Below are 115,343 nucleotides of genomic sequence, written 5' to 3'. Positions count from 1 at the left end.
CAGGACGGCACGCTGGGAGTCGGAGAAGGCAGAGGCAAGAACCTGTTCCAGTGCGTCCGACGGCCACGGCCCCGGATACTCGATCAACAGCCAGGACGTCATGAACGCCGCAGTGCCAGCGGGGCTGCCGCCGAGCATCCGTGCGACGACCGCACATCCCGGCAGCGCCCCGGCGGGCACTGGTGTCTCGGTGGCCTCGACGGTCATGGCACCGTGTACCCACCGAAACCGAAACTTACCTTAGGCATACCTAATCTTACCCGATCAGCCCACTGCGAGCAGCCCCTGGGTGATCAGTTCGCCGAGCAACGCGCGCACAGTCCCCCGATCGAGCGACGGCGCGGCCACCGAGACGAGCGACCCGACCGTCGCGACAGGCGACGCGACCAGCGCGGACAGCACCGGCCCGGCGGCCGACGCGAACACGAACCGGCTGCCCGCTGCGAGCAGCGTCACAGTGGCCTCGCCCTGGTTGAGCACCGCACGCGGAGTCAGCAGCCGCACCTCGACGTCGTCGCCGGGCGGCAGCAGGTCCGAGGTCGCCACCCACGGCAGACCCAGCCGCGGCAACGCGGGCGCCTGCGCGTCCCGGTCCATCAGGAACCGGTCCACCACGTCGGGCGTGAGCAGCTCCAGGATCCCGTCCCGCAGCTGCGCCGACCGCGCCGAACGGTCCGCGGCGGTGCCGAACCTGGGCAGGTCACGGCGGAACGCCTCGTTCGTGCGCAGCTGGTCGGCCAGCCAGGAGACCAGGTCGATCCCGGTCGCCGGGTTGAAGCCGATGGTGATGTGCAGCGACTCCTCCCCCACGGCGGACACGTCGTGCCAGCACCCGCGCGGCACGTACAAGGCGTCGCCGTCCTCCAGCATGAAGTCGGCGATCGGCTCGGCCGGCGGCTGCGGCGGCGGCTCGACGTCCCGGTAGAGCGGCGCGGGCCGGGTGGTCCCGTGGATGCGCCAGCGTTTGCGGCCGGAGACCTGCAGGATGAACGCGTCGTGGTCGTCCCAGTGCACGTCGAACCCGTGCGTCTTGCCCCAGCCCGCGTACATGTTCACCTGCACGCGTTCCCGCAGCGAGTGCTCGAGCGACGCGGACAGCTCCCCGATCGGGTCGACCAGCTCCTGCACCGAATCCAGTACGAGGGTCGCGCCGTTGCGCAGGTGCTGGCCCAAGGGAGCGGACAGCAACCGCGGGATGGGGCCGCCCCGCTTCGGGGTCACCATCTCGGTGTACGAGTGGGTCGGCACGACGTCGCCGTCCATGGCGAGCCGCAGCCGGGGGAAGTCCAGGCGGTGCTGGCGCAGCACCGTGCTGAGGGTGGACCAGGGCAACAGCGAGGCGAACCGGCCGGCGGTTCCGGGGAACCGGTGGTGGGCCTGGCCCTGCACCGAGGAAAGGAACTGGCTGACCTCGAGCGGTGCCACGAGGTCAGCCAGGGTGAGCGGTGTTCCCACTCAGTCGTTGCCGTCGTTGTCGGTGACGGCGCCGTTGGCCTTGCCACGGTCCACAGCCGTGGTCAGAGGCTCGACTTCGATCAGCAGACCGCTGGCTGGGGCAGTGTTTTCCATGTGCGACCTCGCATCCAAGTGGGGGACACAACGGAGTAATGCCATGTCAGACTACGTGAGCGGACCCCGGGTGGCACTAGTCATTCGGAGTGAGGGCCGTCGCCCACAGTGAGCGGCGGACCGGTCAAATCCAGCAGCGAAGCCACGTTCAGGCCCGCAGGCACGGCGATTTTCAGCCATTCGCCGCCCTCCGCGCGGGTGCGTTCGACCGGGAACCCGGCCGAGACCATCCGGGCATACACCTCAGCGAGGCCGGAAGCGGGCCGGAAGACCACTGTGGACAGTGCGGGCCTGCGCCACAGCACGGGATTGCGCCGGTCACAGATCGCGTCGGCCAGGTCGGCCGCCAGGTCACAGCGTTCCTCGAAGTCCCGCGCCAGCCGGTGCCGGTGCGCGCGGAACGTCGCCGACACACCGGGACTCGCGGGCGGCCGCACGTGGGCGAGCAGCTCCGCCGCGCGCACCGCCAGCAACCCGGCCGACAGCTCGGGGAAGTCCAGCGCCACCGAGTCGGCGAGCTCGATCCCGTCCAGCACCGGCCGCAACCGGTCGCTGAACAGGGCCACGCCCGCCTCGCCCGCGTCGATGTGCACCCAGGTCCCCCGCATCCGGCAGACCCGGGCGGCCGCGCGCAACGGCTCGATCGCCCCGGTGTCAATGGTTCCCGCGGTGGCGATGACGGCGGTCGGGGTGGTGAGGGTGGCGAGCACGTCCGCCAGACCGTCCAGCGAGTCCAGCACCAGCGGCGTGGGCAGCCCCAGCTGGGCGGCCACCCGGGCGACGCTGGGCCGGCTGCCCCGGGTGCAGACCACCCGCACCGGGGCGCCGGCCGCGTCCTTCTTGGCCAGCAACAGGCCCAGCAGCGTCGACTCGGTGCCGCCGCTGGTGATCACCCCGCCCGGGTCGCCGTGCGGGAAGCACAGTCGCGCGACCGCCGCCTCCATCGACGCGCCGGTCATTCCGGCGCCAGCGCCCTGACCAGCTTCCGCGGATCCTCGCCGGTCGGCAGGACGTTGATGACCGGCGTGTCCAGGCCCTGCTCGATGTACTGCGCCACCCGTTCCCGGCACTGCTCGGGCGTCCCGTGCACGATCAGGTCGTCGACCACCTCGTCCGGGATGAGCTGGTTTGCCGCGGCCCGGTCGCCCGCGGCCCAGGCCTCGTGCATCGGCCGGAGCAGCTCGTCGCGGCCCAGCCAGTCGTGGAACGCCTTGTACACCGGGACGGTGAGGTAGCTGCTGATCAGCAGCCGGCCCAGGCCTCGTGCCGCGTCCACGTCCGGCGTCGGGCAGACGAACACGCGCGCCACCAGCTCGAAGCCCTCGCCGACCTCGGCGCGGACCTTGGGCACGTCGGTGGGCGCGAGCCAGTTCGTGATGGCGCCGTCGGCCTCCCGGCGGGCCAGCCTGAGCATGCCCGGCCGCAGCGCGGCGAGCATGAGCTTGGGCGGCGGCTGCGGCGGGCGTTCCAGCTTGAACCTGTTGACGGTGAAGGTGTCGTAGGTCTCCGACACCCGCTCGCCGGCCAGCGCGGAACGCAGGAACCGCAGCGTGTCGCGAGTCTTCTTGAACGGCTCGTAGAAAGGCAGCCCGTTCCAGTTCTCCACGATCACCGGCGAGGACGTGCCGATGCCCAGCACGAACCGGTCCGGGGCCAGCTCGGCGATGGTCCCCGCGGTCATCGCCAGCAGCGCGGGGCCGCGCGTGTAGACCGGGGCGATCGCCGTGCCCAGCCGCAGCTCGGGCGCCCATTCGGCGACCAGCGCGAGCGGCGTGAACGCGTCCGTCCCCGCGGTCTCGGCCGACCAGACGTCGGTGTAGCCCAGGCCGGGCAGCTCCTTGACCAGGTCCCGATGCTCCGTGAGCGGGACCCCGGTCAGGGGCAACGTGATGCCCCACCGTCCCATGTGCATCCTCCTTGCGCGCCGTTAAAGCGCGACCCTACCGAGGACGTCGTGGAGCCACGAGGTTTGCAGCAACAGGAAATTCTCTGCGGTTTTGGCGTCTTGCGGCGTCATGTGGGTGACGCCGGGCAACGGCAACAGCGTGTGCGGGACGCCCGCGGCCACGAGCGCCGAGGAAAGCCGCAGCGAGTGCGCCACGACCACGTTGTCATCGGCCAGCCCGTGGATGATCATGAGCGGCCGTTCCAGGTTCGGCGCGTCCACGGGCAGTGAGTTCCGTTCGTACACCTCTGGGTGAGTTTCGGGGTGGCCCAGATAACGCTCGGTGTAGTGCGTGTCGTAAAGACGCCAGTCGGTGACCGGGGCACCGGCGATGGCCGCGTGGAACACATCGGGCCGCCGCAGGACGGCCAAGGCGGACAGATATCCGCCATACGACCAGCCGCGAATCGCGACCCTGGACAGGTCCAGGTCCGGGTACTGCCGGGCGGCCGCGTGCAGGGCGTCGACCTGGTCGATCAGGGTCACGTCGGCGAAGTCGAACGCGATCGCCCGCTCCCACTCCGGCCCGCGGCCCGGCGTGCCGCGCCCGTCCGTGACCAGCACCGCGAAGCCCTGGTCGGCCAGCCACTGCGAGGTCAGGTAGGCGTTGCGGGAGGCCAGCACGCGCTGGGCATGCGGACCGCCATAAGGATCGAGCAGCACCGGCAGCTTGGTCCCGGCCTGGTGTCCGGTGGGCAACAGCAGCGCCGCCCGCAGCCCGCGCTCGCCCAGGGTCAGGTTGATCACCTGCGGCTCGAGCGGCGGGGTGACGGCGAACGACCTGATCTCGCCGATCCGTTCCCCCGCACGGAGAACGCTGACCTGCGGGCCCGCGACGCTGAGCCGCCAGGTCGTCAACGCGATGATGTCACCGGTCCGCGTGGCCGAGTGCACGCCGTCCACAGTGGACACTTGGGAAACCTCGGCGCCCGCACGGTAAACGTGCACCTGCGTCGGGTCCTCAGCGGACGCGGTGAACAACACGTCCTCGGCGCCGACGTGCAGCACCGAACGAACCTGCAGCGAAGGCGGCGTGATCTCCTTGTCGTCCACCACAAGCCGGTACGCGCCCTCGCTCATCCCCACCCGGACAAGGCGTCCGTCGGGCGTCCACGCGGGCACACCGGTGATGATGTCGACCCAGTGCTCGTCGGTCTCCTCGTGCACCAGCTTGGTGGACCCGTCGTCCGGGTTCACCGCGAGGATCCGCATCGACCGCTGGTCCCTGGGCTCCACGCCGAGCAGCGGCGGGCCGCCCACGGACCAGTGCACGGTGGCCAGGTATTCGCCCTCGAACGAAACGGGCACGCGTGAACCGTCCACGCCCATCACGAACAGGCCGACCTTGACGTTGTTGGTGCCCGCGGCCGGGTAGTGCACGGTCTTCGGGGCCGCGCCCGGGTTCGCCGGGTCGGAGATGTGCCAGCGCTGCACATCGGTCCGGTCTGTGTGCGAGACCAGCAGGCGTTCCCCGTCCGGCGACCACCAGTACCCACGCGACCGGGACATCTCCTCGGCCGCGATGAACTCGGCCAGACCGTAGGCGTGCTCGGCGTCCTCGGGCTCGGCCAGCGCGTGGTCGCCGGAACCGTCCACATTCACCAGTCGCAGCGCGTTGTTGGCCACGTAGGCGATCCGCCGCCCGGTCGGGTCGGGACGCGGGTCGACCACCGGGGTCGCCGTCTCGATCAGCCGCGTGTCCCCCGTGACCGCGTCGGTGACATAGAGCTTCCCGGACAACGCGAAAGCGACGACCCTGACCTCGTCGTCGCTGGCATCGCCCACGATCCCGCTGGCCTGCAACCGGCTGCGCTCCCGGCGGGCCCGTTCCTCGTCGGACAGCTCCTCGTCCCCGTCGGCCAGCAGCCGCGCCGGGTCGGCCAGCACGGTCTCCTCGCCGGTGGCCAGATCCAGGCGCCAGAGCAGGTGCCGCGGGTCCTCCCCGGACACCGACCGCAGGAAGACCGCCCTCGTGCCGTCCGGCGCTATCCGGATCTCCTTCGGCGTGCCGAGGGTGAACCGTTGGGTCTTGGCCTGCTGCTGGAGGAACGAAGTCTCGCGAGTCACAGCAAGACCTTAGCCTTTCTTGGTTTCCCCTCCGGAGATCCTCAGCCTCCTCTCATTCACGGGTCGCAAAGTGAACGGCATGACGACGACGCAGGAACACCAGCAGCCCATGTACCCGGCCTCGACGCCGCCGCCCCCGACGTACGGCGGGCAGTACGGCGGCGGGCTACCCCCGACGGGCGGGCCGGTGCCGCCGGCCCTGGCGGATCCGGGCAAGCCGCGGCGGTTGCGGAAGGGCGCGGTGGCGCTGTCGATCGCGGCGGTGGTCGCCGCGGGCGCGGTCGGCGGGGTGACCGGCGCGATCGTGGGGTCGGACAACAACACGACCATCCCGGCCAGCTCCACGCCCGTCTCGCAGAATGTCAGCAACAACGCGCCTACGGATGTCAGCAACGTGGCCTCGAAGGTGCTGCCGAGCGTCGTCCAGGTCAACGTCAAACTGGGCAACGCCGAAGGCATCGGTTCCGGCGTGATCCTCACCGCCGACGGCCAGATCCTCACCAACAACCACGTCGTCAACGGCGCCCGCCAGGTTCAGGTCGTGCTCAACGACGGCCGCGAGTTCAACGCCACCGTGGTCGGCACCGACCAGGCCAGCGACCTCGCGGTGCTGCAGCTGCAGGGCGCGAGCGGCCTGACCCCGGCGACCCTCGGCAACTCGGACAACGTCAAGGTCGGCGACGAGGTCGTGGCGATCGGGTCGCCCGGCGGCCTGCAGGGCACCGTGACCTCCGGCATCGTCAGCGCGCTCAACCGCCCGGTGAACGTCGGCGACGAGCAGCAGAACCCGTTGTCGCAGACCAGCAACAGCGACTCGACGTCCTACAAGGCGATCCAGACCGACGCGTCGATCAACCAGGGCAACTCCGGTGGCCCGCTGGTGAACGCCGACGGCCAGGTGATCGGCATCAACTCGGCGATCTACTCACCGGTGTCCACTCCGGACGGTCGCGCGGGCAGTGTCGGCATCGGCTTCTCGATCCCGGTCAACACCGCCAAGACGGTGATCAACCAGATCCTCGCCAACCGCTGATACACAACCAAAAAAAGAGAGAGCAGCGTGTGCGCGTCACGCTGCTCTCCCGCTTTGTTCTAGTGCCCGAAGGTGAACCAGTTGACGTTGACGAAGTCGGCCGGCTGGCCGCTGGTGAACGTCAGGTACACGTCATGCGTGCCGGTCACCCCGGAGATGTTCGCCGGAACCGTGCGCCACGACTGCCAGCCGCCGGTGTTGCCGACGGCGAAGCTGCCGATCGGGGCGTTGGCCCGGTTGTCGAGACGCACCTCGACGAGGCCGCTCACGCCGCCGGCCGCCCCGGAGGCCACCCGCGCGGCGAACTGCCTGGCGGGTGAGCTGCCGAAGTTGATGCCGCGGTAGAGCGTCCAGTCCCCGTTCGCGATGGCGGCGATGTTCTGCCCGCCGCCCGCGTCCGTGGTGGCCTCAACGGTGACGCCACTCTGGCCTTGGAAACCCTCGGCCTGCAGGGATGAGTAGGCGTCACCGCCGCCGCCCCCTGGAGGCGGATCGGTCGGCGGCGGAGTGGTTCCGCCGCCCCGGGACCAGACGGCCACGTAGTCGGCCACGAGCGGCCGGCCCGGGACTGTCTCCGCCCTGGGGGTGGGACCGCCGAGGGCGTCCGGGAACGCACCGCCGACGGCCACGTTGAGCAGCAGGAAGTAGCCGGCGTGGCTGGTCATGTTGTTCCAGGTGCCGGCGTCCAGCTGGTTCTGGCTGACGCTGTGGAACTGGGTTCCGTCCACATACCAGCGCAGTTGGTTCGGTGAGACGCTGCGGTCCCACTCGAACCGGTAGGTGTGGAACGCCGACTGGCAGCTCGAGCCGGGGCAGGCGCGGTTGGCGCCGATGCCGGTGGTCTCGTTGCACGGCCCGCCGGGGTTCACTCCACAGTGGAGCACACCCCAGACCGCGTTGATGCCGTTGACGTTCTCCATGATGTCGAACTCGCCGATGCCCGGCCAGTTCCAGTAGTTGCCGCGGTAGGGCTGGCCGAGCGCCCAGAACGCCGGCCAGTAGCCGAGGGCGGCGTTGCCGGTGACATTGGGCATCTGGATGCGGGCCTCGATCCGCAGGACCCCGTTGTCCGGGGCCTTGAAGTCGGACTTCTGCGTCTCGATCCGCGCGGACGTCCAGTTGCCGGCCCCGTCGCGCAGCGGCGTGATGCGCAGGTTGCCGGACCCGTCCAGGGACAGGTTCTGGATGCTGCTGGTGTAGTTCTGGATCTCGCCGGTGCCCCAGTTCCCGGGGCCGCCCGGGTAGCCGTGGCCGGTGTCGATGATCCAGTTCGATGCGGCGGGCAGGGTGTTGGCGGGGCCGTTGAAGTCGTCCGCCCAGACCAGGTTCCAGCCGGACGGCGGCGGTGGGACGGCCCCTTCGGCTGGTTCGGTGGCGGTCACGACCAGGGCTCCGGTGAGCAGGGTGAGCGCCGCGGTGGCGGCGACCAGCGCATGGCGTCTCATGGGCCGGGCAGAGGGCAGGGGTTCTTCCGGCACGGGGCGACCTCCTTGTCACTCTCGGACACGGCAATGAGAGCGCTCTCACCAGGCGTTGTCAACCCTGCGGGAACGGCCGGTCACGATCGGTGAGCCCGCGGCCCGCCAGGCAATCCGGGGCGGAACCGGACGAACTGCACGCCGGCGGGCCACCAGGCTCGCCCAGTCTGATCACTGGCGCCGGGCCCGACAAGCCGGTCCGCGTCACCGTCCGTGACCCGCACTGCTCATCGGGTACAGGTCTGGCAGGACTTCGCCGACCCCTGGCGGTTCTTGCGCGCGCCGCATACCCGTCAGGCGAACGCGAGTTTCACAGGCCGGGTGCGACAGTCCTGGCGTGCTCGCATACCTCGGCGGCTTCGCGTTGTTCGTCCTGTGCATCGGCCTGTCGCTCGGCCTGCACGAGGCAGGTCACCTGCTGTCGGCCAAGGCCTTCGGGCTGAAGGTGCGGCGTTACTTCGTCGGGATCGGGCCGAAGATGTTCTCGTTCCGGCGCGGCGGCACCGAGTACGGCGTGAAGTGGATCCCGCTCGGCGGGTTCTGCGACATCGCCGGGATGACCACGCTGGACGAGCTCACGCCGGACGAGCAGCGGCGCGCGATGTACCAGCAGAAGGCGTGGAAGCGGACCGCGGTGATGGCCGCCGGGCCGGTCACGCACTTTCTGCTGGGGTTCGTGGTGCTGTACGCGCTCGCGGCCACGCTGGGCCTGCCGAACACGACCGAGAAGCCGGTCCTGGCGTCGGTAGCCGGGTGTGTGGCCGACGCGAAGACCGCGGATCAGGTGTCCCACCCCACGTGCGCGCCGGGCCGGCTGGGCCCCGCCGAGGCGGCCGGGATCAGGTCCGGTGACGAGATCGTGGCCGTGGCCGGGAAGGCGACGCCCACCTGGACCCAGATGGTGACCACCGTGCGTGCGGCCAGCGGACCGACCCAGGTCGACGTCGTGCGGGACGGCCGGCGACTGAGCTTCACCGTCGACATCCCCCGGGTCGAACGTCCGGGCGCGGGCAAGGTCGGCGCGATCGGGGCCACCCCGGTGTCATCGCTGCAGTACGGTCCGCTCGACGCGTTCGGCGCGACCACTGACTACACCGGCCAGATGTTCGTGCAGACCTGGCACAAGCTGATCGAGTTCCCGCAACGCGTCCCGGCCGTGGTGAGCGCGATCTTCGGCGGCGAACGGGATCCGGACACGCCGATCAGCGTCGTGGGCGCCAGCCGGCTGGGCGGCGAGGCCGTGCAGGCCGGCCTGTGGTCGCTGTTCTTCCTGTTGCTGGCCGGGATGAACTTCTTCCTCGGCGTGTTCAACCTGTTGCCGCTGCTGCCGTTGGACGGCGGTCACATCGCGATCATCTGGTACGAACGGGTTCGCGACTGGGTCCGCCGCCTCCGGGGCATGGAGGCGGGCGGACCCGTCGATTTCACCAAGCTGGCAACGGTCACGATGGTCCTCGTCCTCATCGGCGGCCTGTTCGTCGCGTTGACGATCACCGCGGACATCGTGAATCCCGTGCGGCTGACCTAGTCGTTGCGTGGGAACCCTAGGTTCACGCCCCCGTGCGAGGGATCGAGCCAGCGATTGGTGACCACTTTGGACCTGGTGAAGAAGTGGATGCCGTGCGGGCCGTAGGCGTGCGTGTCGCCGAAGAGTGAGTCCTTCCAGCCACCGAACGAGTAGTAGCCCACCGGGACGGGGATCGGCACGTTCACGCCGACCATGCCGACCTCGACCTCGTTCTGGAACCGCCGCGCGGCGCCGCCGTCGTTGGTGAAGATCGCTGTCCCGTTGCCGTAGGGGTTGCTGTTCACCAGTTCCAGCGCGGCGTCGTAGCTCGGTGCCCGGACGACCGACAGCACCGGGCCGAAGATCTCGTCGGTGTAGATGGACATCTCGGTGGTGACCTTGTCGAACAGGGTCGGGCCGAGCCAGAACCCTTCGGCGGCGCCGTCGATCTCATGCCCACGACCGTCGACAGCAAGTGTCGCGCCGGAGGACACGCCCGCGTCCACATAGGACTCGACGCGGTCCCGGTGCGCCCGGGTCACCAACGGCCCCATCTCGCAACCGGTACGCCGGCCGTCGCCGACGTGCAAGCCGGTCATCCGGTCGGAGATCTTCCGCACCAGCGTGTCGCCCACCGGGTCGACGGCGACGACCACCGAGATGGCCATGCACCGCTCCCCCGCCGACCCGAACCCGGCCGACACCGCCGCGTCCGCGGCCAGATCGAGGTCCGCGTCGGGCAGGACGACCATGTGGTTCTTGGCGCCGCCCAAGGCCTGCACGCGCTTGCCGTGCCGTGTGCCGGTCTCGTAGACGTACCGCGCGATCGGCGTGGACCCGACGAACGACACGGCCTTCACGGTCGGATGCTCGAGCAGCCCGTCCACCGCGACCTTGTCGCCGTGCAGGACGTTCAGCACACCATCGGGCAGACCGGCCTCGGCCAGCAGCTCGGCGATGAACAGCGAGGCCGAAGGGTCCTTTTCGGACGGTTTCAGCACCACGGTGTTCCCGCAGGCGATGGCGTTGGGGATGAACCACAACGGCACCATGGCCGGGAAGTTGAACGGCGAGATGACCGCGACCACGCCGAGCGGCTGCTGGATCGAGTAGACGTCCACCTTGGTGGAGACGTTCTCGCTGAACCCGCCCTTGAGCAGGTGCGGGATGCCACAAGCGAACTCGACCGCCTCCAACGCCCGCTGCACCTCACCGCCGGCGTCGTCGAGCACCTTGCCGTGCTCGGCGGTGACGATCGCGGCCAGCTCCGAGCGCCGCGCGGCCAGCAGCTCACGGAACTTGAACAGCACATTGGACCGCTTGGCCAGCGAACTGTCCCGCCACGCCGGGAAAGCAGCGGCGGCAGCGGCCACAGCGGAGTCCACTTCGGACTGGGCGGCGAAGTCGACGGTGCCGCTGACCAGACCGGTCGCCGGGTCGTACACCTCGCCGGTCCGCTCGGCCACGCCGTCCCACGGCTTGCCGTTGATCCAGTGGGTAATACGACTCATGCGTTGTTCTCCTTGTCCACCACGGCGATCGTCTCGGTCAGGATGGCCAGCGCCTCTTCGTTCTCCTCCTCGGTCAACGTCATCGGCGGCGCGAGCCGGATGACGTTGCCGTACAGGCCGCCCTTGCCCACCAGCAGGTGACGGGCCTTGGTCTCCTCCATGAACCGGGCCGCGGCCGCGGGCGACGGCGTGCGCCCGTCCGGCCCGACCAGCTCGATGCCGATCATCAGGCCCTTGCCGCGGACGTCGCTGACGACCGAGTGCCCGGCAGCGGCGTCGCGCAGGCCGGTGATCAGCCTGCTGCCCAGCTTGGCCGCGTTGGCCTGCAGGTCGTGGTCGAGGATGTAGTCCAGCGCGGCCCTGGCGCCCGCGGTGGAGATCGGGTTGCCGCCGAAGGTGGAGATCGAGTTCGCGCCGATGCAGTCCATCAGGTCACCGCGGGCCACCACGCCGCCGATGGCCAGGCCGTTGCCGAGGCCCTTGGCGAACGTCATCGCGTCCGGGGTGAACCCGTGCGCCTGGATGCCCCAGAAGTGCTCGCCGGTGCGGCCCCAGCCGGTCTGCACCTCGTCGGCGATGAACAGGATCCCGTAGGAGTCCAGGACCTCTTTCATAGCGCCGAACATGCCGTCCGGCGGCACGTTGAACCCGCCCACGCCCTGGATCGGCTCGGCGATCATGCAGGCCACATCACCGGAGGTGGTCACATTGATGACGTCACGAAGGTCGTCGACACAGGCGGCCACGTAGTCGGCGTCGGACAGCGAGGCGAACGGGCCGCGCGAGCGGTAGCCGCCGTGCACGTAGCTGACCTTGACCGGGGACAGCGAGCTCGCCGACCAGCCGCGGTTGCCGGTGATGCCCATCGTGGCGAACGCCCGGCCGTGGTAGGAGTTGCGCAGCGCCAGCACCTGCTCGCTGCGGCGGAACTGGGTGGCCAGCAGCAGGGCGGTCTCGTTGGCCTCGGTGCCGGAGTTGGTGAAGAACACCTTGGCGTCCTTGATCCCGGACAGCTTGGCGATCCGCTCGGCCAGCTCCACCTGCTGGCGGATCAGGTACAGCGTCGAGGTGTGCAGGATGCCGGTCTTGACCTGCGAGGAGATCGCGTCGCTGATCTCGGCGATGTCGTAGCCGACCGCGTTGGTCAGGATCCCGGCGAAGAAGTCCAGGTAGGTGCGCCCCTCCGCGTCGGTGACCCGGCGCCCGCCGCCGCTGACGATCTCGATCGGTTCGGCGTAGAACAGCGCCAGCCACTCGGGCATGACGGCACGGTGTCGGCTGAACAGGTCGTCGGGCACGGCTGCCTCCAGAGTGCGGGGGTCTCTGGTGAGAGTCTGGCCGCCGAGGCGGGATCGACCCTACAGACAATGTGTGTCCGAAGCACGCCCCGAGGCTTACATTGTGTGCATGTACCCGACGGTCGCCGACGCGCTGGCCCTGCCCGTGGTCAAGGAGGGCCGCCCGCGGGTGGTCGCGGGACAGGACGGGCTGGCCAAGCGGGTCCGCTGGGTGCACGCCGCCGAGGTCGCCGACATCGCGCATCTGCTGCGTGGCGGGGAACTCGTGCTGACCACGGGAATCGCGCTGCCCGACGACGCCAACGGGCTGACCAGATACGTCGACGAGCTGGCCGATGTGGGCGTTGCCGGGATCGTGGTCGAGCTGCTCCGGCACTGGAGCGACCGGCTGCCGCAGGCGTTCGTGGCCGCGGCCGAGCGGCGGGGTGTGCCGCTGGTGACGTTGTCCGAGGAGACCCGGTTCGTCACGGTGACCGAGGCGATCGTCGGCCTGATCGTGGACGCCCAGGTCGCCGAGCTGCGCGCGGCCGAGCAGGTGCACGAGACGTTCACGGCGCTGACGGTCGCGGGCGCCGAACCCGCCGAGGTCCTGCGCGAGGTCGCCCGCACCTCCGGCCTGCCGGTCGTCCTGGAGACGTTGTCGCACGACGTGCTCGCGTACGACACCGCGGGCGCGAACCCCACCGAGCTGCTGCGCAACTGGGCCAGGCGTTCGCGTTCGGTCCACGTCACCGGCCGGACCAGCTACGACCCCGACACCGGCTGGCTGGTCACCGTGGTCGGTGCGCGGGGCAACGACTGGGGCCGGCTCGTGCTGCTCACCCCGGAAACGCCGCCGCACCGGCACATCGTGGTCGCCGAGCGGGCCGCGTCCGCTTTGGCCGTGCACCGCCTGGTCGCGCGGGACCGCGAAGGCCTGGAGCGGCACGCCCATCGCACGTTGCTGACCGAGATCCTCAACAACCCGGGCGCGAACCTGAACGCCCGCGCCGCTGCTCTTGGCGTGCCGTTGGAACACCGGCGCCTGGTCGGGGTCGCCGTGCGGCCGCGGACGAGCGTGAGCCCGGCGCCCGCGATGGCGACCCAGGAAGTCCTGCGTGACCTGGCCGAGGCCACCGCGTTGGCCGCTCGCCGTGCCCAGGTTGCCGCTCTCGTCGGCGTTGTCGACGACACGAGCGTGCGGGTGCTCTTGTCGCTGCCACCTCAGGCCGAAGTGGACAACGCGCTTCGCAAGCTGGCCAAGGAAGTCCACTCCGCGGCCGCCGCCACCCAGCGAGCCGTCCCCGTGGTGCTGGCGGTCGGGACGACGGTCGAGCGGGTCGCGGATGTCCGGCGCAGCATGGTCGAGGCCGCGCACGTCGCCGACGCCGCCCTGCGGTCCGCTTCGGACCGCCAGTACCACCGCCTGGACGACGTCCGGCTGCGCGGCCTGTTGCACCTGCTGGCCGCGGACGAGCGGATCGCCGCGTTCGCCGACCGCGAGCTGGGGCCGTTGCTCGCCCGGGACGCCAGCCACGGCAGCCGGCTGGTCGACACCCTGCGGCACTTCTGTGCGAACGGCGGCAACAAGTCCGCCGCCGCGTCGGCCGCGCACATGTCCAGAACCGCGTACTACCAACAGCTTTCCCGGATCGAGCAGGTCCTCGGGGTGTCCCTCGAGGAGCCTGAGTCGATGTTGTCGCTCTACGTGGCCTTGTTGACCCTGGACGTGCAGGACCATCACACGACCGAGTAACACAGCTGGGCCACGCGCCCGCCGATAGACGTTGACATGAAGTCTCGAATCCTCCGCACGGCAACCGTGCTGGCGAGCGCGGCCGTGTGCGTCCTGCTCGCCGTCCCGGCCTCGGCGGCCGCGCCCTCGAAGGCGACGTTCACGTTGTCCAAGGTCGGCGCCGAGGTGAACAGCCTGCTGCCGTTGCCCAAGCTGACGACGCTGAAGTGCGACCCGCCCGGCGGCACCCACCCGGACCGCGAGGCCGCCTGCGCCGTGCTGGCGAAGGCGAACGGCGACTTCAACAAGATCGAGCCGCTGCAGGGCCGCGTCTGCACCCTGCAGTACATGCCGATCACCGTCCGCGCGGACGGCAAGTGGCACGGCCGGGACGTCGAGTGGGAGGCCAAGTTCCCCAACGAGTGCGCCGCGAACGTCGCCACGGCCAACCTCTACAACTACTGACGGACCTCCGGGTGTGTCCCGCCCGCCGGCGAGGCACACCCGGAGAGCTTGCTACGGCTTGGAAATGCCCAGGGTGTAGGCGCCCGAACCGCTGTAGGCGTGCACGCGGTACCGGTAGGTCCCAGCCGTGCCGTTGTAGGTGACCGTCTCAGTGTTCTTCGGGCTGTCCGACTTGGCCACGACCGTCCACGTCGACCCGGACAGCTTTTCCAGGTACAGATCGAAATCCGTGCCCGCGGGTCCCGTCAAGCAGCCGGCATGCGTGCCTGAAGTCGTCGTGGTGTACGAACCTCCCGGCGGCTGGTAGGCCTGCTGGTTGCCGGCGAGCGTGCCGTTGTAGGTGTTCTGCGTGCAGTTGCCGGGACCTGGGCCGCCGCCGCTGGTGAGCAGGGTCAGGCCGTAGGTCTGCAGGATCTCGTTCACCGGCTGGAAGTACGTTGTGCCGCCGGACGAGCAGTTGCCGGATCCGCCCGAGGTCACGCCCTGGGCCTGGGAACCGGCCAGCAGCGAGCCGCCGGAGTCGCCGGGTTCGGCGCAGACGTTGGTGCGGATCAGGCCGGACACGGTGCCCTGCGGGTAGGTCACCGAGGCGTTGCGCGCCTGGATCGTGCCGCAGTGCCAGCCCGAGGTCGACCCGGACCGGCAGACCGCCGCGCCGACGGCCGCCTCCTGCGAACCGGCGACCTCGACCGTGCCGCCGGAGTAGTTGTTCACCAGGCCGCGCGGGGTGTTCCCGGCCGCGACCTGCACCCAGGCGTAGTCGTTGCCGGGGAAGCTGGACCCGCGGAAGGTACCGCTGGGCTGGGTGGTCGACGCGCCGGTCGTGCCGCAGTGCCCGGCGGTCACGAACCCGCCGGTCACCGGGAAGCCGACCGAGCACCGGGTGTTGCCGTTGATGTAGTACGCGTTCCCGCCGATCACGTCGATCAACGGGCGGGGTGCCTCGTCGGTGGCATCGATCCGGACGGCGGCCGGATCGACCCCGCTGACCACGGCGAAAACGGTTGCGGCCAGGCGGGACCGCGACTTGATCACGACGGTGTTCGCCGCCGGATCGACGTACCAGCCCGGAACCAGCGCCGCCGCCGTCGAGTGAGCGTCCAGTGTGGACTTGAGCTCGTCGAGCTGCCGCTCGCTTCGGGACACCATCCGAGCCTCGGCACCGGCCGCGCGCACGGTGTCCGCGGCCCGGGGGTTGGTGACCGCGACGGTGAGGCGGCCCGCGTCGATCCAGGCACCGCCGAAGCTCGTGCCCAGCCGTTTGCGCAGGCTGGCCCCCAGATCGCTGGCCTGCCGGTCGGCGGCCAGCCGGGCGCGGGCGTCCCCGGGGTTCAGCCCGAGGTCCCGCTGGAGGGCGCTGAGAACTTCGGGTGACAGGCCCGGGGTCGCCGGGCCGGCATCGGCCACTGGGGACACGAGCGCCATCGCGAGTACCGCGATGGCCGCCCCACCGGCCGCACGAAGGTATGACGACATGCCGTGATCTCCTTTGGATGCAGGGGTTTCGGGATACGGCAGCCGTGACGCTAATGAAACAGCGCGGCAACGCTGAGACCGTTTCGGGCATAAAGTCCGGTGATGGGCACAACTGGCGCCCGGCTCGCAACGGACATAGTGTTCACCGAGTGGGCCAACGCTGAACACTGTGCCTCTGCCGCCGTCCCCGGACGGCACACAGGATGCCCGGATGGAACCACTACGCCCTGCGGAGTGAGCTATGGCCGTTGCCTCGCAAGTCACCCAGCCCGACGGCCGAGTCGACCTGGTCGACAGATCGGCCATCGCCGGCAGCCGCTTCTACAACCCCGAGCTCGCACCGGTGCCGGTCGGGGGACGGCACTGGACGACTTACAACTACTTCGCGCTGTGGATGGGGATGGCGCACAACATCCCCAGCTACACCCTGGCCGCCTCGCTGATCGCGCTGGGCATGGACTGGGTGCAGGCGTTCCTCACGATCACCCTGGGCAACCTGATCGTGCTGATCCCGATGCTGCTCAACAGCCACGCGGGCACCAAGTACGGCATCCCGTTCCCGGTGTTCGCCCGCGCCTTCTACGGCGTGCGCGGCGCCAACCTCGCGGCGCTGCTGCGCGGGTTCATCGCCTGCGCGTGGTTCGGCATCCAGACCTGGGTGGGCGGCGAGGCGCTGTACGTGATCGTCGGCAAGCTCACCGGTGACGGCTGGATCAACGCCGCCGAGATCGGCGGCCAGCCGTGGACGCTGTGGCTGTGCTTCGCGCTGTTCTGGGTCGTGCAGATGCTGATCATCTGGCGCGGCATGGAGGCCATCCGGCGGTTCGAGAACTGGACCGCGCCGCTGGTGTCGGTCGGGTTCCTGATCCTGCTGGTGTACGTGGTGGTCAAGGCGGGCGGGTTCGGCCCGATCCTGTCCGAGCCGTCCAAGCTGGGCTGGGGCGGCGAGTTCTGGAAGGTCTTCGCGCCCTCGCTGATGGGCATGATCGCGTTCTGGTCGACGCTGTCGCTGAACATGCCGGACTTCACCCGGTTCGGCGGCAGCCAGCGCAAGCAGGTCACCGGCCAGATCCTCGGCCTGCCGACGACCATGTCGTTCATCGCGCTGGTGGCCATCCTGACCACCTCCGGCGCGGTGTCGCTGTACGGCGAGGCGATCTGGGACCCGGCGAAGCTGGCCAGCCGGTTCGACAGCCCGGTCCTGGTGGTCGTCGCGCTGATCGCGCTGGTGCTGGCCACGGTGTCGGCGAACCTCGCGGCCAACGTGGTCAGCCCGTCCTACGACTTCTCCAACGCGTTCCCGCGCCGGATCACCTTCGCCATGGGCGGCCTGATCACCGGCGTGGTCGGCGTGCTGATCCAGCCGTGGCGGCTGATCTCCGACCCGAGCATCTACATCTTCGCCTGGCTCGGCTTCTACGGCGGGGTGCTCGCGTCGATCGCGGGCGTGTTCATCGCCGGGTACTGGACGATCCACAAGACCCGGCTGAAACTGGCCGACCTGTACAAGGACGGCGAAGGCTCTTACTGGTTCAACGGCGGCTGGAACTGGCGCGCGGTCGTGGCGAGCCTGATCGGCGCGGTGCTCGCGGTGGGCGGCGCGTACGGCGGGCCGTTCCCGGCGGACGGGCTGATCCCGTTCCTCAAGCCGCTCTACGACTACAGCTGGGTCGTCGGCGTGGTCGTCGCATACGTGGTCTACCTGCTGCTAGCCAAGAACACAGCCAACGAGGAGGAAACCAGTGCCGCAGACAGTTCGAGCCGGGTTGGTCCAGCAGCGGTGGACGGGTGACAAGGAGTCCATGATCGAGAACGCGGTCCGCGCGATCGGGACCGCCGCCTCGCAGGGCGCGCAGGTGGTCTGCCTGCAGGAGCTGTTCTACGGCCCGTACTTCTGCCAGGTGCAGGACGCGGACTTCTACTCCTACACCGAGCGGATCCCGGACGGCCCGACCACCAAGCTCATGCAGGAGGTCGCCAAGAACCACGGTGTCGTGCTCGTCGTGCCGATGTACGAGCAGGAGCAGCCGGGCGTCTACTTCAACACCGCCGCGGTGATCGACGCCGACGGCAAGTACCTCGGGATGCACCGCAAGAACCACATCCCGCAGGTGAAGGGGTTCTGGGAGAAGTTCTACTTCCGGCCCGGCAACCTCGGCTACCCGGTGTTCGACACCGCGGTCGGCCGGATCGGCGTGTACATCTGCTACGAGCGGCACTTCCCGGAGGGCTGGCGGGCGCTGGGCCTGGCCGGCGCGCAGATCGTGTTCAACCCGTCGGCCACCAGCCGCGGCCTGTCGGAGTACCTGTGGCGGCTGGAGCAGCCCGCCGCGGCCGTGGCCAACGAGTACTACGTCGGCACGATCAACCGGGTCGGCGTCGAACCGTTGGGCGACAACGACTTCTACGGCCAGTCGTACTTCGTGGACCCGCGCGGCCAGCTGGTCGGCGAGGCCGCGTCGGACACCGAGGAGGAGATCGTGGTGCGCGACCTCGACATGGGCAAGCTGGCCGAGGTCCGTGACCTGTGGCAGTTCTACCGCGACCGCCGCCCGGACACCTACGAGGGCCTGGTGAAGCCCTGATGCGCACCCTGATCAAGGGCGGGACCGTGCTCAGCTCCACCGGCGCGGTCACCGCCGACGTACTGATGGACGGCACAACGGTTGCCGCCCTGTCCGCGCCCGGGATCGCCTGGGAAGCAGACAAAGTGGTCGATGCCACCGGGAAGTACGTTCTCCCCGGTGGCATCGACGCGCACACGCACATGGAGATGCCGTTCGGCGGGACGTCGTCGCACGACACGTTCGAGACCGGCACCACCGCGGCCGCGTGGGGCGGCACGACGACGATCATCGACTTCGCCGTGCAGGCCAAGGGAACCTCGCTGCAGGCCACTTTGGACAAGTGGCACAGCAAGGCCGATGGCAACTGCGCCATCGACTACGGCTTCCACATGATCGTCTCGGACGTGAACGAGACGTCCCTGAAGGAGATGCGGACCTGCGTCGACCAGGGCGTCAACTCGTTCAAGATGTTCATGGCCTACCCGGGCGTGTTCTACGCGACCGACGGGGAGATCCTGCGCGCGATGCAGCGCGCGTCGGACATCGGCGGGCTGATCATGATGCACGCCGAGAACGGGATCGCCATCGACGAGCTGGTCGCGCAGGCGCTGGCGGCCGGGCGGACCGATCCGGTGCAGCACGGGCTGACGCGTCCGTCCGAACTGGAGGGTGAGGCCACCTCACGGGCGATCACGCTGGCCAAGGTGACCGGTTCGCCGCTGTACATCGTGCACCTGTCCGCGGCGGAAGCGCTTGCCGCCGTTGCCAACGCTCGCAACACCGGGCAGAACGTGTTCGCCGAGACCTGCCCGCAGTACCTGTACCTGTCCATTGAGGACCTGGCCAAGCCGGGCTTCGAGGGCGCCAAGTACGTCGCCTCTCCCCCACTGCGGCCCAAAGAACACCAGGCTTCGTTGTGGAACGGGTTGCGCACCAACGACCTCTCCATCGTGTCCACGGACCACTGCCCGTTCTGTTTCAAGGACCAGAAACAGCTCGGCCTCGGCGACTTCTCCAAGATCCCGAACGGCATCCCGGGTGTCGAGCACCGGATGGACCTGTTGCACCAAGGGGTGGTCGCCGGGGAGATCTCGCTGGCCCGGTGGGTGGAGATCACCTCGACCACGCCAGCCCGGATGTTCGGTCTCTATCCTCGCAAGGGCGTGATCGCGCCGGGCGCGGACGCGGACATCGTGGTGTACGACCCCACGGCCAAGCAGACCCTGTCGGCCGAGACGCACCACATGAACGTGGACTACTCGGCCTACGAGGGGCTGGAGATCACCGGCAAAGTGGACACCGTGCTGTCCCGGGGTTCCGTCGTGGTGGAGGGCAACGCCTTCCACGGCTCCGCCGGGCACGGCGAGTTCCTGTCCCGTGACCTGTGCCAGTACCTGAACTGAGGAGCTTGTCCATGGACATCGGCGTCGTGCTGCAGACCGACCCGCCGGCCAGTGAGGTCGTCCGGCTGATGAAGGCCGCGGAGGACCGCGGTTTCGGCTACGGGTGGACGTTCGACTCGGTCGTGCTGTGGCAGGAACCCTTTGTGATCTACTCCCGGATCCTGGAGGCCACAAAGGACCTGATCGTGGGGCCGATGGTGACCAACCCCAGCACGCGGGACTGGTCGGTCACCGCGTCGTTGTTCGCCACGCTCAACGACATGTACGGCAACCGCACGGTGTGCGGGATCGGCCGGGGCGACTCGGCCCGCCGGGTGATCGGCCAGAAACCCGCCAACCTGGCGACTTTGCGGGAAGCCATGCACGTGATCCGGGAACTGGCCGAGGGTCGCGAGGTCTCGCACCACGGCACCCCGGTCCGGATCCCGTGGGTGCGGGACGGCAAGCTGCCGATGTGGATGGCGGCGTACGGGCCGAAGGCGTTGCAGCTCGTGGGTGAGCACGCCGACGGGTTCATCCTGCAGACCGCCGACCCGGCGATCACCCGGTGGACCATCGGCTCGGTCCGCCAAGCCGCGGCTGACGCGGGCCGCGACCCGTCGTCCATCAAGATCTGTGTGGCCGCACCCGCCTACGTGGGCGACGACCTGCCGCACCAGCGCGACCAGCTGCGCTGGTTCGGCGGGATGGTCGGCAACCACGTGGCTGATCTCGTTGCCCGGTATGGCGAATCGGGCCCGGTACCGCACGAGCTGACCGACTACATCAAGGGCCGCGAGGGTTACGACTACTCGCACCACGGCAAGGCGGGCAACCGCTCGACCGACTTCGTGCCGGACCAGATCGTGGACCGGTTCTGCCTGCTGGGCCCGGAAGCAGCTCACGTCGAACGCCTGCAGGAGCTCAAGGAGCTGGGCGTGGACCAGTTCTCGCTGTACCTGATGCACGACCAGCGCGAGGAGACCCTCGACGCCTACGCACACATCATCCAGAAGCTCTAAGGCCGCCCCTCCGGGCAGCCCGGCGCTCCCTCCCGTGTGCGCACAGGTCCACTGTGGGCGGACGCCCAGTTCGCCCACAGTGGACAGCGCACACAACACGAGGAGTGATCGGCGACGACGCCGAACCCGGCCGGAACGACGCCGGTGAGTGCGGCTACAACGCCGACTCCAGCGACTCGGTTCAGGTGGCTGCCTTGACCCGGGCCAGTTCCGCCTCGACGTCGAAGTCGGGGGTGGGGTACGAGGGGTTCATCTCGTGCAGGGTTTCCAGCAACAGCTCGGACACGGCCCAGTTGCGGTACCACTTGTGGTCCGAGGGGATGACGTACCAGGGGGCGAGGTCCGTGGAGGTGCGGGCGAGGGCTTCGGCGTAGGCCGTTTGGTAGGCATCCCAGTGGGCGCGGGCGTCGAGGTCCGCGGGGTTGTACTTCCAGTGTTTCTCGGGGCGTTCGAGGCGGGCGATGAGGCGCTTGCGCTGTTCCTCGGGGGTGATGTGCAGGAAGCACTTGATGATGGCGGTGCCGTTGGCCACGAGTTCCTGCTCGAAGGCCTCGATCGCCTCGTAGCGGGCCCGCCAGGTTTCCTCCGGCACGATGGAGTTGACGCGGGCGATCAGCACGTCCTCGTAGTGGGACCGGTCGAACACGCCGATCATGCCGGGCGCCGGCAGCGCCTTGCGGACCCGCCACAGGAAGTCGTGCCGCAGCTCGGCCCGGGTCGGTTTCTTGAACGAGTGGATCTGCAGGCCCTGGGGGTTGACCAGGCCGCAGGCGTGCCGGATGGTGCCGCCCTTGCCGGAGGTGTCCATGCCCTGCAGCACCAGCAGAACGTTGCGCCGGCCGCCCGCGAAGAGCGCCTCCTGCAGCTTGTCCAGCCGCTCACCGGTGCTGACCAGCTGCTTGGCCGCGTTGGACTTGGACTCCGGGCCGACCGGGAAGTCACCGGGCTTGTGCCCGAACACCTTCGCCGGTTTCGCGGTCGGGTCGACTCCTGGACGCACCCGCAGCACGTCACGCACCTTGGCCATCCCGGGAGCGTATCCGAGGAACCCACAAGAGATGATCACTCGGTCGGCTGGCGGTGTGATCGAAGACAGGAATCGAAAGCGCCGCGCGTGTTTCACGCAACGAATCGACAGAATACGCAACGCTCAACGGATGAAAACAACGCCTGGTACCACTTAGCCTATCGTTATGACCGTGACTGCGGACGCCGCCACCACCCCGCGTGACTACATCGACCTGGACGAACGGTGGAGCACGCACAACTACCACCCGCTGCCGGTGGTCATCGCCGAGGCAGAGGGCGCCTGGGTCACCGACGTACGGGGCAACCGGTACCTGGACTTCCTGGCCGGATACTCCGCGCTGAACTTCGGGCACCGCCACCCGGACCTGATCGCCGCCGCGCAGGCCCAGCTCGGCCGCGTGACGCTGACCAGCCGCGCCTTCCACCACGACCAGATGGGCCTGTTCTGCCGGGAGCTGGCCGAGCTGACCGGCACCGAGATGGTGCTGCCGATGAACTCCGGCGCCGAGGCCGTCGAGTCCGCGGTGAAGGTCGCCCGCAAGTGGGCCTACCAGGTCAAGGGCGTGCCGGAGGGCACCGCCGAGATCGTGGTGGCCGGCTCGAACTTCCACGGCCGCACCACGACCATCATCTCGTTCTCCACGGACTCGGTGGCGCGCAACGACTTCGGCCCGTTCACCCCCGGCTTCAAGGTCGTCCCGTACGGTGACGCCGACGCCATCCGCGCCGCCGTCACGCCGAACACCGCCGCCGTGCTGATCGAGCCGATCCAGGGCGAGGCCGGCGTGATCGTGCCGCCGGAGGGCTACCTGCGCGCGATCCGTCAGATCTGCGACGACAACCAGGTCCTGTTCATCGCCGACGAGATCCAGTCCGGCCTGGCCCGCACCGGCGACCTGCTCGCGGCCGACCACGAGGGCGTGCGCGCGGACCTGTACACCCTGGGCAAGGCATTGGGCGGCGGGATCATGCCGGTGTCCGCGGTCATCGGCAGCCGGGACGTGCTCGGCGTGCTGCGCCCCGGCGAGCACGGGTCGACCTTCGGCGGGAACCCGCTGGCCTGCGCGATCGGCCGCGCGGTGGTCCGGCTGCTGGCCACCGGCGAGTTCCAGGAGCGGTCCCGCGAGCTGGGCGCGTACCTGCACGGCCGGTTGCGCGAACTGGACGGCGTCGCCGAGGTGCGCGGCCGTGGCCTGTGGGCCGGGGTCGAGATCGCGCCGGGCGGCCCGACCGGGCGGCAGGCGTCCGAGGCGCTGGCCGAGCGTGGCGTGCTGTGCAAGGAGACTCAGGACACCACGCTGCGGGTCGCGCCGCCGCTGGTGATCACCCGCGACGAGATCGACATGGGCGTCAGCGCACTCGCTGACGTACTTCGCGCCAACGGATGATCGCCGCGTACGTGACGAGGTAGAGGACGACGCCGTTCAACGTGTGCCAGATGTAGTGCAGCCCAATGGGGATCTCGGCGCACAACGGCTCGTCCAGCGTCCGTGCGGTCAGTGAGACGGCGAAGACGAGGGCGGCGGCCAGGTACCACTTCCAGTGCGGCCGCCGCTCGGAGTCCTGCGAGAACACCAGGAACCCGGCCAGCACCAGCAGCCCGATCAACGCGGACAGGTACATCCCCGGCAGCCCGCGCAGGGTGACGCTGACCAGCCCGGTGAACACCAGGAAGATCGGCGCGCCCAGCCAGGCACGCCGCCACGGCAGATCCCAGTACAGCTTGGGCCACAGGGCGATGAAGTAGACCATGTAGATCGCGATCGACCCGCTGTCCAGGGCCAGGCCCCAACGGGTCGCCGTGGTGTGGAACAGGGTGCTGCCCACGAAGATGAACAGGATCATCCACGGCAGCGGCCACAGCTCACCGGCGGGCTGGCCCGTCGCCCGCGCCACGCGGCGGATGTACAGCAACGCCACGATGCCCGCGATCAGGAACGACACGTTGCTGACCGCGTTCAGCGGCTCGCTCCAGAACGAGCCGTCCGTCCGCTCGCAGTAGTTGTCGACGTAGTCCGCCATGGCACACCAGATATCACGTGGACCCCGGTCTCAGCGACTCCTCAGCGCAGCCTTTCCCAACACGGCCATCGCCGCGTTGTGCCCGGGGATCCCGCTCACTCCCCCGCCGCGTTTGGCCCCGGCACCACAGATGAGCACCCGATCGTGTGCTGTTTCCACGCCCCAGGTGCCCTCCTCCTCGGATGTCTCGGCGTACGGCCAGGTCAGGTCGCGGTGGAAGATGTGCCCGTTCGGTAAGCCCAGCTCGCGTTCCAGGTCGGCCGGGGTCTTGGCCTCGATACACGGCTTGCCGTCCGGCGCCGTGCAGAGACAGTCCTCAATGGATTCGTCGAGCACACTGTTCAGCGACGCGATGGTCCTGCTGAGTGCCTCTTGTTTGCTGACACCGTCCTTGAACAGACGAGCGGGCATGTGCAGGCCGAACAGGGTCAGCGTGTGCAGGCCGCGTTCACCCGCGCCCAGGATCGACGGATCGGTCAGCGAGTGGCAGTAGATCTCACATGGTGGGAGGGACGGTATCTGACCCGCGGCTGCCTCCGCGTAGGCCTTGGCGAGCTGTTCGTAGGTCTCGTTGACGTGGAAGGTGCCCGCGAAGGCGTCCTTGGGATCGACGCTGTCCTTGAGCTTGGGCAGGCGCTTGAGGACCATGTTCACCTTGAGCTGCGCGCCTTCCGGCTTGTCCACCGTCTCATCCATCAGCGCGGCGAGCGTGGACGGCGAGACATTGGCCAGCACATGTCCACCTTGGACGGTGTGCTCCCCATCGCCGGTCCGGTAGGTCACCTCACCGTCCGGCGTAATCGCGGTGACCTCGGCGCCGGTGACGATCGTCGCGCCCGCCGCCCTTGCCGCGCGGGCGAGCTCGCCGGTCACCACGCCCATCCCACCGACTGGGACATCCCAGTCGCCGGTCTCGTTGCCGATCACGTGGTAGAGAAAGCACTTGTTCTGCCGAAGCCGGGGATCGTCGGCCGGCGCGAACGTCCCGATCAGCCCGTCGGTCAGCACCACGCCCCGGACGAGGTCGTCGGCGAACGTCCCCTCGATCGCCGCGCTCAACGGCTCCTCGAACAGCGGCCCCCACGCCGTGCCGACCCGCTTGCGCAGCTCCGCCTTGCTGGGCAACGGTTCGGTCAGGGTCGGGAACACCTGCTCGGCGACGTCCGTCGTCATCGCATAGAACCGTTGCCACGCCTGGAAATCCCGGTCACCGCCGGTGATCCGCCGGAACGACCGGGCCGTGCGCTCGTCGTCGCCAGTGTCCACGAGCAGCCCATCGTCACCCATCGGGGTGTACGAGGAGATCCGCCGCCGCCGGACGTCCACGGCCAGCCCGAGGTCGGCGATCACCTTGCGCGGCAACAGGCTCACCAGGTACGAGTACCGCGACAGCCGCACGTCCACCCCGTCGAACGCGCGGAACGAGACGGCCGCGCCGCCCACATCCGCCTGCCGCTCAAGCAGAAGCACCGAATGCCCGGCCCGGCCGAGATAGGCGGCGGCCACCAGACCGTTGTGCCCGCCACCGACGATCACCGCGTCCCAAGTCACCGAACCACGGTAACCCAGGGCACCGACATTATCGGGCTCGTTGCACCCTGGCCTCGTCCCAGACCGGTTCGCCCACCTCGGTCACCACGCCGTCCGACCGGAACAACAGGTACCGGTCGAACGACCGGCGGCTCGCGAACCACCGGTCGTGCGTCACCGCGAGCACCGTCCCGGTGAACTGGTCGAGCGCGGTCTGCAGCGCCTGGATGGACACCAGGTCGAGGTTGTCGGTCGGCTCGTCCAGCAACAGCATCGTGGCCCCGGACGCCTCCAGCAGCAGCACCTGGAACCGCGCCTGCTGCCCACCGGACAAGGTCTCGAACGGCTGATCCCCGGCCGCGGCCAGGCCGTAGCGGGACAGCTTGGACATCGCCGTGCCGCGGTCCACACCGCAACGGCCGGCTTCGCCGTGCCACAGGATGTCCACGGGCGTCCGGCCCACCCACTCGGGATGGTTGTGCGTCTGGGCGAACAGGCCTGGCACGACGCGAGCACCGAGCCGGGCCGAGCCGGTGTGCGCCACTTCGTCGCCGCTCAGCAGGCGCAGGAAGTGGGACTTGCCGGAACCGTTGGAGCCCAGCACACAGACCCGGTCACCGAAGAACACCTCGAGGTCGAACGGCTTCATCAGCCCGGTCAGCTCGAGGTTCTCACACGTCAGCGCCCGCACACCGGTCCGCCCGCCCCGCAGCCGAGGCTTGAGCTTCTCCACCTTCGGCGGCGTCGGCGGGGCGCCGGCCTCCTCGAACTTCCGCAGCCGGGTCTGGGCGGCGGCGTACCGCGAGGCCATGTCCGGGCTGATCGCGGCCTGCTGGCGAAGGGTGTGCACGAGCTCGCGGAGCTGCTGGTGCTTCTCCTCCCAGCGGCGGCGCAGCTCGGCGAACCGTTCCCAGCGGGCCTCGCGGGCTTCGTGCCAGGTGGCGAAGCTGCCGTGGTGGGTCCACGTCGTGCCGCCTTCGAGCGTGACGACGTGGGTCGCCGCCTGGCTCAGCAGTTCGCGGTCGTGGCTCACGAGCAGGATCGCCTTGTCCGAGGCGCGCAGCCGTTGCTCCAGCCAGCGTTTGCCGGGCACGTCGAGGTAGTTGTCCGGCTCGTCGAGCAACAGCACCTGTTCCGGCGCGCGCATCAACGCCTCCAGCACGAGCCGCTTCTGTTCACCGCCGGACAACGTCACCGCGCCGCGGTACTGGGCACGGTCGTACGGCACCCCCAGCGCCGCCACAGTGACCTTGTCCCACAGCACCTCGGCGTCGTACCCGCCCGCCTCGCCCCAGGCCACCAGAGCGGACGCGTAGCGCATCTGAACGGGTTCGCTGTCGTCGTCCATCATCAGCAGCTCGACGGCGTCCAGTTCCGCCGCCGCGGCACGCAAAGCGGGCGGCGAGGCGGCCAGCAGCAGGTCGCGGACCGTGCGGTCGTCCCGGACCGATCCGATGAACTGCGGCATGACCGCGAGGCCGCCCTCGACTCGCACGCCATCGCCGTCGACCAGCTGCCGCAACAGGGTGCTCTTGCCCACACCGTTGGCGCCGATGAGGGCGACGACATCCCCGGCACCGACCCGGAACGCGACCTCACGGAACAGTTCGCGCCCGTCCGGCAGGGTGTGCGCGAGTCCGCTCGCGTCCAGGAAGCCCATTCCAGCGATGGTGCCGGACACCGGGCGTGATCGGCGAACGATTTAGATCAGGCATAGTGGATGGTGTGCAGCGACTCGTACCAGCGGGGATGGTCCGTCCGGTGGTCACGGTCGCGGTCGTGTGCGCGCTCATCGTGACCACGCTCGCGGTGGTGTTCAGCGATCAGCGGGTGGCCAGCGCGTTCGACCAGCAGGTGTACTCGATGGTGTACAAGCAGTTCGTCGGTGAGCGTGGCGTCTTGCAAGCGATGCTGGTGCCCACCGAACCGGTGCTGCTGATCATCGTCCTTGGGCTCGTCGTGATGGTGTCGGTCGCCCGGCACCGCCCCCGGCTGGCCGTGCTCGCGGTGGTCGGCCCGCTGCTGGCCGTGGGGCTGAACGGCCTGCTCAAGCCGTGGATCGACCGGACCATCAACAACGGATCGCTGGCGTTCCCCAGCGGGCACACCACCGGCATGGTCGCGGTGCTGACCGTGTTCGTGGTCGGCGCGCTGACCAGTTCGCGCATTTGGTTGTCAGCACTGGTGATCGCGGTGGCGGTGCTGGTAACAGTTATCGGCACTGTGGCGCTGGTCGGAATGAAGTACCACTACGTCACCGACACCGTCGGGGGCGCTTGCCTCGCCGTGGCAACCGTCCTCGTGGTGGCGCTCGGCATCGACCGGGTCGCGGCGAAACGCGGCCGGACCCGTAAAACCGCAGCTTCCGGGGTGGCGCTGTGAGCGCACTTGCGCACCATGCGTAATCTGTCATCCTGCAGTGAATCGGCGGCGGAAAGGACGCGACGGTGACTGACACACCGATCTACGACCAGCTTCGTGCCGAACTCAATGCGCGCCGCGAGCCGGCCGCCCAGGAGCCACCGCGGCAACGAGCCCGCGCCACCGAGAAACCCGCCACCGGCGCCGCTTCGCCGCGGCGGGTGGCGGAGACGACGAGCGAGGCGGGTCAGCCGGTGTCGGTGTGGACCCTGGTGAACAACAACCGCCGCAACCGCAAACCCTGATACATCCCGTTTCTGACCGCTGAGGCGCGCGTGCCGGGGGGGCGCTTTGGTGTGGGCTGGGGCGGCATCGTGCGTCGGCGGCTCGGGATGCATGCGTGCCCTGAACAAGGGGAAGGGGCCCTGCCGCTCGGCGGCAGGGCCCCTTCCCCGGGTCGTTCGTGCAGCTCGGCTCAGGTGGTTCCCACAGCCATGCGCTCCTCGACGTTGATGCGCTGCTTGAGGAACTGCTGCTGGTACATCAGGTCCACGACGCGCTGCGGCCGGATCGCCAGGGTGGTGGTCGGGTAGGTGCCGAGGTTCATCAGCTGGGCGACGTTGCGGCTCACCGACACGTAGTCGGGCAGCACGCCCTCGATGGTGGACCGGTCGAGCGCGCGGGCCTGGGCCTCGCCGAGCACCCGCTGGAACGCCGCGACGGTGCCGGGGTTCTTGCGGGCGAAGCTGCGCGCACAGGCGTAGCCGGACTGCGGGAAGTCCGAGGTGGCGCCCGTCGCGGTGTCGGCGAGGATGGTGCAGCCCTGCTCGAGCTGGGCGCGGGTCAGGTAGGGCTCGACCATCCAGGCGGCGCTGACCTCGCCCTTCTTCACCGCGTCGGCGAGCTTGTCGAAGGGCAGCTCGACGTAGTTGACGTCGCTGGGCTTCATGCCGTTGGTGGCCAGCGTGCTGTTGGTCAGCAGGACGCCGAGGCCGCGGAGGTTGTTCACGCCGACGCGCTTGCCCTGCAGGTCGTTCACGTTGCGCAGGCGCGAGCCCGCCGAGGTGAGCAGGCCGGTGGAGCGCGGGCCGGTCTGGTAGGCCTCGCCGAGCACGACCCAGTCGGCGCCGTCGGCGACGTTCAGGAAGATGGTGACCCAGCTGTCGAACGTGACGTCGGCCTGGCCGTGCTCCAGGTCGATCCGCTGGTCGCCGGTCAGCTCCATGGTGACGAATTTGGGGCGCAGGCCGTGTTTCTCGAAAATTCCTTCACGCTGGGCGACGAACAGCGGAGCGGTATCCGTCACCTGGAGCACACCGAGCCGGATCTCCGGGATCTCCACGGGCGGCGGGGCCGATGTCGCGGTCTTACCGCTGCACGCGCTCAACGCGAGCGCGCCCATGCCGGCGAGCAGGGTACGTCGGCTTAAGACCGATTCACGCACCGTTTCCATGGGTCGGTTCAATGCACGTTCCTCATATTTCTGCAGCCCCCTCGAATACCCGCGCCGAGCTTCGCGGTGGTCGGACCCTAATCGACAGGCTAACCGGTTGAAACCTACCTTCGATTGGGGCCATGCAGCGCACTCATGCTCGCCCGCATGTAGTAACACACCAACACCATGAGGCGCAACAGAAACATGATCTCGCTGGTAGACAGGTATGCGCCATTGTGGTTGGTGATTTTCCACATGCCCGAACCGGCCAAAAGAGGGCAACTGGACCGGCCGGGTGCGTGACCACCCGGACACAGAGAAGCACAAATTATCGTGATCGTTCCCCAATGGAGAGCAAAGCCACACTCCGATCTTGACCAAGTGCCTGATCAAAAGTGGGTAATTCGACCGGCGGTATGTGGCTGTTCAACCGGCGTCACGGGCCAGCGCGGTCAGCCTGCTGATCGATCTGAGGTACTTCTTGCGGTATCCGCCACGCAGCATCTCGGCGGTGAACAATGCGCTGACGGGTGCTCCGGAAACCGAGACCGGTACCGCGCGGTCGTACAGCCGGTCGGCCAATGCGACGACCCGCAGGGCGACATCCTGGTCGGGCACCGGGCCGAGCCCCTTGATATGCACGGCAGGCACTCCCGCGACGAGTTTCCCGTAGCGGGAGGGGTGCAGCCCGGCCAGGTGGGCGCACAGCGCGCCGAAGTCGTCCACGGTCGAGCCGGGGATCGTGGCGGCGCGCGCGTCGATCTGCTCGTCGGTCATCGGGTCCGGGGCGTCGGGCAGGCCGCGGTGCCGGTAGTCCGGGCCGTCCACGCGGACCACGGTGAACCGCGCGGCCAGCGAACGGATCTCGCGGATGAAGTCGTCCGCGGCGAACCGGCCCTCGCCGAGCTTGTCCGGCAACGTGTTCGAGGTCGTGGCGATGTGCACGCCCGCGTCGCTCAGCTCGGTCAGCAGCCGCGACACCAGGGTCGTGTCGCCCGGGTCGTCCAGCTCGAACTCGTCGATCGCCAGCAGCCTGTGCCCGGACAGCCGCTGCACCGCCTGGGCGAACCCCAGCGCCCCCACCAAGTTAGTGATCTCGACGAACGTCCCGTAGGCCTTCACACCGGCCGCGGCGTGCCAGATCGACGCCAGCAGGTGCGTCTTGCCAACCCCGAACCCGCCGTCCAGGTACAGCCCCGGCGCGGGATCCGGGGTTCCGCGGCCGAACCAGCCCTTGCGGCGCCGCTGCACCGCGATGCCCGCGGCGAACTCGCGGCCGGCCGCCACGGCGGCGGCCTGACTGGGCTCGTCCGGGTTGGGCACGTAGGTGTCGAACCGGACCCCGGCGAACCGCGGCGGCGGCGCCAGCTCGGCGACCAGCTCCTCGGGGGCGATCTCCGGATGGCGGTCTACCAGGCGTGGAGCGGACATGGCGGGCATGTTCTCATTGCTCTCGTGCATGCGCTTTGGCCGGACCCCAACCAGGACGACGTCACCGACCAGACCCTGGAGACGCTGTACGCGTACCCCGACGAGCTGACCCGGCCGTGGGTCCAGGTGAACTTCGTGACCAGCCTGGACGGCGCGGTGACGGTCGGCGGCAAGTCCGAGGGCCTGTCCAGCCCCGGCGACAAGCGGATCTTCCGGATGGAACGTGTGCTGGCCGACGTGATCCTGGTCGGCTCGACGACGGCCCTCGTCGAGCGGTACCGTGGCGCGCGCTTCTCCCCCGCCGGCGTGGCCCGGCGCGCCTCGCTGGGGCTCGCCCCGATCCCGCCGATCGCCGTGGTGACCGCGCGGGCCTCCGTCCCCCCGGACGCGCCGCTGCTCACCGACACCGAGGTGCCGCCGATCATCCTGACCACCGAGGCGGCGCCCGCTGAGAACCGGAAGGCGCTTGCCGACGCGGGCGCGGACGTGGTGGTCGTCGGCGAGAAGGACGTGGATCTCCCCGCGGCGCTCGCCGAACTGGACCGGCGCGGGCTGCGGCGGATCGACTGCGAGGGCGGCCCCCGGTTGTTCGGCAGCCTCATCGCCGAGGACCTGGTGAACCAGCTGTGCCTGACGGTGTCGCCGTTCCTGGCCGCGGGCGACGCCGGCCGGATCGCGAACGGGCCCACCCTGGTCGAGCCCCAGCTGATGCACCTGCACGCGGCACTGCGAGATGGCGACTTCCTGATGCTCACCTACCGCCGGTGAGGCAGGATGCCTTCCGTGCTGACTCCACCGGTGAAGCCGATGCTGGCCAAAGCGGCCGGCAGCGCCATCCCTGACGACGCCGACCTGATCTTCGAACCGAAGTGGGACGGGTTCCGCTGCCTCGTGTTCCGGTCGGGCGACGAGGTGACCCTGCAGTCGAGGTCGTCCAAGCCGTTGAACCGGTACTTCCCGGAGGTGGTGGCCCGCCTGACCGCGGGGCTGCCGGACGGGGTGGTGCTCGACGGCGAGCTGGTCGTGGGGGTGAACGGCGCGCTGAACTTCGACGCGCTGTCCGAGCGCATCCACCCGGCGGCGAGCCGGGTGAACCTGTTGGCGGAGCAGACCCCCGCGACTTTCGTGGCGTTCGACGTGCTGCAGCTGCCTTCTGGTGAGGTTCTGGAGACACCCGGGATCTCGCGGCGGCAGATGCTGGTCGACCTCGTCTCGGACACCGACGCGGTCAGCCTGACTCCCGCGACGCAGGATGCTGCTTTGGCGCGGCAATGGTTCACGCTGTTCGAGGGTGCTGGGCTGGATGGCGTGATCGGTAAGCCTGCGCAGGGGCCGTACACGCCGGACAAGCGGACCATGTTGAAGTTCAAGCACTCCCGGACCGCGGACTGTGTCGTGGCGGGGTTGCGGTGGTACAAGGACACCGAGCCTGGGACTTCGGTCGGTTCTTTGCTGCTGGGGCTGTATGACGACAAGGGGACGCTGCACAGCGTGGGCGTCGTCGGGTCCTTTCCCGCCGAGCGGCGGCGGGAGCTGGCGGTCGAGCTGGAGCCGCTGATGGCCGATGGCTCCGTGGACCACCCTTGGGTGGGCGAGATTGCCCCGGGGACAAGGGTTCCTGGGGAGATCAACCGGTGGCGGAGTGCGCAGGCTGCTTGGGTGCCGCTTCGGCGCGAGTTGGTCGTTGAGGTCGCCTACGAGCACACCGAAGGTGGGTATCCGTCGCGGTTCCGGCACACCGCTCAGTTCATTCGGTGGCGGCCGGACCGGGAGCCTTCGTCGTGCGGGTACGAGCAGCTGGAGGAGCCCGCGCGGTATGACCTCGATGCCGTTTTGAAGGGCGAAGTCCGGAGCCGGTGACGGTTTCCGTCATCTTGCGGCTTTCCGTGCCGGTTTCCGCTGGCCGCTGCGCCATCTTTGGGGCATGTTTCTTGTTACTGGTGCGACCGGGAATGTCGGTCGGCATGTCGTGTCGCAGTTGCTGTCCCATGGGCCTGTGCGGGCTTTGAGTCGTACTCCCGGGGCTTTGCCTTCTTCGGTGGAGGCTTGTGCTGGTGGTCTTGAGGACATCTCCTGCGCTCTGGATGGCGTGTCGTCGGTGTTCCTGATGTGGCCCTTCCATTCCGATGAGTTGGCTGTTGCTGTAGTGGCTGCTCTCCGGCGGCGGGTTCGGCGGGTCGTCTTCCTGTCTTCGGGTGCGGCTGCCGATCCTGACAACCCCATCGGGGTGCTTCATCGCGCTGTCGAGTCGGCTCTCGAGGAGTCGGGTCTGGAGTGGACGCATCTCCGTCCGAGCACCTTTGCCGCCAATACCCTTTGGTGGGCGCCGCAGATCCGGGGTGGTGATGTCGTTCGCGGGCCGTACGGTTGTGTTCGCATGGCTCTGCTGCACGAGGCTGACATCGCCTCCGTCGCCGTCCGAGCCCTCGTGGAGGACACCCATCATGGCAAGACGTATGCGTTGACGGGGCCTGAGGCACTGTCTCAAGTGGACCAAGTTCGGATTATTGGTGCGGCTCTTGGGCGGCCTTTGCGTTGGGAGGAGCTGGACGACGCGGCCGCTCGTGCTCACTTTCTTGCGGATCCCGGCTTTCCTCGTGAGTTCGTTGAGCCTTTGCTTGCGGGGTATGCCTCTATGGTTGGCTCCGTGCCTGTGATCACTACGACAGTTGAGGATGTGACTGGGGTGCCTGCTCGGTCTTTTTCTTTGTGGGCCGCGGAGCATCGGTCGGCCTTCATGACTTCGTAGCTTCTAGGTGGGGCTTCCTTGGCGATGCGTTGCCTTTAGGTGGGGCTTGTCCTCGCCGGACGGGCAGCGCCACCCAGAGGGGGTTCAGGGCCGTGCCCTCGCCCTCCGGTATGACCTGCCCAAGGGAATCACATCTGTCAAGTGGGGCCCCGGTTTCCAGCGTTGTTGCTTGGGTTTTGGGGCCCCACTTGACAGATGCGATTGCGCAAGCGCCAGGCCATACCGGAGGGACAGGGCGCGAAGGCGAGGTCTGTTGCGCTTCGCGTTCATGGGTCACCCACATCGGTAATGGCCTTGCATGGCACTGAAATCGCGGGTTGTGCCCGGTAGTATGGAGCTATGCAAGGCAGTGGAAATCATTGGGGTAAAACAAAAGAAGAGGTAGTCGCTGCCTTGCAAGCGTCTGAGACCCAGGCTCGGCGGATCCACCACGGACAGCTCGAGCTGGTGGCCTTTCTGAACAACCAAGGCCTCGCCACCGAACTCGGCTACTCCAACCCAGCCGCGCTCCTGGTGCACGCGCTGCGGATCTCGCCCAAGGAAGCCAAACTCCGCCTCGCGCAGGCCGAAGCGCTGTTCCCCAGCATCACCCCCACCGGCTCCATCATCGAGCCCACTCTCCCGGTTGTCTCCGCTGCCATGGCTGCCGGAGACATCGGCTCCGAAGCCGTGGACGTCATCCGAAAGACTCTCAAGGACCTGCCCGATCTGGAGCCCGAGAAGCTCGCTCTGGCTGAGTCCACCATGGTCGCCCAAGCCGCCGAGGACGACCCGAATGCCTTGGCCCGCTTCGGCACCCGAGTGCGCAACATCGTCGATCCCGACGGTCCGCCTCCACCCGATCCGGAACCCAAGCAGCCCGACCGGATGCTGCACATTCGCGCTCGTCGGGATGGCGGCCTTGACTTCCGTGGCCACCTGCCTGCTGAGGATGCCCATCTGCTGCACCCGGTGATCAAGAAGGGTGAGCAGCGCCCCACCGACCGTGCCGACGACCGCAGTCAGGCCGAACGCACCGCTGATGCGTTCGTGGAAACCCTGCGCATGGCCGCCCAATGCCCCGCCAAGCCCACCAAGAACGGTCTGCGCACGCCGGTCGCCATCACCATCTCCTACGACGATCTGCTCAAAGACCTCGACGACCGCATCCTCGTCGGCCCGGACACCTACCTCACCGCACGGGAAGCCCGCCGCATCGCCTGCGACAGCCACGTGTTCCCCGCCGTGCTGGGCAGCAAGTCCGAACCCCTCGACATCGGCGTCAGCTCCTACACCGTCCCCGCCCACATCCGCCGCGCCTTGATCCTCCGGGATGGTGGCTGCGCCTTCCCCAGCTGCAGTGCGCCCGCCAGCGCCTGCGACGGCCACCACATCATCCACTGGCGCAACCACGGCCCCACCAAAATCGACAACCTCGTCCTGCTCTGCCCACACCACCACCGGCTAGTGCACCGCAGCGACTGGACCATCCAGATGCTCCAGCGCATCCCGCAGTTCATCCCGCCCGCGTACATCGACCCGCATCGCCGCCCCAGAACCAACTCCGCCCGAAGACCCGTCCCCACCGCCGCCTGACCCCAGGGACCTCGCCATCCCTGGGGCTCAAGGTGTGCCCGTAGCAGGCATAGAGCGCGGTTCGGATTTACATTGGTGGCGGCGGCCTTAAACTCGCCCGTGCGGCAGGTCCAGAGCCAACAGGTGACCGGGCTCGACCCTCAAGCCCGCGCCCCAGCCCCCACGACCCAAAGACCCCGGTCGAACCGCCCACCCCACCGGGTGCCTTGCGTTCCCGGATCAAGGCACCGCCCTCGCACCCATCGAACAGCCCCAGCCTGAACCGCCCCACCCCACGGGATCCCATAAACCCGAGCCGGACTTCCCCCATCCCCGCCCCCGGAGGGACCCGAGCCCAGCCGCACCCATCCCATCCCTATGGACCCAAGCCAGGCCGCCCATCCCGTCACCGGCTGAGCCCGAGCCAAACCGCATCCCCCTCCCAAACCCTCAGAACCCAGCGCCCATCCCTCCACCCGCTGAGTCCCAGCCAAACCGCATCCCTCCCCTCGCGAACCCTCAGGCCCGGCGCCCCTCCAAACACCGAGCCGAACCGTCCTCAGCCCACGAAGCCACCTCTGCCCCAGCAGCAGCGGTCCAAGGCCCAGGTCAGGGGCCCTTTCGGCCAGGCGGGAATAAAGCGGAGTGTGTCGCCGGTTTGGCATCACATGGGTATCGGTGTGCCGTTTTCTGTTCTTGATCTTGCTACTGTGCCGGAGGGGGGTTCGTCTGGGGAGGCGTTGCGCGGGACGTTGGAGTTGGCGAGGTTTGTTGAGGGGCTTGGGTTTTCGCGGTTCTGGGTGGCGGAGCACCACAACATGCCGGGAGTGGCCAGTTCGGCTCCGGCGGTGTTGATCGCGCATATCGCTTCCGTCACCGAGCGCATCCGGGTGGGGTCCGGTGGGGTGATGTTGCCCAACCATGCTCCTCTTGTCGTGGCCGAGCAGTTCGGGATGCTGGAGGCGTTGCACCCTGGGCGAATCGATCTGGGGCTGGGGCGGGCGCCGGGGACTGATCCGCATACCGCGCATGCGTTGCGGCGGTCTCCCGCTCCGCTTTCCGCGGATGACTTTCCCGAGCAGTTGAGTGAGTTGGTGGGGTACTTCACCCCCAACGAACGGGCGGGGATCCGTGCCGTGCCCGCTGAGGGGAACCGGCCGCCGGTGTGGCTGCTCGGTTCGAGTGGGTACAGCGCTCAGCTGGCGGGGCTGCTCGGGCTGCCGTTCGCGTTCGCGCACCACTTCAGCGCGCAGAACACGTTGCCCGCGTTGCGGCTTTACCGCGAGAACTTCCGGCCCTCAGCCGAACTGCAGCAGCCCTACGCGATGGTGGCGGCAGCCGTGCTGGCCGCGGACACGGATGAGCACGCAAGGTTCCTGGCGGGGTCGGGCGCGTTGTCGTTCCTGCGCCTGCGGTCCGGGCGTCCCGGACTTGTGCCCACCCCCGAGGAGGCCGCAGCCTACCCGTACTCCGCGCTGGAGAAGCAGTTCATCGAGGACCGGCTCGCCACGCAGATCATCGGCGCCCCCGAGACCGTCGAGCGCGGCATCGAGAAACTCCTCGCCGAGACCGAGGCCGACGAGCTGATGATCACCACGATGGTGCACGACCCCGAGGCCCGCAAGCACTCCTACGAGCTGATCGCGGCCCTCAAGGACTAGAGGGACGCGCCGAACGGGTCGCGCCCACCGAGGCGGACACCACGCAGATCACCGCGAGCCACTGGGTCCACTGCAGACTCTCCGACAGCACAACGAGACCCACCAAGGCGGCCACCGCGGGTTCGAGGCTCATCAGGATGCCGAAGACCCGCGGTGGTATGCGCCGCAACGCCTCCAGCTCCAGCGAGTACGGGATCACCGAGGACAGCAACGCGACCAGCAGTCCCAGGACGAGGATCGCGGGGTCCAGCAACGACATCCCGCTCTCCACCACGCCGACCGGCATGGCGACCATCGCGGCCACCACCATCCCGATCGCCAGCCCGCCGCCCTCGGAGCTCTGCCGCCCGAGCGCCGCGCCCAGCAGGATGTACAGCCCCCAGCACACCGCCGCGGCCAAGGCGAACAGGATCCCGGCGAGATGCAGCTCACCCCGGCTCTCGGTGAGCAGCACCACACCGCCGCCCGCGAGCAACGCCCACAGCCCGTCCAGCCACCGCCGCGAGCCCGCCAAAGCGACCGCCAACGGCCCCAGGAACTCGATGGTCACCGCCACCCCGAGCGGGATCCGCGCCAACGCCAGGTAGAAGCACAGGTTCATCACGCCGAGGACCACGCCGTACCCGGCCGCGACCGCCCACGCGCGCCGGCTCATCCGCAGCGACGGCCGCCAGATCAGCAACAACACCGCCGCCGCGAAGAACAGGCGCAACGCCACCGTTCCCGTGCTGCCGACCGCGCCGAACAGCTGCTTCGCCACGGCGGCGCCGATCTGCACGCTGACGATGCCCACCAGCACCTGCGCGGGCGGCGGGATCGCGCCCAGCGTCCGGCCGGCGAGCGCGACCAGGCTGAACCGCGGGAACCGACCGGATCCGGTCCGGTCGACGTGCATGGTGGCCATGCCGTGGATGGTGCAAGACAAGGGCACCCGAAGTCATATCGATTCCAGGATCTGGGACGGGCGTGCCAGTCGACCCCTCACGAGAGTCTCACCTGCACCGTGACACCCTTCGGCGCATGGGCACCGCTTCGCGTCTGGGTACTTTGCTGATCGCGGCGGCAGCCCTCACAGCCTGCACGGCGGGCCCGTCGGACCGCCCCGCGATCGTGGTCAACGACGGTCCCGTGCAGCCCCAGTCACCGCCGAACGCCAGCGCGCCGCCCGTTCCGGTGCCCCCGCTGGAGGAACCGGGCAAGTCGACCATCGCCTGGGCCGCCTGCGACGACGTGATGACCGCGCGCCTGCAGGTCAACGGCGTCTCCCCCGGCCTGGCCGTGCAGTGCTCGCGGGTGACCAGCACGCTCGACTCGCCGAGCCTGCCCGGCCGCGGGCCGATGCGCCTGACCGTCCTCAAGGCGGGCGTGGGCCGCACGCCGCTGGTCGTGGTGAGCGACATCCAGGGCGAGCCGGGCACGGTCAAGGCCGCGCAGCTGGCGTCCCGGCTCTCGCCCGAGTTCCTGGCCAAGTTCGCGATCATCGGCGTGGACCGGCGCGGCTCCGGCGGTTCGGACCCGGTCCGGTGCATCCAGCCGGACATCCGCGACGAGATCGTGAACACCGATCCGGCCGCGCCGGACATGGAGGACCTGCTCGACACCGTCCGCAAGGCCGGTCAGCAGTGTGTCGTCGCGCTGGAGAACCGGCTGTACGCGATGGACACCTGGCGGACCACCGCCGACCTGGACAAGGTGCGCGAAGCCCTTGGGCTGCAACGGCTCAACGCGATCGGGTTCGGCGAGGGCTCACGGGTGCTCGGCGTCTACGGCGACCGGTTCCCCACGCACGTGGGCCGCATGGTGTTCGACGGCCTGCCCGACCCCAGCGAGGACACCCTGGTCACCCAGGAGGGCATGGCCGCGGGCGCGGAGGCGGCCTTCGCGGAGTTCGCCAAGGACTGCGTGCTGCGCAGGTGCAGCCTCGGCCCGGACCCCAAGCAGGCGTTCGCCGACCTGCTCAGCCAGCTGCGCACCACCGAGTCGGTGGCCGGTGGCCTGACCGCCGGGACCGCTGCCCGTGGCGTGCTGCTCGGCCTGGCCGACCGGGCGTCCTGGCCGGCGCTGGCCGACCAGATCGCCGCGGCCAAGGCGGGCAACGGCGACGCCCTGCTCAACCAGACCAGGCAGCTGATCGCCGACACCCGGGAGCAGCCGCCGATGCTGGACATCGGCCTGGTGACCGAGTGCAACGACACCAAGACCCGGCTGGCCCTGGAACGGCTGAACTCCACCGCGAAGGACTGGCGCACCCGCTACCCGCTGTTCGGCGGCGTGATGGCGGAGAACCTGGTGCTGTGCAGCGCCTGGTCGGTCGCGGCCCAGCCGCCGATCTCGGTCAACGGCCGGGACCTGCCGCCGATCGTGGTGATCAGCACCGCCAGCGACCCGGTCACCCCGCAGCCCGGCACCGAACGCGCCGCGCAGCAGCTGCCCAGCTCGGTGCTGATCTCCTGGCAAGGGGCCGGGCACGGCGCGCTGGAGTCCTCCCCGTGCGCCAGTGACGCGGTGAAGGGGTTCCTGTTCGACGGCAAGGTGCCCGCCGCGGGCACCGCGTGCCCGCCCTGAGCTCAGTCGTCGGTGCCGGTGCGCAGCCGGTACTCGCACCCGTACTCGACCGCGTAGTGCAGGTCGTAGTGGTGCACGATCTTCGGACCGCCGTGCAGGTGCACGTGGGTCACGGTCTCCTTGAGCGTCTCCGGCAGGCCGGACAGCGTGTCCACCCGCCCGTCGAGCGGTCCGCCGACGTAACGCACCAGATAGTCCTGCGACAACAGCGAACCTCCCTTCTGCCCGACAGTCTACTGAGCGCCATGATGAACACATGGATCCTGCGAAGGCGCTCCGGCTGATCGGGTTCTACCTGGAGCGGGCCGGCGAGCCCACGTTCAAGGTGCAGGCGTTCCGCAAGGCCGCCGCCGTGCTGGACGAGCTGCCCGCCGAGGAGGTCGAGCTGCGGGCCAGACGCAACACGTTGACGCAGCTCACGGGCATCGGCAAGACCACGGCCGCGGTGATCGGCGACGCCGTCGCCGGGCGGGAACCCGCCTATCTCAGCAAGCTGATCGCCGACGCCACGCTGCCGGTCGCGGGTGGCGAGAAGATGCGCGCGGCCCTGAAAGGCGACTGTCACACGCACTCCGAGTGGTCCGACGGCGGCAGCACGATCCGGGAGATGGCCGAGGCCGCCCGGCAGATCGGCCACGAGTGGATGGTGCTGACGGACCACTCCCCCAGCCTCACCGTCGCCAACGGCCTGAGCGCGGACCGGCTGCGCCGCCAGCTGGACATCGTGGCGGAGCTGAACGAGGAGCTGGCGCCGTTCCGGATCCTGACCGGCATCGAGGTGGACATCCTGCTGGACGGCTCGCTGGACCAGGAGGAGGAGCTGCTCGCCCGGCTGGACATCGTGGTCGCGAGCGTGCACTCCAAACTGCGCATGCCGTCGTTCGAGATGACCAGGCGCATGGTCAAGGCGGTCAGCAACCCGCACGTGGACATCCTCGGCCACTGCACCGGCCGGATGAAGACCGCTCGCCGCGACCGCCCGGAGTCCACGTTCAACGCCAAGGCCGTGTTCGAGGCCTGCCGGGACAACGGCACCGCGGTGGAGATCAACTCCCGGCCGGAGCGGCTGGACCCGCCGTTGCGGCTGATCACGCAGGCGCTGGAGATCGGCTGCGAGTTCGCCATCGACAGCGACGCGCACGCGCCCGGTCAGCTGGACTGGCTGCCGCACGGCTGCGAACGGGCCGAGGCGTGCGGCGTTCCCATCGAACGGGTGATCAACGCGCGGTCCGATCCGCGGAATTCATGAGGCATTTGCGACAATCGGCGGTCTCGACCACTGCTCCAGACAGTTAGCGTTGGCATGCTTTTTTCACCGCCGACTCTGGAGGATTTCTTTCATGACAGCACAACCCGGCCTGGTTTTCGGGGTCGATCCGGCGCACTACGATGTCAGCCGCCCGGCCGTGCCGTCGGATGTGGCGGACTGGCTGATCGGACCGGAGTGCGACCTCGCCGTGGAAGTCGGCGCCGGGACCGGCCATTTCACACGCATTCTGCTGGACCGCGCGCAACGCGTGATCGCCACCGATCCGGACCCGCAGATGCGCGCCTGGCTGACGACACAGTTTCCGGCGGCGGATGTCCGGGAAGGCAGCGCGGAACGGCTTCCGGTCGAATCCGGTACCGCCGACGGCGTGTTCTCGTCAAATGCGTGGCATTGGTTCGACCCGCGTGCCGCCGGAACCGAGGCGGCCCGTTGCCTGAAACCGGGCGGCGTTCTCGGCGTGTCCTGGCACGACCGCGGCCACAGCGACTTGTGGCTTTCCGACGTGCAGCAGGTGATTCTGTCGGCGCACCACCCGGACCGCAAGATCCACGAGCTGAACCTGCCCGAAGACCTGCCATTCACGCCGGTCGAGAAGAATGTCATGGAGTTCACCCGGGAGATGACCCCGAGTCAGATCTGCGCCATGTTCAGCACCTACAGCGCGATCATCTCGCTGGACGACGCGGAACGCGAGGACCTGCTCGGCCGCTTCCACGTGCACCTCACCGCGCGGGCCCGCGACGAGGGCCGTGAGACGCACTCCATCCCGTTCACGGCCACGCTGTACCGGACCCGCCGGAGCTGAGCCTTCCGGCGAGTGGAGACCGTCGGACCCGCGCTGATTCGACGGTCTCCAGGTCCGGTGGGCGGCTGGTCATCCCGGCAGGGTTATCCCCGCACGGTTATTTCGGCTTGGTGTCGAGCACCATGGTCTTCATGTCGACCTGCTGCTCGGCCTTCATCTCGTTCACGTCGTGCATCAGGTCCACGACCCGCTGGAAGCGGTTGGCGTCGGTCCCGGTCGGGTAGACCGGCAGCGTCATCAGGGTGGCGATGTTGGGCTGGACACCCACGTACTTCACGACGGCGGCCTCGACCTTGGCCCGGTCCTGGGTGGCGGCGACGGCCTTCTCCATCGCGCGCTGGAAGGCGGCGACGGTCTTCGGGTTCTGCTCGGCGAACTTCTTGGTGGCGACCCAGCCGGAGGTCGGGAAGTCCGCGGTGGCGCCGGTGAACGGGCTCATCAGCTTCTCGACGCCGTTGCTCTGCAGGGCCTGGGTCAGGAACGGCTCGTTCATGATCGCCGCGTCGACGTTGCCCTTGTCCAGAGCGGTGGGCATGTCGGCGAAGGCCATCGAGACGAACGACTCCTTGGCGACGGTGACCCCGCGCACCTTGAACTGCGCGCGCAGCGCCAGCTCACCGATACCACCGGGCGAGCTCACCGCGATCTTCTTGCCCTGGAGGTCCTTGACGTCCTTGATGGTCCCGCCCTTTTTCACCACGAGGAGGAAGAGGTTCTCCGTGGTGGTGACCGCGTCGCTGAGGATCTTCAGCTCGGCGACCTTCTTCGCCTGCGCCAGAATGGCGGGCGGATAACTGGTCAGGGCGACGTCGATGGAACCGCCCATGACATTGTCCAGGTTCGCTGAACCCTTGGCACCGGTGGACAGGTCCACCTTGAGACCCTCGGCCTCGAAGAAGCCACCATCAATGGCCAGGTGAATCGGGGTCGCGTCGACGATCTTGAGTTCCGCGACCTTGATGGTGGATTTCTCCAATCCCCCCGTCGGCGCGTTCGACTGGTCGGCGTTCCCGCCCAGCATCCCGCATCCTCCCAGCGTCGCCACCATGGCCGCGGTGAGCAGACCAGCGATGGCGCGACGTTTCCGACGCATGTGAAGTTGTCCTCTCGGTGGTGTCGCGATCGCAGAGAGAAGCCGCGATCAAGATTGCCGTAGGTTAGCGGTGCGCGTATCTCCCGGATACAGCCAAACGTCGTAGTGTCGGGCTTTGTCCAAACCTGAAAATATGTGATATACAAAATTTCATACAGAGTATTTCACCCAATCGTGGGATGAGCTCGAGTTGCCTGGTCAGGGCCTGGACCGCACTCTCGCCCCATGAACCAGATGCGGCCATGCGACGTTTGCGGCAACGAGTACTGGATGGCGTTCGAGGTCCGGACCATCACCGGCGACGTCTACACCTTCGACAGTTTCGAATGCGCGATCCAGAAGCTCGCCCCGCGCTGTGAGCACTGCGAATGCCGGATTCTCGGGCACGGCGTCGAGGTGGAGGGCCGGTTCTTCTGCTGCGCGCACTGCGCGCGCGAGGGCGCCAGCGGACTCGGCTCGCAAATACGCGATACGGTGGGCGCGCTGCCCGGCTGAGCGTGGCACGATGACCGCCGTGGATTCCCCACAGGTGGACATCACCAGACCGAGCGTCGCCCGTGTCTACGACGCGGGCCTCGGCGGCAAGGACAACTACGAGGTGGACCGGGCGGTGCTGCGCGCCATCCTGGCCGCGTCCCCGGACGCCATGGTGGCCGCGCGGGACAACCGCGAGTGGCTGATCCGGATCACCCGGTTCCTGGCCGGCCAGGCGGGCATCACGCAGTTCCTGGACTGCGGTTCCGGCCTGCCGACGGCGGAGAACACCCACCAGGTCGCCCAGCGGCTCAACCCCGAGGCGACGGTCGTGTACGTGGACAACGACCCGATCGTGCTCGCGCACGGCCGGGCGATCCTGGCCGAGAACGACCGCACCCACCTGGTCTCCGCCGACCTGACCCAGCCGGACGCGCTGCTCGCGCACGCCGATGTGCGGCGCTACCTGGACTTCTCCCAGCCGGTGGCGCTGTACCAAATCGGCACGCTGCACCACTGCCCCGACCCGGACGAGGTCCGCGCGTTCATGCGGACCTACGTCGACGCCCTCGCCCCGGGTTCGTACGTGGCCATCAGCCACTTCCACAACCCCGGCAGCGGCGAGGACAGCGCGGCGGCGCAACGGATGCAGGCGCTGATGTCCGGCGGGCCGATGGGCAGCGGCTACTTCCGCACCAGCGACGAGATCGGCACGTTCTTCGCCGGCTGCGAGGTGCTCGCCCCCGGCATCGTGCCCGCCTCGGAGTGGTGGCCGGACGGACCACGGATGAAACCCCTGGTCCGCCCCCAGCGCCTCTTCGTCGCCGGACTGGCCCGGAAAACCTAGAACTCGATCGCCATGCCGTAGACCTTGGTGATCCGCATGGTGATCAGCACCCGGCGGTCCAGGACGAGCTGTTTGAACAACGCGTCCCGGTCGACGTCGCCGTACAGCGGGGCCAATGCCCGGCCGACCTCGTCCCCGGGAGACGTGGTCACGGCGGACACCTCGGCCTCGCCCTCGGCGGTGACGTAGGAGAAGGCGTCCGGGCCCGGAACATGCAGCGCCGTCCTGGGGTTGGCCTGGATATGGCGGACCTTGACCCGTGGCTGCGTGGTGGACATCAGGATCGCCCTGCGGTCCGGGTCCCAGGTGTAGAGCATGGTGCTCAGGTGCGGGTGGCCGTCGGCCTTGACGGTCGCCAGGGTGCCGAATTTGCCTGCCGCAAGGCGTTCGTAGGCCTCGGTCTCGGCGAAAACACGTGGTGGCGGCCCGGAACCCGGGGGATAGTCGGTCATGGGGACGATGATGGCCGCGCGGGCGCGCCGCCGTAAGGAGGCACTTTCTTGTCACAGAGTCACATTTGTGTTCCCGAGGGGCCCTGCACGGTGGGCACCGTGCTGGAGCAGCTGTCGAGCAAGTGGACGATCGGCGTCGTGCTGGCCGCGGCGCGGGGCCCGATCCGGTTCACCGAGCTGGAACGCGAACTGACCGGCATCAGCCGCCGGATGCTCACCCTGACCCTGCGCAACCTCGAGCGCGACGGCCTGATCGACCGCACGGTCTACCCCACCGTGCCGCCGAAGGTCGAGTACACGCTGACCGAGGTGGGCCGCGACTTCCACGAGTCGTTCGCGGCCATGCACGCCTGGGCCGAACGCAACCAGCCCGCCATCAACGCGGCCCGCGCGGCCTACACCGCTTAGGTGTCGTCGCGGGCGCGGGAGGGCTGCACGCGTTTGGGTTCGCCGGGCATCTTGGGGTAGTCCGGTGGGTAGGGCATCTCGCCGCGGCCGTCCTTGTCGTACCACTCCAGCAACGTCTCCAGGCCGAACACCTCTGCGTCGATGCCCGCGTGCGCGTCTCCTTGCTGCGCGAGCAGATCCGGCACGGTCAGCACGTCGAAGTCGTCGGGGTCCACATCGGACAGCTGGTCCCAGGTGAGCGGGAACGACACGGTGGCGCGCGGGGTGCCGCGGACCGACCAGGCCGAGGCGATGGTGCGGTCGCGGGCGGCCTGGTTGAAGTCGAGGAAGACGCGTTCGCCGCGTTCCTCCTTCCACCACGCGGTGGTCGCCAGATCGGGGATGCGCTTCTCCACTTCGCGGGCGAGGCCGATCACGGCGTGCCGCGTGTCGATGAAGTCCCACTCCGGCCGGATCCGCACCAGGACGTGGATCCCGCGGCCGCCGGAGGTCTTCGGGTACCCGGTCAGGTCGGCATCGGCGAGCACCTCGCGCAGCACCCCGGCGACCTTCACCGCGTCGTTGAAGTCCGTGCCCGGCTGCGGGTCGAGGTCCACCCGCAGCTCGTCGGGATGGTCCACCTCGGGCCGCCGGACCGGCCACGGGTGGAAGTCGAACGTGCCCAGGTTGGCCGCCCAGGCCAGAACGGCGGGCTCGGTCGGGCACACCTCGTCGGCGGGCCGCCCGGACGGGAACCTGATCCGCGCGGTCTCGACCCACTCGGGCGCGCCCTTGGGCAGCCGCTTCTGGTAGAACGCCTCGCCGGTCACCCCGTCGACGAACCGCTTGAGGGTGGTCGGCCGGTCCCGCAGCACGTTCAGCAGCGGCTCGGCCACCGCGATGTAGTACTCGACCACCTGACGCTTGGTGATCCCGCGCTCGGGGAAGTACAGCTTGTCCGGATTGGACACCCGCACGGTCCGCTCGCCCACGGTCAGCTCGATAGCCTTCGAAGCCATGGCGCAACACTGCCACATCCACCGGCGGCAAAAGGCCTCGCACGCGCCCGGTAGCGTTGTAGCCACCAGTTATCCCGACCTGAGGACCTACCGGTGAAGATGGACAACAGCCCCGCCCGGGGCACTCGTGACCTGCTGCCCGCGACCGTCGCCGTGCGCGACCATGTCCTGGCCCGGATCACCGAGGTCTACCACCGGTACGGCTACCAGCGCATCGAGACCCCGGCGATCGAGGACATCAACCGGCTGACCGGCGGCCAGGGCGGCGAGAACGAGAAGCTGATCTACAAGATCCTGCGCCGCGGCCTGACCGAGCCGCCCGCGACCCTGGACGAGGCGGTGGACCTCGGCCTGCGGTTCGATCTGACCGTTCCGCTGACCCGGTTCTACGGCAACAACCAGGCCGTGCTGCCGCTGCCGTTCCGGTCGTTCCAGTTCGGCCCGGTCTGGCGGGCGGAGAAGCCGCAGAAGGGCCGATACCGCCAGTTCAACCAGTGCGACATCGATCTGATCGGCGAGGAGACCGTGCTGGCCGAGGCCGAGCTGATCGAGGCGACCACCGAGGCGCTGGCCGCGGCCGGGATCCCCGGGGTCACGGTCCGGCTGTCCGACCGGCGGTTCCTGTCCGCTCTGGCCGAGGGCGCCGGCATCGCGCCGGAGGCCCAGGGCGGCTTCTTCATCACCCTGGACAAGCTGGACAAGGTCGGCTGGGACGGGGTCCGTAAGGAGTTCGTAAGTCGCGGCATGGCCGAGGAGACGGTCGAGGGGGTGCAGCAGGCGATCACCGCCCTGCAGGGCCTTGACCAGGCGAAACTCGCCGACACCCTGGCGGACGCGGTGCCCGGGCTGGCCGCGGACGTGATCGCCGACCTGGTGGCCACGACCGGCGCGCTGGCCGGGATGGGCGAGCTGAGCTGGGAGTTCGACCCGACGCTGGTGCGTGGCATGGGCTACTACACCGGCCAGATCTTCGAGCTGAGCCACCCGGAGTCGGCCTCGTCGGTGGCCGGTGGCGGGCGGTACGACAAGCTGATCGGCCGTTCGCTCGGCAGGGACGTGCCGGCCTGCGGGTTCTCCATCGGGTTCGAGCGGATCGTGGACCTGCTGGACAGCGCGCCACAGGCCGACGCGGTCGCCGTGCTGCACGAGGCGGACGTCCCGGTCGCGCAGGTCATGCAGGTCGCGCGGGAGCTGCGGGCGGCGGGCCGCCAGGTGACGACCATCAAGCGGCGCGGCAAGTTCGGCGCACAGCTGGGCCGCGTCCAGGAGTGGGGATACACCTCGTTCGTGCATGTCAAGAGCGACAGCATCGCGGACGAGCGGCCTTTGGGGGCCCGGGAAACAAGCTGACCCGCTACGGTGTTGTCATGGGTGTGAACGCGTCCCCCGAGGAGCCGGAGCGCAACCGGTTCCACGAGGAGCTGATCGGTCTCGACCCCGATGACCCGGAAGTGCGGGCGTTCGCGGCCCATCTCGACCGGATCGAGAACAACCACCGGTCGGGCTACACCGTCGAGGGCTACCTCGGCGGGATAGCGGACTTCGCGGACTCGGCCAACCGGCTCGGTGGTCACCGGCGCCTCACCGTGCTGATCCTGATCACGCTGATCCTCGGCGGGGTCGGGGTGGCGGTGTGGGACGCGCTCGTGTTCGTCCTCTCGACCACTTTCGGAAGGTAGGAGCATGAAGCCCGTCGTGGGTGCCACACCCCGCGTTGTGAAGTCGGACCAGGAGTGGAAGCAGCAGCTGACCGCCGAGGAGTACCAGGTGCTGCGCAAGGCAGGCACCGAGCGCGCCTTCACCGGTGAGTACACCGACACCAAGACGGTGGGCGTGTACGCGTGCCGTGCCTGCGGCGCGGAGCTGTTCCGCAGCTCGACGAAGTTCGACTCGCACTGCGGCTGGCCGTCGTTCTTCTCCCCGCTCGCGGGCGACGCGGTGATCCTGCGCGACGACTCGAGCCTGGGCATGAAGCGGACCGAGGTGCTGTGCGCGAACTGCCACAGCCACCTGGGTCACGTCTTCGAGGGCGAGGGCTACGACACGCCGACCGACCAGCGCTACTGCATCAACAGCATTTCGCTGACGCTGCGGCCGGACGAGCAAGCCTAAGTTCTCCCCAGCACAACCCTAAATATTGGTCAAGGCATCTTGCCGGTTCTCCCCGCGCGCCCGAAAGTAGTGTCTCCACTTGGATTCCTGCTTCTTGGGCGAGAGGGGGAGAACATGGAAGACACGTGGGGCATATCGGGGCCGGACTTCATCGCCCTTTATCTGCTCGGCTTTCTGATCTCGCTTTTGTTCGCGTTCGCAGTCCGTATTCTCACTCGTTCGGGTGCGGTCACCACAGCCGCGCCCGCGGCACTGTCCACCCTGGAGGTGGCGTGCCTGTCCGGGGGTCCGCGGCGGGTGGTGGAAGCCGCGGTGGCGCAGCTGGTCGACACCGGCCAGCTGCGCCCGGCCCGCAACGGTTACGTGAAGGTCACCAACCTGCAGGAGCCGGTGAACGACGTCGAACGGGCCATCCTGGCGGACGTCAGGCACTACGGCCACCGGTCGATCACGATGCTCACCTTCGGCCTGGCTTCGCACGATTCGGTGAAAGCCGTCTGCGACCGCCTGGTCCGCGCCGGGTATTTGATCGACGAGGACAAAGCCGCCCGGCGCAAGCGGCTGGGAATGATCCCCATGGGTGCGCTCATGGTCGTCGGGATCTTGCGCTGGCTGGCCGGAATCGGCAATGACCGGCCGGTCGGCTGGCTGACATTGATGCTCATCGGCACCGGCGTGACATTCTGGCTGATGCGCAAACAGCAGTTCACGCGCAGCACATTCCAGGGCGCCACGGTGTGCCGTTCCGCCGCGACCGTCACCGCCGCCGAATCGGTGGCCTCGCGCGGCCTGCGGCACTACCCGGACCAGACCGTGCGCGACGCGCTGCTGGCCGGGACGGTCGCCCAGACGGCGTTCGCGAGCGGCGGGGGCGGCGGCGCCTGGTGGAGCAGCGGTTCGTTCGGCGGCGGGAGTTCATGCGGCGGGGGAGGAAGCGGCTGCGGCGGGGGCGGCGGCTGCGGGGGATGAGGAAACGGAGGCCCGGGGACCACCCGGGCCTCCGGCGTATCCGCGGGTCATTTCCGGGTCCACAGTGGACCTCATACAACGATTGCGGGCAACCTCTGACATGGGGCACCCGTCTTGTTTAGGCTGCGTCGGAGCCTGTGTGGGAGGGGACATGAACGAACCTTGGGGCATCTCGGGTCCGCAGTTCGTCGGGTTGTACATCACCGCGCTGGTGGTGGCCACGGTGGTTACTTTCGTGCTGCGCAGGCGTTCCGGTCCCGGGGCCGTGCCGCCGGGGCAGGAGCCGCTGACCACCGAGCAGATCGCGTACCTGGCCGGCGGTCCACATCGGATGGTGGACGCCGCTTTGGCCGAACTGATCGAGCGCAACGCCATCCGGATGGTCCGCGGCGGACGGCTGCACGGCACCAAGGGCATCTCGCCGCGTAGCGCGCTGGAGGCCGAGGTGCACAAGGAGGTCATGCGGCACCCCGGCCGGACCGTGGTGAAGCTGCGGGCCGCGCTGGCCGGTTCGCCGATCTTCGAGCGCACCCGCGCCGAGCTGATCAGCCGCGGGCTGGTGGCCAAGAGCCGCTACAACTTCGCCGCGGCGCTGCCGCTGATCATCGTCGCCGCCGTCGGCGTCGTCCGGCTGGTCAACGGGATCCGGCTGGACCGGCCGATCGGCCTGCTGACGTTCCTGCTGATCCTGACCATGGTGATCCTGTTCTTCGCCCTGCGCCCCAAGCGGCACAGCCGCACCCAGGTTGGTGACCGCGTGCTGCGGGCGGCGGGCAGCCGTCAGTCGCAGGCGGACGGCATCCCGATCATGCCGCTGGCCGGGGCCGCGGCCCTCGTCGCGGTCGGCGGCCTGCTCGCCTACCCGGACAACGCGATCGCGCAGGCGTTCCGCGGCAGTGCGGTCAGCAGCAGCAGCGGCTCAAGCTGTTCGTCGTCCAGCAGTTGCAGCAGCAGTTCGTCGTGCAGCAGCAGCTCCAGCTGCAGCAGCGGGTCGTCGTGTGGGTCCTCGTGCGGCGGAGGGAGCAGCTGTGGTGGCTAGCCTGGGGGTCGGGATCGGCTGGCGTGAGGAGATCGACCTGACCGTCGAGCGCATGCCGGGCGTGGACTTCGTCGAGGTGGTGGCGGAGAACCTGCGCCCGGACGCGTTGCCGGAGTCCATTGTGCTGCTGCGGGAACGGGGCATGCCGGTCCTCCCCCATGCCGTCTCGCTGTCCGTCGGCGGCGCGGAACCCGTTGCCCCGCACCGGATCGAGCACCTCGCCAGGCTGGCCGAGGTGCTCGACGCCCCGGTGGCCAGCGACCACGTCTGCTTCGTGCGCGCGGGCGGGCTGGACTCCGGCCACCTGATGCCGGTCCCCCGCACCCGCGAGGCGCTGGATGTCGTGGTGGACAACGTGAAAACGGTCCAGGCCGGGCTGGGTGTGCCGTTCGCCCTGGAGAACATCGCCGCCCTGCTGGAGTGGCCGGACGCCGAGCTGACCGAGGCGCAGTTCCTCACCGAGCTGACCGACCGCACCGGCTGCCTGCTGCTCATCGACGTCGCCAACATGTACGCCAACGCCCGCAACCTCGGCCAGGACCCGGCGAGGCTGCTCGACGACCTGCCGCTGGAACGCCTGGCGTACGTGCACATCGCGGGCGGCGTCGAGAACCACGGCGTCTACCACGACACGCACGCCCACCCGGTCCGGCCCGAGGTGCTGGACCTGCTCGGCGAGCTCGTCGCCCGGACGAACCCGCCGGGCGTGCTGCTGGAACGCGACGACGACTACCCCACCGACGCCGAGCTCGCCGCGGAGCTGGCGGCGATCCGGGAACGCCTGTGACCCAGCCACAACGGGACCGTCTCGCCCAGCGGCAGGCCGAACTGCTGCGGGCGCTGATGGCCGACGGCCCGGCGCCCGAGGGCTTCGACCCGGACCGCCTGCGGGTCGAGGCCCACGCGTTGCGCGCGAAACGCCGCCGGGTCGTGGCGATGCTCGAACCGGAAGCCTGCGCGGAGCTTGACGACCGGTTCGTCGGGCTGTTCGACGAGTACGCCCGCACGCACCCCAGGGCAGACGGCACACGGGCACGTCAAGATGCGCGCGCGTTCGTGGAATGGCTGTGGGAGGTAGGCCATTTGGACCGCCCCAAGCGGAAATGGCAGGGAATTCTCAAGAACCTTGCAACCAAATGGAACCGCTGAACCGTCTGGCGGATGTGCACACGAATGTGAAGGCCGCACTGGCCGTTCTCGCCGTCGCGACCCTTGCCGCTTGCGGGGACAAGGCAGGAGCCGGTGCGGGCCGGCCGTGCACGGACATCGGTACACCCGTTGGGGTGAGCGTCGACGTCGACAAGGCGTACGCGGACAAGACCGAGGCGGCCACGCTCAAGGTGTGCTGGGACGGAAACTGCCAGAGCGCCGCGCTCGTGCTCACGCCGTCGAGCGTGGCTGTCCCCGGCCCGTGTACCGAGACCAGCGCCGATGCCGCGTGCGGCGCGCACGCCGTCCCGACCGGCGGGAAGAACGGCTTCGCCACGATCACCGACCTGCCCGCGAAACCCGTTGACGCGACACTGAGCCTGACGAACATGGCCGGCACTTCGGTGCTGGAGAAGACCTTGCGGATCACGCCGAAGGAGGTCCGTCCGAATGGGCCGGACTGCCCAGGCGGCGGGCCGCAGACCGGGCTACAGGTCTCCGCCGATGGCACGATGACCGAGCGGTAATAAACACTCGCCGGTGACGCCGTACGGGAAAATTACTTTCGGGATTCTTTGACTGGGGCCTTGTCACCCCTTGGTGACCCCGATAGCTTGCGGTGACCACGGACCGTACACCGTCGACTGCACACCGTCGACGTCTGTGGCATGCGCAGAAAACCGATCGGGAGGTTTTTCCAGTGCATTCACCGTTCGCGAGACGAGTGGCCGTCGGTTCACTCGTTCTGGGGGTCGTGCTCAGCACGGCGCAAGTGGCCGCGGCCGCCCCGGCCGGGACAGCCAACCCCGCCAAGCAGAAGTCCGTCACCCTGGTCACGGGCGACAAGGTGATCATCGTCGACGGCGCGCGCGACGCCAAGGCGATCGTGCCGGCCAAGGGCCGGGAGACACTCGCCTTCGCCACCTACCACCGCGACAACCACCTGTACGTGGTTCCCAAGGACGCAATGGTCCCGCTGGGCCAAGGAAAACTCGACCAACGCCTGTTCGACGTCACCACCCTGCTCGAGTCCGGCTACGACGACGACAGCCGGGCCGACCTGCCCCTGATCGTGTCCTTCGCCCCCGGCGTGGCGCAGGCGAACCTGGCCGGCACGGCGAAGACCGCCACCCTGGCCGCCATCAACTCGACCGCGGTGACCGCCCAGAAGTCCGGCGCGGTCTGGTCTTCCTTGCGGAGCGCCGGGGTGCGCAAGGTGTGGCTGGACGGCAAGCGCCAGGCGCTGCTGGACCGCAGCGTCCCGCAGATCGGCGCCCCCGAGGCGTGGAAGGCCGGTTCGACCGGCGCGGGCGTGAAGGTCGCGGTGCTGGACACCGGCGTCGACGAGACGCACCCGGACCTGGCCGGCCACCAGGCCGCCGAACGCAACTTCAGTGACGCGGCGGACAACGTGGACCGGTTCGGTCACGGCACGCACGTCGCCTCGATCATCGCCGGCACCGGCGCCAAGTCGGGCGGCAAGTTCAAGGGTGTCGCCTACGGCGCGCAGATCCTGGACGGCAAGGTGCTCAACGACAACGGCGGCGGCCTGGAGTCGTGGATCATCGCGGGCATGGAGTGGGCCGCGGGCCAGGGCGCCAAGGTGATCAACATGAGCCTCGGCGGCGGTGACGGCCCGGACATCGACCCGCTCGAGGAAGCGGTGAACTCGTTGTCCGCCAAGACCGGCGTGCTGTTCGTGATCGCGGCGGGCAACAGCGGTCCGGGCGAGGAGACGGTGGGCTCCCCCGGCAGCGCGGACGCCGCACTCACTGTCGGGGCGGTCGACCGGGACGACACGCTGGCGCCGTTCTCCAGCCGTGGCCCGCGGATCGGTGACGCGGCGATCAAGCCCGACATCACCGCTCCCGGTGTCGGGATCGTCGCGGCCAAGGCAGCCGAAGGCAAGATCGGCACCCCGGCCGCGGACGGCTATGTCGGCCTGTCCGGCACGTCCATGGCCACCCCGCACGTGGCCGGCTCGGCCGCGCTGCTCGCCCAGCTGCACCCGGACTGGACCGGCCAGCAGCTCAAGGCCGTGCTGACCGCGTCGGCCAAGCCGGGCGCCGGGCAAACGGTGTACCAGCAGGGTTCCGGCCGCGTCGACGTGGCGCGGGCGATCAGCCAACCGGTGACCTCCTCGCCGACGAACGTCAGCCTGGGCACCGCGATCTGGCCGCACGACGACGACCAGCCGGTGAACAAGGACGTCACGTACCACAACTACGGCAAGACCGAGGTAACGCTGGACGTCGCGCTGCAGTCCACCGGACCGGACGGCCAGCCCGCCCCGGCCGGCCTGCTGACCGCGTCGCCCGCCAAGGTCACCATCCCGGCCGGCGGCGACGCCACGGTCAAGGTCACCGGGGACACCAAGATCAACGCCGCGGACGGCGTCTACACCGGCACGATCGTCGCGTCCTCGCGCGACACGCAGGTGCGCACCCCGGTCGCGATCAACCGTGAGCCGGAGAGCTACACCCTGACCATCAACCACATCGGACTGGACGGCGCACCCGCGGCGAACTACTCGACGGCGCTGTTCGGGCTGGACACCAACAAGTTCAGCACCCCGTACGACGCCGACGGCAGCGCCACGATCCGGCTGCCCAAGGGCAAGTACGTACTGGACAGCTCGCTGATCGGCGACAAGATCAACTGGCTGGCGTACCCGGCGTTCGAGCTCACCGACGACACCACGGTGGACCTGGACTTCCGGCGGGCCAAGCCGACCCAGATCACCCCGCCGGCCGGCGCGAACTTCAGCCTGGCCGACATCTCCTACCGGCGCTCGACCGGCAGGACTTCGTTCTCGTTCGGCTGGGCGCTGCTCGGCGGCAACGTCGGCGACCTCAGCACCGCGCACGTCGGTCCCACTCTGCCGCCGCAGGAGCTGCAGACCCAGGTGAACACGCAGTGGTCCGGGGCGAACGGCGAGTACTACGGCCTGGCCTGGTACGAGTACGGCACGTTCCCGGCCGGGTTCACCCGCACGGTGAAGAAGGAGGACCTGGCGCACGTGCACGCCACGTTCGGTGCCACCGTCCCCGGCCGCAGCGGTCTGCGGTCGGCGTTCCCGTACCCGAAGTTCGGGGACGGCAACGGCGGCTGGGCGATTCTGCAACAGGTGAGCCTGCCCGGTGACCGGCACGAGTACTACACGCCGGATGCCGCGTGGGCGCCGGAGCTGTGGCAGATGTCCCCGGACAACCGGAACATCGAGGTGCAGCTGGGTTCGCCGGTGAAGCAGTTCGGCACCAGCGGGGTCACCGAGGAGTCCTACAACCGCGGCGTGTTCGGGCCGTCGGCCCCGCAGACCCGGTTCCCGTTCCTGTGGCTGACCCGCAGCGGCGACAACATCAGCGCGAACATCCCGTTGTGGGGTGACGCCGCGGGCAACTACGGGTTCTCGTTGGTGGACAAGGCGTCCACTGTGCTCTACAAGGACGGCCAGAAGATCGGCGAGTCCGCTGTGGACGGTGCGGGTTCGTTCAAGGTGCCCGCGGAGGCCGGGAACTACGTGCTGACAACCGAAGGCGTCCGCAGCGGCGTCTCGGACGTCACCACCGCGGTACGGGCCTCGTGGTCGTTCCGCTCCGGGCACGTCGGCGACGACCCGGTACGGCTGCCACTGTCCACAGTGCGGTTCACCCCGGCGCTGGACGCGACGAACTCGGCCCCGGCCGGTGAGTCGTTCATCCTGCCGATCACTGTGCAGCAGCAGGCCACCGGGACCGGCACGGTGCCGAAGTCGCTGTCGGTCGACGTTTCCTTCGACGGCGGCACCACCTGGTCCTCGGCCGTGGTGGTGGCCAACGTGTTCGCGATCGTCCAGCACCCGAACGACGCCACCTCGGTGTCGTTGCGGGCCAAGGCGACCGACCGCGCGGGCAACACCGTGGAGCAGACCCTCATCAATGCCTACAAGCTGAACTGACGTTCCGGCTCGACGGGACGGGGGACGGCCGGCGCGGCCGTCCCCCGTTCTTCGCACCTACGTCAACCGACCGATGTCTCCGGCGATCTTCCGCGAGATCGTTTCGGTATGCACCCCACACTCCACCACCGACACAGTGCCGACCGGAACGAAGCCGACCGGAACAACGCCGACCACTGGAGCCATGGCGACCGCTGGAACTACTCGGTCCGTGGCGAGAGCCCGATACAGCGCCTGGACCGCAACTACAGCGAGATCCTGCAGGAACTGCGCGTGGCGCAGACCGGCGTCCAGCTGTTGCTCGCGTTCCTGCTGACCGTGGCCTTCACCCCCAGGTTCACCACGTTCACGACGTTCCAGCGGGACACGTACGTCGCCAGCCTCGTGCTGGGCGCCGCCGCCAACGCCTTGCTGATCGCCCCGGCCGCGTTCCACCGGATCGTGTTCCGGCAACGGCTCAAGAGCGTCCTCGTGCGAGTGTCCAACCGGTTCGCCCTGTGTGGACTGGGTTTGCTGATGCTCGCGCTGACGTCCGCGCTGTTGCTGATCCTGACTGTCGTGCTGGGCACGAATGCCGGCGCGTGGATCACCGGGTGCGCGTTGGCCTGGTTCGCCTTCTTCTGGTACGTCCTGCCGCTGTGGAGCCGGATCCGCCACCGCCGCTAGAGCAACGCCGACAGGCGAAGGGTTCCCTGCTGTTCGATGTCATCGGTGAACCAGACGTACTTCGGGACATCGGTGCGCACGGGCAGCCGGGGGAAGTCGTTCTCGGCCGGTTCGGTCTCCAGGTAGGACGTCCGCGCGGGGCGGGTGTCCTGGATGGTCGCCACGACGTGCGGTGTGGCAGGGAGCTGGAAGGGGCCAACGGGACGCAGCAGCAGGACGTTGTCGGAGTCGATCATGGTGGTGTTGGCGGCCGCGCTGTGGTCGCGCCAGACGGCGCTCTGCACATAGAAGTCGATCAGGGCCTGCTTGCGGGCGGCCATGTCCGGGAAGCTTCGTAACCACACGAACTGGTCGGGGTCGTCGAGGTTCTCGTAGACGCCCAGGATCGTCATGCCCACCGCCTGCTGACCGGCGATCAAGTGGTCTTGGAACAACTTCACCAGCACGTCCCGGCCGCCGGGGTGCAAGGTGTACTGCCGCAGCTCGATCACGCTCATGGCGGCCATCCTCACCAGCCGCCCGCCCGTCAGCGAGCCCTCATCCGGTCGTTCATCGCAACAATCCGGCCAGGCCGGCGAGCCGGACATAACGCCGCAATTTCGGCGCTATACCGGATCGGGCTGAACACCACCTGACAATTGACCACGTAACAGTGTGATCTGGGCCACAGAATGCCCGAAAGTGCGGCCCGAACGCCGGGAACGGCGCATTACCCGGGATATCCATTGTAGACACAAGGAGATAGTCAAGCGCACAAGTACAATCGGTATACCGCAGAGTGGCCCCCCTCGCCGCTGACGGGACGCGATCATTGCAGCACGGACAGTGAGTCAATGTTTGCAAGTTCCCCACTTACGTAATTTTGCTGATGCGCGTCGCCGGGAATCGATGCGAAGCTGGTGGCCTCGACAGGGTTCTACTTGTTCAGTGGCAATGGGGGCGAGTTGCGTTTCGAAATTCTGGGGCCGTTACGCGTGCACGACAACGGGGTGTGCACGTCCATCGGCGCCCGCAAGATGGAAATACTGCTGGCGGCACTGCTCATTCGCGCTGGGCACGTGGTGTCGTGCGGCCAGCTCATCGGGGAGATCTGGGGGCAGCATCCACCTCGCCGGGTGACCGCGGCACTGCACGTCTACATCTCCCAGCTCCGCAAGTTCCTCGACCGGCCCGGCTCGGGCCGCCCGCTGGTGGTCACCCAGATCCCGGGTTACCTGTTCGATCTGGGCGAGCACGAGCTCGACCTGGACACGCTGCACACCCTGGTCGCCGACGGCCGCCGGTACGCCAGGCAGCTGCTGCCCGAGCAGGCGGCCACCGCCTTCCAGGCCGCGCTGGACCTGTTTCGCGGCCCGGTACTGGGCGAACCGCAGGATGGCCCGATCATCAGCGGCCTCTCGCACGCGCTGGACGAGCTGCGGCTGGAGTGCATCGAGGGGCTGATGGACGCGCGTCTCAAGCTGCGCCAGCACCGCGAGTTGATCGGCAGGCTGAACTCGCTGGTCTTCGAGTACCCGCTGCACGAGGCGTTCTACGAGCAGCTGATGGTCGCGCTCTACCGGTCCGGGCGGCGCGCCGAGGCGCTGAACGTCTACCGCACCGCGCGCGCGACGCTCAATGACGAGCTGGGTCTTGAGCCCTGCCATGATCTGCGGAAACTGCAGGAGGCGATCCTTGATTCGGCGGACCCTTACGCCGAACGGGTTCTTGTTATGTGATCTGCGTCTCATCGTTGTCGTGAAATGCCGTTCGGGGAGCGTCACCCGCCATTCCGCGACATGATGGCGTAACACAATCGTTGGTATCCGAAACACGAAGGCAACGCGGACCACGCGGGCCATCGGCAATAACGACCGGGTGTGCGACTTACCCGCCGCACGCCCGGCTTCGTTGTTTCACGGGGATTTCACACATCGGGCGTTTCGCCTTGCCGGATTCGCTCAAAACGGACATAGCGCGCCGAGTCGCGCGGACGGCCGATTGGCCGATGTACGGGTGAGCACCGGCCAGAATCCACTAACATGCCCCGGAAAAGGGGGAATGGTGGCCTTGGGGGAAGAAATCAGCCAAAGGTGCGGACCGGGCCGGGACCAGCCACCGGTGATCCGGCGAGCGGAATCGGAGCGGCTGCTCGCCCAGCTGGACGTCGTGGCCAAGGGGAACTCGCGGACCGTCGCGCTGGTCGGCGAGTCCGGCTCGGGCAAGACCAGACTGCTGTCCCATCTGCGCGCGGAGGCGGTGCGACGGGGGTTCGCGACGCTCAGCGGCCGGTGCACGGAGCTGGACCAGTACGTCCCGTTCTCACCGCTCACGCCGATGCTGGACAACCCGAGCGTGGTGGCCGCGCTGGACCGGCTGGCCCCGGCCAGAGCGGACCTGTTGCGCGGCATGCTGACCGGCAGCCGGCCCGCGCACGGCGCGGTGCGCCACGAGGAGCAGTTCCGATTACACGAGACGGTCCGCGCGGTCGTGCGCGACTGCGCGGCCGACGGGCTGGTGGTGGTCGTGGACGACTTCCACTGGGCGGACACCGGGTCCATCGACCTGCTCGACTACCTGGTCCGCTGGCCGGTCGCGGCGCCGGTGCTGATCGTGCTGTCGCAGCGGCCCAGGCAGGTGTCCAGCCGGATGCGCGGCACGCTGGCGCACGGCATCGAGACCGGCACCGTCGAGGAGATCACCCTCGGCGCGTTGTCCCTGCACCAGTCCGCGGAACTGCTCGGCGTCCCGGCCGACGCACCCATGCTGCGCGACCTGCACCTGCGCAGCCTGGGCAACCCGTTGTTCCTGCTGGCACTGGCCAACGCGATGCACATCGACACACCGGACGTGGCCGCGCGCTCGGACGGCGAGATCCCGGAACGGTTCGCCGCGTTGCTGATGCGGGAGCTGGCCACGCTCAACGCCAGCCAGGCCAAGGTGGCCGCCGCGGCGGCGGTGTTCGGCGACGGCGCCGACATCGAGGCGCTGTCCACCGTGTCGGAGCTGTCCGCGCCGGAGGTCTGCGCGGCGGTGGACGAACTGACCCAGCGCGACCTGCTGCGGACCCGCCCGGGCTCGTCGGTGTTCTCCTTCCGCCACCCGGTGCTCAGCCGGCTGGTGTACACCAACTCCAGTCCCGGCTGGCGGTTCATGGCGCACCGCCGGGTCTTCGAGATCCTGTTCCGCCGCAACGCCCCGGCCGCCGAGCAGGCCGTGCACATCGAGCACTCGCTGGCCGGCCCGAGCGAGCACGACCTGCGGATCCTGACCCGCGCCGCGGAGGACTCGATCTCCTCGGCGCCCGCGACCGCGGCGCACTGGCTGCGGGTGGCGTTGAAGGCGTTGCCCGCCAACACAGCGGATGATCCCGAGCGGGTCGCGTTGATGCTGCGCACGGCCCGCGCGCTGGCCGCCGCCGGGCAGCTGCGGGAAAGCCGGGACCTGCTGCGCGGGGTGCTGCGGTCGCTGTCCGGCCGGCGGGACGGGGCGCGGGCCGGCGTGGTTTCGTTCTGCGCGTTGGTGGAGTGCCTGCTGGGCGAGTACGCCGAGGCGACCGGCCTGCTCACCGCCGAGCTGGCGGCGCTGCCGGACCCGGCGGCGCTGGAGGCGGTCGACCTGACCTTCGTGCTCGGCATGGTGGGGCTGCTCGGTGGCCCGATGCCCAGCCGGGAACAGGCGCAGCAGGCGTTGCGGCTGGCCGAGGCGCACGAGCACCGCGTGGCCACGGCAGGTGCCCTGGCGCTGCTGGGCCTGTGTGAGGCGTTGACCGAGGACCTCACCAAGGCGGGCAAGACGCTGACCATGGCCGCGGTGGCGATCGCCGAGCTGACCGACGCCGAGCTGACCGGGAACCCCGAGTACCTGGCCGTACTGGGCTGGGCCGAGGGCATGCTGGGCCGGTATCCGGCGGCCGAACGGCATCTGACCCGTGGCCTGTCCATCGCCCGCAAGGCGGGGCTGAGCCACGTCCTGCCGACCATCCTGAGCGGCCTGAGCAACACGTTCCGCAACCTGGGGCAGCTCGGCGACGCGCGCCGCGCCGCGAACGAGGCGGCGGAGCTGGCCAACCGGATGAACGCGGGCCACCTGCGCGGGCTGGCCCGGCTGCTGGAGTCGCTGAGCGTCTCGTGGACCGTGCGGCACGGCGACCGGCAGGCGATCGAGCTGGCCACCAGCGCCATGGCCGACCTGCCGCCGGGCAGCTGCGGCTGGAGCGTCAATGCCATGCTGTCGCTGGCTTTCGCGTCGTTGCTGGACGGCGACCCGCACCGGTGCTCGACGCTGATCCTCGGCGCGGGCGGCGGTGCGGACCTGCCGGGCCTGTCCATGGCGATCCGGCCGATGTGCTTCGAGATGCTCACCGCCGCGGCGCTGGACCGCGACGACCTCACCTCGGCCGTCGTGTTCGCGGAGAAGGCCCACGCGGTGGCCGCCGCGACCCGGCTGCCGTTCGAGCTCGGCTATGCCTACCTGGCTCGTGCGCACGTCCTGTGGGCGAAGCGGGACGCCGTCGAGGCCGCCGCCCTCTACCAGCGGGCGGCCGGCGTGTTCTCCCGAGCGGGAATGGCCGTGGTGCAGGCGTCGGCGTTGACCGTCGGCGCGCCGAGCACCGCGGCGGCCGGTGACCACGACAAGGTCGAGGCCATGCTGTCGCTGGCCCGGCGGCTGGCCGCGCGGTCGGGCGCGATGCGCATCCAGGAGGACGTGGCCCGGCTGACCCACGAGCTGATCGACATGCGGATCGACCAGCCCCCGGCGGATCCCAGCCCGGCGCTGTCCGTGCTGACCGACCGGGAACGCGAGATCGCCCGGATCGCGGGAACCGGCAAGAGCTCCCGGGAGATCGCCGAGGAGCTGTCGCTCTCGCCCAGGACGGTCGACGTCCACCTGTCCCGGATCTACCGCAAGCTCGCCGTCCGGGGCCGGGCCGAGCTGGCCCGGCTGATCGCGCAGGACGAACGCGGCACCCGCCCGCCGGGCTGAGCGCCGGCCGCTCCCGCCCCGGCGGGAGCGGTCATTAGTGCTGCTTTAGGCGCGGTTTTGGGGCTGTGCCGACGATGGAGGCGACCACTCGGTGCGCGCGCGTGTTTGCGAGCCACCTTCTTGGGAAGGACCAGGATGGACGCCTCAGACATCCGCATTCTGTCGGCCGGGACGGCCTTGCCCGGTCCCGCGGTCGACAACGCGACGCTGGCCCGGCGGTTCAACATGGAACCCCTGTGGGAACAGTGGATCGACGTCTTCATCGGCACCGCCACCCGGCACCTCGCGGTGGACCTGGCGACCGGGGACATCCGCTCCTCGCTGGCCGAGCTGGGTGAGCTGGCCGCCCGCCGCGCACTGGACGGCGCCGGGCTGCAGCCGTCCGATGTGGACGTCATCGTGCTCGGCACGGCCACCCCGGACAACCTGATGCCCGCGACCGTCAACCTGGTCGCCGACCGGCTCGGCGTCAACCACCTGCCCACCTACCAGCTGCAGTCCGGCTGCGCGGGCGCGGTGCAGGCCCTCGACGTGGCCCGGCAGATGCTGCTCGGCGACCGGCACTCCACCGCCCTGGTGATCGCCGGTGACGTGTGCGCCAAGCACTTCGACCTCACCACCGACCTCAAGTCGTTGCCTCCGGCCGAACTGGTCAACGTGGTGCTGTTCGGTGACGGCGCCGGGGCGGCCGTGCTGACCAACGAGGACGTGCCCGGCTCCACCGCGATCCGGCACGTGATCAACGAGCTGTGCGGCCTGGGCCGCTCCCCCGGCCAGATCCTGGAGTGGTACGGCCTGGCCGACCGCAACTCGGCCAGCTCGCCGGTCAAGGAGGACTACAAGGCGATCGAGGAGTCCGTGCCCACCATGGCCGCGGAGATCCTGGAGTCCTTGCTGAAGGCCACCGGCTGGGCGCGCGCGGACGTCGACTACATCATGCCGCCGCAGCTGTCCGGCAAGATGACCGAGCGGATCATGGCCGGGCTCGACCTGCCGCACGCGGCCGAGGTCAGCTGCGTGGCGGAGACCGGCAACACCGGCAACGCGCTGCCGTTCCTGCAGCTGGAGCGGGTGCTGAGCAAGATGGCCGACGGCGACCGGGCGGTCTGCGTCGCGGTCGAGTCGAGCAAGTGGATCAAGGGCGGGTTCGCCCTGGAGCACTTGTGATGCCCACGCTCGCCGAGTTGTTCCACGCGGGAACCCTTGCGACGCAGTACGACCAGGTACCCGCGCTGCTGGCCGGGCTGGACGGCGCCGAGCTGGTCAAGGCGGGCAACCTGTTGGCACGCCTGGATCCCGATTCGGTCACCGCGGAGACCTGCACGGTCACCATCACCGGCCACGGCACGCTGAACGCCTTGGTGCCCGCGTTCACCGCGGAGCTGGCCCGGCACGGGATTCTCGCCCGTACCACCGTTTCCGACTTCGACAGCTACGTTTTCGACCTGTCCACCCCAACGAGCGAGGTGTACCGCAGCGAACTGGTGCTGTGCGTGCTCGATCCGTTCGTGGTGCTGGACGAGGTGCCCACGCCGTGGCGGCCGGACGACGTGCGGACCGTGCTGGACGAGAAACTGGCGCTGCTGGCCCAGCTCGCCGGCACTTACGCCAAGCATGGCAGCGGAACGTTGGTGTTCAACACGATCCCCTTGCCTCGCGACTTCGCCGGTCAGTTGGTCGACCTGGCCTCGCGGGCGGAGCTGGGCGCGCTGTGGCGGGAGGCGAACGCCCGGCTGCTGCGGCTCATGGCGGACAACCAGAAACTGGTCGTGCTCGACCTGGATCTGGTGCTGGGCGAGGGGATCGCGCTGACCGACCCGCGGATGAGCGTGTACGCCAAGGCGCACCTCTCCCCCGCGCTGCTGGCCCGGTATGCCAAGGACACCGCGCACCTGGCCCGGCAGGTCAAGGGGCACGGCAAGAAGGTGCTGGCGCTGGACCTGGACGAAACGGTCTGGGGCGGGGTGCTGGGCGACGACGGGATCGACGGCATCGAGGTCGCCGAAAGCTACCGCGGTGAGGCGTTCCGGGCGTTCCAGCGGGTCGCGCGGCAGATCGGCGCTCAGGGCGTGTTGCTTGCGGCGGTGAGCAAGAACGACCTCGACCCGGTCCAGGCCGCGTTGCGCGACCACCCGGACATGACGCTGCGCGAGGACGACTTCGTGCGGGTCAGCGCGAACTGGCGGCCCAAGCCGGAGAACCTCGCCGAGCTGGCGGCGGACCTGAACCTGGGTATCGACAGTTTCGTGTTCGCCGACGACAGCCCGTACGAGTGTGGTCTCGTGCGCCACGAGCTGCCTGGGGTGGCCGTGGTCCAGCTCGACGGTGAACCCGCACTGCACATCCAGAAGGTGCTGCGGGACGACTGGTTCGTCGTGCGTGACCTCACCGCCGAGGACGCCCAGCGCCCTGCCCGCTACCGGGACGAGCTGGTGCGCAAGGACTTCCTGGCGAGCTTCGAGTCCATTGAGGAGTACCTGGCACAGTTGGGTGTGACCGTCCGGATCGCGCCCGCCGAGCCTCGTGAGATCCCGCGGGTCTCGCAGATCACCTTGCGCACCAACCAGTTCAACCTCACCACCGAACGCCTGCAGCCCGCAGACGTCACCGCGCTGACGGAGGATCCCGCTTGTGCCGTCCTCGCCGTGCACGCGGGCGACCGGTTCGGCGACAACGGGCTCGTCGGCGTGTTGTTCCTGCGCCGCGAGGGCGAGACCCTGCACATCGACAACTTCCTGTTGAGCTGCCGGGTGTTCTCCCGGGGCGTCGAGCAAACCTGTCTGGCCACGGTGCTCGCGCACGCCCGGGACACCGGCTGCGCCGAGGTGCTGGGCTCGTACCGGCCGTCGGCCAAGAACGGCAAGGTCGCCGAGCTGTATCCCTCGGCCGGGTTCACGCCGTGGGCCAAGCACGAGGACGTCACCGTGTTCCGGCACGACCTCGCCGAGATCGGCGCTGCGCCGCGGCACGTCACCCTGACTGTACGGATCGAGGAATCGGCATGACCACCATCGACGGTTTCGTCACCATCGTGCGCGACGAGCTCGGCCTGGCCGTGACCGCCGACAACGTCGGCGAGTCGTTCGACCGGATCCCCGGCTGGGACTCGGTGCACCTGCTGGCCCTGCTGGTCATCCTGGAACGGGAGAGCAGCGTGCCCATCTCGATGCCGTCCGTGCTGCAGGCCGGTTCGCTGCGGGAGATCTACCAGTTGACGGTGGCACAATGAGCACGCCCATCGCGCGGGAACGCCGGCACACCCTGGCGTTCCTGGACGAGATCCGTGCGGTCGCCCCGGTGTACCTGGACACCGAGGTCGACATGACGGCGGTGGAAGCACATCGGAATGCCGCCGGCCGCAAGTATTCCTTTGTGTCCTATGTGCTCGAAGCGGCCGCGGGTGTGCTGGCAAAGCATCCAGAGGCCAACGCCGCTGTGCACGGCCGGATCCGGCCACGGGTGACCCGGTACGAGTCGGTGAACGCCAAGCTGACCCTGGACCGTACGCTCAACGGCCGCCGGATCGTGCTGGCCGCTTTGCTCAAGGACCTGCAGCACGCCGACTTGGACGGCATCCAGGACCGGATCGACCACTACCGCGACGGAGACCCGGCTTCGATGCCGGAGTTCGCTGGAGTCCGTGCGCTGCACAAACTTCCGTGGCCGGTGCGCCAGTTCGCCTACCGTCGCACGGTCCGGCCGCTGGCCAAGCGGGCCGACGTGATCGGCACGTTCGCGGTGACCTCGTTGGGACATCGCCCGGTGGACGGCTTCCATTCCGTGGGTGGCACCACGATCACGTTGGGCGTCGGGCGGATCGCCGACCGGCCGGTGGTTCGCGACGGTGCCGTCGTGCCCGGGCGGGTGATGCGGCTGAGTCTTTCGTTCGACCACCGGGTGATCGACGGCGCGGAGGCCGCCGACGTGCTCGCCGAGATCAAGTCCGCGCTGGAGTGCAAGTCATGAACGACGTCGAGGAGCTCAAGCAGTTCGTGGTGGTGCACGCCCGGGCCCAGAACATCGCCCCGGAGCACTACACCGCCGTGCTGAACCGGATCACCGACGACGAGCCGGGCGGCCCGGACTCGTGGGCCGCACAGTGGAGCGCGGCCGCGGAACGGTTCGCGCAGCAGGGAAACCAGCTCGACGCGTGCCGGAACTTCAACATGGCGCGGTTCCCGTTCGTCGACGGACCGGACCGCGAACGGGCGCTGCAGCGGTGCATCGAGGCGTTCGACATCTGGCGCGCGGACACCCCGATCGAGTCGGTCGACGTGGATGTGCCGGACGCGGGCGTGATCCGCTGCTGGGCTACCGGTCTGTCCCCGTCGGAGCGCAAGCCGCTGCTGCTGGTGATGGGCGGGATCGTGACCATCAAGGAGCAGTGGGCGCCGGTGCTGCTGCAGGCCGCGCGCCTGGGCATGGCCGGTGTGGTGGCCGAACTGCCGGGCGTGGGCGAGAACCCGTTGCCCTACGACGACAAGAGCCACCGGATGATCAGCGCGATCCTGGACGCGGTGGCCGACCGGGCGGACACGGCCCAGACATACGCGATCGCGTTGAGCTTCAGCGGTCACCTGACCTTGCGGGCGGCGGCCGAGGACAGCCGGATCCGCGGTCTCGTCACCTCGGGCGCGCCGATCAGCGACTTCTTCACCGACACGGTGTGGGGCAAGACGTTGCCTAAAGTCACTGTGGACACACTGGCTCATCTCACCGGCGGCGCCGACCTGTCCGGCTGGGGACTGACAGCCGCCGAGCTGTCTCAAGTGGACATTCCAGTGGGTTACATCGTGAGCGGGCGGGACGAGATCATCCCGCCCGGCGACGTGGCGTTCCTGCGGCGGCACGCCCGGGACGTGCGCACCGTCGAGTACCCGGACGTGCACGGCTCCCCCGCGCACGTCGACGAGTCCCGGCTGTGGACCGTCCGGTCCGTCCTGGCCATGCGGGGCGGCAACCTACCGCAGCGCGCGGTGCTCAGCGCCCTGCTGGCCGTGTTACGACTCAGGAGGGCGCTACGCCGATGACCCCCTACTTCGCCAGCACACCGGACCGTCACGCGGCGGTCCGGTTGTTCTGCTTCCACCACGCCGGCGGCGCCGCGTCCACATTCGCCGACTGGCAGGCGTTTCTGGGCAGCTCGGTGTCGGTCGTGCCGATCCAGCTGCCCGGCCGGGAGAACCGGATCCGCGAGCCACGCCTGACCGACATGACCCGCCTGACCGACGTCCTGTTGCAGCACCTGGGGCCGTGGCTGGACGAGCCGTACGCGTTCTACGGGCACAGCATGGGCGCGTTCATCGCGCATGCCTTGACGCGCAGGCGAATGGCCACCGGTGGCCGGTTGCCGGACCGGCTGATGATCGGCGCGGCCCGGGCGCCGCACCTGCCCATCGTGCTGAGCGACGCCATCCGGCTGTCCGACGAGGAACTGGGCCGGATGCTGGTCGGGTTCGGCGGGATGTCGGCGACCTTGTTGCGGTACCCGGAATGGCTCGCCGCGGCCACCGCGATGGTCCGCGACGACCTGGCGATCTGCGAGACCAACCCGTACCGGGACATCGCGGGCCTGCCGTGCCCGATGGACCTGTTCGCCGGGTCGGCCGACGCAATGGTTCTGGTGGACCAGGTCGGCGAGTGGCAGCGGCACGCGGGCGGCCCGAGCGAGCTGCATGTGCTGCCGGGCGGTCACTTCTTCGTCAAGGAGCAGTCCACTGCGTTGCTGCGCAAGGTCTCCGCGATGCTGACCAGGGTGCCCGCCGGTTGGAGATCCCTTTAGAACCCGCAAAGTGATGGGTTAGCCCGCTGCCCGACGCTGGACGAGCAGAAGTTCGTCTCATCACAGAGGGCGGTGCGAAGGGTGATGTCAGCCGGTATTGACGACCAGGTCGCGGTGGTCGGACTCGCCTGCCGGCTGCCGGGGGCGCCCGATCCCGAGGCGTTCTGGCGGCTGCTGAGCACCGGGACCAGCGCCATCACCGAGGTCCCGGCCGGGCGGTGGGACGCGGGCCTGCTGCGCGGACCGGAGACCCGGTTCGGCGGGTTCGTCGACGGGGTCGGCGACTTCGATCCGGCGTTCTTCGGGATCTCGCCGCGCGAGGCGACCGCGATGGACCCGCAGCAGCGGCTGATGCTGGAGCTGAGCTGGGAGGCCCTGGAGGACGCCGGGATCGTGCCGTCCCGGTTGCGCGGCACCAGCACCGCGGTCGTGGTCGGCGCGATCTGGGACGACTACGCGACCCTGCTGTACCGCGGCGGCGTCGAGGCCATCACCCCGCACACCGTGACCGGCCTGCACCGCGGCATCATCGCCAACCGCGTCTCCTACACGCTCGGCCTGCACGGCCCTAGCCTGACGGTCGACAGTGCCCAGTCCTCCGGCCTGGTCGCCGTGCACACCGCCTGCGAGAGCATCCGGCGCGGCGAGTGCGATCTGGCCATCGCGGGTGCGGTGAACCTGAACCTCGTCCCGGAAAGCACTGCGGGCGCCGCGAAGTTCGGTGGTCTGTCGCCGGATGGCCGCTGCTACACCTTCGATGCCCGCGCCAACGGCTATGTCCGCGGCGAGGGCGGCGGCGCGGTCGTGCTGAAGCCGTTGTGCCAAGCCATTCTCGACGGTGACCCGATCTACTGCGTGATCCGGGGCAGCGCGGTCAACAACGACGGCGCCACCGATGGCCTTACCGTGCCGAACCCGGTGGCCCAGCAGCAGGTCATCCGCATCGCCCACGAGAAGGCCCGCGTCCGGCCGGACGACGTCCAGTACGTGGAGCTGCACGGCACCGGGACGAAGGTCGGCGACCCCCTGGAGGCATCCGCCCTCGGCGACGCAATCTCTTCGGAACGCACCGAGCCCTTGCTTGTGGGTTCGGCCAAGACCAACGTGGGGCACCTGGAGGGCGCGGCGGGCATGGTCGGCCTGCTCAAGACAGCGCTGAGCATCCACCACCGCGCCCTGCCGCCGAGCCTGAACTACGAGACCCCCAACCCGGCTATCCCGATGGACCGGCTGAACCTTCGGGTGCAACAGGAACTCACGGAGTGGCCCGCCGCGGACCGGCCCTTGGTCGCCGGCGTGAGCTCGTTCGGGATGGGCGGCACGAACTGCCACATGGTCCTCACCGAACCGCCCGCGTCACGGCGGCAGCCGGTGGGCGCGACCGGTCCGGTGATCGCGGTTCCGGTGTCCGGGCAGACGGTCCCGGCGCTGCGCGCTCAGGCCGGGCGGCTGCTGGAAGCCTTGGACACGGCGGAGATCGCGGAGCTGGGTTCGTCCCTTGTGCACAACCGGACGGCTTTCCCGGAACGAGCCGTTGTTGTCGCGACCGATGCTTCGGAGCTGCGTGACGGTCTCAGCGCTTTGGCGAGTGGCGGCGCGGCGGCCAATGTCGTGCGAGGTACCGCTGCTGAGGGCAAGCTCGCGTTCCTGTTCACCGGTCAGGGCAGCCAGCGGCTCGGGATGGGCCGCGACCTGTACTCGGCGTTCCCGGTGTTCGCCGAGGCGTTGGACGAGATCTTCACTCTGCTGCCGGGAAACCTGCGCGATGTCGTCTGGGGCGAAGATGCGTCCCTTGTGGATCAGACCGCTCACGCTCAGACGGCGTTGTTCGCCATCGAGGTCGCTTTGTTCCGGCTCGCCCGGCACTTCGGGCTGGAGCCGGACTTCCTGATCGGCCACTCGGTCGGCGAGCTCGCCGCCGCCCACGTGTCGGGTGTGTTGTCTCTTGCGGACGCCTGCGCCTTGGTGTCCGCGCGGGGCAGGTTGATGCAGGCGGCTCGGTCCGGGGGCGCGATGGTGTCCATCGAAGCTCCGGCGGACGAGGTGCGCGAGACGCTCGTTGAGGGCGTGGACATCGCGGCGATCAACGGTCCACAAGCAACGGTCATCTCCGGTGACGAGGCCGCCGCGCTCGCCGTGCAGGAGATCTGGCGCGAACGTGGGCATCGCACCCGGCGGCTGCGGGTCAGCCACGCCTTCCACTCCGCGCACATGGACAGCGCCCTTGACGAGTTCCGCAAGGTCGCTGCGGCCTGCACGTTCCGCGAGCCCGGCATTCCCATTGTGTCCAATGTGACCGGTGCGCGGGCCGGGGACGAGTTGCTGACGCCGGAGTACTGGGTTCGGCACATTCGCGGCACCGTCCGGTTTTACGAGGGCGTTCAGACTCTGCGCGACCTCGGCGTGACGACGTTCGTCGAACTGGGTCCCGATGGCGTGCTCACCGCGATGGTCCGCGACTGCGTCGGCGAGGCCACTGTGGCGGCCGCGCTACGCCGGGACCGGCCAGAAGCGACATCGTTCGTCAGCGCGCTCGGCGTGGCACACGCGAGCGGTGCGCGGGTCGACTGGGCGCCGATGTTCACTGGGACGAGCCGGGTCAAGCTGCCCACGTATGCCTTCCAGCGCGCACGGTACTGGCTGGGTGAGCAGTCCACTGTGGAGCGCCCGGCGGCCGTGACGACGGACCTGGTCGACCTGGTCCGCACGACGGTCGCGGTCGTCCTCGGGCACGTCACCACGGACACCGTTGAGGTGGCGCGAACGTTCAAGGACCTCGGGCTGGACTCGTTGACCGCGGTCGAACTGCGCGACCGGCTTGGCGAGGCGACCGGGCTGCGGCTGCCCGCCGCGCTGCTCTACGACTACCCGACCCCTGGCAAGGTGGTCGAGTTCCTGGAGGCCGAGCTGGCCGGTGGCGCGACGGACGACTTCGTCCCGGCCGCCGTGGTCAGCGACGAGCCGATCGCAATCGTGGCGATGAGCTGCCGTTATCCCGGTGGCGTGCGCTCGCCCGAGGATCTGTGGCGGCTCGTGGCCACCGGAACCGACGCGATCACCGGCTTTCCCACCAACCGCGGCTGGGACATCGAGGCGTTGTACGACGCCGACCCGGACCGGCCGGGCAAAAGCTATGCCCGGCACGGTGGCTTCCTGCACGACGCGGACCTGTTCGACCCGGCCTTCTTCGGGATCAGCCCGCGCGAGGCCGCCGCGATGGACCCGCAGCAACGCCTCCTGCTGGAAACCTCCTGGGAGGCCTTGGAACGCGCCGGGATCACCGCGGCAGCGGCCCGGGGCGGCCAGATCGGTGTGTTCGTCGGCGCGATGTCCCAGGACTACGGGCCTCGCCTGCACGAAGCCGCCGAAGGCCATGACGGTTACCTGCTGACCGGCAACACCGCCAGCGTCGCGTCCGGCCGGATCGCCTACGCGTTCGGCCTGGAGGGGCCGGCCGTCACCGTCGATACCGCGTGCTCATCCTCCCTGGTCGCCCTGCATGTGGCCGTTCAGGCGCTGCGCCAGGGTGAGTGCACGCACGCGCTCGCCGGTGGTGCCGCGATCATGTCGTCACCCGGGATGTTCGTCGAGTTCAGCCGTCAGCGCGGGTTGTCGCCGGATGGGCGTTGCCGGGCGTTCTCCGCCGATGCCAACGGAACCGCGTGGGCCGAGGGCGTCGGCATGCTGCTGCTGATGCGCCTGTCCGAGGCGGAACGCGCCGGCCACGAGGTGCTGGCGATCGTCCGCGGCACGGCCATCAACCAGGACGGCGCCTCCAACGGCCTCACCGCCCCCAATGGACCTTCCCAGCAACGCGTGATCCGCCAGGCGCTTGCGAACGCCCGACTGTCCCCTTCGGACGTTGACGCGGTCGAGGCACACGGCACGGGCACCACTTTGGGCGACCCGATCGAGGCCGACGCCCTGCTCGCCACCTATGGGCGCGCGCACGACGCCGAGCGGCCGTTGTGGTTGGGGTCGTTGAAGTCCAACATCGGCCACTCGCAGGCCGCGGCCGGTGTGGGTGGCGTGATCAAGATGGTCATGGCCATGCGGCACGGGATCCTCCCCCGGACCTTGCACGCGCAGGACCCGACCCCGCACGTGGACTGGTCGGCCGGGTCGGTTCGGCTGCTGACCTCGGACCAGGACTGGGTGTCGGAGACGCGCCGGGCCGCGGTGTCGTCGTTCGGTATCAGCGGCACCAACGCACACGTCATCATCGAGCAGGGCCCGGAGCACTCGCGGATCGACCCGAGCGAGGGTCCACCCGTGTTCGTCCTGTCCGCCAAGTCCGAGAAAGCCCTTCGGGCACAGGCACAACAGCTCGTGACCATCGAGGCCTCCCCGGCCGACATCGCCAGCACTTTGGCCGCGCGCACCAGGTTCGACCACCGTGCGGTCGCTCTGTCCGAGGATGCCTTGGCAGCTCTCGCCTCTGGCGCGGCACACCCCGAGCTGATCACCGGTCAGGCGGCCACAGTGCAGCCGGTCTTCGTGTTCCCAGGTCAGGGCTCGCAATGGGTCGGCATGGCCGCGGAACTCCTTGAGACATCGCCGGTCTTCGCGGGCCGGATCGAGGACTGCGCGCGGGCACTGGCGCCCTGCACCGACTGGTCGTTGCTGGAGGTCCTGCGCGAAGGCACGGACCTGGACCGGGTGGATGTGGTCCAGCCCGCGTTGTTCGCGGTCATGGTTTCCCTGGCGGCTTTGTGGCGTTCGCATGGCGTCGAGCCGAGCGCGGTCATCGGCCACTCACAGGGCGAGATCGCGGCGGCTTGTGTGGCTGGAGCGCTGAGCTTGGACGACGCCGCTCGCGTGGTCGCGTTGCGTAGCAAGGCGATCCGGGCCATCGCTGGCAAAGGCGGGATGATGTCGGTGGCGTTGCCCGCCGCGGACGTGCCGCTCCGCGACGGCATCAGCATCGCCGCCATCAACGGCCCGGCCGCGACGGTCGTGTCCGGGGATCCCGCTGGGCTGGCCGAGTTGCTCGCCGAGTGTGAGGCGAACGGCGTGCGGGCACGGATGATCCCCGTCGACTACGCCTCGCACAGCGCGCATGTCGAGCACATCCGTAACGATGTTTTGGCCGCGCTTGAGGGAATCACGCCACGGCCGTCCGCCATTCCATTCCACTCCACGCTGACCGGCGACGTCATCGACACCACCGAGCTGGACGCGGGCTACTGGTACCGCAACCTCCGGCACACGGTCCTGTTCGACCAGGTCGTCCAGCAGTACCGGGATGCGCTGTTCATCGAGTGCAGCCCACACCCGGTACTCGTCCCCGGTATCCAGGACGCCCGCGCGGTGGGGACGTTGCGGCGGGACGAAGGCGGCTTGGCCCGGGTGTTCACCTCCCTGGCCGAAGCCCACGTCCATGGCCTGGAGGTCGACTGGCACATCACGGGCAACCGGATCGACCTGCCCACGTATCCGTTCCAGCGCGAGCGTTACTGGATCGACACCCCCACGGCTGTGGGCGACGCCGGTGCGCTCGGCCTGGAGGCGCCGGATCACCCGTTGCTGGGCGCGATCGTGTCGCTGGCCGACCGAGACAGCACGGTCTTCACTGGTCGGCTGTCGCTCAGCACCCACCCTTGGCTGGCGGATCACGCCGTGGGCGAGACGGTCTTGTTGCCGGGCACAGCTTTCGTCGAACTGGCTCTGCACGCCGGTGGGCAGATCGACGAGCTCACCCTCGAAGCACCGCTGATCATCACCGGCACCGTCCAGTTCCAGGTGACGGTTGGCGCTGACGACAACGGACGGCGAGCGGTCACCGTCCACTCCAGACTGGACGACGAGCCGTGGACGCGGCACGCCACCGGTTACGTCCGTGCGGCGGACAGTGTTCAAGGTGCTGGCTTGCCGGAGTGGCCGCCGGGCGGGGCGACCGCGCTCGACCTGAAGGATGTCTACGAGCAGCTCGCCGAGCGGAACTACAACTACGGTCCGGCGTTCCAGGGTCTGCGCGCCGCCTGGCAGCGCGGTGACGACTTGTTCGCCGAGGTCGAGGTGCCGAAGACCGACGGGTTCGGCCTGCACCCGGCTCTGCTCGACGCCGCCTTGCATCCGTTGGTGTGGCAGGCGGATGAGACGCTGCTGCCGTTCTCGTGGTCCGGCGTCCGGCTGCATGCCGTTGGGGCAACCGAACTTCGGGTCCAGCTGACCCGGACCCGGCCGGACACCGCGAGCCTCACCATCGCCGATGGCACGGGCGCACCCGTCGCCTCGGTCGAGACCCTGGTGCTGCGGCCGGTGTCGATGGACCAGCTGAACCGCCGCAGCGACCTGCTCGCCGTCGACTGGACGCCGGTCGCGCTCATCCCTGCCGACACGGACGCCGAGATCATCGAGCTGGACTCCCAGCCGGTTCACGAGATCACGCAGCGAGTCCTGACCCTTTTGCAGGACCGGCTCGCTGGCGAGGGCACCCTCGCCCTGGTCACCCGAGGTGCCGTCAAAGACGTCACGGACCTCGGTGCGGCCGCCGCCTGGGGTCTCGCGCGGTCAGCGCAGACCGAGCACCCAGGCCGGATCGTGCTGGTGGACACCGACGGGACGGCAGACATCGGCGCGGCCGTTGCCTCCGGCGAGCCACAGCTGGCCATCCGCGACGGAATCGCCTACGCGCCAAGGCTCACTCGTGTCTCGACCGAAGCTCCGCACGTCGATGTCTCGGGAACTGTCGTGATCACCGGCGCAACTGGCACGCTCGGCGCGCTCATCGCCCGTCACCTGGTCGATCGGTACGAAGTCCGGAACCTGGTGCTGCTCAGCCGAAGCGGTCCCGCGGCGGCCAACGCCGACGAGCTGACTGCCCTCGACGCCAACGTTGAGTTGGTGGCCTGTGACGTCTCGGACCGCGATGCCTTGGCCGAGGCGTTAGCGGGACACAACGTCACGGCGGTCTTCCACACCGCTGGCGTATTGGCCGACGCCACCGTGGAATCCCTGACGCCGGAACAACTCGAGACCGTGCTGCGCGCAAAAGCCGACGCCGCTTGGCATCTGCACGAACTCACCAACCCGGCGACCTTCATGCTGTTCTCGTCCGTGGTCGGCACGCTCGGCAACGCGGGCCAAGGAAACTACGCCGCTGCCAACAGCTACCTCGACGCCCTCGCACACTTCCGTCACGCCCAGGGGCTTCCGGCGACTTCCGTCGCGTGGGGCTTGTGGGATCAGGGCACTGGCATGACGGGCCACCTTGGCGCTGCCGATGTTGCCCGGATGAGCCGCAGCGGGATCGCCACCATCAGCAGCGAACAGGGCCTCGACTTGCTCGACGCGGCGCTGGGCAGCGACCGGCCGCACGTCGTCGCGGCCAGACTGGACATGGCCGCGTTACGGTCCCAGGACGACGTCGCTCCGGTGTTCCGTGGGCTGGTCCGCACGCCGGTCCGGCGGGCGGCGACCCCGGCGCGGGAGTCGTCCTGGGCCTCGCGGATGGCCAGCGCTCCGATCGGCGAGTTCGTGGAGTTCGTTCTCGCCCACGCCGCAACGGTTCTCGGGCACGCCGACCCGGCGACGATCGACGGGGAGCGGGCGTTCAAGGAGCTGGGCTTCGACTCGCTGACCGCGATCGAGCTGCGCAACCGTCTGAGCGCGGCGACCGGGCTGCGGTTGCCGGCCACGCTCGTGTTCGACTTCCCGTCCCCGGTGCTGCTCGCCGGTTACCTCCGGGACGAGGTCGCGGGGACCCGGGCCGAGGTCGGCGCGGTCGCGGCCGTGGCGGCCGACGAGCCGATCGCGATCATCGGGATGAGCTGCCGCTACCCCGGTGGGGTACGGACTCCCGAGCAGCTCTGGGAGCTGGTCGCCACCGGCACGGACGCGATCGCCGGGTTCCCGGCCGACCGCGGCTGGGACCTGGATGCCTTGTACAACGCCGATCCCAGCAAGCCGGGCACGACTTACACCCGGCAGGGCGGGTTCCTGTACGACGCGGCCGGGTTCGACGCCGCCTTCTTCGGGATCAGCCCGCGCGAGGCGCTGGCCACCGACCCGCAGCAGCGCCTGTTGCTGCAGACGGCCTGGGAGGCCTTCGAACGGGCGGGCATCGACCCGGGTTCGTTGCGCGGCAGCCGGACCGGCGTGTTCGCGGGAATGATGTACAACGACTACGGTTCCCGCCTGCACCGCGCGCCCGAGGGGATCGAAGGGTTCCTGCTCGCTGGGAACCAGGCCAGTGTCGCTTCCGGTCGGGTGTCCTACACGTTCGGCCTGGAAGGCCCCGCGGTCACCGTCGACACCGCATGTTCGTCCTCGCTTGTCGCACTTCACCTTGCCGCACAGGCACTCCGCAACGGTGAGTGCTCGCTCGCCCTTGCAGGTGGGGTGGCGTTGATGGCCACTCCGCACACATTCATCGAGTTCAGCCGGCAGCGCGGGCTGTCGGCGGACGGCCGGTGCAAGTCGTTCGCCGAGTCCGCGGACGGCACCGGGTGGAGCGAGGGCGGCGGTCTGCTGCTGCTGGAACGACTGTCCGACGCCGAACGCAACGGCCACACCGTCCTCGCGGTGATCCGGGGCTCGGCGGTCAACCAGGATGGTGCCTCGAACGGTCTCACCGCCCCCAACGGCCCCTCCCAGCAACGAGTCATCCGCCAGGCGTTGACGAACGCCGGTCTGTCCACATCAGATGTCGATGTGGTCGAGGCGCACGGCACCGGGACCACGCTCGGCGACCCGATCGAAGCCCAAGCGCTGCTTGCCACCTACGGCCAGGACCGGCCGGAACCGTTGCTGCTGGGCTCGATCAAGTCCAACATCGGCCACACCCAAGCCGCCGCGGGCGTCGCGGGCGTCATCAAGATGGTCATGGCGATGCGCCACGGCCTCGTCCCGGCCACTCTGCACGTCGACGAGCCGTCGTCCCATGTGGACTGGACGTCCGGCGAGGTTCGCCTGGCCACGGAAAGCACGCCATGGCCGGAGATCGGCCGGGCGCGCCGGTCGGCCGTGTCCTCGTTCGGGATCAGCGGGACGAACGCACACGTGATCCTCGAACAAGGACCTGCCGTCGCCGAAAGCACGCCGTCGCCGATCACGCCGTGGGCAGTGACAGCGAAGTCCTCGGACGCCCTGCGGGACCAGCTCGCTCGGCTCGCCGAGCTCGACGCTGCTCCGGTGGATGTCGCGGCCACGTTGGCACGGCGTGCGAAGTTCGACCACCGGGCGGTCGTTGTGAACGGCACGACGATCGAGGGACGGGCCGGCGGAAAGCTCGCGTTCCTGTTCACCGGCCAGGGCAGCCAACGTCTGGGCATGGGCCGCGAGCTGTACGAGTCGTTCCCGGTGTTCGCCGAGGCGTTCGACGAGATCTGCGCGCACTTCCCCCACCCCGTCAAGGACATCGTGTTCGGCGACCCGGACCGGCTCCAGCAGACCGAACACACGCAGGCCGCGCTGTTCGCCCTGGAAGTGGCGCTGTACCGGCTGATGGAACACCACGGCCTCACGCCGGACTACCTGCTGGGCCACTCGATCGGCGAACTTGCCGCCGCACACGTCGCCGGCGTGTTCACCCTGGCCGACGCCTGCACGATCGTCGCGGCTCGCGGCCGTCTCATGCAGGCCGCTCAGTCCGGTGGGGCGATGGTGTCCATACAGGCGAGTGAGGCCGAGGTCCGCGAAACCCTGGTCGAGGGCGCCGATATCGCCGCTCTCAACGGCCCGGACGCGACCGTGGTCTCGGGTGACGAAGACGCGGTGCTCGCGGTCGCGGCGAAGTGGGAACACCGCAAGACCAAACGTTTGCGCGTCAGCCACGCCTTCCACTCCCACCACATGGACTCCGTCCTCGACGAGTTCACCGCCATCGCGTCGACCCTGACCTTCTCGGCCCCGAAGATCCCCGTCGTTTCCAACGTCACCGGGCAGATCGCCGACCGCCTCGACTCGCCTTCGTACTGGGCCGAGCACATCCGCGGCGCGGTCCGGTTCAGCGACGGCGTGCAACTGCTGGCGAACCTTGGTGTCAGCACGTTCCTGGAACTGGGGCCGGACGGGGTGCTCACCGCGCTGGCCGAGGACAGCCTGACCGGCGACGTTGCCCTCGCACCGATACTGCGGCGGGACCGTCCCGAGGTGGACACCGCCGTCGCCGCTCTCGCCCAGGCGTTCGTCCGGGGCGCGGACGTCGACTGGGCTTCGTTCGTCCCAGGTGGACGGTTGGTGGATGTGCCGACGTATCCGTTCCAGGAGAAGCGGTACTGGCTCGACGCTCCCGCGTTCGCGGGCTCCTCAAGCGGGCATCCGCTGCTTGGTTCGGTCGTCGAGCTGGCCGGCTCGGACGGGACGGTGGCCGCCGGGCACCTCTCGGTCCGGACGCACCCGTGGCTCGCCGACCACGTCATCGACGGCACTGTGCTCGTGCCCTCGACCGCCATGGTCGAGCTGGCCGCACACCTGGGCGGGCACATCGACGACCTCACCCTGGAAAGCCCGCTGGTGGTCCCAGATCAGGGCGTGCACATCCAGATCACGTTGACCGGCAGCGAGTTCCAGGTGTTCTCGCGGGCCGGCTCCGAGTGGACCCGCAATGCTTCCGGCACGGTCAGCCCGGCCAAACCGGTCGTGGCCACCGTGGACATTCAGGGCGAGCCCGTGGCAGCCGACTATGCCTACCTGGCCGGACAGGGCTACGAGTACGGGCCGTCGTTCGCTGGTATGCGGGGGATGTGGCAGGCGGGCGACGAGCTGTACGCCGAGGTCACGCTCCCGGACGACATCGACACAGCTGGTTTCGCGGTGCACCCAGGGCTGTTGGACGCGGCGTTGCACCCGATCGTCCTGCGCACGACCGGGCTGGTCCCGTTCGGCTGGACCGACGTCTCCCTGTCCCCCACCACCGCGCGCACGCTGCAGGTTCACCTGTCCCCGACCGGGCAGCACGAGTATCGGGTGAGCGTCACCGATCTCGAAGGCACACCGGTCGCGTCCGTGGGCTCGTTGGCGTTGCGGCCGAGGCAGTTGGATCCGGCGCGGTCGATGTTCCAGGTCACCTGGGTTCCGGTCGACGCCGAGCCGACGGTCGACCAGGTCGTCATCGAAGGCGGCGAGGTCAAGCAGGTCCTGCGTGACCTCCAGCAAGCGCTTGGTACGGACGCCGGCATCGTAGTGCGCACACGTGGCGCGGTCTCGGTCGACGGTGAGGACATCGCGGACCTGGATGCGGCCGCGGTCTGGGGACTGGTCCGCAGCGCCCAGCTCGAACACCCAGGCCGGATCACCTTGGTCGACGGCGACCTCAGGGTCGGCGAGCCGCAGCTCGCGGTCCGGGACGGGCAGGCCTACGCACCCCGGCTCGTCCCCGCCAAGCTCACCGCGGGCACATCGAGGGACCTGACCGGCACGGTGCTGGTCACCGGTGCGACCGGCACCCTCGGCCGCTTGATCACCCGTCACCTCGTCGAAGGGCACGGCGTTCAGGACCTGCTGCTGGTCAGCCGCAGCGGCCCGGACGCGCCCAACGCCGACGAACTGACCAGCTTGGACGCCAACGTCCGGCTTGTGGCGTGCGACATCGCCGACCGGGACGCTCTGGCGGACCTGCTGGCAGGCGAAAACCTTTCGGCCGTCATCCACACGGCAGGGGTCCTCGACGATCACACCATCGACACCCTTACCCCGGAAAGCGTCGACACCGTGTGGCAGCCGAAGGTCCAAGCGGCACTGAACCTGCACGAACTGACCACAGTAGACACCTTCGTGCTGTTCTCGTCCATCGCGGGCACGCTTGGCAACCCCGGGCAGGGCAACTACGCCGCAGCCAACGCCTACCTCGACGCCCTTGCCCGGCAACGAGCAGGCGCGATCAGCATGGCGTGGGGCATGTGGGCGGACAGCGGCATGACCAGCGAGCTGACCGCCGCCGACCTGGCCCGGCTCAACCGCGGCGGGATCGTGCCGATGAGCGCCGAGACGGGCCTTGCCCTGTTCGACGCGGCCCTGCGGTCCGACCGATCGAACCTGGTCACGGCCAGGATCGGCACGACCGGGCTGGATGAAGTCCCGTCGATGCTGCGCGGCATGGCCCGCAAGACCCGGCAGGTCACGCGGTCGGCGGATCCGCTGGAACTGGTCGTCGAGAACGTCGGCAAGGTTCTCGGTCTGTCCGGTTCGGACACTGTGGACCCGGACAAGGCGTTGCGGGACCTGGGCTTCGACTCACTGATCGCGGTCGAGCTGCGCAACCGGCTGAACGCGGCGACCGGGCTGAAGCTGCCCAGCGGGATCGTGTTCGACTACCCCACCGCGCGCGCCCTGGCCGAGCACATCACCCAGCTCACCACCGAGACGGCGAAACCGGCCGAGGTCAAGGCGGCGCAGGCCACCACAGAACCAATCGCGATCATCGGCATGGCCTGCCGGTTCCCCGGCGGTGTGCGCGGTCCGGAGGACTTCTGGCGGTTGCTGGCCGACGGGACCGACGCGATCACCGAGTTCCCGGTCAACCGTGGTTGGGATGTCGACGGGTTGTACGACCCGGACCCCGAGAAGCCTGGCCACACATACACCCGGCACGGCGGGTTCCTGCATGACGCGGACCTGTTCGACCCGGAGTTCTTCGACATCAGCCCGCGCGAGGCGGTCGCCACCGACCCGCAGCAGCGGCTACTGCTGGAAACCGCCTGGGAAGCGTTCGAGACGGCCGGCCTGGACCCGGTTTCGTTGCGGGGCAGCGACACCGGGGTGTTCGCCGGGATCATGTACGGCGACTACGCTGCCAGCGTCCCGACCGCACCTGACGAACTCGAGGGTTACCTGGCGATCGGCAGCACGGCGAGTGTGGCGTCGGGCCGGGTGTCGTACACGTTCGGTCTGGAAGGACCGGCAGTCACCGTCGATACGGCGTGTTCGTCGTCGCTGGTTGCGCTTCACCTTGCCGCACAGGCACTCCGCAACGGCGAATGCTCGCTGGCGCTGGCTGGTGGCGTCACCGTGATGGCGACCCCGACGACCTACGTCGAGTTCAGCCGTCAGCGCGCACTGTCTCCTGACGGCCGGTGCAAGTCGTTCGGCCAGGACGCGGACGGCACCGGCTGGAGCGAAGGCGCCGGAATGCTGCTGGTGGAACGTCTTTCCGACGCCCAACGCAACGGTCACCCGATCCTCGCGGTGGTCCGGGGTTCGGCGGTCAACCAGGACGGCGCCTCCAACGGCCTCACCGCCCCCAATGGCCCCTCCCAGCAACGAGTCATCCGCCAAGCGCTCGCCAATGCCGGACTGTCCACATCAGACGTCGACGTTGTCGAAGCGCACGGCACCGGAACCACGCTCGGCGACCCGATCGAAGCCGAGGCGCTGCTGAACACCTACGGTCAGAACCGGGACCGGCCGCTGCGGCTGGGTTCGGTGAAGTCCAACATCGGCCACACCCAGGCCGCGGCCGGCGCGGCGGGCGTGATCAAGATGGTGATGGCCCTGCGGCACAACACGTTGCCGAAGACGTTGCACGCCGGCGAGCCCTCCCCGCACATCGACTGGTCCACCGGCGGGATCGCCCTGCTGACCGAACCGGCGCTGTGGCCCGCGGGCGAGGCTCCTCGCCGGGCGGCTGTCTCGTCGTTCGGCATCAGCGGCACCAACGCGCACGTGATCATCGAGGAACCACCGGCCCAGCCAATCCAGCCTGGTACGACCATGCCGGTCGTCCCCTGGATGCTCTCGGCAAAGTCACCGGAAGCCCTGAGTGCTCAGGCAAACCAACTGGCCACTGTGGACGCCGACATCGCGGATATCGGGTTCTCCCTGACCGCTAGGGCTGCCTTGGACCACCGAGCTGTGGTGGTGGGACGCGACCGCGCCGAACTGTTGGCGCAGCTGAAGGAACTGCCGGTGCAGGGCAGCCCGCGGGGTGGAAAGCTCGCGTTCCTGTTCACTGGTCAGGGAAGCCAGCGCACCGGCATGGGCCAGGAGCTGTCCGAGGCCTACCCGGTCTTCGCGCAGGCACTGGACGAGGTGTGCGCCGAGCTTGACCGGCACCTGGACCAGCCGCTCAAGGGTGTCATGTTCACCGGCGGCGATCTGCTGGACCAGACCGGCTACACACAGCCCGCGCTGTTCGCGATCGAGGTCGCGCTGTTCCGGTTGCTGGAGCACTGGGGTGTGCGGCCGGACTTCCTGACCGGGCACTCCATCGGCGAACTGGCGGCCGCACACGTCGCGGGGGTGTTCGGCCTCGCCGACGCGGCCCGGCTGGTCACCGCGCGGGGACGGCTGATGCAGGTGCTGCCGCCCGGTGGCGCGATGATCTCGGTCCGGGCCACCGAGGACGACGTTCTTCCTTTGCTCACCGGCACAGTGGCCATCGCGGCGATCAACGGCCCGGACTCGGTGGTCATCTCCGGCGACGAGGACGAAGCCGTCGCGATCGCCGAAGTGCTGGCGGCGCAAGGGCACCGCACCCGGCGACTGCGGGTGAGCCACGCGTTCCACTCCCCGCACATGGACGGCATGCTCGACGAGTTCCGCCGGATCGCTTCGGGGATCGCGTTCGCGGCGCCGCGGATCCCGCTGGTCTCCACCCTCACCGGCGAGATCATCGACCACACCGAGCCGGAGTACTGGGTCCGGCACGTGCGTGAGGCGGTCCGGTTCCACCACGCCGTCCAGACACTGGAAGCCAGTGGCGCCAGGACGTTCCTGGAGGTCGGGCCGGACGCGGTGCTGTCGGGCCTCCTCACCGAGGGCGGCATTCCGGCGCTGCGCCGGGACAAACCCGAAGCCGAAGCGCTGATGCTCGCCCTGGGCCGCGGGTTCGTACAGGGCATCGACATCGACTGGCAGGCGGTGTTCGCGGGCGCCCGGCGAGTGGAGCTGCCCACGTATCCGTTCCAGCGCAGGCGGTTCTGGATCAGCCAGGCGGCGAACACCGTGCCGTTGCTGGGCGAGCCGATCACACTGCCCGATTCGGACGGGTTGCTGTTCACCGGCCGGGTGTCGACGCGGACCCACCCCTGGCTGGCTGGGCACACCATGCATGGTTCGGTTCTCGTGCCGGGGGCGGCGATCCTGGAAATGATCGGCTTCGCCAGCGTGGAACGACTGTCCCTGGAAGCACCGATCGTAGTCGGGCCGGACGAACTGAAGCTGCGGCTGACTGTCGGCGAGGACCGCGAATTCGCGCTGTACTCACGGGCCGAAGACGAACCGTGGACCAAACACGCCACCGGAACCCTCGCGGACGGACCGGTCGCAGGCACGCCGCTGACCGAGTGGCCGCCTGCGGGGACCGAGATCCCGCTCGGCACCTTGTATCACGGGCTGGCCGAGTCGGGTTACGAGTACGGCGAACAGTTCCAGGGCCTGGTCCGGGCGTGGCAGGCGGGTGACGAGGTGTTCGCCGAGGTCACCCCGAACGAGGTGTTCGCGGCCGCACTGGACGCGGCCCTGCACACGATCTTCCTGCAGGACGTCACCCCGTGGCAGGGCCGGCTTCCGGTCGCGTTCACCGGGTTCACCCTGCACAAGAAGGCATCCGGGCTGCGGGTCCGGCTGACCCCGCTCGACGCCGACGAGGTCCGGGTGGTCGTCGCGGACGCCACCGGCGATCCGGTCGCGACCATCGAAACCCTGACGCTGCACGACGTCCAGGTCGCCCGGCGCGATCCGGTGTACCAGTTGGAGTGGGTGGAGATCCCCGCAGGCACCGAACCTGTGCCCGCGTTCGTCCTGGAAACCGTGACCGGCGAACCAAAGCAGGCCGTCACCCGGACAGCCAAGCTCCTGCAGGACTCACTGTCCACCAATGACACGGTGGTCATCAAGGTCGGCGACGACCTGGCTTCGGCTGCGGTCGCGGGATTGGTTCGGGCGGCACAGTCGGAACACCCTGGCCGGTTCGTCCTGGCCCACTCGGACTCCGCGGGAGTATCGAAGGGCCTGGCCACCAGCGAACCGGAGTTCCGCGTACGAGACGGCGTTATAGAAGTGCCGCGGTTGCAACGGATCCGTCCGTCTGCTGTGGACACACCGAAGTTCGACGGCACGGTGCTGATCACGGGCGCCACCGGAGCCCTGGGCCGGATCGTCGCCAAACACCTGGTGACCGAGTACGGCGCCACGGACCTGCTGTTGCTCAGCCGCCGAGGCAGCGCGCCGGATCTGGAGGCGGAGCTGACTGCCCTGGGCGCCAAGGTGACCATGGCCGCCTGCGACGCCGCCGACCGTGAAGCCCTGGCAGCGGTGCTGAACGACCACGAGGTGACAGCGGTGTTCCACAGCGCCGGAGTGGTTGCCGACGGCGTGCTGGAATCTCTGACTCCGCAAAGCATCGATGAGGTGTTACGGCCGAAGGTCGACGCCGCCTGGAACCTGCACGAGCTGACCGACGCGCGGACGTTCGTGCTGTTCTCCTCGATCGCGGGCGTGGTCGGTCCGGCCGGTCAAGGCGCGTACGCGGCCGGGAACGCCTACCTGGACGCGCTCGCCGAACACCGCCGCGCCCAAGGCAAGCACGCCATATCGCTGGCGTGGGGCTTGTGGGATGCCGGGATGGGCACCGAACTGGACCAGAACGACGTGGCCCGGATCGGCCGGTACGGCATCACCGCCATGTCCCCGGCTCAAGGTCTGGCCATGCTCGACACGTGCCTGGCCGGCGACCTCGCCACCGCGGTTGCGGCCCGGCTGGACCTCACCCGGCTGACCTCCGTGCCGCCGGTCCTGCGTGGCCTGGTCCGCACGCCCAAACAAGAGGCCAAGACCGGAGTGCCGCTGGCGGACCGGATCGCCGGGCTGGACGAACCCGGGCAGGGCCAGGTGCTGCTGGAGGTGATCCGGACCGAGGTGGCGGGCGTGCTGGGACACACCTCCCCGGCGGGCATCCCGGCCGACCGCGGCTTCCTGGACATGGGCTTCGACTCGCTGACCGCGGTCGAGCTGCGCAACCGGCTGGACACCGTCACCGGTCTGCGGCTGCCCACCACCCTCGTCTTCGACTACCCGACGCCCACCGCGCTGGCCGAGCACCTGCGGGTCTCGGTCGTGCCGGCCCGGGCGAGCGCCGCCGACGAGCTGGACCGCCTCGCGGCCGGCTGGGACACGCTCGGCGACGGCGAGAAAGACGAACTGACCCAACGGTTGCAGGACCTCCTGCGCCGGCTCGGCGGTAACGCTGCCGGCCCGGTCGACCTCTCGTCCGCCTCGGACGACGAGATCTTCGACCTCATCGACACCGAATTCGGCGACACACCAAGGGGGATCACGTCCCATGTCGAATGAGCAGAAGCTCCGCGACTACCTCCGGCGAGTCACCGCGGACCTGCAGCAGACCCGGCAGCGGCTGCGCGAGGTCGAGGCCGTGGCGCACGAGCCGATCGCGGTGGTGGCGATGGGATGCCGGTACCCCGGCGGGGTGTCCTCACCCGAGGACCTGTGGCGGCTCGTGCTGTCCGGCACGGACGCCACCGGCGACTTCCCGGCCGACCGGGGCTGGGATGTGGACGCGCTGTACCACCCGGATCCGGAGCACACCGGCACGACCTACGCCAAGCGTGGCGGTTTCCTTTACCAGGCGGGCGAGTTCGACCCGGCCTTCTTCGGGCTGAGCCCCCGCGAGGCCCTGGCGACCGACCCGCAGCAGCGGCTGTTGCTGGAAACCACCTGGGAGACGGTCGAACGCGCGGGCATCGACCCGATGTCGTTGCGCGGCAGCCGCACCGGTGTGTTCGCAGGCGTGATGTACAACGACTACGCCTCGCGGCTGCAGCCGATGCCGGAGAGCTTCGAGGGGTACATCGGCAGCGGCAGCGCGGGCAGCATCGCCTCGGGCCGGGTCGCGTACACGTTCGGCTTCGAGGGCCCTGCGGTGACCATTGACACCGCTTGCTCGTCTTCCTTGGTGGCGCTGCATCTCGCGGCCCGTGCCCTTCGCAACGGCGAGTGCACGCTGGCGCTGGCCGGTGGTGTCACGGTGATGGCCACACCGAACACGTTCGTCGAATTCAGCCGCCAGCGTGGGTTGTCGCCGGATGGGCGCTGCAAGGCGTTCGCGGCGGGCGCCGACGGCACCGGCTGGAGTGAAGGCGTCGGCTTGCTGTTGCTGGAGAAACTGTCCGACGCCGAACGCAACGGACACCCCATCCTGGCCGTGCTGCGTGGCAGCGCGATGAACCAGGACGGCGCCAGCAGCCAGCTCACCGCGCCGAACGGTCCCGCCCAGCAACGGATGATCCGCGCTGCGCTCGCCGACGCCGGACTGTCCACACCAGACGTCGATGTGGTAGAGGCGCACGGCACCGGCACCCGGCTCGGCGACCCGATCGAGGCGCAGGCCCTGCTGGCCACCTACGGCCGGGACCGGGATGTCCCGCTGCTACTGGGCTCGATCAAGTCCAACATCGGCCACACCCAGGCCGCGGCCGGGGTCGCGGGCGTGATCAAGATGGTCATGGCCATGCGGCACGGGACCGTGCCAGCGACCCTGCACGTCGACGAGCCGACCCCACACGTGGACTGGTCCACTGGTGACGTCTCGTTGGCCACCGCGAACACCCCGTGGCCAGAGACCGGCCGGGTTCGGCGGGCAGGTGTGTCGTCGTTCGGCATCAGCGGCACCAACGCGCACGTCATCCTTGAACAGGCACCAGCTCCGGAGACTGTTGAGACCGTTGAGCCGCCGGTCGTGCCGTGGGTGCTCACGGCCAAGTCCGCTGAGGCACTACGGGATCAGGCAGGCCGTGTGTCGCATGTGGACGGCACGTCCGTTGATGTCGCGCACACGCTTGCGCGCCGGACGGAGTTCGACCACCGCGCGGTGGCTTTGCTCGCCCACCAGGAGGTTCTGGCGAAGCTGGCGGACGGGCAGGCCGACGCTTCGGTGGTCACCGGAGTGAACCGGCCAGGCGGGACCGCGTTCCTGTTCGCCGGCCAGGGCAGCCAGCGGCTCGGCATGGGGCACCAGCTCTACGAGACCTACCCGGTGTTCGCCGAGGTGTTCGACGAGATCTGCGCGCAGTTCCCGCACCCGGTCAAGGACATCGTGTTCACCGGGGACGACCGCCTGCACGAGACCGAGCACACCCAGGCCGCCCTGTTCACCATCGAGGTCGCCCTCTACCGGTTGCTCGAACAGCACGGTCTTCTCCCGGACTACCTGCTGGGCCACTCCATCGGCGAACTCGCCGCGGCCCACATCGCGGGGGTGCTGAACCTCGAGGACGCCTGCAAGCTCGTCGCCGCCCGCGGTCGCCTCATGCAGGCCGCCCGGGCGGGCGGAGCCATGGTGTCCATCCAGGCGAGCGAGGCCGAGGTCCGCGAGACCCTGGTCGGCGGTGTGGACATCGCCGCAGTCAACGGTCCACAAGCGACGGTCATCTCCGGCGACGAGGATGCCGTCCTTGCCGTCGCCGCGAAGTGGGAACACCGCAAGACCAAACGTTTGCGCGTCAGCCACGCTTTCCACTCCCACCACATGGACTCCGTCCTCGACGAGTTCACCGCCATCGCCCGCACGCTCACCTACTCCACGCCCAAGATCCCGGTCATTTCCAATGTCACCGGCCAGATCGCCGACCGCCTCGACTCCTCCGCCTACTGGGCCGAGCACATCCGCGGCACAGTCCGGTTCGCCGACGGCGTCGCGACCTTGGCAGCCAACGGGGTCACGCGGTACGTGGAGGTCGGCCCGGACGGCGTGCTCACCGCGATGGCACAGGCCACCGTCTCCGAGGCCGCCTTCGCCGCGGTTCTACGCCCGGGCCGGCCCGAGCCGTTGACGTTCATGACCGCCGTGGCCACGGCGTACGTGTCGGGCGCGGAGGTCACCTGGAACATCCCCGGCTCGCTCACCGATGTGCCGCCGTATGCGTTCCAGCGGGAGCGTTTCTGGCTGGACGCGCCGGTCAGTGCGGGTGACGCGAGCGGGTTGGGTCTCGCGCCCGACGAGCACCCGCTGCTGGGCGCCCGGGTCGAACTCGCCGGCCGCGACGGTCTGGTGCTGACCGGACGCCTCGCCGCGGCGGACCACCCGTGGCTGGCCGATCACGTCCTCGGTGACACCGTTGTCCTGCCTGGCACGGCTTTCGTCGACCTCGCCCTGCACGCGGCCGGGCTGGTCGGCTGCGACACCGTCCAGGAGCTGACTCTCGAAGCGCCGCTGCCGGTGACCGGACGGGTCCAGCTGCAGATCGCCGTCGGCCCGGACGAATCGGGTTCGCGGGCGATCACCGTCCACTCCGGACAGGACGGCGAGTGGACCCGGCACGCTTCGGGTGTTCTCACCACTGCCGCACCGATCCTGCAGGCTGATTGGTTGCCTGGGGACGCTGTGGCCGTAGACGACCTCTACGAACGCCTGGCGGATCGCGGTTACGGCTACGGCCCGGCGTTCCAGGGTGTCCAGGCGATGTGGCGGTCGGGCGACACCGTGTACGCCGAGGTCACAGCACCTGTCGACACCGACGGGTTCGGCCTGCATCCGGCGCTGCTCGACGCGGCCTTGCACCCGTTGATCCTGGACTCCGACGAGGTCAGGGTGCCGTTCTCATGGAGTGGCGTTCAGCTGCACGCCACTGGTGCCACGACGCTACGGGTCCGGTTGACCAAGACCGGTGATGACGTTGTTTCGCTGCAGATCTCTGACACCGCGGGGACGCCGGTCGCCTCCGTGGCCTCGTTGACGGTCCGCCCGGTGCCCCGGCCCCGGCTGGAGTCGATGTATCGGGTCACGTGGGTGCCGGTCGAGGCCGGTACCGCTGGTGAGCACGTTCTCATCGAGGGCCGGGAAGTCAAGCAGACCCTCGCCGAACTGCAGCGCGCGCTGACCGGCGACGATCGGATCATCGTCCGCACGCGGGGCGCGGTCTCGGTCGACGGCGAGAACATCACCGACCTCGAAGCCGCGGCGGTGTGGGGCCTGGTCCGCAGCGCCCAGGCCGAACACCCGGGCCGGATCGTGCTGGTGGACGGCGAGATCGTCGATAGTGACGAGCCGCAGCTCGCGGTCCGGGACGGCCAGGCGTACGCGCCGCGGCTCGGTCCCGCCGAAACGTCCGGTGGCGCCGTTGACCTGACCGGCACTGTCATGGTCACCGGTGCCACCGGCACCCTCGGCCGCCTCGTTGCGCGCCACCTCGTCGAGACCCACGGCGTGCGCGATTTGCTGCTGGTCAGCCGCAGTGGCCCGGACGCGCCCAACGCGAGCGAACTCACCAGTCTGGACGCCAATGTGCGGCTCATGGCGTGCGACATCGCCGACCGGGACGCCCTCGCGGGTCTCCTGAGCGGGGTAACGGCGGTCATCCACACCGCCGGGGTGACCGACGACCGGACGATCGAGTCGCTCACCCCCGAGAGCATCGACACCGTCTGGCGGCCGAAGGTCCAGGCCGCGCTGAACCTGTTCGACCTGACCAGCGCGGACATCGTGCTGTTCTCGTCGGTGGCGGGCATCCTGGGCAACGCCGGGCAGGGCAACTACGCCGCTGCCAACGCCTATCTCGACGCGCTGGCCCGCACCCGGCCCGGTTCGGTGTCGCTGGCCTGGGGATTGTGGGCGGACAACAGCGGGATGACCGCTGAGCTGAGCGACGCCGACCTGGCGCGGATCGGCCGGACCGGGATCGCGCCGATGACCGCCGCCGAAGGGCTCGCCCTGTTCGACGCCGCACTGTCCGGCGCTGAGCCGAACCTGGTGCCCGCCCGGCTGGACAAGGCCGTACTGCGATCGTCGACCGTGCCTTCGATGCTCCGCGGCCTGGTTCGGCCGACAACCCGCCGAGTGTCCAAGGCATCCACCTTGGACACCGTGTTGACCGAGATCGCTGTGGTGCTCGGGCATTCCGGTGCGACCGCGGTCGACGCCGGGGCTCAGTTCAAGGATCTCGGGTTCGACTCGCTGACCGCGATCGAGCTGCGCAACCGGCTCACCGCGGCGACTGGCCGGCAACTGCCCGCGACCCTGGTCTTCGACTACCCCACTCCGGCCGCGTTGGCCGCTTTCCTGGGGGCCGACGAGACGCGCGCCGCGGTGGCCACGACCCGGCCGGTGGACGAGCCAATCGCGATCATCGGCATGAGCTGCCGATACCCCGGTGGGGTGGCCTCGCCGGAGGACCTGTGGCGGCTGCTGGCCGACGAGGTCGACGCGATCGGCGGGTTCCCGGTCAACCGCGGCTGGGACCTGGACTCCTTGTACGACCCGGATCCCGAGCACCTGGGCACCACTTATGCCAACCAGGGCGGGTTCCTGCACCAGGCGGACGAGTTCGAGCCGGAGTTCTTCGGGATGAACCCGCGCGAGGCGCTGGCTACCGATCCGCAGCAACGGCTGCTGCTGGAAACCGCTTGGGAGGCTGTCGAACGCGCCGGGATCGACCCGGTCTCGTTGCGCGGCAGCCGGACCGGAGTCTTCGCGGGCGTGATGTACAACGACTACGGGTCTCGTCTGCACCACGACCCGATGAACTTCGACGGGTACATCGGCAACGGCAGTGCGGGCAGCGTGGCCTCCGGCCGGGTCGCCTACACGTTCGGCTTCGAAGGTCCCGCGGTCACCATCGACACCGCCTGCTCGTCGTCCCTAGTCGCCCTGCACCTTGCCGCGCAGGCACTTCGCAATGGTGAGTGCGATCTGGCGCTCGCCGGTGGTGTCACCGTCCTGTCGTCGCCAACGCTGTTCATCGAGTTCAGCAGGCAGCGCGGGCTGGCGCCGGACGGCCGGTGCAAGGCGTTCTCCGCCGATGCCAACGGAACAGGCTGGGGTGAGGGTGTCGGCCTGCTGCTCGTGGAGCGGCTGTCGGATGCCGAACGCAAGGGCCACAACATTCTCGCGATCGTCCGGGGCAGCGCCATCAACCAGGACGGCGCCTCCAACGGCCTCACCGCACCCAACGGCCCATCCCAGCAACGCGTGATCCAGCAGGCGTTGGCGAACGCGCAGCTGTCCACTTCGGACGTCGACGCGGTCGAGGCGCACGGCACCGGCACCTCGCTGGGTGACCCGATCGAGGCCCAGGCGTTGCTGAACACCTACGGCCAGGACCGGGCCGAGCCGTTGCTGCTCGGGTCGATCAAGTCGAACATCGGTCACACCCAGGCCGCCGCCGGGGTCGCGGGCATCATCAAGATGGTCATGGCCATGCGGCACGGGATGCTACCGAGGACCCTGCACGTCAACGATGTTTCGACGCACGTCGACTGGACTAGTGGCGCTGTCCAGGTGTTGGCCCAGTCTGTGGCGTGGCCCGAGCGCGATCGGCCTCGCCGGGCCGGGGTGTCCTCGTTCGGGATCAGCGGCACCAACGCCCACGTGATCCTCGAACAAGGCCCGGAAACGCCCGCAGGCGAACAAACCTCGGAAAATGTGCCGCTCGTGCTGTCCGCCAAGACGCCGGAAGCCTTGCGCGCGCAGGCATCACAGCTCGGGGCGGTCGACGCGCACCCAGCCGACATCGCCAGAACACTGCTCAGCCGGGCACGGTTGCCGCACCGGGCCGTGGTCATCGGCCCCGAGTACCGAGACGGACTTCGAGCCCTCGCCGAGGACACGCCCTCGACGAACGTCGTCCAGGGCGAAGCCGGTGCGGTCCAGCCAGTGTTCGTCTTCCCTGGCCAGGGTTCGCAATGGGCCGGGATGGCCACCGAACTCCTGGACAGCTCCGAGGTTTTCGCTCGCCGCGTCGAGGAATGCGCGCAGGCGCTGGAACCGCACATCGACTGGTCGCTCATCGACCTGCTGCGCAACGGCACGGATCTGGACCGCGTGGATGTCGTGCAGCCCGCGCTGTTCGCGGTCATGGTGTCCCTGGCGGCGTTGTGGCGTGCTCATGGCGTCGAACCCGCAGCGGTCATCGGCCACTCGCAGGGCGAGATCGCCGCCGCTTGCGTGGCGGGGGCGCTCAGCCTCGGTGACGCGGCGAAGGTGGTTGCCCTGCGCAGCAAGGCGATCAAGGCGATCGCGGGCAAGGGCGGGATGATGTCGGTAGCGTTGCCCGCAGCGGATTTCCCGCTCAAGGACGGCATCAGCATCGCCGCCATCAACGGCCCCACCTCCACTGTCGTGTCCGGCGATCCGGAAGCGTTGCAGGAACTCAAAGCCGAGTGTGACGCCAAGGAGATCCGCGCCCGGATCATCCCGGTGGACTACGCCTCACACTCCGCCCACGTCGAGGACATCCGCGACGACGTGTTGACCGAGCTGGCCGGGATCAAGCCCGTCGCCGCCGGGATCCCGTTCCACTCGACCCTCACCGGCGAGCTGATCGACACCACCGAACTCGACGCCGGCTACTGGTACCGCAACCTCCGTCACACAGTGTTGTTCGACCAGGTGGTTCAGCAGTATCCGGACGCGCTGTTCATCGAGTGCAGTCCGCATCCGGTGCTGGTGCCCGGGATCCAGGACGCGGCCGCGATCGGCACGCTCCGGCGGGACGAGGGCGGCTGGACCCGCGTACTCACCTCGTTCGCCGAAGCCCACGTGCACGGCGTGGAGATCGACTGGCAGGTCAAGGGCAACCAGGTCGACCTGCCCACGTATCCCTTCCAACGCAAGCGGTACTGGCTGGACGTGCCGGAGACCACCGGCGACGTGGCCGCGGCCGGGCTCGCCCAGGCCGGGCACCCGCTGCTGGGTGCGGCCGTTCACCTCGCGGACGAGACGGTCGTGTACACCGGCCGGATCTCGGTGAAAACCCAGCCGTGGCTGGCCGATCACGCCGTCGGCGAGTCGATCCTGCTGCCGGGCACGGCGTTCGTCGAACTCGCCCTGCACGCGGGCGGCCAGGTCGACGAACTCACCCTCGAAGCACCCCTGGTCATCACCGACCCGGTCCAGCTCCAGGTCACCGTCGGTGCCGCCGAGGACGGCCGCGCACCGATCGCGATTCACTCCAGGGTGGACGAACAACCCTGGACCCGGCACGCCACCGGCTACGTCAGCGCAGGCACTGGCCCGGACTTCGACCTGACGGCGTGGCCACCCAACGGCACCGCGCTGGACATCGCAGACGCTTACGAAAGGTTCGCCGCGCTCGGTCTCGACTACGGGCCTGCTTTCCAGGGTCTGCAGGCGGTCTGGCAGTCCGGGGACGACCTTTACGCCGAGGTCTCGGTGGCGGACGCGGCTGGGTTCGGGATTCACCCGGCCCTGCTGGACAGCGCGTTGCACCCGTTGCTGCTCACCGCCGAGGACGTCAAACTGCCGTTCTCCTGGAACGGGGTCCGCCTGTACGCGACCGGCGCCCAGGCGCTGCGCGTGCACCTGGCCCCCAACGGCGACAGCGTCAGCCTGTGGATCGCCGACCACACCGGTGCTCCCGTCGCCTCGGTGGAATCCCTTGCCGTGCGGGCGATCTCCCTGGACCAGCTCAAGACCACCGACCGGGCCTCGGTGTTCCAGCTCGACTGGATCCCAGTCCCGGCCGAGGCCACCGGTGACGCCGTTGAGGTCCACACCGAGACAGACCCGGAGCGGGTGCTGAGCCTGCTGCAGGAAGACCGCGACGACACCCTCGTGTTCCTCACGGAGAACGCAGTCGCAGCGCGACCGGGCGATCATGTCGAAGATCTGCGCGCCTCGGCGGTGTGGGGCCTCGTGCGGTCCGCCCAGTCGGAGAACCCGGGCAGGTTCGTGCTCGTCGATGTCGACAGCCAGCAGTCCTCAATGGACGCAGTACAGGCCGCAGTGGCCACGGGTGAGCCGCAGCTGGCGATCCGGCACGGCTCGGTCTTCGCGGCCCGGCTGGTTCGAGAGAACCGGGACGGCGAGCTGACCATACCGTCCACATCGGAATGGCGGCTCGCGCTCACCGGCCGGGGCGCACTGGACGGGTTGTCGTTCGAACCCAGCGCGGAAGGCGTGGCCCCGCTGGAGAACGGGCAGGTACGTGTGGCGATCCGCGCGACCGGCCTGAACTTCCGGGATGTGCTGCTGGCGCTGGACATGGTGCCTTCCGACGAGCGGCCCGCTGCCGGTGAGGCGGCCGGTGTGGTCGTCGAAGTCGCCGGCGACGTCACCGGTCTGCGGCCTGGCGATCGCGTGTTCGGCCTGATGTCCAGCGGGATCGGGCCGATGGCGGTCACCGACCGGCGGCTGATCACGACCATGCCCGCGGACATGACGTTCGCCGAGGCCGCTGCCCTGCCGGTCGTGTTCATGACCGCCTACTACGGTCTGGTGGATCTCGCGAAGATCAAGCGCGGCGAGTCGCTGCTGATCCACGCGGCCACTGGCGGTGTTGGTATGGCAGCCGTGCAACTCGCTCAGCACTGGGGTGTCGAGGTGTACGGGACCGCGAGCCCGGGCAAGTGGGAAACCCTGCGAGGACAAGGGGTCGAGCGGATCGCGTCCTCGCGGTCACTCGACTTCGAGCACGAGTTCGCCGCCATGACCGGCGGCGACGGCGTGGACGTCGTGCTGAACTCGTTGGCACAGGAGTATGTCGACGCCTCGCTGCGGCTGCTTCCCCGTGGCGGCAGGTTCCTGGAGATGGGCAAGACCGACAAGCGGGACCCGGCGGCGATCGCGGCCGAGTACCCGGGCGTCGAGTACCAGGTGTACGACCTGTTGGACGCGGGCCCGGACCGGATCCAGCAGATGATGACCGAGCTGCGCGACCTGTTCGACACCGGCGCCCTGCACGCATTGCCGGTCACCGCCTGGGACATCCGGCAGGTGCGCGAGGCCATCCGGTACTTCAGCCAGGCCAAACACACCGGCAAGATCGTGCTCACCGTGCCGGCCCCGCTCGACCCCGAAGGCGCGGTACTGATCACCGGCGGCACAGGTGTGCTGGGCGCGTTGACCGCCAGGCATCTGGTGACCGAGCACGGCGTCAAGCACCTGGTGCTGACCAGCCGAAGCGGGCTGTCCTCGCCTGGTGCCAAGGAGTTGGTGGACGAACTCACCGCGCTGGGCGCGGATGTCACTGTGACGGCGTGCGATGTGTCCGAACGGGACGATGTGGAACTGTTGCTGGCCAAGATCGAGCAGCCACTCACCGCGGTCGTGCACACCGCAGGCGTGCTGGATGACGGCATGATCGGTTCGCTGACGCCGGAGCACCTGAGGAACGTGTTGCGGCCCAAGGCGGACGCGGCCTGGCAGTTGCACGAGCTGACCCAGCACCTCGACCTGTCGGCGTTCGTGCTGTTCTCGTCGGCCGCGGGCACGCTCGGCAACCCCGGCCAGGGCAACTACGCCGCGGCCAACGCGTTCCTCGACGGCCTGGCCCAGCACCGCCGGTCCCGCGGCCTGCCCGCCAGCTCACTCGCGTGGGGCCTGTGGGCGCAGGCTAGCGCGATGACCGGGCACCTGCACGAGACGGACCTCGCCCGGATGACCCGGACCGGCACCGCGCCGATCACGTCCGAGCAGGGCATGTCCTTGCTGGACACGGCAATGGAGTCGGCCAAGCCGGCGATGGTGTTGATGAACATCGACATTCCCGCGCTGCGCCGTGGCGGGGTCATCCCGCCGCTGCTGCGGGACCTCGCCGGTGGCCCAACCCGTCGTCAGGTCACGACTGGACCGGCGGACGCCACTTCGCTGGCGGACAAGCTGGCCAGGCTCGCCGGGCCGCAACGCCGGGTCCTGCTGCTGGACATGATCCGCACCGAGGCAGCGACCGCGCTCGGGCACACGGGCACGGAGGCGGTCGGCGAGGCCCGGCCGTTCAAGGACCTCGGCTTCGACTCGCTGACCGCGGTCGAGCTGCGCAACCGGCTCAACGCCCGAACCGGACTGCGTCTACCTGCGACTTTAGTGTTCGATCATCCAACGCCAAGCACCCTGGCCGACCATCTGCTCGGCAGGCTCGCTCCGGCCGGGGACGACCCGGCCGCGGCCGTGCTGAGCGATCTGGAGCAGCTGGACGCGACGGCCGACGGGCTCGACGCGGCGGCACGGCAACGGATCGCGGCTCGGCTGGAGGCGTTGTTGTGGCGGTTCCGGGAGATCGAAACCGACGGCGGCGACGGCTCCGCGAGCGACCTGACCACCGCGTCGGACGACGAACTGTTCGACGCACTGGACAACGAGCTCGGGATCTCGTGAAGGGGCAGCCGGATGAACGACACCGAGGAAAAACTCAGGGACTACCTCCGGCGCGCCACCGTGGACCTGCGCACGGCCAAGAGCCGGGTGCGCCAGCTCGAGGCCCGCGACCATGACCCGATCGCCATCGTGGCGATGAGCTGCCGCTACCCGGGCGATGTGCGCACGCCCGCGGACCTGTGGCGGCTGGTGGAGTCCGGCACGGACGCGATCGGCCCGTTCCCGGCCGATCGCGGCTGGCCGGAGTCCTTGTACGACCCCGATCCCGGCCGCGCCGGGCACACGTACACCACGCAGGGCGGGTTCCTCTACGACGCCGGGCTGTTCGACGCGTCGCTCTTCGGCATCAGCCCCCGTGAAGCGCTGGCCACTGACCCTCAGCAGCGCGTGCTGCTGGAAACCGCGTGGGAGGCCTTCGAGTCCGCGGGTTACCCGCTGGAGTCGTTGCGGGGCACGGACACCGGCGTGTTCGTGGGCGCGATCGCCCAGGAGTACGCGCCCCGGCTGGGAACGACTCCTGCCGAGTTCGAGGGTCACCTGCTGACCGGCAACACGACCAGCGTCGCCTCGGGCCGGCTGGCGTACACGTTCGGCCTGGAAGGCCCGGCGGTCACCATCGACACGGCCTGTTCGTCGTCGCTGGTTGCCATCGACCTTGCGGTGCAGGCGTTGCGGCGGGGTGACTGCTCGCTCGCGCTGGCCGGTGGCGTGACTGTGATGGCCACGCCTGGGTTGTTCGTCGAGTTCAGCCGCCAGCGTGGGCTTTCACCGGACGGCCGGTGCCGGTCGTTCGCCGCTTCCGCCGACGGAACTGGTTTTGCCGAGGGTGCAGGTCTGCTTGTGCTGCAGCGGTTGTCCGACGCCGAGCAGCAGGGCCGCAAGGTGCTCGCGGTCATCCGTGGTACGGCGGTCAACCAGGACGGCGCCTCCAACGGGCTGACCGCGCCCAACGGCCCCGCCCAGGAACGGGTGATCCGCGCAGCCCTTGCCAACGCCGTGCTGACCACTTCGGACATCGACGCCGTCGAGGCCCACGGCACCGGAACCACGCTGGGCGACCCGATCGAGGCCCAGGCGGTGCTGAACACCTACGGCCAGAACCGGGATGTCCCCCTGCTGCTGGGGTCGATCAAGTCCAACATCGGCCACACCCAGGCCGCCGCCGGGGTCGCGGGTGTGATCAAGATGGTCATGGCCGTACATAACGGCATTCTACCTCGCACGTTGCACGTCGACGAGCCATCACCGCACGTGGACTGGTCCACCGGCGCGGTCGAACTGCTCAGGGAACCCGCCGAGTGGGCGCGGGACCGGCCGTTGCGCGCGGGCATCTCGTCGTTCGGTGTCAGCGGCACCAACGCCCACCTCATCATCGAACAGGCCGCCCCGGCTGAGGTTCTGCCTGCCACTCAGGGAACCGCGCCCTGGGTGATCTCGGCCGCGACCGGCGAAGCCTTGCGGGCACAGGCCGCGAAGCTTCAGGAGCTGGCCACCGAGGGCCTGTCCGCCGACGTGGCGTTCTCCCTGGCCACAACCCGCACCCCGCTGGATCACCGAGCGGTCGTCCGGTCCGAGGCGGCGCTGGCCGCCCTCGCCGACGGTGAGGACGCGCCGGGTCTGGTGACCGGGTTCGCCCAAAGTGGACAGACTGCGTTCCTGTTCACCGGTCAGGGCAGCCAGCGGCCGGGCATGGGCCGCGAGCTGTACGAGACGTACCCGGTGTTCGCATCGGCGTTCGACGAGGTCCGCGCCCACTTCCCTGACAAGTTGCGGAACCTGGTCTTCGGTGACGACGCAGAGGCCTTGGGGCAGACCGAGAACACGCAGGCCGCGTTGTTCGCTTTCGAGGTCGCCCTGTTCCGGCTGGTGACGAGCTTCGGGCTGACGCCGGACTTCCTGCTCGGCCACTCCATCGGCGAACTGGCCGCCGCACACATCGCCGGTGTCCTCAGCCTCAAGGACGCCTGCACGCTGGTTTCCGCTCGTGGCCGGTTGATGCAGGCACTGCCCGCGGGCGGTGCCATGGTGTCGTTGCAGGCCAGCGAGGCCGATGTGCTGCCGTTGCTGGTCGATGGCGTGGGGATCGCGGCGATCAACGGTCCACTGTCGACGGTCATCTCCGGGCCCGAGGAGGCCACGCTCAGGATCGCCGAGGGCTTCAAGCACCGCCGGCTCAAGGTGAGCCACGCGTTCCACTCCAGCCTGATGGACCCGATGCTGGCCGAGTTCCGGCGGGTCGCCGAGGGTCTGACGTTCGCGGCGCCGACGATCCCGGTGGTGTCCAACGTCAGCGGCGCGCTCGCCGGGGACGAGATCAGCACGCCGGAGTACTGGGTCCAGCACGTCCGGGAGACCGTCAGGTTCGCCGACGGCATGCGTGCCCTGCAGTCCATGGGCGTCACCCGGTACGTCGAGATCGGCCCGGACGCGGTGCTCGCCGCGATGGGCGCCGACTGCGTGGACGGTGTTCTCGTCCCCTTGTCCAGCCGCAAGACTCCCGAGCCGGAAGCCCTCCTGGACGGCCTCGCCACTGCCTACACCCACGGCGCAGCCGTGGACTGGACCGTCCTTTCCGGACAGGGCAACGCAGTCGACCTGCCGACGTATGCGTTCCAGCACGAGCACTACTGGCTGACCGCCCGCGCGACCGGCAGCGATGTCGCCGGTCTGGGCGGCACTGGGCATCCGCTGCTCGGTGCCATCACGTCGATCGCCGATGGCGCCGGGATCCTGCTCGCCGGTCGCGCGACTGCCTTCCCACCCGCGGCCTTCGCCGAGCTGGCGATCGCGGCAGGTGACCGAGTCGGCTGTGACCGGATCGACGAGCTGACCGTACACGCCGCCGTGGCCCAAGGTGCCCAGCTCCAGGTGCTCATGGGCAACCCGGACGACCACGGCCGCCGCAGCCTGACGGTCTACTCGCGGTCCGGCGACACCGAGTGGACCCGCAACGCCTCCGCCGTCATCTCCCCCGCGAACGCCGACGCCCCAACCGTTCCCGCGAGCGACGTGTGGACAGTGCTGAGCCTCCCGGAGGACCAGCACGACCAAGCCGCCGCCTACGGCATCCACCCCGACTTGCTGGAAGCCGCCGTGGAGGCGCTCACCGAGGCACATCCGGTGCGGTGGAACGGGTTCCGCCTGTTCGCCACCGGCGCCACCACGATCCACGTTGCCACCAAGGAACTGTCCGAGAACTCGATCGCCCTCACGCTCACCGACCCCGAAGGCGACCTGGTCGCCATCGCCGAGTCGGTCGTGCTGGGCACTCTCGACGAGGCCACGACGGCCACAGCCGGGACAGTGACCCGCCGGACCGCCCGCAGAACGGCCTCCGGCAAGGCGAAAGCGTCGAGCCTGAGCGGCGAGCTGGCCGCGTTGGACGACTCCGGCAAACACCAGTTCCTGCTGGACCTGGTGTGCCGGTCGGTCGCGGCCGTGCTCAAGCACGCCAACGGGATCGAGCCCGCCAAGGCGTTCAAGGACCTTGGTCTCGACTCGATGACCGCGGTGCAACTGCGCGACCGGCTCAGCGCAGCGACCGGGATCCCGTTGTCCACAACGCTGGTGTTCGACCACCCGACGCCGGTCGCGCTCGCCAGGTACCTGCTGGCCGAGATCACCGGCGAGCACACGCAGGTCACCCGGCGCACCTCGGCGGGCACCGACGAGCCGGTCGCGATCATCGCGATGAGCTGCCGCTACCCCGGCGGTGTCCGGTCGCCCGAGGACCTCTGGAACCTGGTGGCCACCGGGACGGACGCGATCGGCGACTTCCCGGTCAACCGCGGCTGGGACCTGGATCGCCTCTACAGTCCCGATCCCGCGACCCCGGGCACGTGCTATACCCGCAACGGCGGCTTCCTGCACGACGCCGACCTGTTCGACGCGGCCTTCTTCGGCATGAACCCGCGCGAGGCGCTGGCCACCGACCCGCAGCAGCGGCTGCTGCTGGAGACCGCGTGGGAGCTGTTCGAGCGCGCCGGGATCCCGCCGTCATCGTTGCGGGGCAGCGACACCGGCGTGTTCGCGGGCGTGATCAACCAGGACTACGGCTCCCGGCTGCTGCACATCCCGGAGGACCTCGAGGGCTACATGTCCACCGGGACCACCACCAGCGTCGCCTCCGGCCGCCTGTCCTACACGTTCGGGTTCGAGGGCCCGGCGGTCAGCATGGACACCGCGTGCTCGTCCTCGCTGGTCGCCCTGCACCTAGCCGTGCAGGCGCTGCGCTCGGGTGAGTGCGGGCTGGCCCTGGCCGGTGGCGCGGCGATCATGCCGACCACCAACTCGTTCGTCGAGTTCAGCCGCCAGCGGGTGCTCGCCGCGGACGGGCGGTCGAAGGCGTTCGCCGCGGCCGCGGACGGCGCCGGTTGGGGCGAGGGCGTCGGTTTGCTACTGCTGGAGCGGTTGTCCGACGCGCAACGCAATGGACACGAGATCCTCGCGGTCGTCCGGGGCAGCGCGATCAACCAGGACGGCGCCTCCAACGGTCTCACCGCACCCAACGGCCCCTCACAGCAACGCGTGATCCGCCAGGCACTGGCCAACTCCGGACTGTCCACCGCGGACGTTGACGCCGTCGAAGCCCACGGCACCGGCACGAACCTCGGCGACCCGATCGAGGCCCAGGCGCTGATCAACACCTACGGCCAGGACCGGGACCGCCCCCTCTGGCTGGGGTCGATCAAGTCGAACATCGGGCACGCGGTCGCCGCCGCCGGGGTCGGCGGCGTGATCAAGATGGTGATGGCCCTACGCAACGGCTTGCTGCCCAAGACGTTGCATGTCGACGAGCCCACCCCGCACGTGGACTGGTCCGCCGGTGCGGTGCAGCTATTGACGGAGGCCGTGGACTGGCAGACCGACGGCCGCCCACGCCGAGCCGGCGTGTCGTCGTTCGGGATCAGCGGCACCAACGCGCACATCATCCTCGAACAAGCCCCCACCGCAGAACCTCCCGCCGAACACACTGGACCTGTCGTCTGGCCGTTGTCCGCCAAGACCGAGACGGGTCTCCAAGCGCAGGCCGCTCGGGTGCTGTCCTTTGTAGAGGAGCAGGACCCGGCTCCGGCCGATGTGGCGAAGTCCTTGGTGCAGCGGGACAGCTTCGATCACCGGGCGGTTGCTCTCAACGCTGAGGCGCTCAGGGCGTTGACCGAGGACAAGACACATCCGTTGCTGGTGCGTGGCCGGACCGAGGACGCGGGCAAGGCTGTGTTCGTGTTCCCTGGCCAGGGTTCGCAGTGGGCCGGGATGGGCCTGGAGCTGTTGGACACCAACGAGGTCTTCCGCGCCAGCATGCGGGACTGCGCCGCTGCCATGGCCAAGTACGTGGACTGGTCGCTCATCGACGTCCTCGACGACGCGAAGGCGTTGGAACGCGTGGATATCGTGCAGCCCGCGCTGTTCGCGATGATGGTGTCGCTGGCCGCGGTGTGGCGGTCGTACGGTCTCGAACCGGCCGCGGTCGTCGGGCATTCCCAGGGTGAGATAGCCGCCGCGTACGTCGCCGGTGCACTCAGCTTGGACGACGCCGTGCGTGTGGTCACGTTGCGCAGCAAGGCGATCAAGGTGATCGCGGGCAAGGGCGGGATGATGTCGGTGTCGCTGCCCGCCGCCGAGGTGCCGCTCAAGGACGGCATCAGCATCGCCGCCATCAACGGCCCCACCACGACGGTCGTCTCCGGCAACCCAGAAGTGTTGCAGCAACTCAAAGCCGAGTGCGACGTCAAGGAGATCCGCGCCCGGATCATCCCGGTGGACTACGCCTCGCACTCCGCGCACGTGGAGGCGATCGAGGCTGATCTGGCGGCGGCGTTGGCGCCGATCGAGCCGAAGTCCTCGGCCATCGCGTTCTACTCCACGGTGACCGGCGAACGGATCGACACGGCCGGGCTCGACGCAGGGTACTGGTACCGCAACCTGCGCCAGACCGTCCGGTTCGACGAGGTCACGCAGCTGTTGCTGGCCGACGGGCACCGGACGTTCATCGAGACCAGCCCACATCCCGTGCTCGTGCCTGGCCTCGCCGACCTGCCAGCGATCGTCCTGGGCACGTTGCGCCGGGACGAAGGCGGCATGACCAGGTTCCTGACCTCAGCGGCCGAGGCACACGTCCGGGGCGCCGCGGTCACCTGGCCAGTGCCCGAAGGGCGCCTGGTCAACGTGCCGACGTATCCCTTTGAGGGCAAGCGGTACTGGCTGGAGTCGTCGGCGACCGCCGGGGACGTCAGCACTGTGGGTCTCAAGGCGGCCGAGCACCCCATGCTGGGCGCGGCGGTGGACCTGGCCGATGACCACGGGTTCCTGATGACCGGCCGGGTGTCGTTGCACACCCACCGCTGGCTGACCGACCACGCCGTCGCTGGCACAGTTCTGTTGCCCGGAACGGCTTTCGTCGAGCTGGCCTTGGAAGCCGGTGGGCAGTGCGGTTGCGACCGGGTGGACGAGCTGACCATCGAGGCCCCGCTGGTGATCACGGGTCCGGTGCAGCTGCAGGTGACCGTCGGTGGTCCAGACGAGACCGGCCGTCGGCAGATCTCGGTGCACAGCCGCGCCGAGGACGACTGGATCCGGCACGCGACCGGGTTCCTCTCCCCCGCTTCGACCCGCGCCCAAGGCTTCCCATGGCCGCCGGACGCCGAACCCGTGCCGGTAGCGGACTTCTACGAGCGCTTGGCCGATCACGGCTTGCAGTACGGGCCCGCGTTCCGGGGTCTGACCGCCGCGTGGCGCTCGGCCGAGGAGATCTACGCGGAGGTCCGGCTGCCCGAACAGCAGCAGGACGACGCCGGCCGGTTCGCCGTCCATCCGGCCCTGCTCGACTCGGTCCTGCACGCCCTCGGCCTGCCCACCGAGAACGACGAGGACCTCCCGGTCCGGCTGCCCTTCGCATGGGCCGGAGTGACCGTGCACGCGACCGGCGCCGGTGCGTTGCGGGCGCGTTTGCGTTGGACGAGCGAGGACAGCGTCACGATCACGGTCGCCGACGCCACCGGCACTCCGGTGGCCACGGTCGAGTCGCTCACCATCCGGCCGGTTTCCGCCGACCAGCTCGCCTCGGCCCGCGCCAAGCACTACGACTCGCTGTACACAGTGGACTGGGCACGGGTTCCGCTTCCGGCTGCGCAGGTCGAGTGGGCGGTCATCGGCAACGATCCATTGAACCTTCCCGGTGAGCACTACGCGTCACTCGAAGCAGTGCCCGAGGTACCGGAAGTGGTTGTGGCGCCTTGGTGTGGCAGCACCGGGGACACGGTCGCCGATGTCCACGCCTCGACGACAGCTGCCCTGGAACTCGTTCAGCAGTGGCTGGCCGACGATCGTTACGAGTCCTCAAAACTGGCCGTGATCACCCAGGCTGCCGCAGGTGCGGACGTCGAAGACCTTGGGCAGGCGCCGGTCTGGGGCCTGGTGCGGACCGCGCAGTCGGAGAACCCGGGACGGTTCGTCCTGGTCGACACCGACGGCACGGCGGCTTCTCAGGACGCCATCGCCGCGGCGATCCTGTCGGGGGAATCTCAGGTCGTTCTGCGGGGCGGGATCGCGACCGTGCCTCGGCTGGCCCGGGTTCCGGTTCAGGAGGAAGTCCCGGCCCGCCTGGACGGGACGGTCCTGATCACGGGTGCGACCGGCACGCTCGGTTCGCTCATCGCGCGTCACCTGGTCACCCAGCACGAGGTGCGAGACCTCCTGCTGATCAGCCGCCGTGGCCTCGCAGCCGACGGCGCGACCGAGTTGGTGGACGAGCTGACCTCACTCGGCGCAAGCGTTCGCGTCGAAGCGTGCGATGCAGCCAACCGAGACGCACTGGCAGTACTGCTGTCTACTGTGAACAAGCTCGGTGCGGTCGTGCACACTGCCGGTGTCCTGGACGACGGCACGATCGCGGGCCAGACACCGGAACGGTTCGCGGCGGTGCTGCGGCCGAAGGTCGACGCCGCCTGGCACCTGCACGAGCTGACCAAGGACCGCGATCCGGGCGCGTTCGTGCTGTTCTCCTCGCTGGCCAGTACCTTGGGCAACCCGGGTCAGGCCAACTACACGTCCGCCAACACGTTCCTGGACGCGCTGGCGCACTTCCGGCGGGCTCAAGGCCTGCCCGCGACCGCGCTCGCGTGGGGTCTGTGGGGCCAGGCCAGCAGCATGACCGGCCATCTGGACCAGGCCGACCTGGCCCGGATCAGCCGTGGTGGTGTGGCGCCGCTCGGGTCCGAGCAAGGCCTTGCCCTGCTGGACACCGCACTCGGCCTGTCCACGCCGTTGCTTGCCCCGGCACGGCTCGACATGCCCGCGCTGCGGGCGTTGATGAGTTCCGGGATGGCTTCGCCGGTGTTGCGGGGACTCGTTCGCACCCAAGCCAAGCGGGCCGCCGCGGCCGAGGGAACGGCGGATGTGGCCGGTCGGCTGGCTGGGCTGGATGCGGGCGCGCAGCGGGCGATCCTGCTGGACCTGGTGTGCGGCACGGTGGCCACGGTGCTCGGCACCAACGGCGGGACCGACGCGGAGAAACCGTTCAAGGACCTGGGTTTCGACTCGTTGACCGCGGTGGAACTGCGCAACCGCCTCAACACCGCGACCGGGCTGCGGCTGCCCGCGACCCTGGTGTTCGACCACCCGACCCCGTCCTCGCTGACCGACCTGCTGCTGTCCCAGCTGGTCGTGCCCGAACCCGATCCCGCCCAGTCCGTGCTGGCCCAGCTGACCCAGCTCGGCGGCACGCTCGCCGCCCTGCGGGCCGACGACGAGACCACCCAGGCCATCGCCGCGAAGCTGCGCGCGCTGGCCGCGGAGTGGGCCAAACCGGACGAGACCGCCGCGCTGATCGCCTCGGCCGGCTCGGAGGAGATCTTCGACTTCATCGACAAGCAGCTCGGCCGCGGCCTCGACCCGGCCAGGCCCTGACCCGCGAGAGAGGCCGTCGCGATGGCGAACGAAGAGAAACTGCTCGACTACCTCAAGTGGGTCACCGCGGACCTGCACCAGACCCGCCGGCAGCTGGCCCAGGCCGAGGCGGCCGGCACCGAACCGGTCGCGATCATCGGCATGAGCTGCCGTTACCCCGGCGGCGTGCGCAGCCCTGAGGACCTGTGGGAGCTGGTGTCCTCCGGCACGGACGCGGTCGCCGGGTTCCCGGCCGACCGCGGCTGGCGGATCGACGAGATCTACCACCCGGACCCCGACCGGCCCGGGCGGTCCTACGCCCGCGAAGGCGGCTTCCTGCACGACGCCAACTACTTCGACCCGGAGTTCTTCGGCATCAGCCCGCGCGAGGCTCTGGCCACCGACCCGCAGCAGCGGCTGCTGCTGGAAACCTCGTGGGAGGCGGTCGAACGCGCCGGGATCGACCCGGTCTCGTTGCGCGGCACCAAGACCGGTGTGTTCGCGGGCGTGATGTACAGCGACTACGCCTCCCGGTTGCACGAGGTTCCCCTGGAGTACGAGGGCTTTCTCGGCAACGGCAGCGCGGGCAGCGTCGCCTCCGGCCGGGTGGCCTACACATTCGGGTTCGAAGGCCCCGCAATCACGGTCGACACCGCGTGCTCGTCGTCCCTGGTCGCACTGCACCTTGCCGTGCAGTCGTTGCGGGATGGCGGCTGCTCGCTCGCGCTCGCCGGTGGCGTTACCGTCATGGCGACGCCTGGGCTGTTCATCGAGTTCAGCCGTCAGCGTGGGCTTTCGCCTGATGGACGGTGCAAGTCGTTTGCCGCTGCGGCCGACGGCGCCGGGTTCGGCGAAGGCGTCGGCCTGCTGTTGCTGGAACGGCTGTCCGACGCGCAACGCAACGGCCACAAGGTCCTCGCGGTCATCCGCGGCTCGGCGGTCAACCAGGACGGCGCCTCCAACGGTCTCACCGCCCCCAACGGCCCCTCACAGCAACGCGTGATCCAGCAAGCACTCGAGAACGCAAGACTGTCCGCTTCGGACGTTGACGCGGTCGAGGCACACGGCACCGGAACGACACTCGGCGACCCGATCGAGGCCCAGGCCATCCTGGCGACCTACGGGCAGGACCGGCCGGACCCGTTGCTGCTGGGGTCGATCAAGTCCAACATCGGCCACACCCAGGCCGCCGCCGGGGTCGCAGGCGTGATCAAGATGGTCATGGCCATGCAGCACGACGTCCTGCCGGAGACCCTGCACATCGACGAGCCGTCGCCGCACGTCGACTGGACAGCTGGGAACGTGCGACTGCTGACCGAACAGGCCGCCTGGCCACGCGGCGAACGTCCGCGCCGGGCCGGGGTGTCCTCGTTCGGGATCAGCGGCACCAACGCCCACGTCATCGTCGAAGAGGCTGCCACCGACTCCGAGTCGGTCGAAGCGCATCCGATGGACCTTGTGCCATGGGTGTTCTCCGCGCGGACCGCGGAGTCCTTGCGCGGTCAGGCAGCGCGTCTGCGGGAATGCACGGAGGCCGACCGCACCAACGTCGGGTTCTCTTTGGCCACCACCAGATCCACGTTCGACCACCGCGCTGTCGTGCTGGCCGATGACGCCACCGGGTTCCGGTATGGGCTGGACGCGTTGGCCGAGGGCGCGGACGCGCCGAACGTCGTCCACGGTGTCGCGAGCGGCCGTGGCCCGACCGCGTTCCTGTTCACCGGTCAGGGCAGCCAGCGCCGGGGCATGGGTTGCGAACTGTACAACGCTTTCCCCGCATACGCGCGGGCCTTCGACGAGATAGCCACAGAACTCGACCAGTACCTGGACACGCCGCTCAAGGACGTGGTGTTCGCCGCCGGACGGACCCCGCAGGCCGCGATGCTCGACCAGACCGCGTACACACAGGTCGGTCTGTTCGCGGTCGAGGTGGCGCTGTTCCGGTTGCTGGAAAGCGTTGGTGTGCGGCCGGACTACGTGCTGGGCCACTCGATTGGCGAACTCGCGGCCGCGCATGTGGCCGGAGTGCTCACGCTCGCCGATGCCTGCCGACTGGTAGCCGCTCGCGGGCGGTTGATGCAGGCGGCGACAGCCGGCGGCGCGATGATCGCGATCCAGGCTCCCGAAGCCGACGTGCGTGCCGAACTCATCGACGGCGTCGACATCGCCGCAGTCAATGGTCCACAGTCGACAGTGATCTCCGGGGACGCCGAAGCCGCCCAGACGGTCGCGAACGTCTTCCGTGACCGCGGCCATCGCACCCGCAAGCTCCGGGTGAGCCACGCCTTCCACTCCACGCACATGGACTCCATGCTGGCCGAGTTCGGCGAGATCGCGCGCTCCTGCGCCTTCGTGGACCCGCTGATCCCGGTGGTGTCCAACGTGACCGGCGCGCTGGCCGAGCCTGCGGAGCTGAGGTCGGCTGACTACTGGGTGCGGCACGTGCGTGGGACGGTCCGGTTCGCCGATGGTGTGCGGACGCTCGAAGCACTCGGTGTGACCCAGTGCGTGGAACTCGGCCCGGCCGCGATTCTCCTCCCGATGGCCCAGGAAAGCCTGACGGCCCAGGATGTTCTGCTCACCCCCGCGGTTCGGTCCGACCAGCCCGAGGACCGTACGTTCCTGGCTGCCTTGGCCCAGCTGTTCGTTGCCGGGGTGCCGGTCGAGTGGGCCGGGTTGTTCGCCGACCGTGGTGCACAGCGGGTGGACCTGCCGACGTATGCGTTCCAGGCTCAGCATTTCTGGCTGGAGGCACCGGCGATCGACCTGCCGGACACCTCTCCCTCGGCGGACGCCGGGTTCTGGAACGCCGTCGACAACGAGGACGTCACGGGACTGTTGGCCGAACTGGACGCGGACAGCGATCTGCGGCCCGCACTGTCCGCCCTGCTCCCGGCCTTGGCCGGCTGGCGCCGCAGCCGCCAGTGGCGCTACGAGTTCACGTGGCGGCCGATCGGCGAGACGGCCCGGCCCGCCCTGTCCGGAACTTGGCTGTTGGTCGCGGACCACGACAGCTCCGAGGTCGGCACCGCACTCACCAGCCACGGCGCTGAAGTGGTCACGTTGGAAGCGCCGGACGACGACCTGGAAGCGCTCGCGGACCGGTTGCGAGACCTGCCAGCCGCCGGTGTGCTGAGCATGCTTCCGTTGGCGCAGACGCGGTTGCTGCAGGCGGCGATGACGAAGGCCGGTCTGAACAACACCTTGTGGTGTGTCACCCAAGGCGCGGTCCGGGTTGGTGACGTCGATGAAGTGACCGGTGCTGAGCGCGCGGCGGTGTGGGGCCTCGATGACGTGCACGCGGTCGACCTGCCGCCCACGCTGGACAAGCTCGCGCAAGCCAGATTGTGTGGAGTGCTGGCCAACCCGAGCGGCGAGGACCGGGTCGCGGTGCGCGGCTGGGGCGTCTTCGCCCGGCGGCTCGTCCGGCGCGACCCCGGCCACTCCGGCGAGATCTGGCGTCCGAGCGGCGAGATCACGATCAAGGGCGAGGTCCCGGCGGGCATCCGCACTTGGCTCATCGAGAACGCAGTGGACGGTCCGGAACGGACAGTCGTCTGCGCTCCCGCGGCCCAGGATGACTTGGCGTGGATCACCGCACTGGACGACGACGTGCATCTGATCGCGCTGCTGCCGTTCACTCCGGCGCTCGGCGGTTCGGTGGTCAGCGCCTACCTGGAAGCCGTTGCCCAGCGCCGCGAACGCACGACGGTCCTGCAGATCGGTGACATCCCCGCGGCGGCAGCGCTGAAGTACGCCGGTTGCGGGGTCCAGCTGATCGCCGACATCGACTGGCCGACGTTCATCCCGGCCCACTACCCCGGCGGCGTCGGCCCGCTGTTGCGTGATCTGCCTGAGGCGCAACCGTTCCTGACCACCGCCCCAGACACCGGCATCCCGGACGAACCCGCTGGGCTCAAGCGGTTGCTGACCGAACGACCTGAGACCGAGCACGAAAAGCTGGTGTTGGACGTCGTCCTGCGGCACACCGCCGCCGTCCTCGGTCACGCCTCAGCGGACACAGTGGACAGTGACACCACGTTCATCGAGTCCGGGCTGACCTCGTTCACCGCATTGGATCTGCGCAACCGGTTGTGCACGGCCACCGGGCTGATCCTGCCGCCGGTCGTGGTCTTCGAACTGCCGACCCCGCGCTCGCTCGCCGAGTACGTCCGAACCGAACTGCTGGAGGCCCGGTGACCTCGCTGCTGACGCCACCGCCGGAGAAGGTCGCCGACCACCGCGACCCGGTGGACCGGCTGACCCGTCTGATGGACCCCGGCACCGTCGAGCTGTTGTGCCGCAGCGGGGACGACAGCGTCCAGACCGCACGCGGCCGGATCGGCGGCGCCGCGGTGGTGGCCTACTGCACCAACGCCACCAAGATGGGCGGGGCCATCGGCCTGGACGGCTGTGGGTACATCGCCGACGCGATCGACCTGGCCGCCCGGGACGGCTGCCCGGTGATCGGCCTGTGGCACTCCGGCGGCGCGAAACTCGCCGAAGGCGTCGAGGCCATGCACGGCATCGGCCGGATGTTCGCGGCCATGGTCCGCGCCTCCGGCCGGATCCCGCAGATCTCCGTGGTGCTCGGCCCGGCCGCGGGCGGCGCCGCCTACGGTCCGGCGCTGACCGACATCGTGATCATGGCCGACGCCGGGCGCGTGTTCGTGACCGGCCCGGACGTCGTGCGCAGCGTGACCGGCGAGCAGATCGACATGGCCGGGCTCGGCGGCCCCGAGGCGCACGGTGTGCGGTCCGGGGTCGCGCATGTGGTCACCGCGACCGAGACCGAGGCGTTGGAGAGCGCCCGCCAGCTGGCTCATCTGCTTGCCGTGCCAGGGTGGTTCGACCCGGCGGCGGTGCGCGAGGGCGACAACCTGATGGAGTTGCTGCCGGAGAGCCGTCGCCGCGCTTATGACGTGCGCCCGTTGGTCCGTGGAGTCCTCGACGGCAACGCTTTCGAGGAACTGCAGGCGAAGTGGGCACCGAACGTCGTCACCGGCCTGGGCCGGCTGGCCGGGCGGACGGTCGGCGTGATCGCCAACAACCCATTGCGCAAAGGCGGGTGCCTGGACTCGCTGTCCGCGGAGAAGGCGTCCCGGTTCGTCCGGATGTGTGACAGTCTGGGCGTTCCGTTGGTGGTCCTCGTCGACGTCCCCGGCTACTTGCCTGGTGTGGCGCAGGAATGGGGCGGGGTGGTCCGGCGCGGCGCGAAACTGTTGTACGCCTTCGCCGAGGCCGTCGTCCCGCGCGTGACCCTGGTGACCCGCAAGTCCTATGGCGGCGCGTACATCGCGATGAACTCACGCTCGCTCGGCGCGACCGCCGTTTTCGCGTGGCCGGACGCTGAAGTCGCCGTAATGGGCGCCGAGGCGGCGGTGAACGTGCTGCACCGCAAGAAACTCGCGGCGGCCTCCGAAGAGCAACGGCCCGCGCTGCGAGCACAGCTGGTGGCGGACCACGAACGCGTGGCAGGCGGGGTCGACCGCGGTATCGCGATCGGGGTCGTCGACGAGGTGATCGACCCCCGGCAGACCCGGCGGCGCATCGCCATGGCACTGGCCGCCGCCCCGGCGGGGCGTGGCCGGCACGGGAACATCCCGCTGTAGCCGCGGCCAAGAACGGCTTAAGCAGCATCCCCGAATATCGGAGCCGGCCCCGCTGCCGGCGTGGCAGAAGGAGTTGACATGAGTCGCACGGTCCTCGTCGCCGGTGCGGGCCCGGCTGGGCTGATGCTCGCCGGTGAGCTCGCACTCGCGGGTGTGGACACCGTCGTGCTGGAACGGCGGGCCGAACCCGATACCCGCTCGCGCGGGATGGCCGTGCACGGCCGCACCCTCGAGGCGTTCGCCCAGCGCGGCCTGGCCGACGGTGTCCGCGAGAACGGGTTCGTCTGGCCACGCACGCCGTTCGCGCTGATGTGGCTGGATTTGGACACTGTGGACGATCGCGACCACACCATCGCCTACCCGCAGTGGCGCACCGAGCAGTTGCTCGAACAGCGCGCCAACGAGCTGGGCGCGGACATCCGGCGCGGACATGAGATCGTTGCGTGCCACCAGGACGAGACCTCGGTCACCGTCGAGGTGCGTGGCCCGGACGGCGAATACCAGCTGACCGGCGCTTATCTCGTTGGCTGCGACGGCGCTGAGAGCATTGTGCGCGAGTCGGCGGGGATCTCCTTCGAGGCCGCCGGTATCCCGCACTACGGCATGTTCGCCGACATCCCACCCGCCGAGGGCCTGCACGACTCGTTCACCGCGGGCCTGCACCCGACCGGGATGGCCGCGGCCATGCCGATCGAGGCCGGAACCCTGCGGCTGATGGCGATCGAGCTGGACGTGCAGCCGCCGGACGATGGCCCCGCGACCGCCGACGAGCTGCGCGCGATGGTCACCAGGATCACCGGTTCCTGCCCGGACCTGAGCGAAGTCCGCTGGGTGCAACGGTTCGGCGGGTACACCAGGCTGGCCGACCGCTACCGCGAGGGCCGGATCTTCGTCGCCGGGGACGCGGCGCACGTGTTGTTCATTTCCGGGACACAGGGCCTGAATGCGGGCATTCAGGACGTGCTCAACCTGGGCTGGAAGCTCGCCGCCGACATCAACGGCTGGGCGCCACCCGGTCTGCTGGACACCTACCACGCCGAGCGTCACCCAGTGGGACAACGGATCTGTACGCACGCACGCGCGGTCCTGGCCCTGCTGCACGAGTCCGCCGGGCGTATGCGTCCGATGCGTACGCTGTTCAACGACTTCCTGAGGTTCGAGGAGGTGAACCGGCACCTGCTGCAGCTGCCGACCGCCGCCGACTACCCGTCGGAGCACCCGAACCCGTTGGTGGGCAAGCGGGTCAGCCCGGTCCCGGACGTGCATTCCGCACTGCGCAACGGCCGGGGCCTGCTCGTTGACCCGGACGGCACGGCTTCGGTGGCCGGTTGGACCGACCGCGTGGACGTTCTCCGGTGTCAGCCCCAGGAAGGACTGGCCGAGGGCCTACTGTTGGTGCGGCCGGACGGTTATGTCGCACACGCCGACGAGTCCGGCAGTGACCCCGACGCCCTGCGGCTGGCCCTGACGACGTGGTTCGGCGAGCCGGCAGGCGTCTCATGACCGAATTCCTCCGGGAGGACAGCCCGATGAGCTCCCGCTCTCCGTTCGTGGACGGCCTCAGCCAGGCCTCGGACACCATTCCGTTGCGCGGTGGCGTGCCCATGCCGGTCATCGGCCTTGGCGTGTTCACCATGTCCGGCCGCGACACCCAGTCCGCCGTCGCCGCCGCGCTGAAATGCGGCTACCGGCACGTGGACACGGCGTCGATCTACGGCAACGAGGCCGAGGTCGGCTCGGCCGTGCGCCGTTGCGGTGTGGCGGACGTGTTCGTCACGACCAAGCTGTGGAACGCCGACCAGGGCTTCGGCCAGACGATCAGCGCGTTCGAGCGCAGCCGCAAGCGGCTGGACGTCGACGTGGTGGACCTGTTCCTGATGCACTGGCCGGTGCCCGGCAAGCGGCTGGACACCTGGCGTGCCATGGAACAACTGCTCGACGAGGGCCGGGTGCGCGCCATCGGCGTCAGCAACTTCATGGCCCACCACCTCGACGAGCTGCTCGGCGCGGCGGTGCATCCGCCCGCCGTCAACCAGATCGAGCTCTCCCCGTTCAGCTACGGTTCGCGGCGCGATGTCGTGGACCTGTGCCAGGACGCGGGAATCGTCGTCCAGGCCTACAGCCCGCTGACCAAGGGCGCGTTGCTGCACGACGCGGCCGTCAGCGCGGTGGCCGGGCGGCACCAGCGCGGCAACGCGCAGATCCTGATCCGCTGGGCGCTGCAGAAGGGCCTGGTGCCACTGCCCAGGTCGGGCAACCCCCAGCGGATCGCGGCCAACGCGGACGTGTTCGGGTTCAGCCTGTCCGAACAGGACATGGCGGAGCTGGACGCGCTCGACCGCGGTCTGGTCACCCCAGGGTGGGACCCCACCCAAGCCCCCTAGGAAAGGAACCCACCACCATGCGGAAGGTCACGCTGGGCACGTCCGGGCCCGAGGTCTCCGCCCTCGGTCTCGGTTGCATGGGCATGAGCGAGTTCTACGGCGCAGCCGACCGGGACGAGTCACTGGCCACTTTGGAACGCGCCGGCGAGCTGGGCATCACGTTCTTCGACACCGCCGACACCTACGGCATCGGTGCGAACGAGAGCCTGGTCGGCGACTTCCTCGGCCGGGTACAGCGCGACGAGGTCGTGATCTCGACCAAGTTCGGCCCGGTGCGCGACCCGGAGACCCGTGGCCTCAAAGGCCTGCGGGGCGACGCCGAGTACGTGGCGCAGGCCTGCGACGCCAGCCTGCGCCGGCTGGGCACGGACTACATCGACCTGTACTACCTGCACGTGCCGGACCCCAAGGTGCCGATCGAGGAGACCGTGGGCGCGATGGCCGAGCTGGTCAAGGCGGGCAAGGTGCGGCACCTCGGGCTGAGCAACCTGGACGCGGCCAAGATCCGGGCGGCGCACGCGGTGCACCCGATCACGGCCGTGCAGAACGAGTGGTCGCTGTTCACCCGTGAGGACGAGCAGTCCGCCGTGCCGGTGTGCGCGGAGCTGGGCATCGGTTACGTGCCCAACTGCCCGCTCGGCCGTGGTCTGCTCACCGGCGCGTACTCGGCGACGAGCGAGTTCGGCGAGGGCGACGTGCGGACTCGCGTGTCGCGGTTCGCCGCGGAGAACGTGGACCACAACCTCACGCTCATCAAGACCGTCACGGCGATCGCGGACGCGCACAACGCCACCACCGCCCAGGTCGCCCTGGCGTGGCTGATGCGTCAGTCCGAAGTGCACGGTGTGACCGTGGTGCCGATCCCCGGTACGGCCAACGTGAAGTGGCTGGCCGAGAACGCGGGCGCGGTGGACGTGAACCTCACCGACGAGGACCTCGCCACCCTGGAGCCGCTGGCCGCCCAGGTCGCCGGCACCAACCGGCACTGACGCCCACAGAACAACCCCGCGAGCCCTTGCGGCCGCGGGGTTTTCTCATGTGCACAGCCGTTTCTCCGGTGCACAGCCGGAAGCCCCTCGTGCAGGTCGGTGGCACGAGGGGCTTCTGGTCCGGCGGGTGCTGGGGGACACCGGCCGGTGGGAACCCGGGTGGGCGGGCGGTTGTGGCCGAGGGGGAGGCCTCCGCCCACCCGGGGAGTTCAGGCGGTGTACACGGGAGTCAGCAGGGCACGGCCGATGGTGTGCGCGGTCAGGTGGGCCGAGGCCATCGCGGCCGACGTCTCCGGGCCGATGCCCAAGGTCTCGGTGTCCAATGCGTGCACCGCGAAGACATAGCGGTGGTGCCCGCTGCCGGGCCGGGCCGCGCAGCCGTCGAACCCGTGGTTGCCGAAGTCGTTGCGCAGGCAGAAAGCCTTCTCCGGCAGGGAGACCGGCGACAACGTGGTGGCGTTCGCCGGGATGTCGACCACCAGCCAGTGCCAGAACCCGCACGGCGTGGGGGCGTCCGGGTCGAAGCACGTCACCGCGAAACCCGCTGTCCCCTCGGGGAAACCGGACCAGCTCAGGGTGGGCGCGGTGTTGCCGCCACCGAGGAACGTGTGCAGCTGCGCCGGACCGAGCGAAACGCCGTCGGCGACGTCCGGGCTGTCCACAGTGAACTCTTCGACCGGCGGCAGGTGGCTGTAGGGCACGGGATCTCCTTGAGGAATGCCCCCGGCCGGTGGCCGGGGGCATTCGGTGCGGGGAAGGTCAGTCCTTCTTCTCAGCGGGCTTGGGCTTGCGGGTCAGCAGAGCGATCAGCAGCGCCAGCGCGCCGGACACCGCGGCGGCGATGTACGCCGTCGTGATGCCGTGCGTGGTGGCGTTGTTGGCCTGCTCCAACGCGGTCACGCCGACCGGGTTGGCCTGCGCCGAGCGGGTCGCGGTGCCCAGCACGGTGACGAAGATCGACAGGCCCAGCGTGCCGCCCAGCCACTGCAGCGCCTGCAGCACACCGGAAGCGGCACCGGACTCCTGCGGCTGGACACCGGACAGCACGGTCATGTTCAGCGTCGGGAAGGCGATGCCCACACCGGTACCGATCAGCAGCAGCGGCACGGCGATGGACGCGAAGTAGTTGGCGTCCGGGGTGAGCTGGGTCAGCCAGGCGATGCCGCCGGTGACCAGCGTGGCGCCGGTGAGCAGCAACGGCTTGGCGCCCAGCTTGGGCAGCAGCTTCGGCACGAGCTTGACCGACCCGAACTGCGCGACGGTCATCGGCAGGAACGCGCAACCCGCCTGCAGCGGGGTGAACCCGAGCACGCCCTGCTGGAACTGGGTCAGCAGGAACAGCACGCTGAACATCGCCGCGGTCAGGAACAGGGTGCTGGCGAACGCGCTGGACCGGGCCGCGTTGGCGAACAGGTGCAGCGGGGTGATCGGCTGGGTGGCCTTCACCTCGATCAGGAAGAACGCGATCAGCAGCACCACCGCGGCACCGAACGCGACCAGCGCCTGCCGGTCGCCCCAGCCGTCCGAGGCGACCCGGATGAACGCGTACACCAGCGAGCCCATGCCCAGGGTCGAGGTGAGCGCGCCGGCGATGTCGAACCGGCCGGGGTGGGTGTCGGGCTGCTTGATGAACCGCGGCGCCAGCAGGGCGATGATCGCGCCGAGCGGCACGTTGACGAACAGCACCCAGCGCCACGAGACCAGGTCGGTGAGCGCGCCACCGACGATCAGGCCGACCGACGCGCCCGCGCCCATCACGGCCGAGTACACCGCGATCGCCTTGGCCCGGGCCGGGCCCTCGAAGTTGGTCGCGATCAGGGCCATCGTGCTCGGCGCGGCCAGTGCCGCACCCACGCCCTGGCCGGCCCGGCCGGCCAGCAGCCACCAGTCGGCCTGGGCGAACCCGCCGACCAGCGAGGCCACGGTGAACACCACGATGCCCGCCACGAACACCTTGCGGCGGCCGAGGACGTCACCCAGGCGGCCGCCCAGCAGCAGCAGGCCGCCGAAGGTCAGCGTGTAGGCGTTGAGCACCCAGGACAGGTCCGCGGTGGAGAACGAGAGCTCGGTCTGCACGTGCGGGAGGGCCATGTTGACGATGGTCGAGTCGATGCCGACCAGGGCCATGAACGAAACGATGACGGCCAGTGTCATCCCCGGACGGCCCGCGCCCGGCGCGGCATCCGTCGATACGGGTTGCTGGGCCGCCGAGGTCGTTGACGACGACACGCCTGCCTCCAAACGTCTTTTTTTGGGTAACCTGTGCAAGTGCGGCATAGTGAACGGTGCCGACCCTTACGAGGGGAGCATAGTGAACGGTGCCGTCTACTCGCAAGTGAACGTTAGCGTTCCTTAAGTTGATGTTCAGGATCGGCAGAGAGGTGACCGGTGACGACCGTGGAGCAGAGCACACCCGCTGGGACCCGCCGCCGCGGACAGGCGCTGGAACAGGCCATCTTCGACGCGGTGTTCGAGCTGCTCGGCACGGCCGGCTACGCCAAGCTGTCCATGGAGGGCGTGGCCGCGGCCGCCAAGACCGGCAAGGCCGCGCTGTACCGGCGCTGGAACGACAAGAACGCCCTGATCGTCGACGCCCTGCGCTCGTCGTTGCCGTCCGCCGAGGACGTGCCCGAGCAGGCAACCGTCCGTGCCGACGCGATGGTGCTGCTGATGCGCATCCGCGACGCGCTGGAGTCCTCCTACGGGGCGACCTTCCAGGCGCTCAAGGCGGAGGCCGGCCCGGGGGCCGGCCTGGTGCACGCCGCCATCAAGGAGAAGGTCTTCACCCCGTACCGCACGCTGATGCTCGCCGCCCTGCGCCGCGGGGTGGACCGCGGCGAGGTGCGGGCGGACGCGGTGAACGCGGTGGTGGCCACCGTGGGGCCCGCGATGCTCATCCACCACAACTTCATCGAGGGCCCCGGCATCCCCGACGACTACGTGACCGCGGTCGTCGACGAGGTGATCATGCCGATGCTGCGGCCCTGACCGGAGCGCCGAACCAGGTCGTGAGGGCCTGCTCCAGGCCCTCACCTCTTCGGGGGTGAACCCGGACTTGTCGTCGATCTTGTCGATGCCGTTGTAGTCGGAGATGACGAACCCGTCGAAGCCCAGCTCGCCCTTGAG

The 115,343-nt window shown here is 69.2% G+C and carries 72 protein-coding genes (1 of these 72 running past the window's edge); 49 read left to right on the top strand and 23 right to left on the bottom strand.

Annotation, left to right across the window (positions count from 1 at the left end; genetic code table 11):
- The 5 genes from AB0J95_RS32560 to AB0J95_RS32540 form a co-directional block, all read right to left on the bottom strand.
- Positions 1-207: the start of a sucrase ferredoxin gene (locus tag AB0J95_RS32560; protein WP_364766470.1), read on the bottom strand. The gene continues 753 nt to the left of window position 1, outside the view; 207 of the gene's 960 nt are visible here — the first part of the coding sequence; its start codon is at positions 205-207; its stop codon lies off the left edge, out of view.
- Between the two features lie 57 nt (positions 208-264).
- A complete protein-coding gene (locus tag AB0J95_RS32555) occupies positions 265-1,425 on the bottom strand; it encodes a cupin domain-containing protein (protein WP_364766467.1) in 1,161 nt (386 codons plus the stop codon).
- A gap of 224 nt (positions 1,426-1,649) precedes the next feature.
- A complete protein-coding gene (locus AB0J95_RS32550) occupies positions 1,650-2,528 on the bottom strand; it encodes a pyridoxal-dependent decarboxylase (RefSeq protein WP_364766464.1) in 879 nt (292 codons plus the stop codon).
- Complete coding sequence (locus tag AB0J95_RS32545) at positions 2,525-3,475, bottom strand: LLM class F420-dependent oxidoreductase (protein ID WP_364766461.1); 951 nt, start codon at positions 3,473-3,475, stop codon at positions 2,525-2,527. Before AB0J95_RS32545 ends, AB0J95_RS32550 begins: the two co-directional genes overlap by 4 nt.
- Positions 3,476-3,496: 21 nt before the next feature.
- Positions 3,497-5,581 carry a prolyl oligopeptidase family serine peptidase gene (locus tag AB0J95_RS32540; RefSeq protein WP_364766458.1) on the bottom strand — a complete coding sequence of 695 codons (2,085 nt, stop codon included), beginning with the start codon at positions 5,579-5,581 and terminating at the stop codon, positions 3,497-3,499.
- Between the two features lie 79 nt (positions 5,582-5,660).
- Here AB0J95_RS32540 and AB0J95_RS32535 point away from each other — a divergent pair, with 79 nt between their 5' ends.
- Positions 5,661-6,614 (top strand): trypsin-like peptidase domain-containing protein, encoded by a 954-nt coding sequence (locus AB0J95_RS32535; protein WP_364766455.1) that lies wholly within the window; start codon positions 5,661-5,663, stop codon positions 6,612-6,614.
- Positions 6,615-6,673: 59 nt separating this feature from the next.
- Here AB0J95_RS32535 and AB0J95_RS32530 read toward each other — a convergent pair whose 3' ends face one another.
- Positions 6,674-8,059, bottom strand: coding sequence for a glycoside hydrolase family 16 protein (locus AB0J95_RS32530; RefSeq protein WP_364766452.1), 1,386 nt, complete (start codon positions 8,057-8,059; stop codon positions 6,674-6,676).
- A 370-nt stretch (positions 8,060-8,429) separates the two neighbouring features.
- Here AB0J95_RS32530 and AB0J95_RS32525 point away from each other — a divergent pair, with 370 nt between their 5' ends.
- Positions 8,430-9,620 (top strand): site-2 protease family protein, encoded by a 1,191-nt coding sequence (locus tag AB0J95_RS32525; protein WP_364766450.1) that lies wholly within the window; start codon positions 8,430-8,432, stop codon positions 9,618-9,620.
- Here AB0J95_RS32525 and AB0J95_RS32520 read toward each other — a convergent pair.
- Positions 9,617-11,110 carry a CoA-acylating methylmalonate-semialdehyde dehydrogenase gene (locus AB0J95_RS32520; RefSeq protein WP_364766447.1) on the bottom strand — a complete coding sequence of 498 codons (1,494 nt, stop codon included), beginning with the start codon at positions 11,108-11,110 and terminating at the stop codon, positions 9,617-9,619. The genes AB0J95_RS32525 and AB0J95_RS32520 overlap by 4 nt on opposite strands.
- On the bottom strand, positions 11,107-12,372 hold the full coding sequence (locus AB0J95_RS32515; protein ID WP_364766444.1) for an aspartate aminotransferase family protein: 1,266 nt from the start codon (positions 12,370-12,372) through the stop codon (positions 11,107-11,109). The genes AB0J95_RS32520 and AB0J95_RS32515 overlap by 4 nt, the downstream gene beginning before the upstream one ends.
- Positions 12,373-12,517: 145 nt before the next feature.
- Between AB0J95_RS32515 and AB0J95_RS32510 the strand changes: the two genes are divergently transcribed.
- Entirely contained in the window at positions 12,518-14,143 is a 1,626-nt protein-coding gene (locus AB0J95_RS32510; protein WP_364766441.1) for a PucR family transcriptional regulator ligand-binding domain-containing protein, read from the top strand.
- A gap of 36 nt (positions 14,144-14,179) precedes the next feature.
- Positions 14,180-14,587, top strand: coding sequence for an SSI family serine proteinase inhibitor (locus AB0J95_RS32505; RefSeq protein WP_364766438.1), 408 nt, complete (start codon positions 14,180-14,182; stop codon positions 14,585-14,587).
- A 51-nt stretch (positions 14,588-14,638) separates the two neighbouring features.
- On the opposite strand, the gene AB0J95_RS32500 is transcribed toward AB0J95_RS32505, so the two are convergent.
- Positions 14,639-16,063 (bottom strand): S1 family peptidase, encoded by a 1,425-nt coding sequence (locus AB0J95_RS32500; protein WP_364766435.1) that lies wholly within the window; start codon positions 16,061-16,063, stop codon positions 14,639-14,641.
- Positions 16,064-16,304: 241 nt separating this feature from the next.
- On the opposite strand from AB0J95_RS32500, the gene AB0J95_RS32495 reads away from it, so the two are divergent.
- Genes AB0J95_RS32495 through AB0J95_RS32480 form a run of 4 tightly spaced genes read left to right on the top strand, consistent with a single transcriptional unit; the run spans position 16,305 to position 21,034 of the window.
- Positions 16,305-17,855 carry an NCS1 family nucleobase:cation symporter-1 gene (locus AB0J95_RS32495; RefSeq protein ID WP_364766432.1) on the top strand — a complete coding sequence of 517 codons (1,551 nt, stop codon included), beginning with the start codon at positions 16,305-16,307 and terminating at the stop codon, positions 17,853-17,855.
- Complete coding sequence (locus AB0J95_RS32490) at positions 17,806-18,648, top strand: nitrilase-related carbon-nitrogen hydrolase (protein ID WP_364766429.1); 843 nt, start codon at positions 17,806-17,808, stop codon at positions 18,646-18,648. Before AB0J95_RS32495 ends, AB0J95_RS32490 begins: the two co-directional genes overlap by 50 nt.
- Positions 18,648-20,033, top strand: a complete 1,386-nt coding sequence (gene hydA / locus AB0J95_RS32485; protein ID WP_364766426.1) for a dihydropyrimidinase — start codon at positions 18,648-18,650, stop codon at positions 20,031-20,033. Before AB0J95_RS32490 ends, hydA begins: the two co-directional genes overlap by 1 nt.
- An 11-nt stretch (positions 20,034-20,044) precedes the next feature.
- Positions 20,045-21,034: a TIGR03842 family LLM class F420-dependent oxidoreductase gene (locus AB0J95_RS32480; protein ID WP_364766423.1), complete on the top strand. Its 990-nt coding sequence runs from the start codon at positions 20,045-20,047 to the stop codon at positions 21,032-21,034.
- Between the two features lie 181 nt (positions 21,035-21,215).
- Here AB0J95_RS32480 and AB0J95_RS32475 read toward each other — a convergent pair whose 3' ends face one another.
- On the bottom strand, positions 21,216-22,061 hold the full coding sequence (locus AB0J95_RS32475; protein ID WP_364766420.1) for a polyphosphate kinase 2 family protein: 846 nt from the start codon (positions 22,059-22,061) through the stop codon (positions 21,216-21,218).
- Between the two features lie 166 nt (positions 22,062-22,227).
- Between AB0J95_RS32475 and rocD the strand changes: the two genes are divergently transcribed.
- The gene (gene rocD / locus AB0J95_RS32470; RefSeq protein WP_364766417.1) at positions 22,228-23,451 is read left to right on the top strand and encodes an ornithine--oxo-acid transaminase; all 1,224 of its coding nucleotides are present in this window, start codon (positions 22,228-22,230) and stop codon (positions 23,449-23,451) included.
- On the opposite strand, the gene AB0J95_RS32465 is transcribed toward rocD, so the two are convergent.
- Genes AB0J95_RS32465 through AB0J95_RS32455 form a run of 3 tightly spaced genes read right to left on the bottom strand, consistent with a single transcriptional unit; the run spans position 23,414 to position 27,275 of the window.
- Entirely contained in the window at positions 23,414-24,085 is a 672-nt protein-coding gene (locus AB0J95_RS32465; protein WP_364766414.1) for a ceramidase domain-containing protein, read from the bottom strand. The two genes, rocD and AB0J95_RS32465, sit on opposite strands and share 38 nt — an antisense overlap.
- A 30-nt stretch (positions 24,086-24,115) precedes the next feature.
- Positions 24,116-25,636: an NAD(P)/FAD-dependent oxidoreductase gene (locus tag AB0J95_RS32460; RefSeq protein ID WP_364766412.1), complete on the bottom strand. Its 1,521-nt coding sequence runs from the start codon at positions 25,634-25,636 to the stop codon at positions 24,116-24,118.
- 28 nt (positions 25,637-25,664) lie between these two features.
- The gene (locus tag AB0J95_RS32455; RefSeq protein ID WP_364766410.1) at positions 25,665-27,275 is read right to left on the bottom strand and encodes an ATP-binding cassette domain-containing protein; all 1,611 of its coding nucleotides are present in this window, start codon (positions 27,273-27,275) and stop codon (positions 25,665-25,667) included.
- Positions 27,276-27,340: 65 nt separating this feature from the next.
- On the opposite strand from AB0J95_RS32455, the gene AB0J95_RS32450 reads away from it, so the two are divergent.
- Entirely contained in the window at positions 27,341-27,997 is a 657-nt protein-coding gene (locus AB0J95_RS32450; RefSeq protein WP_364766408.1) for a phosphatidic acid phosphatase, read from the top strand.
- Between the two features lie 65 nt (positions 27,998-28,062).
- Entirely contained in the window at positions 28,063-28,281 is a 219-nt protein-coding gene (locus AB0J95_RS32445; protein WP_364766405.1) for a hypothetical protein, read from the top strand.
- A gap of 170 nt (positions 28,282-28,451) precedes the next feature.
- Here AB0J95_RS32445 and AB0J95_RS32440 read toward each other — a convergent pair whose 3' ends face one another.
- Both AB0J95_RS32440 and zapE read right to left on the bottom strand, forming a co-directional pair.
- Positions 28,452-29,378 (bottom strand): ABC transporter substrate-binding protein, encoded by a 927-nt coding sequence (locus tag AB0J95_RS32440; protein ID WP_364766402.1) that lies wholly within the window; start codon positions 29,376-29,378, stop codon positions 28,452-28,454.
- 459 nt (positions 29,379-29,837) lie between these two features.
- A complete protein-coding gene (gene zapE, locus AB0J95_RS32435) occupies positions 29,838-30,842 on the bottom strand; it encodes a cell division protein ZapE (RefSeq protein ID WP_364766399.1) in 1,005 nt (334 codons plus the stop codon).
- 15 nt (positions 30,843-30,857) lie between these two features.
- Between zapE and AB0J95_RS32430 the strand changes: the two genes are divergently transcribed.
- The 5 genes from AB0J95_RS32430 to AB0J95_RS32410 all read left to right on the top strand — a co-directional run bounded on the left by AB0J95_RS32430 (position 30,858) and on the right by AB0J95_RS32410 (position 36,806).
- The gene (locus AB0J95_RS32430; RefSeq protein WP_364766996.1) at positions 30,858-31,610 is read left to right on the top strand and encodes a pyrimidine reductase family protein; all 753 of its coding nucleotides are present in this window, start codon (positions 30,858-30,860) and stop codon (positions 31,608-31,610) included.
- A gap of 6 nt (positions 31,611-31,616) precedes the next feature.
- Positions 31,617-32,702, top strand: a complete 1,086-nt coding sequence (locus tag AB0J95_RS32425) for an ATP-dependent DNA ligase (RefSeq protein ID WP_364766396.1) — start codon at positions 31,617-31,619, stop codon at positions 32,700-32,702.
- Positions 32,703-32,766: 64 nt separating this feature from the next.
- Positions 32,767-33,591 carry an NAD(P)H-binding protein gene (locus AB0J95_RS32420; protein WP_364766393.1) on the top strand — a complete coding sequence of 275 codons (825 nt, stop codon included), beginning with the start codon at positions 32,767-32,769 and terminating at the stop codon, positions 33,589-33,591.
- A 393-nt stretch (positions 33,592-33,984) separates the two neighbouring features.
- Entirely contained in the window at positions 33,985-35,166 is a 1,182-nt protein-coding gene (locus tag AB0J95_RS32415) for a DUF222 domain-containing protein (protein WP_364766390.1), read from the top strand.
- 647 nt (positions 35,167-35,813) lie between these two features.
- Complete coding sequence (locus AB0J95_RS32410; RefSeq protein ID WP_364766387.1) at positions 35,814-36,806, top strand: LLM class flavin-dependent oxidoreductase; 993 nt, start codon at positions 35,814-35,816, stop codon at positions 36,804-36,806.
- On the opposite strand, the gene AB0J95_RS32405 is transcribed toward AB0J95_RS32410, so the two are convergent.
- Positions 36,796-37,710, bottom strand: coding sequence for a DMT family transporter (locus AB0J95_RS32405; protein ID WP_364766384.1), 915 nt, complete (start codon positions 37,708-37,710; stop codon positions 36,796-36,798). The genes AB0J95_RS32410 and AB0J95_RS32405 overlap by 11 nt on opposite strands.
- 116 nt (positions 37,711-37,826) lie before the next feature.
- On the opposite strand from AB0J95_RS32405, the gene AB0J95_RS32400 reads away from it, so the two are divergent.
- Positions 37,827-39,371, top strand: coding sequence for an alpha/beta hydrolase (locus AB0J95_RS32400; protein WP_364766381.1), 1,545 nt, complete (start codon positions 37,827-37,829; stop codon positions 39,369-39,371).
- A 2-nt stretch (positions 39,372-39,373) separates the two neighbouring features.
- Here AB0J95_RS32400 and AB0J95_RS32395 read toward each other — a convergent pair whose 3' ends face one another.
- Positions 39,374-39,577 (bottom strand): hypothetical protein, encoded by a 204-nt coding sequence (locus AB0J95_RS32395; RefSeq protein ID WP_364766378.1) that lies wholly within the window; start codon positions 39,575-39,577, stop codon positions 39,374-39,376.
- A gap of 50 nt (positions 39,578-39,627) precedes the next feature.
- Here AB0J95_RS32395 and AB0J95_RS32390 point away from each other — a divergent pair, with 50 nt between their 5' ends.
- Together AB0J95_RS32390 and AB0J95_RS32385 are read left to right on the top strand one after the other, a co-directional pair.
- Positions 39,628-40,620, top strand: coding sequence for a PHP domain-containing protein (locus AB0J95_RS32390; protein ID WP_364766375.1), 993 nt, complete (start codon positions 39,628-39,630; stop codon positions 40,618-40,620).
- A 91-nt stretch (positions 40,621-40,711) separates the two neighbouring features.
- Positions 40,712-41,446: a class I SAM-dependent methyltransferase gene (locus tag AB0J95_RS32385; RefSeq protein ID WP_364766372.1), complete on the top strand. Its 735-nt coding sequence runs from the start codon at positions 40,712-40,714 to the stop codon at positions 41,444-41,446.
- Positions 41,447-41,543: 97 nt separating this feature from the next.
- On the opposite strand, the gene AB0J95_RS32380 is transcribed toward AB0J95_RS32385, so the two are convergent.
- A complete protein-coding gene (locus tag AB0J95_RS32380) occupies positions 41,544-42,539 on the bottom strand; it encodes an NrtA/SsuA/CpmA family ABC transporter substrate-binding protein (RefSeq protein ID WP_364766369.1) in 996 nt (331 codons plus the stop codon).
- Between the two features lie 234 nt (positions 42,540-42,773).
- Between AB0J95_RS32380 and AB0J95_RS32375 the strand changes: the two genes are divergently transcribed.
- Positions 42,774-43,034: a Prokaryotic metallothionein gene (locus AB0J95_RS32375; protein ID WP_364766994.1), complete on the top strand. Its 261-nt coding sequence runs from the start codon at positions 42,774-42,776 to the stop codon at positions 43,032-43,034.
- A gap of 10 nt (positions 43,035-43,044) precedes the next feature.
- Positions 43,045-43,860, top strand: a complete 816-nt coding sequence (locus AB0J95_RS32370) for an SAM-dependent methyltransferase (protein ID WP_364766366.1) — start codon at positions 43,045-43,047, stop codon at positions 43,858-43,860.
- On the opposite strand, the gene AB0J95_RS32365 is transcribed toward AB0J95_RS32370, so the two are convergent.
- Positions 43,857-44,312: a TIGR03618 family F420-dependent PPOX class oxidoreductase gene (locus tag AB0J95_RS32365; RefSeq protein ID WP_364766363.1), complete on the bottom strand. Its 456-nt coding sequence runs from the start codon at positions 44,310-44,312 to the stop codon at positions 43,857-43,859. The genes AB0J95_RS32370 and AB0J95_RS32365 overlap by 4 nt on opposite strands.
- A 48-nt stretch (positions 44,313-44,360) precedes the next feature.
- Between AB0J95_RS32365 and AB0J95_RS32360 the strand changes: the two genes are divergently transcribed.
- The gene (locus AB0J95_RS32360; RefSeq protein WP_364766360.1) at positions 44,361-44,720 is read left to right on the top strand and encodes a helix-turn-helix domain-containing protein; all 360 of its coding nucleotides are present in this window, start codon (positions 44,361-44,363) and stop codon (positions 44,718-44,720) included.
- Here AB0J95_RS32360 and ligD read toward each other — a convergent pair.
- Positions 44,717-45,718: a non-homologous end-joining DNA ligase gene (ligD, locus tag AB0J95_RS32355; RefSeq protein ID WP_364766357.1), complete on the bottom strand. Its 1,002-nt coding sequence runs from the start codon at positions 45,716-45,718 to the stop codon at positions 44,717-44,719. The two genes, AB0J95_RS32360 and ligD, sit on opposite strands and share 4 nt — an antisense overlap.
- Positions 45,719-45,817: 99 nt before the next feature.
- Between ligD and hisS the strand changes: the two genes are divergently transcribed.
- The 10 genes from hisS (at position 45,818) to AB0J95_RS32305 (ending at position 55,590) form a co-directional block, all read left to right on the top strand.
- Positions 45,818-47,068: a histidine--tRNA ligase gene (gene hisS, locus AB0J95_RS32350; protein ID WP_364766992.1), complete on the top strand. Its 1,251-nt coding sequence runs from the start codon at positions 45,818-45,820 to the stop codon at positions 47,066-47,068.
- A 17-nt stretch (positions 47,069-47,085) separates the two neighbouring features.
- Positions 47,086-47,397: a hypothetical protein gene (locus AB0J95_RS32345; protein WP_364766354.1), complete on the top strand. Its 312-nt coding sequence runs from the start codon at positions 47,086-47,088 to the stop codon at positions 47,395-47,397.
- Between the two features lie 4 nt (positions 47,398-47,401).
- Positions 47,402-47,830: a peptide-methionine (R)-S-oxide reductase MsrB gene (msrB, locus tag AB0J95_RS32340; RefSeq protein WP_364766351.1), complete on the top strand. Its 429-nt coding sequence runs from the start codon at positions 47,402-47,404 to the stop codon at positions 47,828-47,830.
- A gap of 114 nt (positions 47,831-47,944) precedes the next feature.
- Positions 47,945-48,799, top strand: a complete 855-nt coding sequence (locus AB0J95_RS32335) for a TIGR04222 domain-containing membrane protein (RefSeq protein WP_364766349.1) — start codon at positions 47,945-47,947, stop codon at positions 48,797-48,799.
- A 151-nt stretch (positions 48,800-48,950) separates the two neighbouring features.
- A complete protein-coding gene (locus AB0J95_RS32330; protein WP_364766346.1) occupies positions 48,951-49,838 on the top strand; it encodes a TIGR04222 domain-containing membrane protein in 888 nt (295 codons plus the stop codon).
- Entirely contained in the window at positions 49,831-50,625 is a 795-nt protein-coding gene (locus tag AB0J95_RS32325; RefSeq protein ID WP_364766343.1) for a DUF692 domain-containing protein, read from the top strand. Before AB0J95_RS32330 ends, AB0J95_RS32325 begins: the two co-directional genes overlap by 8 nt.
- Positions 50,622-50,987, top strand: a complete 366-nt coding sequence (locus tag AB0J95_RS32320) for a hypothetical protein (protein WP_364766340.1) — start codon at positions 50,622-50,624, stop codon at positions 50,985-50,987. Before AB0J95_RS32325 ends, AB0J95_RS32320 begins: the two co-directional genes overlap by 4 nt.
- On the top strand, positions 50,975-51,514 hold the full coding sequence (locus AB0J95_RS32315) for a hypothetical protein (RefSeq protein ID WP_364766337.1): 540 nt from the start codon (positions 50,975-50,977) through the stop codon (positions 51,512-51,514). The genes AB0J95_RS32320 and AB0J95_RS32315 overlap by 13 nt, the downstream gene beginning before the upstream one ends.
- A gap of 173 nt (positions 51,515-51,687) precedes the next feature.
- The gene (locus AB0J95_RS32310; protein ID WP_364766334.1) at positions 51,688-54,924 is read left to right on the top strand and encodes a S8 family serine peptidase; all 3,237 of its coding nucleotides are present in this window, start codon (positions 51,688-51,690) and stop codon (positions 54,922-54,924) included.
- Positions 54,925-55,032: 108 nt separating this feature from the next.
- The gene (locus tag AB0J95_RS32305) at positions 55,033-55,590 is read left to right on the top strand and encodes a DUF6328 family protein (protein WP_364766331.1); all 558 of its coding nucleotides are present in this window, start codon (positions 55,033-55,035) and stop codon (positions 55,588-55,590) included.
- Here the strand turns inward: AB0J95_RS32305 and AB0J95_RS32300 are convergent.
- On the bottom strand, positions 55,587-56,087 hold the full coding sequence (locus AB0J95_RS32300) for an NIPSNAP family protein (RefSeq protein WP_364766328.1): 501 nt from the start codon (positions 56,085-56,087) through the stop codon (positions 55,587-55,589). The two genes, AB0J95_RS32305 and AB0J95_RS32300, sit on opposite strands and share 4 nt — an antisense overlap.
- Before the next feature lie 447 nt (positions 56,088-56,534).
- Here AB0J95_RS32300 and AB0J95_RS32295 point away from each other — a divergent pair, with 447 nt between their 5' ends.
- The 16 genes from AB0J95_RS32295 to AB0J95_RS32220 all read left to right on the top strand — a co-directional run bounded on the left by AB0J95_RS32295 (position 56,535) and on the right by AB0J95_RS32220 (position 112,217).
- The gene (locus tag AB0J95_RS32295) at positions 56,535-57,308 is read left to right on the top strand and encodes an AfsR/SARP family transcriptional regulator (protein WP_364766325.1); all 774 of its coding nucleotides are present in this window, start codon (positions 56,535-56,537) and stop codon (positions 57,306-57,308) included.
- A 382-nt stretch (positions 57,309-57,690) separates the two neighbouring features.
- Positions 57,691-60,555: a BREX system ATP-binding domain-containing protein gene (locus AB0J95_RS32290; RefSeq protein ID WP_364766323.1), complete on the top strand. Its 2,865-nt coding sequence runs from the start codon at positions 57,691-57,693 to the stop codon at positions 60,553-60,555.
- Between the two features lie 135 nt (positions 60,556-60,690).
- Positions 60,691-61,722, top strand: coding sequence for a 3-oxoacyl-ACP synthase III family protein (locus tag AB0J95_RS32285; RefSeq protein WP_364766320.1), 1,032 nt, complete (start codon positions 60,691-60,693; stop codon positions 61,720-61,722).
- Positions 61,722-63,560 (top strand): HAD-IIIC family phosphatase, encoded by a 1,839-nt coding sequence (locus AB0J95_RS32280; RefSeq protein ID WP_364766317.1) that lies wholly within the window; start codon positions 61,722-61,724, stop codon positions 63,558-63,560. The genes AB0J95_RS32285 and AB0J95_RS32280 overlap by 1 nt, the downstream gene beginning before the upstream one ends.
- Positions 63,557-63,784 carry a phosphopantetheine-binding protein gene (locus AB0J95_RS32275; protein WP_364766314.1) on the top strand — a complete coding sequence of 76 codons (228 nt, stop codon included), beginning with the start codon at positions 63,557-63,559 and terminating at the stop codon, positions 63,782-63,784. The genes AB0J95_RS32280 and AB0J95_RS32275 overlap by 4 nt, the downstream gene beginning before the upstream one ends.
- Complete coding sequence (locus AB0J95_RS32270) at positions 63,781-64,521, top strand: 2-oxo acid dehydrogenase subunit E2 (protein WP_364766311.1); 741 nt, start codon at positions 63,781-63,783, stop codon at positions 64,519-64,521. The genes AB0J95_RS32275 and AB0J95_RS32270 overlap by 4 nt, the downstream gene beginning before the upstream one ends.
- Entirely contained in the window at positions 64,518-65,585 is a 1,068-nt protein-coding gene (locus AB0J95_RS32265; RefSeq protein WP_364766308.1) for an alpha/beta hydrolase, read from the top strand. The genes AB0J95_RS32270 and AB0J95_RS32265 overlap by 4 nt, the downstream gene beginning before the upstream one ends.
- On the top strand, positions 65,582-66,337 hold the full coding sequence (locus AB0J95_RS32260; protein WP_364766305.1) for an alpha/beta fold hydrolase: 756 nt from the start codon (positions 65,582-65,584) through the stop codon (positions 66,335-66,337). Before AB0J95_RS32265 ends, AB0J95_RS32260 begins: the two co-directional genes overlap by 4 nt.
- An 84-nt stretch (positions 66,338-66,421) precedes the next feature.
- On the top strand, positions 66,422-83,572 hold the full coding sequence (locus tag AB0J95_RS32255) for a type I polyketide synthase (protein ID WP_364766302.1): 17,151 nt from the start codon (positions 66,422-66,424) through the stop codon (positions 83,570-83,572).
- Complete coding sequence (locus AB0J95_RS32250; RefSeq protein ID WP_364766300.1) at positions 83,562-94,346, top strand: SDR family NAD(P)-dependent oxidoreductase; 10,785 nt, start codon at positions 83,562-83,564, stop codon at positions 94,344-94,346. The genes AB0J95_RS32255 and AB0J95_RS32250 overlap by 11 nt, the downstream gene beginning before the upstream one ends.
- Positions 94,347-94,358: 12 nt before the next feature.
- Positions 94,359-103,253 (top strand): SDR family NAD(P)-dependent oxidoreductase, encoded by an 8,895-nt coding sequence (locus AB0J95_RS32245; RefSeq protein ID WP_364766298.1) that lies wholly within the window; start codon positions 94,359-94,361, stop codon positions 103,251-103,253.
- A 21-nt stretch (positions 103,254-103,274) separates the two neighbouring features.
- Positions 103,275-107,432: a beta-ketoacyl synthase N-terminal-like domain-containing protein gene (locus AB0J95_RS32240; protein ID WP_364766295.1), complete on the top strand. Its 4,158-nt coding sequence runs from the start codon at positions 103,275-103,277 to the stop codon at positions 107,430-107,432.
- 71 nt (positions 107,433-107,503) lie between these two features.
- Positions 107,504-108,844, top strand: coding sequence for a carboxyl transferase domain-containing protein (locus AB0J95_RS32235; RefSeq protein ID WP_364766989.1), 1,341 nt, complete (start codon positions 107,504-107,506; stop codon positions 108,842-108,844).
- 78 nt (positions 108,845-108,922) lie between these two features.
- Positions 108,923-110,347, top strand: coding sequence for an FAD-dependent monooxygenase (locus AB0J95_RS32230; protein WP_364766292.1), 1,425 nt, complete (start codon positions 108,923-108,925; stop codon positions 110,345-110,347).
- Positions 110,348-110,373: 26 nt separating this feature from the next.
- Positions 110,374-111,228: an aldo/keto reductase gene (locus AB0J95_RS32225; protein ID WP_364766289.1), complete on the top strand. Its 855-nt coding sequence runs from the start codon at positions 110,374-110,376 to the stop codon at positions 111,226-111,228.
- Between the two features lie 17 nt (positions 111,229-111,245).
- The gene (locus tag AB0J95_RS32220; RefSeq protein WP_364766286.1) at positions 111,246-112,217 is read left to right on the top strand and encodes an aldo/keto reductase; all 972 of its coding nucleotides are present in this window, start codon (positions 111,246-111,248) and stop codon (positions 112,215-112,217) included.
- A gap of 209 nt (positions 112,218-112,426) precedes the next feature.
- Here the strand turns inward: AB0J95_RS32220 and AB0J95_RS32215 are convergent, their stop codons facing one another.
- Both AB0J95_RS32215 and AB0J95_RS32210 read right to left on the bottom strand, forming a co-directional pair.
- Positions 112,427-112,918, bottom strand: coding sequence for a YbhB/YbcL family Raf kinase inhibitor-like protein (locus tag AB0J95_RS32215; protein WP_364766283.1), 492 nt, complete (start codon positions 112,916-112,918; stop codon positions 112,427-112,429).
- A 58-nt stretch (positions 112,919-112,976) separates the two neighbouring features.
- Positions 112,977-114,446: an MFS transporter gene (locus AB0J95_RS32210; RefSeq protein WP_364766280.1), complete on the bottom strand. Its 1,470-nt coding sequence runs from the start codon at positions 114,444-114,446 to the stop codon at positions 112,977-112,979.
- Positions 114,447-114,605: 159 nt separating this feature from the next.
- Here AB0J95_RS32210 and AB0J95_RS32205 point away from each other — a divergent pair, with 159 nt between their 5' ends.
- Positions 114,606-115,205 (top strand): TetR-like C-terminal domain-containing protein, encoded by a 600-nt coding sequence (locus tag AB0J95_RS32205; protein ID WP_364766277.1) that lies wholly within the window; start codon positions 114,606-114,608, stop codon positions 115,203-115,205.
- The last annotated feature ends 138 nt before the right edge of the window (positions 115,206-115,343 follow it).

Origin of the sequence: Actinocrispum sp. NPDC049592 (assembly GCF_040675465.1) — a bacterium.
In the GTDB taxonomy this organism is placed as follows: domain Bacteria; phylum Actinomycetota; class Actinomycetes; order Mycobacteriales; family Pseudonocardiaceae; genus Kibdelosporangium.
Note: the sequence above shows the minus strand (reverse complement) of the source record. Positions and strands in the feature narration are given on the sequence as shown.

Coding starts and splice junctions, on each gene's coding strand:
- AB0J95_RS32425 (WP_364766396.1), top strand. CDS start 31,617: ATGCCTTCCGTGCTGACTCCACCGGTGAAGCCGATGCTGGCCAAAGCG.
- AB0J95_RS32495 (WP_364766432.1), top strand. CDS start 16,305: ATGGCCGTTGCCTCGCAAGTCACCCAGCCCGACGGCCGAGTCGACCTG.
- AB0J95_RS32420 (WP_364766393.1), top strand. CDS start 32,767: ATGTTTCTTGTTACTGGTGCGACCGGGAATGTCGGTCGGCATGTCGTG.
- AB0J95_RS32465 (WP_364766414.1), bottom strand. CDS start 24,085: ATGGCGGACTACGTCGACAACTACTGCGAGCGGACGGACGGCTCGTTC.
- AB0J95_RS32365 (WP_364766363.1), bottom strand. CDS start 44,312: ATGACCGACTATCCCCCGGGTTCCGGGCCGCCACCACGTGTTTTCGCC.
- AB0J95_RS32220 (WP_364766286.1), top strand. CDS start 111,246: ATGCGGAAGGTCACGCTGGGCACGTCCGGGCCCGAGGTCTCCGCCCTC.
- AB0J95_RS32400 (WP_364766381.1), top strand. CDS start 37,827: ATGGGCACCGCTTCGCGTCTGGGTACTTTGCTGATCGCGGCGGCAGCC.
- AB0J95_RS32285 (WP_364766320.1), top strand. CDS start 60,691: ATGGACGCCTCAGACATCCGCATTCTGTCGGCCGGGACGGCCTTGCCC.
- AB0J95_RS32520 (WP_364766447.1), bottom strand. CDS start 11,110: ATGAGTCGTATTACCCACTGGATCAACGGCAAGCCGTGGGACGGCGTG.
- AB0J95_RS32375 (WP_364766994.1), top strand. CDS start 42,774: ATGCGGCCATGCGACGTTTGCGGCAACGAGTACTGGATGGCGTTCGAG.
- AB0J95_RS32330 (WP_364766346.1), top strand. CDS start 48,951: ATGAACGAACCTTGGGGCATCTCGGGTCCGCAGTTCGTCGGGTTGTAC.
- AB0J95_RS32455 (WP_364766410.1), bottom strand. CDS start 27,275: ATGGGCTTCCTGGACGCGAGCGGACTCGCGCACACCCTGCCGGACGGG.
- AB0J95_RS32280 (WP_364766317.1), top strand. CDS start 61,722: ATGCCCACGCTCGCCGAGTTGTTCCACGCGGGAACCCTTGCGACGCAG.
- AB0J95_RS32265 (WP_364766308.1), top strand. CDS start 64,518: ATGAACGACGTCGAGGAGCTCAAGCAGTTCGTGGTGGTGCACGCCCGG.
- AB0J95_RS32260 (WP_364766305.1), top strand. CDS start 65,582: ATGACCCCCTACTTCGCCAGCACACCGGACCGTCACGCGGCGGTCCGG.
- zapE (WP_364766399.1), bottom strand. CDS start 30,842: ATGTCCGCTCCACGCCTGGTAGACCGCCATCCGGAGATCGCCCCCGAG.
- AB0J95_RS32515 (WP_364766444.1), bottom strand. CDS start 12,372: ATGCCCGAGTGGCTGGCGCTGTTCTACGCCGAACCGATCGAGATCGTC.
- AB0J95_RS32235 (WP_364766989.1), top strand. CDS start 107,504: ATGGACCCCGGCACCGTCGAGCTGTTGTGCCGCAGCGGGGACGACAGC.
- AB0J95_RS32510 (WP_364766441.1), top strand. CDS start 12,518: ATGTACCCGACGGTCGCCGACGCGCTGGCCCTGCCCGTGGTCAAGGAG.
- AB0J95_RS32300 (WP_364766328.1), bottom strand. CDS start 56,087: ATGAGCGTGATCGAGCTGCGGCAGTACACCTTGCACCCCGGCGGCCGG.
- AB0J95_RS32410 (WP_364766387.1), top strand. CDS start 35,814: ATGGGTATCGGTGTGCCGTTTTCTGTTCTTGATCTTGCTACTGTGCCG.
- AB0J95_RS32385 (WP_364766372.1), top strand. CDS start 40,712: ATGACAGCACAACCCGGCCTGGTTTTCGGGGTCGATCCGGCGCACTAC.
- AB0J95_RS32500 (WP_364766435.1), bottom strand. CDS start 16,063: ATGTCGTCATACCTTCGTGCGGCCGGTGGGGCGGCCATCGCGGTACTC.
- AB0J95_RS32380 (WP_364766369.1), bottom strand. CDS start 42,539: ATGCGTCGGAAACGTCGCGCCATCGCTGGTCTGCTCACCGCGGCCATG.
- AB0J95_RS32440 (WP_364766402.1), bottom strand. CDS start 29,378: ATGGGCGCGCTCGCGTTGAGCGCGTGCAGCGGTAAGACCGCGACATCG.
- AB0J95_RS32345 (WP_364766354.1), top strand. CDS start 47,086: ATGGGTGTGAACGCGTCCCCCGAGGAGCCGGAGCGCAACCGGTTCCAC.
- AB0J95_RS32390 (WP_364766375.1), top strand. CDS start 39,628: ATGGATCCTGCGAAGGCGCTCCGGCTGATCGGGTTCTACCTGGAGCGG.
- AB0J95_RS32530 (WP_364766452.1), bottom strand. CDS start 8,059: ATGAGACGCCATGCGCTGGTCGCCGCCACCGCGGCGCTCACCCTGCTC.
- AB0J95_RS32475 (WP_364766420.1), bottom strand. CDS start 22,061: ATGGCCAAGGTGCGTGACGTGCTGCGGGTGCGTCCAGGAGTCGACCCG.
- hisS (WP_364766992.1), top strand. CDS start 45,818: ATGGACAACAGCCCCGCCCGGGGCACTCGTGACCTGCTGCCCGCGACC.
- AB0J95_RS32240 (WP_364766295.1), top strand. CDS start 103,275: ATGGCGAACGAAGAGAAACTGCTCGACTACCTCAAGTGGGTCACCGCG.
- AB0J95_RS32255 (WP_364766302.1), top strand. CDS start 66,422: ATGTCAGCCGGTATTGACGACCAGGTCGCGGTGGTCGGACTCGCCTGC.
- AB0J95_RS32275 (WP_364766314.1), top strand. CDS start 63,557: ATGACCACCATCGACGGTTTCGTCACCATCGTGCGCGACGAGCTCGGC.
- AB0J95_RS32225 (WP_364766289.1), top strand. CDS start 110,374: ATGAGCTCCCGCTCTCCGTTCGTGGACGGCCTCAGCCAGGCCTCGGAC.
- AB0J95_RS32335 (WP_364766349.1), top strand. CDS start 47,945: ATGGAAGACACGTGGGGCATATCGGGGCCGGACTTCATCGCCCTTTAT.
- AB0J95_RS32480 (WP_364766423.1), top strand. CDS start 20,045: ATGGACATCGGCGTCGTGCTGCAGACCGACCCGCCGGCCAGTGAGGTC.
- AB0J95_RS32270 (WP_364766311.1), top strand. CDS start 63,781: ATGAGCACGCCCATCGCGCGGGAACGCCGGCACACCCTGGCGTTCCTG.
- msrB (WP_364766351.1), top strand. CDS start 47,402: ATGAAGCCCGTCGTGGGTGCCACACCCCGCGTTGTGAAGTCGGACCAG.
- AB0J95_RS32545 (WP_364766461.1), bottom strand. CDS start 3,475: ATGGGACGGTGGGGCATCACGTTGCCCCTGACCGGGGTCCCGCTCACG.
- AB0J95_RS32405 (WP_364766384.1), bottom strand. CDS start 37,710: ATGGCCACCATGCACGTCGACCGGACCGGATCCGGTCGGTTCCCGCGG.
- AB0J95_RS32370 (WP_364766366.1), top strand. CDS start 43,045: ATGACCGCCGTGGATTCCCCACAGGTGGACATCACCAGACCGAGCGTC.
- rocD (WP_364766417.1), top strand. CDS start 22,228: ATGACCGTGACTGCGGACGCCGCCACCACCCCGCGTGACTACATCGAC.
- AB0J95_RS32315 (WP_364766337.1), top strand. CDS start 50,975: ATGGAACCGCTGAACCGTCTGGCGGATGTGCACACGAATGTGAAGGCC.
- AB0J95_RS32250 (WP_364766300.1), top strand. CDS start 83,562: ATGTCGAATGAGCAGAAGCTCCGCGACTACCTCCGGCGAGTCACCGCG.
- AB0J95_RS32305 (WP_364766331.1), top strand. CDS start 55,033: ATGCACCCCACACTCCACCACCGACACAGTGCCGACCGGAACGAAGCC.
- AB0J95_RS32550 (WP_364766464.1), bottom strand. CDS start 2,528: ATGACCGGCGCGTCGATGGAGGCGGCGGTCGCGCGACTGTGCTTCCCG.
- AB0J95_RS32505 (WP_364766438.1), top strand. CDS start 14,180: ATGAAGTCTCGAATCCTCCGCACGGCAACCGTGCTGGCGAGCGCGGCC.
- hydA (WP_364766426.1), top strand. CDS start 18,648: ATGCGCACCCTGATCAAGGGCGGGACCGTGCTCAGCTCCACCGGCGCG.
- AB0J95_RS32245 (WP_364766298.1), top strand. CDS start 94,359: ATGAACGACACCGAGGAAAAACTCAGGGACTACCTCCGGCGCGCCACC.
- AB0J95_RS32230 (WP_364766292.1), top strand. CDS start 108,923: ATGAGTCGCACGGTCCTCGTCGCCGGTGCGGGCCCGGCTGGGCTGATG.
- ligD (WP_364766357.1), bottom strand. CDS start 45,718: ATGGCTTCGAAGGCTATCGAGCTGACCGTGGGCGAGCGGACCGTGCGG.
- AB0J95_RS32535 (WP_364766455.1), top strand. CDS start 5,661: ATGACGACGACGCAGGAACACCAGCAGCCCATGTACCCGGCCTCGACG.